Annotated in this window: 104 protein-coding genes and 1 tRNA gene (2 of these 105 running past the window's edge); 54 read left to right on the plus strand and 51 right to left on the minus strand. The window is 70.1% G+C overall.

The window, feature by feature from the left end; genetic code table 11:
- Nucleotides 1-275 carry the 3' portion of a TetR/AcrR family transcriptional regulator gene (locus AC6CCG_RS24045; RefSeq protein WP_496657261.1) on the plus strand. The gene continues 433 nt to the left of window position 1, outside the view, so the window shows 275 of its 708 coding nt (coding positions 434-708); its start codon lies beyond the left edge, outside the window; the stop codon is at nucleotides 273-275.
- Here the strand turns inward: AC6CCG_RS24045 and AC6CCG_RS24050 are convergent.
- Nucleotides 265-1,452 carry a cytochrome P450 gene (locus AC6CCG_RS24050; RefSeq protein WP_496657262.1) on the minus strand — a complete coding sequence of 396 codons (1,188 nt, stop codon included), beginning with the start codon at nucleotides 1,450-1,452 and terminating at the stop codon, nucleotides 265-267. The genes AC6CCG_RS24045 and AC6CCG_RS24050 overlap by 11 nt on opposite strands.
- A gap of 103 nt (nucleotides 1,453-1,555) precedes the next feature.
- Between AC6CCG_RS24050 and AC6CCG_RS24055 the strand changes: the two genes are divergently transcribed.
- Complete coding sequence (locus tag AC6CCG_RS24055; protein ID WP_496657263.1) at nucleotides 1,556-2,185, plus strand: TetR/AcrR family transcriptional regulator; 630 nt, start codon at nucleotides 1,556-1,558, stop codon at nucleotides 2,183-2,185.
- Here the strand turns inward: AC6CCG_RS24055 and AC6CCG_RS24060 are convergent.
- From AC6CCG_RS24060 to AC6CCG_RS24075, 4 genes are read right to left on the minus strand one after another with little or no spacing between them, the layout of a single operon-like run.
- Nucleotides 2,140-4,224 carry a heparinase II/III domain-containing protein gene (locus tag AC6CCG_RS24060; protein WP_496657439.1) on the minus strand — a complete coding sequence of 695 codons (2,085 nt, stop codon included), beginning with the start codon at nucleotides 4,222-4,224 and terminating at the stop codon, nucleotides 2,140-2,142. The two genes, AC6CCG_RS24055 and AC6CCG_RS24060, sit on opposite strands and share 46 nt — an antisense overlap.
- A gap of 31 nt (nucleotides 4,225-4,255) precedes the next feature.
- Nucleotides 4,256-5,923 (minus strand): extracellular solute-binding protein, encoded by a 1,668-nt coding sequence (locus AC6CCG_RS24065; RefSeq protein ID WP_496657264.1) that lies wholly within the window; start codon nucleotides 5,921-5,923, stop codon nucleotides 4,256-4,258.
- Between the two features lie 21 nt (nucleotides 5,924-5,944).
- On the minus strand, nucleotides 5,945-6,847 hold the full coding sequence (locus AC6CCG_RS24070) for a carbohydrate ABC transporter permease (RefSeq protein ID WP_496657265.1): 903 nt from the start codon (nucleotides 6,845-6,847) through the stop codon (nucleotides 5,945-5,947).
- On the minus strand, nucleotides 6,847-7,830 hold the full coding sequence (locus AC6CCG_RS24075) for an ABC transporter permease (protein ID WP_496657266.1): 984 nt from the start codon (nucleotides 7,828-7,830) through the stop codon (nucleotides 6,847-6,849). Before AC6CCG_RS24075 ends, AC6CCG_RS24070 begins: the two co-directional genes overlap by 1 nt.
- A gap of 387 nt (nucleotides 7,831-8,217) precedes the next feature.
- Here AC6CCG_RS24075 and AC6CCG_RS24080 point away from each other — a divergent pair, with 387 nt between their 5' ends.
- Nucleotides 8,218-9,075 (plus strand): helix-turn-helix domain-containing protein, encoded by an 858-nt coding sequence (locus AC6CCG_RS24080; RefSeq protein ID WP_496657267.1) that lies wholly within the window; start codon nucleotides 8,218-8,220, stop codon nucleotides 9,073-9,075.
- 173 nt (nucleotides 9,076-9,248) lie between these two features.
- Here the strand turns inward: AC6CCG_RS24080 and AC6CCG_RS24085 are convergent, their stop codons facing one another.
- The 3 genes from AC6CCG_RS24085 to AC6CCG_RS24095 all read right to left on the minus strand — a co-directional run bounded on the left by AC6CCG_RS24085 (nucleotide 9,249) and on the right by AC6CCG_RS24095 (nucleotide 13,869).
- Complete coding sequence (locus AC6CCG_RS24085; protein ID WP_496657268.1) at nucleotides 9,249-10,001, minus strand: IclR family transcriptional regulator; 753 nt, start codon at nucleotides 9,999-10,001, stop codon at nucleotides 9,249-9,251.
- Nucleotides 10,002-10,089: 88 nt separating this feature from the next.
- Nucleotides 10,090-10,890, minus strand: coding sequence for an SDR family NAD(P)-dependent oxidoreductase (locus AC6CCG_RS24090; protein ID WP_496657269.1), 801 nt, complete (start codon nucleotides 10,888-10,890; stop codon nucleotides 10,090-10,092).
- Nucleotides 10,891-10,935: 45 nt separating this feature from the next.
- Entirely contained in the window at nucleotides 10,936-13,869 is a 2,934-nt protein-coding gene (locus AC6CCG_RS24095) for a glycoside hydrolase family 2 TIM barrel-domain containing protein (protein WP_496657270.1), read from the minus strand.
- A 132-nt stretch (nucleotides 13,870-14,001) separates the two neighbouring features.
- Here AC6CCG_RS24095 and AC6CCG_RS24100 point away from each other — a divergent pair, with 132 nt between their 5' ends.
- From AC6CCG_RS24100 to AC6CCG_RS24110, 3 genes are all read left to right on the plus strand, one after another.
- A complete protein-coding gene (locus tag AC6CCG_RS24100) occupies nucleotides 14,002-15,507 on the plus strand; it encodes an alpha-L-fucosidase (RefSeq protein WP_496657271.1) in 1,506 nt (501 codons plus the stop codon).
- Between the two features lie 26 nt (nucleotides 15,508-15,533).
- Entirely contained in the window at nucleotides 15,534-18,185 is a 2,652-nt protein-coding gene (locus tag AC6CCG_RS24105; protein WP_496657272.1) for a family 78 glycoside hydrolase catalytic domain, read from the plus strand.
- An 80-nt stretch (nucleotides 18,186-18,265) separates the two neighbouring features.
- Nucleotides 18,266-19,039 carry an NAD(P)-binding domain-containing protein gene (locus AC6CCG_RS24110; RefSeq protein WP_496657273.1) on the plus strand — a complete coding sequence of 258 codons (774 nt, stop codon included), beginning with the start codon at nucleotides 18,266-18,268 and terminating at the stop codon, nucleotides 19,037-19,039.
- A gap of 7 nt (nucleotides 19,040-19,046) precedes the next feature.
- On the opposite strand, the gene AC6CCG_RS24115 is transcribed toward AC6CCG_RS24110, so the two are convergent.
- From AC6CCG_RS24115 to AC6CCG_RS24125, 3 genes are all read right to left on the minus strand, one after another.
- Nucleotides 19,047-20,474 carry an esterase/lipase family protein gene (locus AC6CCG_RS24115; protein WP_496657274.1) on the minus strand — a complete coding sequence of 476 codons (1,428 nt, stop codon included), beginning with the start codon at nucleotides 20,472-20,474 and terminating at the stop codon, nucleotides 19,047-19,049.
- An 84-nt stretch (nucleotides 20,475-20,558) separates the two neighbouring features.
- Complete coding sequence (locus AC6CCG_RS24120) at nucleotides 20,559-21,644, minus strand: amidohydrolase family protein (RefSeq protein WP_496657275.1); 1,086 nt, start codon at nucleotides 21,642-21,644, stop codon at nucleotides 20,559-20,561.
- 152 nt (nucleotides 21,645-21,796) lie between these two features.
- On the minus strand, nucleotides 21,797-23,332 hold the full coding sequence (locus AC6CCG_RS24125) for a UxaA family hydrolase (RefSeq protein ID WP_496657276.1): 1,536 nt from the start codon (nucleotides 23,330-23,332) through the stop codon (nucleotides 21,797-21,799).
- Between the two features lie 93 nt (nucleotides 23,333-23,425).
- On the opposite strand from AC6CCG_RS24125, the gene AC6CCG_RS24130 reads away from it, so the two are divergent.
- Nucleotides 23,426-24,202: a glucosamine-6-phosphate deaminase gene (locus tag AC6CCG_RS24130; protein WP_496657277.1), complete on the plus strand. Its 777-nt coding sequence runs from the start codon at nucleotides 23,426-23,428 to the stop codon at nucleotides 24,200-24,202.
- A 110-nt stretch (nucleotides 24,203-24,312) separates the two neighbouring features.
- Here AC6CCG_RS24130 and AC6CCG_RS24135 read toward each other — a convergent pair whose 3' ends face one another.
- Nucleotides 24,313-25,293 (minus strand): LacI family DNA-binding transcriptional regulator, encoded by a 981-nt coding sequence (locus AC6CCG_RS24135; protein ID WP_496657278.1) that lies wholly within the window; start codon nucleotides 25,291-25,293, stop codon nucleotides 24,313-24,315.
- 144 nt (nucleotides 25,294-25,437) lie between these two features.
- Between AC6CCG_RS24135 and AC6CCG_RS24140 the strand changes: the two genes are divergently transcribed.
- From AC6CCG_RS24140 to AC6CCG_RS24170, 7 genes are all read left to right on the plus strand, one after another.
- On the plus strand, nucleotides 25,438-26,712 hold the full coding sequence (locus tag AC6CCG_RS24140; protein ID WP_496657279.1) for a Gfo/Idh/MocA family protein: 1,275 nt from the start codon (nucleotides 25,438-25,440) through the stop codon (nucleotides 26,710-26,712).
- 74 nt (nucleotides 26,713-26,786) lie between these two features.
- Complete coding sequence (locus tag AC6CCG_RS24145; protein WP_496657280.1) at nucleotides 26,787-28,736, plus strand: ABC transporter substrate-binding protein; 1,950 nt, start codon at nucleotides 26,787-26,789, stop codon at nucleotides 28,734-28,736.
- Entirely contained in the window at nucleotides 28,736-29,728 is a 993-nt protein-coding gene (locus tag AC6CCG_RS24150; protein WP_496657281.1) for an ABC transporter permease, read from the plus strand. The genes AC6CCG_RS24145 and AC6CCG_RS24150 overlap by 1 nt, the downstream gene beginning before the upstream one ends.
- Before the next feature lie 2 nt (nucleotides 29,729-29,730).
- Nucleotides 29,731-30,876 (plus strand): ABC transporter permease, encoded by a 1,146-nt coding sequence (locus tag AC6CCG_RS24155; protein WP_496657282.1) that lies wholly within the window; start codon nucleotides 29,731-29,733, stop codon nucleotides 30,874-30,876.
- The gene (locus AC6CCG_RS24160) at nucleotides 30,876-32,633 is read left to right on the plus strand and encodes an ABC transporter ATP-binding protein (protein WP_496657283.1); all 1,758 of its coding nucleotides are present in this window, start codon (nucleotides 30,876-30,878) and stop codon (nucleotides 32,631-32,633) included. The genes AC6CCG_RS24155 and AC6CCG_RS24160 overlap by 1 nt, the downstream gene beginning before the upstream one ends.
- Nucleotides 32,630-34,534 carry an alpha/beta hydrolase family protein gene (locus tag AC6CCG_RS24165; RefSeq protein WP_496657284.1) on the plus strand — a complete coding sequence of 635 codons (1,905 nt, stop codon included), beginning with the start codon at nucleotides 32,630-32,632 and terminating at the stop codon, nucleotides 34,532-34,534. The genes AC6CCG_RS24160 and AC6CCG_RS24165 overlap by 4 nt, the downstream gene beginning before the upstream one ends.
- Nucleotides 34,531-35,859 (plus strand): Gfo/Idh/MocA family protein, encoded by a 1,329-nt coding sequence (locus tag AC6CCG_RS24170; protein ID WP_496657285.1) that lies wholly within the window; start codon nucleotides 34,531-34,533, stop codon nucleotides 35,857-35,859. Before AC6CCG_RS24165 ends, AC6CCG_RS24170 begins: the two co-directional genes overlap by 4 nt.
- Here AC6CCG_RS24170 and mgrA read toward each other — a convergent pair.
- Complete coding sequence (gene mgrA, locus AC6CCG_RS24175) at nucleotides 35,837-36,895, minus strand: L-glyceraldehyde 3-phosphate reductase (RefSeq protein WP_496657286.1); 1,059 nt, start codon at nucleotides 36,893-36,895, stop codon at nucleotides 35,837-35,839. The genes AC6CCG_RS24170 and mgrA overlap by 23 nt on opposite strands.
- A 44-nt stretch (nucleotides 36,896-36,939) precedes the next feature.
- Here mgrA and AC6CCG_RS24180 point away from each other — a divergent pair, with 44 nt between their 5' ends.
- Nucleotides 36,940-37,545 carry a GNAT family N-acetyltransferase gene (locus tag AC6CCG_RS24180; protein ID WP_496657287.1) on the plus strand — a complete coding sequence of 202 codons (606 nt, stop codon included), beginning with the start codon at nucleotides 36,940-36,942 and terminating at the stop codon, nucleotides 37,543-37,545.
- On the opposite strand, the gene AC6CCG_RS24185 is transcribed toward AC6CCG_RS24180, so the two are convergent.
- Together AC6CCG_RS24185 and AC6CCG_RS24190 are read right to left on the minus strand one after the other, a co-directional pair.
- Nucleotides 37,516-37,845 (minus strand): DMT family transporter, encoded by a 330-nt coding sequence (locus AC6CCG_RS24185; protein ID WP_496657288.1) that lies wholly within the window; start codon nucleotides 37,843-37,845, stop codon nucleotides 37,516-37,518. The genes AC6CCG_RS24180 and AC6CCG_RS24185 overlap by 30 nt on opposite strands.
- On the minus strand, nucleotides 37,842-38,693 hold the full coding sequence (locus AC6CCG_RS24190) for an aldo/keto reductase (protein WP_496657289.1): 852 nt from the start codon (nucleotides 38,691-38,693) through the stop codon (nucleotides 37,842-37,844). The genes AC6CCG_RS24185 and AC6CCG_RS24190 overlap by 4 nt, the downstream gene beginning before the upstream one ends.
- An 84-nt stretch (nucleotides 38,694-38,777) precedes the next feature.
- On the opposite strand from AC6CCG_RS24190, the gene AC6CCG_RS24195 reads away from it, so the two are divergent.
- Nucleotides 38,778-39,332, plus strand: a complete 555-nt coding sequence (locus tag AC6CCG_RS24195) for a TetR/AcrR family transcriptional regulator (protein ID WP_496657291.1) — start codon at nucleotides 38,778-38,780, stop codon at nucleotides 39,330-39,332.
- A 3-nt stretch (nucleotides 39,333-39,335) separates the two neighbouring features.
- Here the strand turns inward: AC6CCG_RS24195 and ilvD are convergent, their stop codons facing one another.
- Entirely contained in the window at nucleotides 39,336-41,171 is a 1,836-nt protein-coding gene (gene ilvD / locus AC6CCG_RS24200) for a dihydroxy-acid dehydratase (protein ID WP_496657292.1), read from the minus strand.
- A 94-nt stretch (nucleotides 41,172-41,265) separates the two neighbouring features.
- On the opposite strand from ilvD, the gene AC6CCG_RS24205 reads away from it, so the two are divergent.
- Nucleotides 41,266-42,102, plus strand: a complete 837-nt coding sequence (locus AC6CCG_RS24205) for a helix-turn-helix transcriptional regulator (protein ID WP_496657294.1) — start codon at nucleotides 41,266-41,268, stop codon at nucleotides 42,100-42,102.
- Between the two features lie 4 nt (nucleotides 42,103-42,106).
- Here the strand turns inward: AC6CCG_RS24205 and AC6CCG_RS24210 are convergent, their stop codons facing one another.
- Nucleotides 42,107-42,676, minus strand: a complete 570-nt coding sequence (locus AC6CCG_RS24210; protein ID WP_496657295.1) for a TetR/AcrR family transcriptional regulator — start codon at nucleotides 42,674-42,676, stop codon at nucleotides 42,107-42,109.
- 61 nt (nucleotides 42,677-42,737) lie between these two features.
- Here AC6CCG_RS24210 and AC6CCG_RS24215 point away from each other — a divergent pair, with 61 nt between their 5' ends.
- Nucleotides 42,738-43,694, plus strand: coding sequence for a DMT family transporter (locus AC6CCG_RS24215; protein ID WP_496657296.1), 957 nt, complete (start codon nucleotides 42,738-42,740; stop codon nucleotides 43,692-43,694).
- On the opposite strand, the gene AC6CCG_RS24220 is transcribed toward AC6CCG_RS24215, so the two are convergent.
- Nucleotides 43,664-43,737, minus strand: a tRNA-Leu gene (locus AC6CCG_RS24220). The two genes, AC6CCG_RS24215 and AC6CCG_RS24220, sit on opposite strands and share 31 nt — an antisense overlap.
- Nucleotides 43,738-43,903: 166 nt before the next feature.
- Here AC6CCG_RS24220 and AC6CCG_RS24225 point away from each other — a divergent pair.
- Genes AC6CCG_RS24225 through AC6CCG_RS24235 form a run of 3 tightly spaced genes read left to right on the plus strand, consistent with a single transcriptional unit; the run spans nucleotide 43,904 to nucleotide 47,051 of the window.
- Nucleotides 43,904-45,046 (plus strand): Gfo/Idh/MocA family protein, encoded by a 1,143-nt coding sequence (locus tag AC6CCG_RS24225; protein ID WP_496657297.1) that lies wholly within the window; start codon nucleotides 43,904-43,906, stop codon nucleotides 45,044-45,046.
- Nucleotides 45,043-46,215 carry a dihydrodipicolinate synthase family protein gene (locus AC6CCG_RS24230; RefSeq protein ID WP_496657298.1) on the plus strand — a complete coding sequence of 391 codons (1,173 nt, stop codon included), beginning with the start codon at nucleotides 45,043-45,045 and terminating at the stop codon, nucleotides 46,213-46,215. Before AC6CCG_RS24225 ends, AC6CCG_RS24230 begins: the two co-directional genes overlap by 4 nt.
- Nucleotides 46,212-47,051 carry a sugar phosphate isomerase/epimerase family protein gene (locus tag AC6CCG_RS24235; RefSeq protein WP_496657299.1) on the plus strand — a complete coding sequence of 280 codons (840 nt, stop codon included), beginning with the start codon at nucleotides 46,212-46,214 and terminating at the stop codon, nucleotides 47,049-47,051. The genes AC6CCG_RS24230 and AC6CCG_RS24235 overlap by 4 nt, the downstream gene beginning before the upstream one ends.
- 79 nt (nucleotides 47,052-47,130) lie before the next feature.
- Here the strand turns inward: AC6CCG_RS24235 and AC6CCG_RS24240 are convergent, their stop codons facing one another.
- The gene (locus AC6CCG_RS24240) at nucleotides 47,131-48,141 is read right to left on the minus strand and encodes an endonuclease domain-containing protein (RefSeq protein WP_496657300.1); all 1,011 of its coding nucleotides are present in this window, start codon (nucleotides 48,139-48,141) and stop codon (nucleotides 47,131-47,133) included.
- A 71-nt stretch (nucleotides 48,142-48,212) separates the two neighbouring features.
- Here AC6CCG_RS24240 and AC6CCG_RS24245 point away from each other — a divergent pair, with 71 nt between their 5' ends.
- Entirely contained in the window at nucleotides 48,213-49,037 is an 825-nt protein-coding gene (locus AC6CCG_RS24245; protein ID WP_496657301.1) for a Bax inhibitor-1/YccA family protein, read from the plus strand.
- Nucleotides 49,038-49,127: 90 nt separating this feature from the next.
- Entirely contained in the window at nucleotides 49,128-50,513 is a 1,386-nt protein-coding gene (locus AC6CCG_RS24250) for a cystathionine beta-synthase (RefSeq protein WP_496657302.1), read from the plus strand.
- An 11-nt stretch (nucleotides 50,514-50,524) separates the two neighbouring features.
- On the opposite strand, the gene AC6CCG_RS24255 is transcribed toward AC6CCG_RS24250, so the two are convergent.
- The gene (locus AC6CCG_RS24255) at nucleotides 50,525-51,100 is read right to left on the minus strand and encodes a DinB family protein (RefSeq protein WP_496657303.1); all 576 of its coding nucleotides are present in this window, start codon (nucleotides 51,098-51,100) and stop codon (nucleotides 50,525-50,527) included.
- 69 nt (nucleotides 51,101-51,169) lie between these two features.
- Here AC6CCG_RS24255 and AC6CCG_RS24260 point away from each other — a divergent pair, with 69 nt between their 5' ends.
- A complete protein-coding gene (locus tag AC6CCG_RS24260; protein ID WP_496657304.1) occupies nucleotides 51,170-52,711 on the plus strand; it encodes a glycoside hydrolase family 30 protein in 1,542 nt (513 codons plus the stop codon).
- 22 nt (nucleotides 52,712-52,733) lie between these two features.
- Entirely contained in the window at nucleotides 52,734-53,744 is a 1,011-nt protein-coding gene (locus tag AC6CCG_RS24265; protein ID WP_496657305.1) for a LacI family DNA-binding transcriptional regulator, read from the plus strand.
- A gap of 25 nt (nucleotides 53,745-53,769) precedes the next feature.
- Here AC6CCG_RS24265 and AC6CCG_RS24270 read toward each other — a convergent pair whose 3' ends face one another.
- Nucleotides 53,770-54,468 carry an NUDIX hydrolase gene (locus AC6CCG_RS24270; protein WP_496657306.1) on the minus strand — a complete coding sequence of 233 codons (699 nt, stop codon included), beginning with the start codon at nucleotides 54,466-54,468 and terminating at the stop codon, nucleotides 53,770-53,772.
- A 66-nt stretch (nucleotides 54,469-54,534) separates the two neighbouring features.
- Here AC6CCG_RS24270 and AC6CCG_RS24275 point away from each other — a divergent pair, with 66 nt between their 5' ends.
- A complete protein-coding gene (locus tag AC6CCG_RS24275; protein WP_496657307.1) occupies nucleotides 54,535-54,894 on the plus strand; it encodes a hypothetical protein in 360 nt (119 codons plus the stop codon).
- A complete protein-coding gene (locus tag AC6CCG_RS24280; RefSeq protein ID WP_496657309.1) occupies nucleotides 54,891-55,313 on the plus strand; it encodes a hypothetical protein in 423 nt (140 codons plus the stop codon). The genes AC6CCG_RS24275 and AC6CCG_RS24280 overlap by 4 nt, the downstream gene beginning before the upstream one ends.
- A 12-nt stretch (nucleotides 55,314-55,325) precedes the next feature.
- Here AC6CCG_RS24280 and AC6CCG_RS24285 read toward each other — a convergent pair whose 3' ends face one another.
- The gene (locus tag AC6CCG_RS24285) at nucleotides 55,326-55,961 is read right to left on the minus strand and encodes an FMN reductase (protein ID WP_496657310.1); all 636 of its coding nucleotides are present in this window, start codon (nucleotides 55,959-55,961) and stop codon (nucleotides 55,326-55,328) included.
- Nucleotides 55,958-57,085 (minus strand): LLM class flavin-dependent oxidoreductase, encoded by a 1,128-nt coding sequence (locus AC6CCG_RS24290; protein WP_496657440.1) that lies wholly within the window; start codon nucleotides 57,083-57,085, stop codon nucleotides 55,958-55,960. Before AC6CCG_RS24290 ends, AC6CCG_RS24285 begins: the two co-directional genes overlap by 4 nt.
- Nucleotides 57,086-58,068: 983 nt before the next feature.
- Here AC6CCG_RS24290 and AC6CCG_RS24295 point away from each other — a divergent pair.
- Nucleotides 58,069-58,557, plus strand: coding sequence for an NUDIX domain-containing protein (locus AC6CCG_RS24295; protein ID WP_496657311.1), 489 nt, complete (start codon nucleotides 58,069-58,071; stop codon nucleotides 58,555-58,557).
- A gap of 37 nt (nucleotides 58,558-58,594) precedes the next feature.
- Here the strand turns inward: AC6CCG_RS24295 and AC6CCG_RS24300 are convergent, their stop codons facing one another.
- Complete coding sequence (locus AC6CCG_RS24300) at nucleotides 58,595-59,380, minus strand: DeoR/GlpR family DNA-binding transcription regulator (RefSeq protein ID WP_496657312.1); 786 nt, start codon at nucleotides 59,378-59,380, stop codon at nucleotides 58,595-58,597.
- A 250-nt stretch (nucleotides 59,381-59,630) separates the two neighbouring features.
- Here AC6CCG_RS24300 and AC6CCG_RS24305 point away from each other — a divergent pair, with 250 nt between their 5' ends.
- The 4 genes from AC6CCG_RS24305 (at nucleotide 59,631) to AC6CCG_RS24320 (ending at nucleotide 63,662) form a co-directional block, all read left to right on the plus strand.
- Entirely contained in the window at nucleotides 59,631-60,578 is a 948-nt protein-coding gene (locus tag AC6CCG_RS24305) for a carbohydrate ABC transporter permease (RefSeq protein ID WP_496657313.1), read from the plus strand.
- Nucleotides 60,578-61,486: a carbohydrate ABC transporter permease gene (locus tag AC6CCG_RS24310; RefSeq protein WP_496657314.1), complete on the plus strand. Its 909-nt coding sequence runs from the start codon at nucleotides 60,578-60,580 to the stop codon at nucleotides 61,484-61,486. Before AC6CCG_RS24305 ends, AC6CCG_RS24310 begins: the two co-directional genes overlap by 1 nt.
- Before the next feature lie 98 nt (nucleotides 61,487-61,584).
- Entirely contained in the window at nucleotides 61,585-62,925 is a 1,341-nt protein-coding gene (locus AC6CCG_RS24315; RefSeq protein ID WP_496657315.1) for an ABC transporter substrate-binding protein, read from the plus strand.
- A gap of 23 nt (nucleotides 62,926-62,948) precedes the next feature.
- Entirely contained in the window at nucleotides 62,949-63,662 is a 714-nt protein-coding gene (locus tag AC6CCG_RS24320; RefSeq protein WP_496657316.1) for a glycerophosphodiester phosphodiesterase, read from the plus strand.
- Here AC6CCG_RS24320 and AC6CCG_RS24325 read toward each other — a convergent pair.
- Together AC6CCG_RS24325 and AC6CCG_RS24330 are read right to left on the minus strand one after the other, a co-directional pair.
- Complete coding sequence (locus AC6CCG_RS24325) at nucleotides 63,595-64,113, minus strand: DoxX family protein (protein WP_496657317.1); 519 nt, start codon at nucleotides 64,111-64,113, stop codon at nucleotides 63,595-63,597. The genes AC6CCG_RS24320 and AC6CCG_RS24325 overlap by 68 nt on opposite strands.
- A 9-nt stretch (nucleotides 64,114-64,122) precedes the next feature.
- Nucleotides 64,123-64,635 (minus strand): DUF4188 domain-containing protein, encoded by a 513-nt coding sequence (locus AC6CCG_RS24330; protein WP_496657318.1) that lies wholly within the window; start codon nucleotides 64,633-64,635, stop codon nucleotides 64,123-64,125.
- Nucleotides 64,636-64,715: 80 nt separating this feature from the next.
- Between AC6CCG_RS24330 and AC6CCG_RS24335 the strand changes: the two genes are divergently transcribed.
- Nucleotides 64,716-65,330 carry a MerR family transcriptional regulator gene (locus AC6CCG_RS24335; RefSeq protein WP_496657319.1) on the plus strand — a complete coding sequence of 205 codons (615 nt, stop codon included), beginning with the start codon at nucleotides 64,716-64,718 and terminating at the stop codon, nucleotides 65,328-65,330.
- A gap of 90 nt (nucleotides 65,331-65,420) precedes the next feature.
- Here AC6CCG_RS24335 and AC6CCG_RS24340 read toward each other — a convergent pair whose 3' ends face one another.
- Nucleotides 65,421-66,941, minus strand: coding sequence for a M81 family metallopeptidase (locus AC6CCG_RS24340; RefSeq protein WP_496657320.1), 1,521 nt, complete (start codon nucleotides 66,939-66,941; stop codon nucleotides 65,421-65,423).
- A 100-nt stretch (nucleotides 66,942-67,041) separates the two neighbouring features.
- Here AC6CCG_RS24340 and AC6CCG_RS24345 point away from each other — a divergent pair, with 100 nt between their 5' ends.
- Both AC6CCG_RS24345 and AC6CCG_RS24350 read left to right on the plus strand, forming a co-directional pair.
- Nucleotides 67,042-67,677 (plus strand): DUF2461 domain-containing protein, encoded by a 636-nt coding sequence (locus AC6CCG_RS24345; protein WP_496657321.1) that lies wholly within the window; start codon nucleotides 67,042-67,044, stop codon nucleotides 67,675-67,677.
- Between the two features lie 89 nt (nucleotides 67,678-67,766).
- Nucleotides 67,767-68,348: a DUF6506 family protein gene (locus AC6CCG_RS24350; RefSeq protein WP_496657322.1), complete on the plus strand. Its 582-nt coding sequence runs from the start codon at nucleotides 67,767-67,769 to the stop codon at nucleotides 68,346-68,348.
- 8 nt (nucleotides 68,349-68,356) lie between these two features.
- Here AC6CCG_RS24350 and AC6CCG_RS24355 read toward each other — a convergent pair whose 3' ends face one another.
- Complete coding sequence (locus AC6CCG_RS24355) at nucleotides 68,357-68,851, minus strand: MarR family winged helix-turn-helix transcriptional regulator (RefSeq protein ID WP_496657323.1); 495 nt, start codon at nucleotides 68,849-68,851, stop codon at nucleotides 68,357-68,359.
- A gap of 88 nt (nucleotides 68,852-68,939) precedes the next feature.
- On the opposite strand from AC6CCG_RS24355, the gene AC6CCG_RS24360 reads away from it, so the two are divergent.
- Nucleotides 68,940-70,328, plus strand: coding sequence for an MFS transporter (locus AC6CCG_RS24360; protein WP_496657324.1), 1,389 nt, complete (start codon nucleotides 68,940-68,942; stop codon nucleotides 70,326-70,328).
- 42 nt (nucleotides 70,329-70,370) lie between these two features.
- Nucleotides 70,371-70,808, plus strand: coding sequence for a nitroreductase family deazaflavin-dependent oxidoreductase (locus tag AC6CCG_RS24365; protein ID WP_496657325.1), 438 nt, complete (start codon nucleotides 70,371-70,373; stop codon nucleotides 70,806-70,808).
- Here the strand turns inward: AC6CCG_RS24365 and AC6CCG_RS24370 are convergent, their stop codons facing one another.
- Nucleotides 70,809-71,684 carry an LLM class flavin-dependent oxidoreductase gene (locus tag AC6CCG_RS24370; RefSeq protein ID WP_496657326.1) on the minus strand — a complete coding sequence of 292 codons (876 nt, stop codon included), beginning with the start codon at nucleotides 71,682-71,684 and terminating at the stop codon, nucleotides 70,809-70,811. It lies immediately after the preceding gene.
- Complete coding sequence (locus AC6CCG_RS24375) at nucleotides 71,681-73,075, minus strand: MFS transporter (RefSeq protein ID WP_496657327.1); 1,395 nt, start codon at nucleotides 73,073-73,075, stop codon at nucleotides 71,681-71,683. The genes AC6CCG_RS24370 and AC6CCG_RS24375 overlap by 4 nt, the downstream gene beginning before the upstream one ends.
- Before the next feature lie 54 nt (nucleotides 73,076-73,129).
- On the opposite strand from AC6CCG_RS24375, the gene AC6CCG_RS24380 reads away from it, so the two are divergent.
- From AC6CCG_RS24380 to AC6CCG_RS24410, 7 genes are all read left to right on the plus strand, one after another.
- On the plus strand, nucleotides 73,130-73,576 hold the full coding sequence (locus tag AC6CCG_RS24380; protein WP_496657328.1) for a MarR family winged helix-turn-helix transcriptional regulator: 447 nt from the start codon (nucleotides 73,130-73,132) through the stop codon (nucleotides 73,574-73,576).
- 41 nt (nucleotides 73,577-73,617) lie between these two features.
- Nucleotides 73,618-74,478 carry a TrmB family transcriptional regulator gene (locus AC6CCG_RS24385; RefSeq protein ID WP_496657329.1) on the plus strand — a complete coding sequence of 287 codons (861 nt, stop codon included), beginning with the start codon at nucleotides 73,618-73,620 and terminating at the stop codon, nucleotides 74,476-74,478.
- A complete protein-coding gene (locus tag AC6CCG_RS24390) occupies nucleotides 74,475-75,488 on the plus strand; it encodes an adenylosuccinate synthetase (RefSeq protein WP_496657330.1) in 1,014 nt (337 codons plus the stop codon). Before AC6CCG_RS24385 ends, AC6CCG_RS24390 begins: the two co-directional genes overlap by 4 nt.
- A gap of 73 nt (nucleotides 75,489-75,561) precedes the next feature.
- Complete coding sequence (locus AC6CCG_RS24395) at nucleotides 75,562-76,122, plus strand: GNAT family N-acetyltransferase (RefSeq protein WP_496657331.1); 561 nt, start codon at nucleotides 75,562-75,564, stop codon at nucleotides 76,120-76,122.
- Nucleotides 76,092-76,634: a GNAT family N-acetyltransferase gene (locus AC6CCG_RS24400; protein WP_496657333.1), complete on the plus strand. Its 543-nt coding sequence runs from the start codon at nucleotides 76,092-76,094 to the stop codon at nucleotides 76,632-76,634. The genes AC6CCG_RS24395 and AC6CCG_RS24400 overlap by 31 nt, the downstream gene beginning before the upstream one ends.
- Nucleotides 76,635-76,657: 23 nt before the next feature.
- Nucleotides 76,658-77,425, plus strand: coding sequence for a nucleotidyltransferase domain-containing protein (locus AC6CCG_RS24405; RefSeq protein WP_496657334.1), 768 nt, complete (start codon nucleotides 76,658-76,660; stop codon nucleotides 77,423-77,425).
- Nucleotides 77,422-78,105: a hypothetical protein gene (locus AC6CCG_RS24410; RefSeq protein WP_496657335.1), complete on the plus strand. Its 684-nt coding sequence runs from the start codon at nucleotides 77,422-77,424 to the stop codon at nucleotides 78,103-78,105. Before AC6CCG_RS24405 ends, AC6CCG_RS24410 begins: the two co-directional genes overlap by 4 nt.
- A gap of 17 nt (nucleotides 78,106-78,122) precedes the next feature.
- On the opposite strand, the gene AC6CCG_RS24415 is transcribed toward AC6CCG_RS24410, so the two are convergent.
- The 4 genes from AC6CCG_RS24415 to AC6CCG_RS24430 all read right to left on the minus strand — a co-directional run bounded on the left by AC6CCG_RS24415 (nucleotide 78,123) and on the right by AC6CCG_RS24430 (nucleotide 83,032).
- Nucleotides 78,123-79,424 carry a hypothetical protein gene (locus AC6CCG_RS24415; protein ID WP_496657337.1) on the minus strand — a complete coding sequence of 434 codons (1,302 nt, stop codon included), beginning with the start codon at nucleotides 79,422-79,424 and terminating at the stop codon, nucleotides 78,123-78,125.
- Nucleotides 79,424-80,197 carry an ABC transporter ATP-binding protein gene (locus tag AC6CCG_RS24420; protein ID WP_496657338.1) on the minus strand — a complete coding sequence of 258 codons (774 nt, stop codon included), beginning with the start codon at nucleotides 80,195-80,197 and terminating at the stop codon, nucleotides 79,424-79,426. The genes AC6CCG_RS24415 and AC6CCG_RS24420 overlap by 1 nt, the downstream gene beginning before the upstream one ends.
- A gap of 119 nt (nucleotides 80,198-80,316) precedes the next feature.
- Nucleotides 80,317-81,708 carry a protealysin inhibitor emfourin gene (locus AC6CCG_RS24425; RefSeq protein WP_496657339.1) on the minus strand — a complete coding sequence of 464 codons (1,392 nt, stop codon included), beginning with the start codon at nucleotides 81,706-81,708 and terminating at the stop codon, nucleotides 80,317-80,319.
- A complete protein-coding gene (locus AC6CCG_RS24430) occupies nucleotides 81,698-83,032 on the minus strand; it encodes a glycosyltransferase (RefSeq protein WP_496657341.1) in 1,335 nt (444 codons plus the stop codon). The genes AC6CCG_RS24425 and AC6CCG_RS24430 overlap by 11 nt, the downstream gene beginning before the upstream one ends.
- A 66-nt stretch (nucleotides 83,033-83,098) precedes the next feature.
- Between AC6CCG_RS24430 and AC6CCG_RS24435 the strand changes: the two genes are divergently transcribed.
- Both AC6CCG_RS24435 and AC6CCG_RS24440 read left to right on the plus strand, forming a co-directional pair.
- Nucleotides 83,099-83,740, plus strand: a complete 642-nt coding sequence (locus AC6CCG_RS24435; RefSeq protein ID WP_496657344.1) for a TetR/AcrR family transcriptional regulator — start codon at nucleotides 83,099-83,101, stop codon at nucleotides 83,738-83,740.
- Nucleotides 83,740-84,195 (plus strand): GNAT family N-acetyltransferase, encoded by a 456-nt coding sequence (locus AC6CCG_RS24440; protein WP_496657345.1) that lies wholly within the window; start codon nucleotides 83,740-83,742, stop codon nucleotides 84,193-84,195. The genes AC6CCG_RS24435 and AC6CCG_RS24440 overlap by 1 nt, the downstream gene beginning before the upstream one ends.
- Before the next feature lie 7 nt (nucleotides 84,196-84,202).
- Here AC6CCG_RS24440 and AC6CCG_RS24445 read toward each other — a convergent pair whose 3' ends face one another.
- The 3 genes from AC6CCG_RS24445 to AC6CCG_RS24455 are packed head-to-tail and all read right to left on the minus strand — an operon-like array spanning nucleotide 84,203 to nucleotide 87,470.
- A complete protein-coding gene (locus AC6CCG_RS24445) occupies nucleotides 84,203-85,591 on the minus strand; it encodes a M14 family zinc carboxypeptidase (protein WP_496657346.1) in 1,389 nt (462 codons plus the stop codon).
- Nucleotides 85,588-86,829 carry a CaiB/BaiF CoA transferase family protein gene (locus tag AC6CCG_RS24450; RefSeq protein WP_496657347.1) on the minus strand — a complete coding sequence of 414 codons (1,242 nt, stop codon included), beginning with the start codon at nucleotides 86,827-86,829 and terminating at the stop codon, nucleotides 85,588-85,590. Before AC6CCG_RS24450 ends, AC6CCG_RS24445 begins: the two co-directional genes overlap by 4 nt.
- Complete coding sequence (locus AC6CCG_RS24455; protein ID WP_496657349.1) at nucleotides 86,826-87,470, minus strand: nucleotidyltransferase domain-containing protein; 645 nt, start codon at nucleotides 87,468-87,470, stop codon at nucleotides 86,826-86,828. Before AC6CCG_RS24455 ends, AC6CCG_RS24450 begins: the two co-directional genes overlap by 4 nt.
- A gap of 44 nt (nucleotides 87,471-87,514) precedes the next feature.
- On the opposite strand from AC6CCG_RS24455, the gene AC6CCG_RS24460 reads away from it, so the two are divergent.
- The 3 genes from AC6CCG_RS24460 (at nucleotide 87,515) to AC6CCG_RS24470 (ending at nucleotide 91,398) form a co-directional block, all read left to right on the plus strand.
- A complete protein-coding gene (locus AC6CCG_RS24460; RefSeq protein WP_496657350.1) occupies nucleotides 87,515-88,015 on the plus strand; it encodes a GNAT family N-acetyltransferase in 501 nt (166 codons plus the stop codon).
- 61 nt (nucleotides 88,016-88,076) lie between these two features.
- On the plus strand, nucleotides 88,077-90,197 hold the full coding sequence (locus tag AC6CCG_RS24465) for a right-handed parallel beta-helix repeat-containing protein (RefSeq protein WP_496657352.1): 2,121 nt from the start codon (nucleotides 88,077-88,079) through the stop codon (nucleotides 90,195-90,197).
- Between the two features lie 52 nt (nucleotides 90,198-90,249).
- Entirely contained in the window at nucleotides 90,250-91,398 is a 1,149-nt protein-coding gene (locus AC6CCG_RS24470) for a mandelate racemase/muconate lactonizing enzyme family protein (protein WP_496657353.1), read from the plus strand.
- 567 nt (nucleotides 91,399-91,965) lie between these two features.
- Here AC6CCG_RS24470 and AC6CCG_RS24475 read toward each other — a convergent pair.
- The 10 genes from AC6CCG_RS24475 to AC6CCG_RS24520 all read right to left on the minus strand — a co-directional run bounded on the left by AC6CCG_RS24475 (nucleotide 91,966) and on the right by AC6CCG_RS24520 (nucleotide 102,406).
- Complete coding sequence (locus AC6CCG_RS24475) at nucleotides 91,966-92,928, minus strand: alcohol dehydrogenase catalytic domain-containing protein (protein WP_496657355.1); 963 nt, start codon at nucleotides 92,926-92,928, stop codon at nucleotides 91,966-91,968.
- Nucleotides 92,925-93,938 carry a M14 family metallopeptidase gene (locus AC6CCG_RS24480; protein WP_496657357.1) on the minus strand — a complete coding sequence of 338 codons (1,014 nt, stop codon included), beginning with the start codon at nucleotides 93,936-93,938 and terminating at the stop codon, nucleotides 92,925-92,927. Before AC6CCG_RS24480 ends, AC6CCG_RS24475 begins: the two co-directional genes overlap by 4 nt.
- Nucleotides 93,935-95,536 carry a N,N-dimethylformamidase beta subunit family domain-containing protein gene (locus AC6CCG_RS24485; protein ID WP_496657358.1) on the minus strand — a complete coding sequence of 534 codons (1,602 nt, stop codon included), beginning with the start codon at nucleotides 95,534-95,536 and terminating at the stop codon, nucleotides 93,935-93,937. The genes AC6CCG_RS24480 and AC6CCG_RS24485 overlap by 4 nt, the downstream gene beginning before the upstream one ends.
- Nucleotides 95,537-95,566: 30 nt before the next feature.
- Nucleotides 95,567-96,571, minus strand: a complete 1,005-nt coding sequence (locus AC6CCG_RS24490) for an ABC transporter ATP-binding protein (RefSeq protein WP_496657360.1) — start codon at nucleotides 96,569-96,571, stop codon at nucleotides 95,567-95,569.
- A complete protein-coding gene (locus AC6CCG_RS24495; protein ID WP_496657361.1) occupies nucleotides 96,568-97,569 on the minus strand; it encodes an ABC transporter ATP-binding protein in 1,002 nt (333 codons plus the stop codon). Before AC6CCG_RS24495 ends, AC6CCG_RS24490 begins: the two co-directional genes overlap by 4 nt.
- Nucleotides 97,566-98,045 (minus strand): GNAT family N-acetyltransferase, encoded by a 480-nt coding sequence (locus AC6CCG_RS24500; RefSeq protein ID WP_496657363.1) that lies wholly within the window; start codon nucleotides 98,043-98,045, stop codon nucleotides 97,566-97,568. Before AC6CCG_RS24500 ends, AC6CCG_RS24495 begins: the two co-directional genes overlap by 4 nt.
- Entirely contained in the window at nucleotides 98,035-98,928 is an 894-nt protein-coding gene (locus tag AC6CCG_RS24505; protein ID WP_496657364.1) for an ABC transporter permease, read from the minus strand. Before AC6CCG_RS24505 ends, AC6CCG_RS24500 begins: the two co-directional genes overlap by 11 nt.
- Nucleotides 98,925-99,875, minus strand: a complete 951-nt coding sequence (locus AC6CCG_RS24510; RefSeq protein WP_496657365.1) for an ABC transporter permease — start codon at nucleotides 99,873-99,875, stop codon at nucleotides 98,925-98,927. Before AC6CCG_RS24510 ends, AC6CCG_RS24505 begins: the two co-directional genes overlap by 4 nt.
- A 103-nt stretch (nucleotides 99,876-99,978) precedes the next feature.
- The gene (locus AC6CCG_RS24515) at nucleotides 99,979-101,580 is read right to left on the minus strand and encodes an ABC transporter substrate-binding protein (RefSeq protein ID WP_496657367.1); all 1,602 of its coding nucleotides are present in this window, start codon (nucleotides 101,578-101,580) and stop codon (nucleotides 99,979-99,981) included.
- A 241-nt stretch (nucleotides 101,581-101,821) separates the two neighbouring features.
- The gene (locus AC6CCG_RS24520) at nucleotides 101,822-102,406 is read right to left on the minus strand and encodes a hypothetical protein (protein ID WP_496657368.1); all 585 of its coding nucleotides are present in this window, start codon (nucleotides 102,404-102,406) and stop codon (nucleotides 101,822-101,824) included.
- Between the two features lie 216 nt (nucleotides 102,407-102,622).
- On the opposite strand from AC6CCG_RS24520, the gene AC6CCG_RS24525 reads away from it, so the two are divergent.
- The 3 genes from AC6CCG_RS24525 (at nucleotide 102,623) to AC6CCG_RS24535 (ending at nucleotide 106,342) form a co-directional block, all read left to right on the plus strand.
- Nucleotides 102,623-103,828, plus strand: a complete 1,206-nt coding sequence (locus AC6CCG_RS24525) for an enolase C-terminal domain-like protein (RefSeq protein WP_496657441.1) — start codon at nucleotides 102,623-102,625, stop codon at nucleotides 103,826-103,828.
- 89 nt (nucleotides 103,829-103,917) lie between these two features.
- Nucleotides 103,918-104,577: a PIG-L family deacetylase gene (locus AC6CCG_RS24530; protein ID WP_496657370.1), complete on the plus strand. Its 660-nt coding sequence runs from the start codon at nucleotides 103,918-103,920 to the stop codon at nucleotides 104,575-104,577.
- Between the two features lie 139 nt (nucleotides 104,578-104,716).
- Nucleotides 104,717-106,342: a sensor histidine kinase gene (locus tag AC6CCG_RS24535; RefSeq protein ID WP_496657372.1), complete on the plus strand. Its 1,626-nt coding sequence runs from the start codon at nucleotides 104,717-104,719 to the stop codon at nucleotides 106,340-106,342.
- Nucleotides 106,343-106,348: 6 nt separating this feature from the next.
- Here the strand turns inward: AC6CCG_RS24535 and AC6CCG_RS24540 are convergent, their stop codons facing one another.
- Nucleotides 106,349-107,035, minus strand: coding sequence for a response regulator (locus AC6CCG_RS24540; RefSeq protein ID WP_496657373.1), 687 nt, complete (start codon nucleotides 107,033-107,035; stop codon nucleotides 106,349-106,351).
- Between the two features lie 73 nt (nucleotides 107,036-107,108).
- The gene (locus tag AC6CCG_RS24545; protein WP_496657375.1) at nucleotides 107,109-108,407 is read right to left on the minus strand and encodes a GntR family transcriptional regulator; all 1,299 of its coding nucleotides are present in this window, start codon (nucleotides 108,405-108,407) and stop codon (nucleotides 107,109-107,111) included.
- Between the two features lie 332 nt (nucleotides 108,408-108,739).
- Here AC6CCG_RS24545 and AC6CCG_RS24550 point away from each other — a divergent pair, with 332 nt between their 5' ends.
- The gene (locus tag AC6CCG_RS24550; protein ID WP_496657377.1) at nucleotides 108,740-108,973 is read left to right on the plus strand and encodes a hypothetical protein; all 234 of its coding nucleotides are present in this window, start codon (nucleotides 108,740-108,742) and stop codon (nucleotides 108,971-108,973) included.
- A 39-nt stretch (nucleotides 108,974-109,012) separates the two neighbouring features.
- Here AC6CCG_RS24550 and AC6CCG_RS24555 read toward each other — a convergent pair whose 3' ends face one another.
- Nucleotides 109,013-109,807: a protein kinase family protein gene (locus tag AC6CCG_RS24555; RefSeq protein ID WP_496657379.1), complete on the minus strand. Its 795-nt coding sequence runs from the start codon at nucleotides 109,805-109,807 to the stop codon at nucleotides 109,013-109,015.
- 48 nt (nucleotides 109,808-109,855) lie between these two features.
- Between AC6CCG_RS24555 and AC6CCG_RS24560 the strand changes: the two genes are divergently transcribed.
- Nucleotides 109,856-110,935: a flavin-containing monooxygenase gene (locus AC6CCG_RS24560; RefSeq protein ID WP_496657381.1), complete on the plus strand. Its 1,080-nt coding sequence runs from the start codon at nucleotides 109,856-109,858 to the stop codon at nucleotides 110,933-110,935.
- A gap of 18 nt (nucleotides 110,936-110,953) precedes the next feature.
- Here the strand turns inward: AC6CCG_RS24560 and AC6CCG_RS24565 are convergent, their stop codons facing one another.
- On the minus strand, nucleotides 110,954-111,436 hold the 3' portion of the coding sequence (locus tag AC6CCG_RS24565) for a phosphotransferase enzyme family protein (RefSeq protein WP_496657382.1). Its footprint extends 438 nt past the window's final position; only the last 483 of its 921 coding nucleotides appear in the window; the start codon falls outside the window, past its right edge; its stop codon occupies nucleotides 110,954-110,956.

The raw sequence follows: 111,436 nt of genomic DNA on the forward strand, positions 1-111,436 counted from the left end.
TCGCCGACGTCCGCTCGCTGCTGGCCGGCTGTCTGGCGACGGAGCGGGGCCGTCGGCAGCCCGGGCGGATGGCGGCCTTGGTCAGCGACGCTTTGCGACCTCAAAGCGTAACGAAATCTGGGTTACGTAACGTAACGTGCGAGGTGTGCGGCAAGCCGCTGGAGTCGTCCGGCTCCGGCCGCCCGGCCCGTTACTGCAGCGCCGCCTGCCGCCAGAAGGCCCATCGGCAGCGCCTCCGTCATCAACGCGCCGAGCGGGCCGTGGCTACCAGGTGACCGGCAGTTCGTGGACGCCGTAGATCGCCATGTCCTCGCGGAGTGGGATCTCGGCCGGGTCGGCGGCGAGTCGCAGGTTCGGGAATCGGTCCAGCAGCGCCGGAAAGCCGATCCGAAGCTCGATCCGGGCGAGTTGCTGGCCGAGGCATTGATGGATGCCGTGGCCGAAGGCGAGGTGGCCACCGGCGTTGCGGGTGACCTCGAGCCGGTCCGGATCGGGATAGCGCTCGGGATCGCGGTTGGCCGCGGGCAGCGAGACGGTGACGGTCTGTCCGGCCTTGATCAACTGCCCGTCGACTTCGACATCCTCCAGGGCCGTGCGCAGGGTGCCGAGGTGCAGGATCGTCAAGTAGCGCAGGAGTTCTTCGACCGCACCGTCGATGAGTTCGGGCTCGGCTCGGATCGCCTCCGCCTGCTCGGCGTGGCTCAGCAGGGCGAAGGTGCCGAGGGCGAGCATGTTGGCGGTGGTGTCGTGACCGGCGACCAGGAGCAGCAGTGAGACGCCCACCAGTTCATCGTCGGCGAGCTTCCCCTCGGCCACGAGGCCGCTGAGCAGGTCGTCGGCCGGGTCGCTGCGCTTCGTTCGCACGAGGTCGGCCAGGTAACCGGCGAGGTCCTGCTGGGCCTCGAGCTTCTGCTCGTCGGTCGCACGGAGGTCGAAGAACGTGTGGGCGTTTCGGTGGAAACGCTCCTGCTCGCTGTGCGGCACGCCGAGCAGCTCGCTGATCACCCGTAAGGGGATCGGCAGTGCGAACGAGGCGACCAGGTCCGTCGGCGGGCCGGACGCCTGCATCGCGTCGAGCTGTCGATGGGTGATCTCCGTGATCTTCGGCTTGAGGAGATTCATCCGGCGCGCCGTGAACTGGGCCGTGAGCGAGCGGCGGAGTCGGGTGTGGTCCGGCGGGTCCATCAGGATGAACGAACCGGGCAGCTTTCGGGCGCCCGCTCCGGGCAGCCGCAGTCCGGCCACGGGCAGGTGGTGCAGCTCCGAGCGCGAGCTGAACCGGCGGTCGGACAGCACGGCCCGTCCAGCCTGGTAGCCGGTGACCAGCCAGCCGACATGGCCGTCGGGATAGCGCAGTGGACGGACCGGTTCGGCTCGGAGCGACTTCAGTTCCGCGGGCGGGTCGAAGGGACATTCCCGGCCGACCGGCAGCGAGGTGGGTTCGGATGTCATCGGCAAGCCTTTCTTGAACAAGTGTTGAAGAAAGCGTAGACGCCGAGCCGGTCAAACTTCAACAACCGCTGAGTTTTGCTGCGGTAGGGTGCCTACGATCGCGATGCCGAACACCGAACCGAAGGATCAACCCGCCCGGCGGGCCGGGCGCTGGCGGACCGGGCAGGAGAGCCGGCTCCGCATCCTCGATGCCGCCCGGACCTTGTTCATGACCGGCGGCTACGACGGGACGAGCGTGCGCAGCATCGCCGCGCAGGCGGGCGTCGACGTCGCGATGGTCTACTACTTCTTCGGTAAGAAGGAGAGCCTGTTCGCCCAGGTGCTCGCCGGCGCCGAGCATCCGGTCCGGCTGCTGGTTCCGCTTCTTGATCAAGGCCTACAGGGCATCGGCGCCCGCTTGGTACGGACCTGCCTGGAGCACTGGGACGCCGCCGGCTTCCAGCCCAGCCTGGCCCTGTTGCGCGCGGCCGACCATCTGCCGTCGATCAAGGCAGCGGTACGAGACGAGATCCAGGGTCCGGTGGCCGACCGGCTGGCCCGCGACTTCGGGATCAGCGATGCCGCCATCCGGCTGGAGTTGATCACCGTGCAGTTGCTCGGCCTCGCGACCGCGCGCTACCAGCTCGGGCTGCCCGAGATCTCCGCCGCCGAGCCGGAGTCCCTGGTCGCCTGGATCGGACCCACCCTTCAGGGTTGGCTGACCGACCCCTCGCGGGAACCGGACGCGGGCTGAGGCGAGCCGTCGGCCGGGAGGGTCCAGGTGTCGGTGCGGTCGGGCAGCCGGATCGAGACGACCAGCTCCGGACCCTGCTGCCAGTCGACGGCGTCGATCCGGCCGGGGCCGCGGGAGGTCTCGATCACGGCGGCGAACAGGGCGGACCGGCCGTGGGCTCGGCGCAGGAAGGTGCTCTGCGGTTCGGCCGGCGGGTTGCCGGGCGTGGTCGCGGTGATCACCTCCGTTTCCTCCGGATCGTGCGCCCAGAGGCGGGTCGTGACACCTTCGGCCTCCCACTGTGCCTGCCAGCTGCGGTCCTGGTGGGGCAGCCGGTGCACGTCGCTCAGGATCGCGTACGTCTCGTCCGGCGGCTGCCAGTCGACAGGCTGAAGATCAGCCGGCGCGATCAAGGCGCCGCGGTGGTGCCAGGCCAGGTCGATCGGCACCTCGTACGGCGCCGTCACCCGGACCAGGTCGACGAGGTAGTCGGCGGTCCAGAGCACCGACCGCCGCAACTCGGCCCCGGCGTAGGCGGGCACGTGGGTCCGCCGCGGTTCGCGCAGCCAGGAGCCCTGGCGGCCGACGAGGGCGTCCGGGTCCTCCGGCCAGGCCACCGACGCCTCGGCCAACCCGTACGGATGCTCGGCCGGGTCCCGGAAGTTGATCAAGGTGCCTTCGGCCTCGGGCTGGGAGGTCTGGTCGAGCAGCACTGTGTTGTGCGACAGGGTCTGCCGGATCCACGGCCCCTGCAGCGGCGAGATGTAGGCCGGCGAGCCGGCGTCCGGGGCGAGCCGGACACCGTCGGCCCAGAGATCGAGCTGCAGCTTGTCCGGGTGCCCGTGCCCGCCGCCGTGCGGCCCGTACTTGAGCAGCAGGTAGCGATGATCATCGGCGAGGATGGCGTAGCCGCTGGTCGGATGCACGGTCTTCAGCGGCCATCCCGCGGGTGCGGTCACGTCGGTCAGGTCCGGCCCGAGGGCCAGCGCCGCCTCGCCGGTCCGCGGCGTGCCCTGCCCGTAGCAGGCGGCCAGCACCTCGGCGAACCGCGGGTCCGGCCACAGCCCGTAACCCTGCTCGTAGTGCCCGGCGTACTGCGCGAGCCCGTACGGGTAGGCGATCGAGTTCCAGCCGTCGTTCGTCGCGGGCAGGCTGAAGTCCGACCTGATCATGGTCAGCGGGGTGAGCAGCATGTCCCGCAGCCCGCGGGTCTCGAGAAACGCGGGCCGCCGCTCCCGCAGCGCGGCGGCCGCGGCCAGGGCCCCGGACAGCATGTAGTAGTGGTACGTCGGCGAGCCCTCGGCCCACCAGCCGTCGTCGAGGATGCCTTCGGCGAGCTGGGCGGTCAGCCCGGTCTCGCCGTCCACCGCCAGCGCGACCAGGTCGTCGTCGTCCAAGATCACGCCGAGGTGCGCCAGCGCGGACAGCTGCCAGCACTCGATGTTGTGGATCTTGTGGAACAGCTGATCGGTGACGTGCGCCGCCAGGCCGCGCAGCAGCCCGGTCTCGATCTTGGTTCGGTCCCCCTCGGAGAGTTGATCACGGATCGCGTCGTAGACCTTGGTGGCGCCGATGGCCCAGACGGCTTCCTCGAGGCCCTGCCCGGTGATCTTGCCCTGGCCGGCCCAGCGGCCGGACGGCGGCAGGTCGGGATAGCGCTCCGCGTAGTCGAGCAGGATCTCCCGCGGGTACGCCAGCCAGCGGGCACCGTCCTCCGGTCCGACGGCGGCGACCACCGTCGCGCAGGCCTGGATGCCGCCCATGATCCGGCCGTTCAGCGCGCAGCGCCAGCCGCCGTCGAAATCCTCTCCCTGCCAGAGCTTCCCGTCCACCGGGCAGCGGTGCTGCGGCGGGCCGGACGGGTCGAACTCGAGCGGCACCACATGATCAGGACAGTGGAACGCGTGGCCCCAACCGCCCGCCTCGCCGACCGGGCGCAGGTCGGCCGCGAGCGCCGTCTCGGCCTGCTCCAACAGGGAATCGCGGGCGGCGGCGAAGGCCGGATCGGTCCAGCGCTCGCGGAGTCGTTTCAGTTCGTCGTCGGTACGCAGCCGGGACATCGGCAAGATCACATCCTGGGTATGGGGTCGGTCACTGCTCGGCGAGGGCCTGCTCGTACTCCTGGCGGACATCGTCGCCGCCGTTCTTCTTCCAGCGTTCCCGCAGCTCGGCAAGATCACTGATCGGCTTGCGGCCGGTGACGATCCCGTTGACGAAGTCCTGCACCAGGGCGGACAACGCATCTCCCTTGGAGTACGAGGATTCCGAGTCCAGGCCGGCGGTCGGGTCCGGCACGAAGCACTCGGTCATCTCCTCCGCGTACTTCTGGCAGGTCGCCGATTCCTCGGCCGGCGCACCGGGGAAGAAGAAGCCGTAGTTGAAGGCGCTCAGCTGGTTCAGGAAGCCCTCGGCGACGACCTTCTCGTCCGTCGAGCCGACCGGCAGCCCGTCCTTGACGGTGTAGTTGTGGCCCTCGACGCCGTAGTGCACCAGGTTGTACTCCAGGCTGCCGGCCGGTGCCGCGAGATAGTCGATCACCCGGAGCAGCTCGTCGATCCGCGCCTCGTCGGTGACCGAGGCCGGAATGCTGAGCATGCAGTAGAACCCGAGGTCCGGCGCGATCACGCCGCGGCCGCCGTCGCGGCCCGGCGGCACCAGCACGTCGCACTGCGCGTCCGGCTCCCGCTGCCGCACCTGGGCGAACTGGCCGACGACACCGAAGTAGGCGTCGATGCTGCCGTTGCAGATGCCGACCCGGCCGCTGGTGAAGTAGCCGGTGTACTCGGCGGAGTTCGGCGTCAGCGTCAGCACGTCGGGATGGACCAGTTCCTCCGTCCAGAGCTTGTTGGCGAAGACCAGCGCGGCCTCGTACTCGTCGGTCTCGAGGTCCTTGGTGAGCTTGCCGCCCTCCTCGCGCCAGCCGCTCGGCACGCCCTGCACCTGGCCGCCGCAGAAGTTGAACGTCTGGTCGATCGTGGCGAGCGGGTAGGTGCCCTCACCGCCGCCGGCCTTCATCGCCTTCAGCCACTCGAACAGCTCGTCCGCGTTGGCCGGCTTGCCGTCGAAGCCACCCTTGGCCACCCAGTCCGAGCGGTACGAGATCGTGCCGCCGATGGTCCGGTTCCGATAGCAGGGGACGCCGTAGATCGCGCCGTTGATCCGCGAGTTCTGCCAGGCGTAGGCCGGCACCAGGGCCAGGTTCGGATACTTCTTGACCTTGTCGCCGCCGAGGAACTGCCGAAGATCATGGAAGACCCCCTGCGGCAGGTACTTCCGGGCGGCGCGGCCGCGGTAGCTCGGCTCGTTCGTCGTGATGTCGGGGATGTCGCCGCTGGCGATCGTGGTGACCAGCTTGTCGCCGAACGACTGGGCCGGCGTCACCACCGGCTTCAGCGTCACGCCGAGCGCCTCGTTGAGCTTCTCGTACCAGACGTTGCCGTCCAGCTTGGCCGGCACGCCCCAGGTGATCGTGAACGTGGAGACCTCGCCGCCGCGGCCCGGCTTCTCCTTCACGGACTGGAATCCCGGCATCGGCAGCTTGCTGTACGCGGGCGGGACGTCGGGCACCTTGCTCAGCGTGGTGCCCTCCAACTCCGGCCGCTCCAGGCTGATCGGCAGCTGCAGGTCCTCCCCGCCGGGTGCGTTCTGCACCCCACGGCCCTCGTTGGAACAGCCGACCGCCGCGGCCCCCACCACACCGATACCGAGGCCGAGCGCGGACCGCCGGCTGAACGAGTTGATCATGGCATCGTCGCGCATGATGATCTTCCTTTCTCTCCGCTAGCCCTTGATCGCGCCGGTCAGCACGCCCTTGGTGAAGAACCGCTGCAGGAACGGGTAGACGATCAGGATCGGGACCGTGGCCAGCACCAGCACGGTCATCTGGATGGTCTCCGGGGTGAGCTGCACCTGGGTGTTCTCGATCACCGACCCGGGCAGCGGCTCGGCCTGCAGGACGTACTGCCGCAGGACCAGCTGGACCGGCCACATCGACGGATTGTTGAGGTAGAGCATCGCGCCGAAGAAGGCGTTCCAGTAGCCGACGCCGTAGAACAGCGCGATCACCGCGAGCACGGCCTTGGAGAGCGGGAGCACCACGCTGCCGAGGATCCGCAGTTCGCCCGCGCCGTCGATCCGGGCCGCGTCGAGCAGCTCCTCGGGGATGCTCATGAAGAAGTTCCGGACCACGACGAGATTGAAGGCACTGATCGCACCGGGCAAGATCAACGCCAGGTAGTTGTCCAGCAGCCCGAGGCCGCGGACCACCAGGTAGTTCGGGATGATGCCGGCCGAGAACAGCATGCTGAACAGCACCAGCAGCAGGACGAACCGGGAGCCCGGCACCCGGCGGGTCTGGGTCAGCGCGTACGCCATCGTCACGGTCATCACCATGCTGATCAAGGTGCCGAGCAGCGTGACACCGATGCTGACCAGCAGCGCCCGCGGTACGACCTCGCCGCCGAGCACGAGTTCGTACGCGGCGGTGGTGAAGCCCTTCGGCCAGAGCAGCAGATCACCCGGCGTGTAGACCTCGGGATCGGAGAAGCTGACCGAGATCACGTGCACGAACGGGTAGAGCATGACGATCACGCTGAACGCGAGCACGATCACCTTGAGCGCCTGGGTGATCACGCTCGGCTTCTCCTGCCAGGCCGGCCGGGTGGTCTTGATCCGCGTCGCCATCAGAACACCCCTTCGCCGCCGAACATCTTGGCCAGCTTGTTCGCTCCCAGCACGAGCATGGTGCCGATCAGTCCCTTGACCAGGCCGGCTGCGGTGGCCAGGCCCCAGTCGCCGCCGTTGATGCCGCGGAAGTAGACGAACGTGTCCAGGGTCTGGGCGGCCTCGGCCCCGAAGATCGGCTGCTGCAGCAGGATCTGCTCGAACCCGACCGAGAGCACGCTGCCCAGCCGCAGGATCAGCAGCAGTACGATGATCGACGCCATTCCGGGCAGGGTGATGTGCCAGATCCGGCGCCACGGCCCGGCCCGGTCCAGCGCGGCCGACTCGTACCGCTCCTGGGGGATGTTCAAGATCGCGGCGAGGAAGATGATCGTGCCCCAGCCGACCTCCTTCCAGATCACCTGGAGCGTCACCAACGCCGGGAACCAGTCCGGGTTGCCGATGATGTCGAGCTTGGGCAGGCCGACCGTCGTGATCATGCTGTTCAGGACGCCGAGCGGACCGAGCATCTCGTTCCAGATCGACACCACGATCACCCAGCCGATGAAGTGCGGCAGGTAGACGATCATCTGGATCGACCGCTTCACCCGGTCGGACAGGATGCTGGTCAGCAGCAGGGCGAGCGCGATCGGGGCCGGGAACGCGAACACGATCTGCAGCGCGCTGAGCAGCAGCGTGTTCCACAGGGAGTCGATCAGTTCGGGATCGATGAAGATCCGTTCGAAGTTCTCCCAGCCCACCCAGAGGCTCCGGCTCAGCCCGAGGAACGGCGAATAGTCCTGCCAGGCGGCGACATTCCCGCCCAGTGGCAGGTACTGGAACACGACGAAGAAGACGAAGCCGGGCAGCATCAGCAGATACATCCAGCGTTCCCGCCAGATCCGCTTGATCAACGGGACCCGGCGCACGGTCCGGCCGTCCAGGGCCTCGGTGATCTTGGTCCGGCGGCGCCGGCGCCGGACCGGTGGCGTCGTCGTGGCCATGGCTCCGGGACGAGGATCGGGCGCGGAATCAGCGGCTCCGGATGCAGCTCGCGCGGAGGTCGTGTCGTTGAGCGGCAGCGGCCGGGCGGGATTCGCCATGATCGTTCCGGGTCAGCCGCGAGGGGCACCCGGGTCCTCGGCAACGCGTGCGATGAGTCGGCGGCAGGACACGTGATCACCCCGATCGTCAGTGAGGGAGGCGGTGCCGGAATGCGACACGCTCAGGTGAACATATGCGGGCCAATTCGAGCCTGTCAACGATCTTGATCATCGACCGGCGCGTCGGGTTTTCGGTCCAGAATTCGGCCGTCTGGGGCCATGGCCGACGGTGTCGCCGGCCGACTAAAATGCGTCGCCGACGGTCCTTGATGGCCTACCGTCGAGACCATGGACGAGTCGGTCGACTACCGCGATCCGGACAGCTGGTCGCGCATCGAGGAGCTGCTGGTCCGGACGCCGCCGGTCCCGTCGGGCAGCGCTGACGTACACCATTGTGGGCCGGACTGGTCCTGGCGGCCGCGGATCCCGGATTTCGATCTCTGGCTGGTCTTCGACGGCGTCGGCCGTGGCCGGCTCAACGACGGCATCGACCTGCGGCTGGAGCCGGGCTCGTTGCTGGTGCTGCGGCCCGGTGATCATGGAACGATCGGCCACGATCCGGCCCGTCCGCTGTCCGTCCTCTCCTGCCACTTCTCGTTCCTCGACCCGGCCGACGGCGCCGTCGCGGTGCCCGAGCCGGGCGTGCTGCCGCGCCGGGTCATCCAGGTCGGCGCTCCTGGGCAGCTGACCGGTGCGTTCCGGCACCTGGTCCGCGCCGTGCACGACCCGTCGCCGCTGCGTACCGTCGAGGCCCGGGCCCGGTTGCTCGAGGTGCTCGCCGAGATCTACCGGCAGGACGCGTCCGCGCAAGGCGTCGCCGCGGCGACCCTCAATCCTCAACTGGCCGACGCGATCGACCTGATCCGGGCCTCGCCGGCGAAGCGGCATTCGCTGGCCGGCACCGCGGCCGCGGTCGGGCTCTCGACCCGTCAGCTGAGCACGCTGTTCAGCCGGCAACTGCACACGACGTTCCGCGACTACCTGGTCGAATCCCGGTTGGACCGGGCCCGGATGCTGCTCACCGAGACCACGATGGCCATCCACCAGATCTCCCGCTCCCTCGGCTACGGCGACCCGTTCCTGTTCAGCCGCCAGTTCCGTTCCCGGTACGGGATCCCGCCCTCGCACTACCGCGACCGCGGCTGACACCCGGGGGACAAGCCCGTGGACCGACTCACGGCCGCTGCTTCGGGTAACGGGGGGTGTAGAAGCAGCGGCCGTTCGTCGGTCCGGATTCGGGCGGGCGCTCGCCGGGGGGTGGAGCGCCGTTCCTGGGCTGAGCCTAGGAGTCGTCGGCGGCGTGTGGCAGTGGTCGGATTTCAGATACTGAACTGGCCGAGGCCGAGTTGACGGGAGAGTCCGGCGGCCGAGTCCCGCAAGCAACCGGCCAGTACGTCGTCGGCGGTCGGGCGGTCGGCCGGGAGCGAGATGGCGAGCGAGCCGACCAGAGCCGGAGTCCGTACCGGGACAGCGATGCAGCGCTGGCCGAGGACGTACTCCTGACGGTCGATCACGGCGTCGGCCGGCCGGCTCAGCCGGCGCAGCAGTTCCCGCCGGTCGGTGACCGTGTACGGCGTCAGCTCCGGCAGCGGGTGCCGATGCAGATAGTCGATCCGGTCTTCCGACGGCAGCTCGGCCAGGATCTGCTTGCCGAAGGCGGTCGCGTGCCCGCTGTCCTGGATGCCGACCCAGAGTTCGACCCGGGGCGACTCCGGGGTGTCGACGACGTCGACCAGCCGGATCTCGCCGTCCTGGTACACGGTCAGGTAGGCGGCCACCTTGAGATCGCGGCAGACCTGGTTGAGCACGGCCCGGCCGCGGGCGACCAGCACCCCTTCGGGCCGGTCGGCCATCCCCGGGAACCGGCTGCCGAGCACCAGCCCGTCCCGATCGGCGATCAGATAGTTCTCGTGCACCAGGGTCCGGATCAGGTTGTACGTCGTGCCGAGGCTGAGTCCGGTCTTCCGGCTGATCGCCTTGGCGGTCAGCGGCCGGGACGATGCGGCGACGAGTTCGACCACCGCGAGGGCACGCTGGACCGACGTGATGAGAGTTGGCTGTGTCTCGGTCATCGCATCGCCCCCGCCGCCGCAGTCATGGTGGCCTTTCCGGCAGGTCCGGCCTAGTCAGAAGCCTAACGCCTGGGAAAGCCGGTGCGGCTCAGGCCAGCACCAGACTGAGGCCGGCGTCGACCCAGACCTCGCTGCCGGTGATCAGTCGTGCCTCGTCGGAGAGCAGGAAGGTGATCACCTGGGCCAGCTCGACCGGCTCGGCGCCCCGGCCGGTGAGCACGTTGAGGCCCTTCGGGTACGTCACCGGCCAACGGATCCGGTCCAGGTCCCGCGGGTGGGTCGCCTCGCCGATGTTGGTCCGGACCTCGCCGGGGCAGACGACGTTGATCCGGATGCCCTGCTGGGCCAGCTCGACGGCGACCATCTTGGCGAAGATCGCCTGGCCGCCCTTGCTGGTCGAGTACGCGACCGCTCCCGGGTAGTTGAACACCCGGGTGCCGTTGACCGACGAGATGATCACGATCGAGCCGCCATTGCGGCGCAGCAACGGCAGCGCGGCCCTCGTGGTCAGGAAGGTGCTGGTCAGGTTGGTCGCCAGGGTGTCGTTCCACTCGTCCAGGGTCAGTTCGTCCAGCGGCGCGAACACGCCGTTCTTCCCGGCGCTGATCACCAGATGATCAAGCCGGCCCCAGGTCCGCTCGACCCGGCCGAACGCCTGGCTGATGTCGGCCTCGGAGCGGACGTCGCCGGTGATCACCAGGCACTCGGCGCCGAGCTCGGTGAGCTCCGCGCGGACCTCATCGTTCCGGGTCTGGTCGAAGGACAGGACGGCGACCGCAGCGCCACGCCGGGCCAGTTCGACGGCCGCGCCGCGGCCGATCCCGGAACTGCCGCCGGTGACCAGTGCGACCCGGCCGGTGAAGTCGTCGTTGCGTGACGGGCTGCTCATGATCAGGAGGGTACGGGAGCGCCGCCGGTGCGTAGGAGCGTGGTGTCAGTCGAGCGTGATCATCACCGAGTAGCGGGCCGGGAGCAGCGGCAGCCGGTAGCGGTCCGGCAGCGGGGGACCGCAGGAGGCGCTGCCCAGCCCCTGCTGGCCATGATCGAGATTGAGCCAGACCCGCCCCGAGTCCTCGAGCTGGAAGGGATGATCGGCGTCGGCCAACGCCTCGCTGGTCCAGCGCCGCGCGGTGAAGTCGAGGTACGGCTCGCCGGCGAACCGGAGCGCGGGTACTCCGTCACCGGTCAGCCGGAGCCACCGGGTGTCGACGTGATTCCCGTTCTCCTGCGGTACCGGATAGGGAGTCTGCAGCGCGTCGATCGAGCGGCTGAACCGGCCCACCCGGGCGGCCGCGCGGCTGTCGGCGTACGACTCCTCGGGCCCGTGGCCGAACCAGGTCACCTCCCGGTAGCCGCCGGGCAGGCCGAGCCGGAGCCCGAGCCGCGGCGGTGTCATCGAGTGCCGGCCGTACGGCGTCTCGTGCCAGGGCCCGACCGGCTCGGCGTCGACGGCCAGCCGGAGCCCGTCGCCGTCCCAGCTCCAGGCGTACCGGGTGCGGACGCCGAACGGCTGGGTGGCCGGCGCACTCCGCCCGGTGATCACGAGCGCGCCGTCGAGGATCTGTACGGCGTCGGTCCGGTGCAGGATGCGGTCCAGCCCGACTGCCTGCCAGGTCGCGGCGAGCCGGTTCCGGTCACCCTGCCCGCGGTCGTTCTCGGTCGGCGCCCGCCACAGGTCGAGAGTCGGGCCGGTGACCGAGAGCCCGCCGAGTTCGATCAGGCGGCCGGTGCGGCGGTCGAAGGTCGCGGGGCCGAGGGCGATCGTGGTCTGCCCTTCGACAGGCTCAGGGATCGTTGTGGCGTCCGCCTCCAAGGCCGGCCGACCGCGTCCTGAGCCGGTCGAAGGACCAAGGAGCCGTGCCTGCGACCAGGCCACTTCGTGACCGGCCGCCGCCCAGAGTTGATCATGGGCCAGCTCGGCGGTGACGGTCAGCCAGGTCTCGCCTGCCTCGGCCGGAGTCACTCGGGGCAGGGCCGTCTCGATCCTCCGGCCGGGCGCGCACTCGGGCAGGTCCAGCCACCCGGACTCGGCCGGGACTCCGTCCACCTCGGTGTGCCAGCGGAACCGCAGCTGCTCCAGGCCTGCCGTGTGCTGGCGGTTCCGTACGGTGATCGTTCCGGCCGCCGGATCGATCATGATCGTCACCGGCTCGATCGCCCTCTTCAGCTCGCCGAGCCCGGGCGACGGCGTCCGGTCGGCGAACAGCAGCCCGTCCAGGCAGTAGCTGCCGCCGTTGGGCCGGTAGTCGATGTCGCCGCCGTGCCGGACGTACGGTTCGCCAGCGTCGGTGTAGCCGGTCAGACCATGATCGATCCACTCCCAGACGAAGGCCCCGGCGAACCGGTCCGAGGACTCCAGCACCTCCTGGTAGTCGCTCAGCCCGCCCGGCCCGTTGCCCATCGCGTGGGCGTACTCGCAGAGCAGGAAGGGCAGCCCGCGCCGCCGTTGATCATCCTCGGACCCGGCCTCGACTCCGTCCGGTGCCGCTTCGGCGCGATCGGCGATCAGCCGCAGCTCGTCGAGATCGAGGTACATCTTGCTGAAGAAGTCGGAGTGCCGGTAGCTGGCGTCGCGCTCGTAGTGCAGCGGCCGACTCGGGTCGCGCCGCCGGATCAGGTCCTCGATCGCGGCCAGGTTGCGGCCGGTCCAGCTCTCGTTGCCGAGCGACCAGGTGATCACGCTCGGCCGGTTCTTGTCGCGTTCGATCATCCGGTCGATCCGGTCCAGCAGCGCGTCCCGCCAGGCCGGCTCATCGATCGGGTTGCCCTGCCAGCCGGCGTAGATGAAACCGTGCGTCTCGATGTCGCACTCCTCGACCACCCACAGGCCGTACTCGTCACAGAGCCGGAGGAACTCCGGGTGCGGCGGGTAGTGCGCGGTGCGGACCGCGTTGACGTTGTGCCGCTTCATCAGCACGATGTCGTCGATCATGGTCCGGCGGTCCAGCGACCGGCCGTGTTCCGGATGGTGCTCGTGCCGGTTCACGCCGCGCAGCTTGACCGGGCGCCCGTTGATCAACAAGACGCCGTCGGCGATCTCGACCCGGCGGAAGCCGACCGCGAGCTCGATCCGCTCGCCGCCGGCGGTCAGCGCGCCGCGGTAGAGGCGGGGGCGCTCGGCACTCCATGGCTCCACCCGCTCCAGCCGTACGGTCTCGCCGGTGGCGACCCGGATCCCCAGCTCCGGCAGTTCGACCAGCCCGGCGACGTCGGCATCGATCCGGAGCTCCCCGACACCGGTGCCGGACTCGAAGTCGGCGTGCACGAAGTAGTCGTCGATCGAGCCCTCGGGCCGGGCCAGCAGGTCGACGTCACGGAAGATGCCGGGCAGCCACCACATGTCCTGATCCTCGAGATAGCTGCCGGAGGACCACCGGTGGACCCGGACCGCGAGCAGATTGCCGGTCGGCCGGACGGTCTCGGTGACGTCGAACTCGAACGGCAGCCGGCTGCCCTTCGCATGGCCGAGCAACCGCCCGTTGAGCCAGACGGTGCCGCAGGAGTCGACCCCCTGGAAGCGCAGCACGGTGCGGCCCGCCGGCCAGTCCGTCGGCAGGTCGAAGGTGCGCCGGTAGTCGCCGGTCGGGTTCTGCTCGGGCAGGTGGGGCGGATCGATCGGGAACGGGAACGCCGTGTTCGTGTAGAGCGGGCGGTCGTGGCCCTCGAGCACCCAGTGCGCCGGCACCTTGATCGTGTCCCACCCGGCGCTGTCCGGGTCGAGAAGTTGATCACCGGTCCCGGCGGCGGTCTCGGCGAGCCGGAACTCCCAGCGGCCGTTCAGGGACAGTCGCGGTGCGTCGGAGTCGAAGTCGGCCCGGGGCCGCCGGCGGCCGCTGCCCGGTGCCGGGTCCGCGGCGAACTCGATCATGCTCGGTCCTCGATCATGAGGGGATCGACGATTGACAACGTACGCGCTCCTCGCCTACCGTGGAGTTGAATCGCTTCAATATGCATCCTTGCCTAGATATGCGATCAAGGCAAGTGCAGCGCGGGAGGGCGCGTGACGACGACGCACGGCGGTTACCGGCCGACCTGGGAATCCTTGCGCGGGCACGCGATCCCGGACTGGTTCGGGACGGCGAAGTTCGGCATCTGGTCGCACTGGGGACCGCAGTCGGTCGGCCGCTCGGGCGACTGGTACGCCCGGCACCTGTACGGTCCGCAGGCCGGCTCGGGCCCGTGGGAACGGCGCCGGTCGCTGCGGCAGCATGCCCACCACAAGAGGGAGTTCGGTCCGCCGGCGGAGTTCGGCGCGGCCGACCTGGCCCGGCGTTGGCGGGCGGAGCGGTTCGACCCGGACGAGCTGATCGACCTGTACCGCCGCAGCGGCGCCCGCTACTTCGTCACCCTGGCCGCCCACTGCGACAACGTCGATCTCTGGGACTCGCCGCACCCGTGGAACACCACCCGGGTCGGCCCCGGCCGCGACATCGTGGGGGCCTGGGAGCGGTCCGCCCGCGCGGCCGGGCTGCCGTTCGGGCTGAGCTTCCACAACAACTGGACCTGGCGTTGGCTGGACGTCGCCCATGGCGTCGACCCGGAGACCGGCGAGCCGCACGACGGTGCCCGCCCCAGCCCGGGTACCGATCCCGATCCGGCCGCGCTCTACCCGCCGGCCCACGAGCCCGGCACCGCTCCGCCGCCGGAGCAGGCGGCAGCCTTCTACCGCCGGGTCCGGGCGGCCCTTGATCGTTACCGGCCCGACCTGGTCTATCTCGACGACATGCGGCTGCCCTTCGACGAGGGGAGCGTGGTGCAGTCCGACCCGCCGAGCGTGCTCGGACTGGACCTGCTCGCCGACTACTACGGCAGCTGCCCGAGCGGTGGCATCGTGACGATCAAGGACGTGCCGCCGGCCGACCGGACCGCGGTCCTGCTCGACTGCGAACGCCGCCAGCTGGACGCGATCCAAGATCAACCGTGGCAGTTCGACACCAGCGACGGCGAGTGGTTCCACTGCGAGGGCACCGAGGACTTCTTCCATCCCCGCAAGACGTCCCGGCAGGTGATCCATACGCTGGTCGACGTGGTGAGCAAGAACGGGACGCTGCTGCTCAACATCCCGCAGCGCGCCGACGGCACGCTCGATGATCATGCCCGGACGCTGCTCACCGAGATCGGCGGCTGGCTCGCCGTGTGCGGCGAGGGGATCTACGACACGGTGCCCTGGCGGCGGTTCGGCGAGGGCAGCACCGGCCTCGGCGTGACCCGCGGCTACGAGGGCTACAACGAGGGCGACCGGGCCTACCGGTCCGACGACCTGCGGTTCACCGCCCGCGGTTCGGACCTCTACGTGACGCTGCTCGACTGGCCCACCGACGGCCGCACCATGATCACGAGCCTCGGCACCGACCAGGCCCCGGGAGATCCGGAGCCGGACCGGGTGACGCTGCTCGGCCACGGCCCGGTCGGCTGGCAGCAGACGCCGGCCGGCCTGGTGGTCGACCTGCCCGACCATGCGCCGACGCCGTCCGCTGCCATGATCAGGATCAGCCGACCCGGTTGACCGCCCGCTCTCGTACCGGAGGACCGATGCCCGACCAGCCCACCCAAGATCCGCGCCCTGAGCCTGTCGACGGGCCGCTCGACCTGCGGACCCTGGGGATGACCGACCCGCTCGGCATCGGCGACCCGCGGCCACCGTTCGGTTGGCGGCTGCCCGGGTCCGTACCGGTTCAGTCCGGCTACCAGGTCCAGGTTGCCGGCAGCGCCGAGGCGCTCGCCGCCGGCCGGCCCGAGCTGTGGGACAGCGGCGAGATCGGCGGCGATGATCAACACGCCCGCTACGACGGCGTGGCGCTGGACTCGCGGGCGGCCGCCTGCTGGCGGGTCCGGGTCCGCGGCATCGACGGGACCTGGTCCGCGTGGAGCTCCGTCGCCCGGTTCGAGCTCGGCCTGCTGCGGCCGGCCGACTGGACCGGCAGCTGGATCAGCCATCCCGACTGGTACGCCGACGACGCCGACCCGCGGGTCGGCGAGGGACTCCCACTTCCCTTGTTGGCCGGGGAGATCTCGCTCACCGGGCAGCCGGTCAAGGCCCGGTTGCACGTCGCCGGCGCCGGCGTCTACTACGCGTCGATCAACGGCGCTCCGGTGTCTGACGCGGTACTGGAACCGGCCTACACCGACTTCCCCCGCCGGGTCGCCGCGGCCAGCCACGACGTCACCGGCCTGCTGCAGCCGGGCGCCAACGTGATCGGGATCGAGCTCGGGCCGGGCATCGCCCACGTCTACCCGCACCAGGACCGTTACATGAAGTTCTACGGCTCCAAGCTGTCGCCGCGGGCGATCGCCGAGCTCGAGGTGCACTACGCCGACGGCACCACGGCGCGCTTCGGCACCGACGCGTCCTGGCGTGCCGCGGCGGGCGCGACGCTGCGGTCGCACTGGTTCGGCGGCGAGGACTACGACGCCCGGCGCGAGCTGCCGGGCTGGAACGAGCCCGGCACCGACCGGTCCGGCTGGGTGCCGGCCGTGATCATCTCCGGTGACGGCCCCGCGCCGGTCGCGCGCACCTGCCCGCCATTGCGGGTGGTGGAGCGGCTCCCGGCCCTGACCAAGACGATCGCCGCCGACGGCACGCCCGTGTTCGACGTCGGTGTGGTCCAGGCCGGGCTGGTCGAGCTCTCGGTCGACCTGCCGGGCGGGACCCACCTGCGGCTGGTGCCCGGTGATCAACTGGACGACTTCGGACGGGTGGTGCAGTCCAAGCCGACCACCGGCTCGCCGATCTTCAACACGGTGATCACCGGTGACGGCCCGCTGCGCTGGCATCCGCGGTTCCGCTACGACGGCTTCCGCTACGTCGAGGTGCAGGGCCTGCCGGACCACGTCGGCGCCGAAGCGGTCACCGCCCTGGTGGTGCGCGCCGACAACGAACCGGTCGGCGCCTTCGCGACGTCGGTACCGTTGATCAACAGCATCCACACGATCATCGACCGGGCCGTCCAGGGCAACATGTACAGCGTCCTCACCGACTGCCCGCACCGGGAGAAACTGGGCTGGCTGGAGCAGGTGCACCTGCTCTTCGACGTGGTCGCCTACAACTACGACGTCGCTGCCTACTACCGGGAGCTGCTCGCCACGATCGCCGAGGCGCAGACCGAGGACGGCCTGGTGCCCGACATCGCCCCGGAATACGTGGTGTTCGCCGACGGCTTCCGGGACGACCCGAACTGGGGCGGCGTGATCATCTCGGTGCCGTGGCAGCTCTATCGCTGGTACGGCGACCTGGCGGTGCTGGAAGATCACTACCCGGCGATGGTCCGGTATCTCGACTACCTGACCGGCCGGTCCGAGGACGGCCTGCTCCCGTACGGGCTGGGGGACTGGATCGGCCTGGACAAGACCACTCCGGTGCCGCTGGTCGGCACCTGGGGCTACTGGCGGGCCGCCGACGCCATGATCAACATCGCGACCGCGCTCGGCCGGACCGAGGACGCCGAGCGCTACCGGGAACTGACCGGGAAGATCGTCGCCGCCTTCCGGACCACGTTCCACGACCCCGGCACCGGCCGGTACGGCGGCGGCGGTCAGGCGGCCGAACTGTTCGCGCTCGACGTCGGCGCCGTCCCGGAAGCGGACCGCGAGGTTGTGCTGGACCGGATCAGTGCTTCGGTCGACGAGGCTGGGATCACGGTCGGCGAGATCGCGCTGCCGGTGCTGTTCCGGGTGCTCGGCGAGGCCGGCCGGCACGACGTGCTGTGGCGTTTCGCGAACCGCACCGAGCATCCCGGCTACGGCTATCAGGTCGAGCACGGCGCCACCGCGCTGACCGAGGCCTGGGACGGGCCGACCCGCGGGCTGTCCCAGAACCACTTCATGCTCGGCGCCATCGACAGCTGGTTCTACCGGCACCTGGCCGGCATCGGCCAGGCCGCCGACTCGCTCGGCTGGCGCGAACTCGATCTTGCTCCGGTCGTCGTCGACGGGCTGGACGAGGTGACGGCGCGCACCCGCGGCGCCCGCGGCGACGTCGCGGTCTCCTGGCGCCGCGACGGCGGGACGTTCCGGCTCGCGGCGGCCGTCCCGGCCGGCTCGGTGGCGACCGTCCGGCTGCCGTCCTGGCCGGGCGCGAAGGCTGCCGTACCCGAAGCTGCCGAGGCCGTCCCGCCCGGCGCCGACGGGCGGCCGGCCTGGCGGGTGCCGGCCGGAATCTGGTCGTTCGAGCTGACCGGATCATGATCAGGAACGGGATCATGATCAGGAACGGGTGAGCCCGCCCCCGGTAGCGTGGTCGCCGACGCCAGCGAGCAGGAGGTCGGATGCGGTACGGATTCGTCGGCACCGGGGAGCTCACGGCGGCCGTCGTCACCGGCCTGTGCGACGGCGCCGCCGAGCCGCCGGAGGTGTTCCTGTCGCCGCGCGGACGGGAGGTCGGCGCGGCCCTGGCGGCCCGGTTCCCGCGTGTGGAGGTCTGCGACGACAACACCGCGGTGGTGGCCCGGGCGGACGTGATCATGCTGGCGGTGCGGCCGCCGCTGGCCCGGGAGGTGCTGGCCGAGCTGACGTTCCGGCCGGACCAGGTGGTGATCAGCGCCCTGGCCGGCGTCCCGCTGAGCCGGCTCCGCGAGCTGGTGCCGACGGCCGGTGACCTAGTCCGGGCCGTTCCGCTGCCGCAGGCCGCGCAGCGGCAGAGCCTGACCGCCCTGCACCCGGACCAGCCCGCCGCCCGGGCGCTGTTCGAGCGGGTCGGCGACGTGATCATCGCGGACACCGAGTCGGCACTGGACGCGATGAGCGCGGCCACCGCCACGTTCGCGGCTCACCTCGATCAACTCGCGACGATCGCCGGCTGGCTGACCGAGCACGGCCTCGCCGCCGACCAGTCGGCCGGCTATCTGAAGTACCTCTACGGCGCGGTCGGCCGGACCCTGCAGCAGAGCCCGGACACGTTCGAAACGCTGACCGTACGGCACATGACGCCGGGCGGGATCAACGAGCAGGTGCTGGGCGACCTGCGCCGGGCCGGCCAGCCAGAGGCGATGCGGCAGGCGCTGGACCGGGTCCTGACCCGGCTGCGCGGGCCGGCGGAGTGATCACCGCTCAGTAGCCGCGTTGTTTCAGGTCGGCGACGATCCTGATGTAGGCGTCCAGGACGTTGAAGCCGGCGTAGTCCTCGCGATGCATGTCCACCAGGTCGCCGTGTGAGACGCCTCGCCTCGTCGTGCTGCGCAGGACGCCGCGGAACTCGCCCCATTTCGCCGAGTCGACCGAGACCAGCCCGTCGTTCTCCTCGCCGAGCGCCTTGATCACCTGGAACGGAACGGCGAGCACCCGGTCGCTCGAGGGACGGGTCATGATCGACGTGTAGCTCTGGTAGTGGACCCGCGGGTCGTCGGGAGTCGCCCGATTGAACTCGGCGGACACCTCGGTCCGGAACGCCATCGTCGAGGCCAGGAAGTCCGGCGTCTCGTCGCCGGCCAGGCCGAACACCCAGTTGACCGCCCCGGCGAGCCGCCGGTAGACCGGCTGCCTCAACTTGGTGGCCGTGTCGGCGAACCGGACGCCGTGGTGCGGCGTGTTCATCGTGGTCAGGCTGGCCACCCGGCAGCCCTCGCCGAGCGTGCTGATCGCGTAGCGGGAGTCGATGCCGCCGCGGCTGTGCGCGATGATATTGATCTTGGGGGCGCCGGTCAGTTCAGTCACCTCGCGGATCCGCCGGGCCACCTGTTCGCCGTTCTGGGCGATGGTGCCCCAGGCCTCCTGCTCGCCGTAGAAGAGGTCGGCGCCGTGCCGCTTCAGGTACTGCGGGATCCGGCCCCAGGCGTTGAACCTGACCCGGTCCCGCCAGCCGACTCCGTGCACCAGCAGGATCGGGTACCGGGTCGCGCAACGGTTGTCCTGCGGCACCGCCCGCTCCCACTCCACCCGGTCGACCGCGGCGCGATACTCCCGCCGGACGCCGCGGGCCGCCCCGATCCCGATCAGCCAGCCGATCGCCGGCACCCAGACCGCGGTCGCGATCAGCCACCGGCTCAGCACGCCGAGGCTCTTGGACAGCAGGATCGCCCGCAGGCTGCCGTTCAGGTAGAGCACCAGGCAGCAACCGAGGGCGTACGCCAGGTTGCCGATCAGCAGTTCGGTCGGCACCCGGCCGGCGAGGAGGACGAAGGAGAGCGGCAGCAGCACGGCCTCGACGACGATCGCGTACCCGAGCGAGTAGAGGATCGGAGCGGCACCGCCGAGCGCCTTCAGCCGGAACCCGACCGGCACGCCGTCCATGATCGGGAAGACGTTGAGATGGATCCAGACATAGAGCAGGGCCAGGCCGGTGATGATCATGGCCGGCAACCAGGCCAGGCCCAGCTCGGCGAAGATCAGGTACGCCAGCAGCGGCACGTTCATCGCGACCGGCAGATAGAGCGCCAGCAGGACCGGCTGGATCATGGGCACCTTCCGCACCAGGTCGAGCACACCCAGCACGATGATGATCACCGCGGTGCAGATCAGCCCCACAGCCAGGCCCGGCATCCGCCCTCCGTCGTCTCGTCCCGATTCCGGCGAAACGCTACCGCGGGCCCCGGTCCGTCCCGGCGGACATGGCCGTGGCCCGGGTCAGGAGCGCAGGTCGAACAGCTTCACGGCGTTGCGACCGAGGATCTTGGCCCGATCGGAACGCCGCACGCCGGCCTCCGCGAGGCTGGAAAGAATGACGTCCGGCTGCACCCAGGGGTGATCGCTGGCATAGAGCAGTCGGTCCGGGCCGGAGAATTCGACCGCGAAGCGAATGGCCTCCGGCAGCGGCGAGACGATGTCCATGACGATGCTGCGCAGATAATCGCTCGGTTTCCGTTCGAGATTCTGATTACTGCGTTTGAGGACGAGCACCTGATGGTCGAAACGTCCCGCGATATAGGGCAGGGCGCCGCCGAGATGCGGGCAGACGAATTTCAGGTCCGGATATTCGTCGAAGATGCCGGCGGCGACGATGCGGGCGAGCGAGATCGTGTTCTCGAACATGTTGCCGAGCAGGCCGGTCAGGTCGTGCCCCTTGGTCTGCGCCAGCGTGGTCGGTAGCGCCGGGTGCAGCACGATCGGCAGGCCCAGCTCCTCGGCCCGGGCGAACAGCCAGCGGAACTGCGGTTCGTCGGGCCACCGGCCGGCCAGGTTGCTGTACAGAAGAATTCCTTTGAATTGAAGGGACTTGACGCACCGGTCGAGCTCCCGGTCGGCCGCCGCGGAGTCCTGCAGCGGCAGCAGGCAGAGGCCGGCGAAACGGCCCTTGTGCTTCCGGGTGGCGTTGTGGATGTTGTCGTTCAGCAGCTGCGCCACGGCCGGTCCGTCGGCACCGAACCATTCCGGGCCGGGGTCGTTGCTGGTCAGCAGGGTGGTGTCGATGCCGTTCTCGTCCATGGCGGCGAGCTTGAGTTCGAGATCGAGATATTCCGGCGGAATCTTACGGACCCAGTCGCCCATTTTCAGCAGCGTCACACCGTCCTTGTCGAAGACGCGCGGGTCCTCGGAGCGGCGCCGCATGAGTTCGACATGATCGCGGAAGAAGAGATGACTCTGGACGTCGACGACGACGGAGCGGCCCTTTTCCGGAGGTGTTGCCGCTGCGGCGGGCTGGGCACCGAATGCGGCGGCCGTGGCCACGGGTGCGGTGGCGGCGATGAATTGGCGACGATCGATATTCCTCATGAATCGGCACGCTATGCACGCCGGAAGGCGACGGCAACGATTTGATAACGATGACCGACGTCGGTGCCGGGTTCCTGGCCGGGAGTGCCACCGATCCCGCCCCGGGTTGCGACCGTGGGGCTATTGTCCGGGGTGGGTCGGCGACCTACGGCTCAGGTGACGGCGCCGAGCTGCCAGGGCACGAACTCGTCCTGGCCGATGTCCAGCTCCTCGCTCGCGGTCTTGTGGCCGGAGGCCACCGCGAGCAGCGTGGCGAAGATCGTCCGTCCGACCTCGCCTACCGTCTCGGTGCCGTCCACGATGGTGCCGGCGTTGATGTCGATGTCGTCGGGCATGGAGCGGGCCAGTTCCGAGTTGGTGCCGATCTTGATGCTCGGTACGGGCTTGCAGCCGAAGACCGACCCGCGGCCGGTGGTGAAGCAGACGATGTTCGCTCCGCCGGCGACCAGGCCGGTCACCGAGACCGGGTCGTAGCCGGGGGTGTCCATGAAGCCGAAGCCGGGCCGGTCGATCCGGTCGGCGTACTCGTACACGCCGGTCAGTTCGGCCCGGCCACCCTTGGCGACCGCGCCGAGCGACTTCTCCAGGATCGTGGTGAGGCCGCCGCGCTTGTTGCCGGGGGACGGGTTGTTGTCCAGGGTTCCGCCGACCGCGGCCACGTAGTCACGCCACCAGTCGATCCGGTCCAGCAGTCGCCGGCCGACCTCGGGCGAGGTGGCCCGCCGGGTCAGCAGGTGCTCGGCGCCGAAGATCTCCGGTGTCTCGGCCAGCACCGACCGGCCGCCGAGCCCGACCAGCAGGTCGGAGGCCACGCCGAGGGCCGGATTCGCGGTGATGCCGGAGTAGCCGTCCGATCCGCCGCAGTTCAGGCCGAGGATCAGCTCGCTCGCGTCGATCGGGGTCCGCTGCCAGTGGTCGAGCCGGGGCAGCATCTCCTTGATCCGGCGTACCCCTTCGGTGATCGTGGCCCGGACGCCGCCGGACTCCTGGATCGTCATCCGCTCCACCAGCAGGTCGCTGGAGAGCTCCAGCTCGGCGGTGATCAGGTCGAGTTCCATCATCTCGCAGCCCAACCCGAGGATCAGCAGGCCCGCGAAGTTCGGGTGCGCCGCATAGCCGCGCAGGGTGCGCAGCAGGACGCCGGCACCCTCGGAGCCGTCGACCAGACCGCAACCGCTGTTGTGGGTCAGCGCCATCACGCCGTCGACCGCCGGATGATCATCGAGCACCGGGCCGCGGAACTGGTCGGCGATCAACCGGGCGGCGGTGGCGGAGCAGTTCACCGAGGTGAGCACGCCGATGTAGTTGCGGGTGCCCACCCGGCCGTCGGCCCGACGATAGCCCTGGAACGTCGGCCGGTCGCCCGCCGGTGGTTCCGGGATGACCCGGGCCGTGGCGAACTCGTACTCCCGGTGCAGATCGCCCATGCCGAGGTTGTGCGTGTGGACGTGATCACCGGCGGCGATGTCGGTCAGGGCCACCCCGATGGCCTGGCCGTACTTGATCACCGGCTGTCCGGTGCCGACCGGCCGGACCGCGAGCTTGTGGCCGCGGGGGACCTCGGCGGCGGCCGTGACCGTACCGACCCCGGGCACCGTGACGTCCTGTCCGGCCGCGAGGTCGCCCAGGGAGACGGCGATCGTGTCGCCCGGATCCAGGTGCAGCACGGCTGTCGTCCGTTCGGCCATCGTCGGGTTCCTCTCGACGTCGATGAATGGTGTTTCTGCAAAAAGGTGAATATGCTGAATGCGCTTGCAATGGCTAAGACTAGAGGAGATGCAGTGTCCCTGCCGACCACGACCATCATCGACCGCCTCGCTGTCGAGGTCCATCCCGACGAGGCCGCCATGGGAACCGCGGCCGCGGAACGCGCGGCGGCGGTGATCAACTCCGCCCTCGCCGAACGCGGAGCGGCCCGGGTCGTGATCGCGACCGGCAACTCCCAGTACGCCTTCACCGATGCCCTGGTGGGCCAGGACATCGACTGGTCGCGGGTGACCGTCTTCCACATGGACGAGTACGTCGGGATCGACGCCGACCACCCGGCCAGCTTCCAGCGCTGGATCATGGAACGGATCGAGGACAAGCTGAACCCGGCCCGGGTGGAGTACATCCGCGGCCAGGGCGATGCCGCCGCCGAGGCCGACCGTTACGAGGCGCTGCTCCGGGAGGCGCCGCTCGACCTGGTCTGCATGGGGATCGGGGAGAACGGGCACCTCGCGTTCAACGAGCCGCACCAGGCGGACTTCGACGACGAGCGGTGGGTCCGGATCATCACGCTGACCGACGAATCGCGCCGGCAGCAGGTCGGCGAGGGCCACTTCCCGGACTTCGACAGCGTGCCGGCCACCGCGATCTCGCTGACCATCCCGGCCCTGCTGGCCGCCACCGCGGTGCAGATCTGTGCCCCGGAATCGCGCAAGGCCGACGCCGTCCACGCGACCCTCACGGCGCCGATCTCCAACGCCTGCCCGGCCACCATCCTGCGCCGGACGCCGCAGGCGACGCTCTTCCTCGAGCCCGCCTCAGCGGCCAAGTCCGCCGACCGACTCGGCTGAAGCCGAAGTCACGACGTTCCCTGAGCCTGTCGAAGGGCGAGCCGGGTCGGGCCTTGCCCTTCGACAAGCTCAGGGAACGATGTGGATCGCCCCTTGGTGGGCCGCGCGACTCAGGACGGCGCGGGGCCGGTCGAACTGCGGACGACCAGCCGGGTCTCCAGGTTGATCACCTCACCCGGCTCGGCGCCGTCGATCAGGGCAAGCAAGGCGTCGACGGCCGCGATGCCGGCTTCGGAGCCGGGCACGTGGACGGTCGTCAAGGTCGGGTACGCCATCGCGGACATCGGGCTGTCGTCGACGCCGATCACGCTGACGTCCTCGCCGGTACGGATGCCGCGCTCGGTCAGCCGGGCGATCACCCCGAGCGCGATCAGGTCGTCGTAGGCGATCACCGCGGTCGCCTCACTGGCATGGACCAGGTCGGCGGCGTGCACGCCGGACTGCACCTGCGGCTCGAACGGCCCGAACTCGTGCAGCGTGATCGAACGACGCCGGCACGCGTGCTTGATCGCCTTCTGTCGCTGGGTGTTCGACCATGATCGGCGCGGTCCGTTGAGGTAGGCGATCGACCGGTGCCCGAGGGCGGCGAGATGATCAACGGCCTGGTCCATGCCATCGGCCGAATCGATGATCACGCTGGTGCCGCCGGGCACCTCGCGATTCAGGAAGACCACCGGCTGCAGGGCGACGAGCTCGGCGAGCTGGTCCTGCGGCGTCCGGGGCGAGGCGATCAACAGGCCGTCCGAGCGCTTGCGCATGACCCGGGCCCGCTGCAGTTCGTCACCCGGCCGCTCGTCGATGTCGGCGATCAAGATCGTCTTGCCCTTGTCGTTCGCCCGGGCCTGGACCGACTTGATGATCGGCGGGAAGAACGGGTTGGCGATGTCGGGCACCAGCATGCCGATCAGGTCGGTCCGGCCGGCGGTCAGTGACCGCGCCGACTGATTCGGCACGTAGCCCATCTCCTGGGCGATCTTGAGCACCCGCTCCCGGGTGGCCGGGTTCACCTTGTCCGGGTCCGACAGTGCACGCGACACCGTGGAGCCGGACAGCCCCACTGCCGCGGCGACATCCGCGAGCCTCACTGCCATGGTGTTCCTCCTGCCATCCCGTGCTACCGCGTCCAGTCTGCTGCACGGGCCCGCGTTCTTGTCGTGTTTCGGTCGTGTTGCAAGGCTGGCGGAAATCGTACCTGACATTGCAGCAAGCGCTTGCAGCATCTACGCTGGCCGATCATGGAACGGTCCACCGGAAGCAGCGAACGCGAAGCCGACTGGCTCCGGCTCGGCGTGATCGGGTACGGAAATCGAGGCGTGATCGCCCCGCGGGCGGCCGAGCAGGACGGCCGGGCCGAGGTCACGGTGGTGATCGAACCGCACCCGGCCGGTCAGCAGCGGGCGGCTCGCGACTTCGCTCCGGACCGGACTCGGATGATCGACTCGGTCGACCAGCTCGGCGAGGGCGAGGTCGACGCGGTCTTCGTCACCAGTCCTGATCATCTGCACGCCGAGCAGGCCATCGCGCTGCTGGAGCGCGGCATCGCGGTCTTCGTCGACAAACCGCTGGCGATCACGCTGCCGGACGCGGACCGGATCCTGGCCACCGCGCACCGGACCGGCAGCAGGCTCTATGTCGGTCACAACATGCGGCACATGCCGGTGATCAGATTGCTCAAGTCCCTGATCGAGGACGGGATGATCGGCGAGGTCAAGGCGGTCTGGTGTCGCTACTTCGTCGGCGACGGTGGTGACCGCTTCTTCAAGGACTGGCACGCCGATCGGAGCAAGGTCAACTCTTTGCTGCTGCAGAAGGCTTCTCACGATCTCGACGTGATCAACTGGCTGGCCGGCGGCTATCCGCGGCGGGTGGTCGGAACCGGTGCGCAGACCCTCTATGCCGGCATCGCGGATCGCCAGGACCGGTCCGGGCAGCTGGTCACCGACTGGTTGTCCCGGAAGGACAACTGGCCGCCGTTGGCCCAGCGTGGGCTGAACCCCGTGATCGACGTCGAGGACCTGAGCATGGTGCAGCTGCAGCTCGACAACGGTGTCCTGGCCAGCTATCAGGAGTGCCACTACACGCCCGACTACTGGCGCAACTACACCGTGATCGGCACCGAAGGTCGGCTGGAGAACTTCGGGCTTGATCATTCGGGCGTGGTCCGGCTCTGGAACCGGCGCAGCGAGTACCTGCCGAACGGAGACCGGGAGTTCCCGATCCCGAACGTCGAGGGTGGGCACCACGGTGCCGACCCGGCGCTGTTCCGGGAGTTCCTCGCCTTCGTCCGGACCGGTGCGCCGACCGAGACCTCACCGATCGCCGCCCGGCAGGCGGTCGCCGCGGCGGCCCTGGCGACCGAGTCGATGCGGGACGGGTCGACGCCGCGGGACGTACCGCCGCTGGCGCCGGAGCTGGTGGCCTACTTCGACGGCGGGCAGGTTGCAGATCCCGGTCGTGTTGCAAAGAATGGGCTGCACTTGCAACAATCGTTTGCAGAGACCGACCATTGATCGCCGACGACGCCGTCCGCGCCGGTGATCTCGCATCCCGCCCCGGCAGCGCCGGGCCGGGTTCAGGAGGAGCCATGATCACTGGAAAACCCCGTTCTCCGTTCGCCGGGCAGTCCCGCCGCGGATTCCTCGGCACGGCGGGGATCGCGCTGGGGGCGCTGGCGGCGGGCTGCACCCAGCGGGAGCCGCTGCCGCCGACCGAGGGTGGTGGCACGGCGGCGCTGGAGTCGCCGGTGCTGGCCGAGCAGGTGCAGGCCGGGAAGCTGCCGGCGCTCGCCGAGCGGCTGCCGAAGGTGCCGCAGATCGTCCCGCCGGTCGCCGGCGAGGGTACGTTCGGCGGCACCCTGCACCGGGCCCAGACCGAGCCGACCGACACCGCGTCGATCACCGCGTTCGCCGCGGCGGGGTTGATCGAATGGAACTTCGAGGCGACGGCACCGCAGCCCTCGATCGCCGAGCAGTACACCAAGAGCGAGGACAACAAGGTCTTCACGTTCGTCCTGCGGGAGGGCCTCAAGTGGTCCGACGGCGAGCCCTTCGGCATCGACGACCTGCTCTTCGCCTTCGAGGACTGGCTCGGCAACCCCACCCTGATCCCGGCCGTTCCGGTCTGGTTCGCCGATGCCGACCTGAAGCTGCCGAAGTTCACGAAGCAGGACGAGCGGACACTGGTGGTGACGTTCACCCAGTCGTTCGCGCTGTTCGAGAAGTACCTCTGCCACCCCGGCGTCAGCATCCAGCTGTTGAAGCCGAAGCACTACCTGCAACAGTTCCACGCGAAGTACGCCAAGCAGAGCGAGCTCCAGGCGGCGACGAAGAAGGCCGGCTTCGACTCCTGGGACCAGTACTTCGCCGACCGGGCCGACCTGTGGTCCAACCCCGACCTGCCGGTGATGGGGGCCTACCGGCTCACCTCGGCGGCCGGATCGGGCGGCACCGCGTCGCTGGAGCGGAACCCGTACTACTTCAAGACCGATCCGTCCGGGCGGCAGCTGCCCTACATCGACAAGCTGCAGGTGCAGGTGCTCGACCAGGCGGCGCTCGACCTGCGCGCCTCCAACGGTGATCTTGACTTCCAGGGACACTTCCTCGGCTACAACACAACCCAGGTCTACCTGCAGAACGCCGAGAGCAAGGGCTTCCAGGTGCTGCGCTGGAAGCCGACCGCGAGCCTGTTGGCGTTGGCGCCGAACCTGTCCCACGCCGACCCGGTCTGGCGGGAACTGTTCGCCAGCAAGGATTTCCGGTTCGCGCTGTCGCACGCCATCGACCGGGACGAGATCAACCAGACCCTGCTCGGCGGCCTCGGGATCATCCGGCAGCCGGTGTCCACCGACGGCAGCCCGTACGGCATCGAGGGCGGCGGCACCACGGCGCTCGAGCACGACCCGGAGAAGGCCAACCAGCTGCTCGACGGCCTCGGCCTGGAGCGCAAGGGCGAGCTGCGCCGGTTCCAGGGCAAGCCGCTGGAGTTCACGCTCACCTACCTGGACAGCAACTTCGAGATTCCGCGGGCCGACGCGTTCAACCTGGTCCGCAAGCACTGGGCGGCGATCGGGGTCAAGATCAACCTGCGCCCGGTCGACGACACGCTCTACGCGCAGCTGCGGATGTCGAACGACTTCGACATCGACGGGACCACGACTCCGGAGGACGACTGGGACCTGGAGCCGGTCTGGTTCATCCCGATCTCACCGAACAGTCACACCGCTCCCGGCTACGGCGTCTGGTACAGCACCGGCGGCAAGGACGGCATCGAGCCGACCCAGGAGTTCAAGCAGCTGTTCACGAACTGGGAGCGACTGCGCACGGCCGCCTCGGACGAGGACCGGATCGCCGCCGGCAAGGCGATCACGCAGCAACACCACGACAACCTCTACGTGATCGGCCTGATGAACCTGCCGTTCAAGCCGGTGATCGTGAACCGTTCGCTCAAGGGCGTTCGGGACGACGAGCCGAAGCTCTCCTTCTACTACGGCCGGGAGGGCATCACCAAGCCCGAGCAGATCTACTACGCCGACTGATGCTCCGCTTCATCGCCTTTCGCGTCCTGCACGCGATCCCGACCTTGATCGCGATCTCGATCGTCGCGTTCTTCATCATCCAGTTGCCGCCCGGTGACTTCCTGACCACCCAGATCCAGGCGCTCGAGGCGCAGGGTGAGAGTCTCGACCCCGCGTTCGTCGACGCACTCCGAGCCCGCTACGGGATCGGTGACCCGTTCTGGGTGCAGTACTGGAAGTGGATCAGCGGTGCCGTGTTCTACGGTGACTTCGGCCTGTCCTTCCAGTTCCAGCGGCCGGTCGCGGACCTGATCATGGAACGGCTGCCGCTGACGTTGATCCTGGGCGTGGCGACGCTGCTGATGACCTGGCTGATCGCGTTGCCGGCCGGCATCTTCTCGGCGATCAAGCAGCGCAGGACGCCGGACTACGTGATCTCCGGGATCGGGTTCGTCGCACTGGCGACACCCAACTTCCTGGCCGCGCTGCTGCTGGCGTTCATCGGTTTCCACTTCTTCGGCCAGAGTGTCGGCGGCCTGTTCTCGCCGGAGTACGTGGACGCGCCGTGGTCCCTGGCCAAGGTCGGAGACCTGCTGGTGCACCTGTGGATCCCGGTCGTCGTGCTCGCCCTGGCCGGCACCGCCGGGATCATCCGGACCATGCGGGCCAACCTGCTCGACGAGCTGCACAAGCCGTACGTGACGACGGCTCGGGCGAAAGGGCTGCCGGAGGCGACCGTGATCGGCCGCTACCCGGTCCGGATCTCGCTCAACCCGTTCGTCTCCACGGCCGGCTGGCATCTGCCGCAGCTGTTCGACGGCGAGGTGATCGTCGCGGTGGTGTTGTCCCTCGGCACGGTCGGGCCACTGCTGCTCGGCGCTCTCAAGTCGCAGGACATGTACCTGGCCGGCGGCATCATCCTCATCGTGGCGGTGCTGACCGTGATCGGCACCCTGCTGTCCGACATCCTGCTCGCCGTGGTCGATCCGCGGGTCCGGTTCGGGAAGGCGTGATCATGAGCAGCACCGAACCCTTGATCGAAGATCCGGCGACCGTGCTCGCGGACGAGACCGGCCGGAGCGCCGGCCAGGTGGAGACCGCGTCGCAGTGGCGGTTGATCTGGTGGCGGTTCCGCAAGCACAAGCTGGCGATGACCGGGGCAGTGGTCCTGATCATCCTGTACGTGGTCGCGATCCTCGCCGGCTTCTTCGCTCCATACGCGAGCGGCACGACCACCGCGACCAGCGCCTACCAGCCGCCGCAGCTGCCCAGCTTCTCGCCGGCGGACGGCTTCTACGTCCACCCCAGCGTCGGCCGGACCGACCTGCAGACGCTGCAGCGGGTGTTCGACGTGGACACCAGCCGCAAGATCAGACTCGGCTTCTTCGTGCAGGGCGACGAGTACCGGATCCTGGGTGTGATCCCGGGCGACCGGCACCTGTTCGGCCCGGTCGACGGCAGCCAGGGCTGGTACCCGCTCGGCGCCGACCGGACCGGGGCGGATCTGCTCTCCAAGATCATCTACGGATCGCAGGTGTCGCTGTCGATCGGCCTGATCGGCGTGGCCGTCTCGCTGCTGCTGGGGCTGTTGCTGGGCGGGGTGTCCGGCTACTTCGGGGGCTGGGTGGACACGATCATCCAGCGGGTGATCGAGTTCCTGATGTCGGTGCCGACGCTGCCGCTCTGGCTGGGACTGGCGGCGGCCATCCCGCCAGGCATGGGGCCGGTGCAGACGTACCTGTTGATCACCGTGATCCTGTCCCTGTTCGGCTGGACCAGCCTGGCCCGGGTGATCCGCGGCCGGTTCCTGCAGACCCGCGACGAGGACTACGTGCTGGCCGCGAAGCTGGACGGGGTGAGGACCCACCGGATCATCGCCCGGCACATGCTGCCGTCGTTCACCTCGCACGTGATCGCGACGGTCAGCCTGGCCATCCCGGCGATGATCCTGGCCGAGACCTCGCTGTCGTTCCTCGGCCTGGGGCTGCGCGCGCCGGCGGTTTCCTGGGGCGTGCTGCTGCAGGACGCACAGAGTGTCCAGGCCGTGGCGACCACGCCGTGGCTGATGTTTCCGGGCCTGGCGGTGATCCTGGCCGTGGTCGCGTTCAACTTCGTCGGCGACGGGCTCCGGGACAGCGCCGATCCGTACGGGGAGAGTTGATGAAGGAACTGATGCTCCGGGTCCGTGATCTTCGGACGTCCTTCTTCACCGACCGCGGCGAGGTGCGCGCGGTCGACGGGGTGAGCTTCGACGTCCCGCGCGGCAGCACGGTCTGCGTGGTCGGCGAGTCAGGCTCGGGCAAGACGGCGATGGCGCGGTCGGTGCTACAGGTGGTGGACCGGCCGGGCCGGGTGGTGTCCGGCTCGATCGAGTACCGCGCCGAGCCGGAGGCGGCGCCGGTCGAACTGGCCGGGCTGGACCCGCGGGGCAAGGCGATCCGCCGGGTCCGCGGGCGGGAGATCTCGATGATCTTCCAGGAGCCGATGTCGTCGCTCAGCCCGGTGCACACGGTCGGCCGGCAGATCATCGAACTGCTGACCGAGCACGAGGGCCTGAAGCGGCGGGACCCGGCGGCCCGGGATCGGGTGATCGACGCGTTGCGCCGGGTCGGCATCCCACGCGCCGAGGAACGGATCGACGCCTACACGTTCCAGCTGTCCGGCGGCATGCGGCAGCGGGCCATGATCGCGATGGCGTTGATCACCAACCCTCGGCTGGTGATCGCCGACGAGCCGACCACGGCGCTCGACGTGACTACGCAGGCGCAGATCCTCGACCTGCTGGCCGAGCTCAAGGAATCCGCCGGCCTGTCCCTGATGTTCATCACGCACGACCTCGGCGTGGTCGCGGAGATCGCCGACCGGGTGGTCGTGATGCGACACGGCAAGGTCGTCGAGTCCGGACCGGTCGAAGCGATCTTCCACGATCCGCAGCACGACTACACGAAGGAGCTGCTGTCCTCGCTGCCGCAGCGGGGCCGGGGCGCCGGGCGCGCGGTGATCACGCCGCGCACCGCCTCGCGATCCCTGAGCCTGTCGACGGGCCAAGATCAACTCCCACTCCTCGAGGTCGATCAACTCTCGATGGAGTTCACCACCTCGTCCGGCCGCCGCCTCGGCCCGCGCCGGAAGACCGTGGTGAAAGCGGTCGACGGGGTGTCGTTCCAGGTCCGGCCGGGCCGGACGCTCGGCATCGTGGGCGAATCGGGCTGTGGCAAGACCACCCTGGGCCGGACCCTGCTGCGCGCCTACCGGCCGAGTTCGGGCGCGATCCGCTACCGGGCCGAGCCGGACGCCGCGGCCGTTGATCTTGCCGGGCTGCGCGAGCGGGAGCTGCTGCCGTACCGCCGGCAGCTGCGGATGATCTTCCAGGATCCGTACTCGTCGCTGAATCCGCGGATGACCGTCCAGCAGGTCGTGGCGGAGCCGTTGCATGCGGCGGGGGAGACCCGGCGCGACGTGCTGCGGGACCGGGCGGCCGAGGCGTTGCGCCGGGTCGGGCTGCGGCCGGACATGCTGAACCGCTACCCGCACGCCTTCTCCGGCGGGGAACGGCAGCGGATCGGGATCGCCCGCGCGCTGATCACCGGGCCCAAGCTGGTGGTCGCCGACGAGGCGGTGTCCGCGCTCGACGTGTCGGTCCGGACCCAGGTGCTGGAACTGCTGGCCGAACTGCAGCGCGATCTTGGGCTGACCTACGTCTTCGTCTCGCACGACCTGTCCGTGGTGGAGCGGGTCTGCGACGAGGTGGCGGTGATGTACTTCGGCAAGATCGTCGAGCACGGCCCGGCGTCGGCGATCTTCGACGACCCGCAGCACGACTACACCAAGGCGCTGCTGTCGGCGGTGCCGATCGCCGACCCGGACGAGCGCGGCACCCGGCAGCGGATCGAGTACCGGCCGGAGTCGGTCGGATGATCACCGATCCGCTCGCGGCGAGCCTGCGCGGGCTCGGCGGCTACCTGGACGCCGGCTCCCAGTGGCGTGATCACGTCTTCCGGCGTACGGAGAGCGAGTTGCGCCGCTGGCACGCCGTGAACGACCGGCTCGCCAGCCGGGCCGACGTGGCGTCGCGGCAGCAGGCGATCCGGGCCGCGGCGGCGGATCTGCTCGGTGCCCGGGTGCCGGCCGGCCCGCCGCCGGCCCGCACGCTGGGCGTGGTCCGGACGCCCGCGTACCGGATCGAGAAGTTGATCATCGAGGCCGGCCCGGGCCACGCGATCGCCGCGAACCTCTACCGGCCGGACGAGCTGAACGGCCCGGCCGGCGCGGTGTTGATCCTGTGCGGGCATGCCGCGGAGAGCAAGGCGTATCCGCAGTATCAGGCGGTGGCCGCCCGGCTGGCCCGGAACGGCCTGGTGGCGTTGGTGATCGACCCGTTCGGGCAGGGCGAGCGGCGGCAGTTCCCGGACCGTCCGGAGCTGGCCCAGCCGACCGCTGATCATCTGCGGTCCGGCGTCGGCTGCTGGTGGTCCGGCCGGTCCAGCGGCCGGTTCTTCGTCCGCGACGCGGTGCGCGCGGTCGACTATCTGGCCGCCCGCCCCGAGGTCGACCCGGACCGGATCGGCGCTACCGGCAACTCCGGCGGCGGCACCCAGACGGCACTGCTGATGATGATCGACGACCGGATCGCGGCCGCCGCCCCGGCGACGTTCCTGACCAGCCGCGGCCACTACCTGCGGACCGGGCAGGCCCAGGACCCCGAGCAGGTGATCATCGGCGGCACCGCGGCCGGTCTCGATCACGAGGACGCGTTGATCGCGATGGCACCGCGGCCGGTGCTGGTGCTCGCGGCCGACTACGACTTCTTCCCGATCGAGGGGACCGTCGCGACCGTGCGGCGAGCCGGCCGGGCCTACCGGATCCTGGGCGCCGAGGACCGGCTGCGGCTGCACCGGACCCGCGGTGGTCACGCCTATCACCCGGAACTGGCCCGCGCCGCCTGTGCCTTCTTCGTCGAGCACCTCGACGGGGAACGGGACCGGCCGCTCGACGAGACCGAGCCGAAGCCGCTCGATCCGGCCGACCTGGCCTGCACCCGGACCGGTCAGTTGATCACCGACGGCGAGCACACCGCAACGATCGCGGAGCTGAACCGGGCCGAGATCACCGAGCGGGTCCCGGACCGGCAGGCCTGGCTGCTCGAGCAGGTCGAGAACGGCCGCGATCCGGCCGCGGATCCTTACCCACGGTGGTTTCCGGCGGCCGACCACGACCTGGGCGGTACGAAGGCACGGGTCCGTCCGGTCTACTGGTGGTCGGAGCGCGACCTGGTCAACGCCGCGCTGTTGATCACCCCGGCCGACCGGCCGTACCGCTCGCTGACGCTGGCGCTGCTGCCGGACGGCACCGCTGAGGCGGACCGGCACCGGGACCGGTTCGAGACCATGATCGACGAGGACCGGGCGATCCTGGTGCTGGACGTCCGCGGCGTCGGCGCCCTGGCGCCGCACCCGATCGGAGCCCGGTTCCCGGACCCGGAGTCGGGCACCCGCTACCGGTTGACCTGCGATCTGCTCTGGCTCGGTGACAGTCCGGTCGCCGGCCAGGTGTACGACGTCCGGCGCTGCCTGGAGTGGATCGCCGGCGATCCGGAACTCGATCATGGTGACCGGCCGATCGACCTGTGGGGCACCGGTGCGGGCGCGCTGATCGGTGAACTCGCCGCGCGGCTCGAGCCGTCGCGATTCCGCACGGTGGCGGGCAGCGGCCTGATCGCGGCGACGGACCCGGCCGAGTGGCGGACCGTGCTGCCCGGACTCACCGCGGCCTTCGCCCTGCCCTGGGTGAGCGCTTCGTCGAACAAGGAGAAACTGTGACCGACCATCCCCGCTACGCTCTCTGCGGTCTGTCCAACCGGGCCATCGGCACGTTCGTCGGCGCCCTGGTCGACTCCGGCATCCCGGGCCGGCCGGACCTGGAGCGCGCGCCGGGCGAACTGGTCGCGATCCTGGACGCCGACCGGGAGCGGGTCGGCCAGTTCCTCGCGCAGCTGGGGAATCCGGGCGTCCTGGCCTATGGTGCGGACGAGTTCGACCGGATGATCACCGAGGCCCGGCCGGACCGGGTGATCATCGCGACGCCCGACCACAGCCACGCCGACTACGCGGTCGCCGCACTCGGCCGCGGCCTCGACGTGATCACCGAGAAGCCGCTGACCGCGACCGCCGCCGACGCCGCCCGGGTGCTCGCCGCCGAGCGGGACAGCGCCGGCTCGGTGACGGTCACCCACAACGTCCGCTACACGCCACGGCTGCAGCAGGTGAAGCGGCTGATCATGGACGGCGCGATCGGCCGGGTGCTCGGCGCGACCCTGGACTACCACGTGGACACCCGGCACGGGGCCAGCTACTTCCTGCGCTGGAACCGGACCCGGGCCGCCTCCGGCGGGCTGTCGGTGCACAAGAGCTGCCACCACCTGGACCTGATCGACTGGCTGGTCGACGACCTGCCGGCCACCGTGTACGCCCGCGGCGGCCGCGCCTTCTACGGGCCGGACAGCCCGCACCGGCCACGGGACGAGCACGGCCGACCGCTCACCGGCGACGCGTTGCGCGCCGCGGATCCGTACCAGCGGGCGCAGCAGGGCAGCGGGACCTTCCCCGACGATGATCACGGTCGGACCGGCCTGGCCGGCTTGAGCTACCCGGTGCAGTACCCGGACGGGCAGCCGTTCACCCTGTACGACGACGAGATCGACATCGAAGATCACTACACGGCCGTGATCGGCTACCGGGCCGGGGCGACGCTGGCGTACACGATCGACTTCTCGTCGCCGTGGGAGGGCTACCGACTCGGCATCTCCGGCACCCACGGCCGGATCGAACTGGACTACGGCCATGATCGCGACGGCAGCCCGCGGCCCGGCACCGACCACGTGATCCTGGACCCGTTGTTCGGCGAACGGCAGCGGATCGAGGCCGCCGCGACCCAGGGCGGTCACGACGGCGCCGACGCGATCATGCGGCGGGACCTGTTCGTCGGCCCGACCGAGGAGTCCCGCCGGCTCGGCCTGGCCGCCACCACCGAGCAGGCCGCCTACGCGGTCGCCGCCGGTGAGGCGATCTGGCGCTCCGCCGAGAGCGGTTCGGTGATCAGCACCACCGAACTGCTCAGCGAGATCAGTCCCGCGGCCCGGCGTTGACCTCGCCGGCCCGGGCGGACTTCCACAGGTCGATCCCGCCGTCGGCCGCGTACTCGTCGATCGCCTCGAGTTCCTCCGCGGACAGCTCCAGGTTCTCCAGGACGGCGACGTTCTCGTCCAGCTGCTCGACCGACGACGCGCCGATCACCAGCGAGGTGACCCGCGGGTCGCGCAGGGCCCAGGCGAGGGCGAGCTGGGCGAGCGTCTGACCACGCCGGCCGGCAAGATCATTCAGCCCGTTCAGGCGCCGCAGCATCTCGTCCGACAGCCAGTCCGGATTGAACGACTTCCCTTGCTTGGCGCGGGAATCGGCCGGGATCCCGTTCAGGTAGCGGCTGGTCAGCAGGCCCTGCGCCAGGGCGGTGAAGCCGATCACGCCGAAGCCGAGTTCGCCGGCGGCGTCCAGCAGCCCCTCGTTCTCGATCCAGCGGTTCAGCATCGAGTAGGACGGCTGGTGGATCAGCAGCGGGGTGCCCAGCTCGTTCAAGATCGCCACCGCCTCCCGCGACCGTTCCGCGTCGTAGGACGAGATGCCGACATAGAGCGCCTTGCCCTGCCGGACCGCGGTGTCCAGCGCCGTCATCGTCTCCTCGAGCGGCGTCGTCGAGTCCAGCCGGTGCGAGTAGAAGATGTCGACGTAGTCCAGCCCCATCCGGCGCAGCGACTGGTCCAGCGAGGCGAGGACGTACTTCCGGGAACCGCCGCCCTGCCCGTACGGCCCCGGCCACATGTCCCAGCCGGCCTTGGTGGAGATGATCAACTCGTCCCGGTACGGGGCGAAGTCCTCTCGCATCAGCCGCCCGAAGTTGATCTCCGCACTGCCGAAGGGAGGCCCGTAGTTGTTCGCCAGATCATGGTGGGTGATGCCGAGGTCGAAGGCCCGCCGGGCGATCGCCCGCTGCACCTCGAACGGCCGGTCGTCGCCGAAGTTGTGCCAGTAGCCGAGCGACAGCAGCGGCAGGTCGAGCCCGGACCGCCCGGTGCGCCGGTACTTCATCGTTCCGTCGTAGCGTTCCGGCGCGGCGACGTAGTTCATGGCGGCATGCCCTTTCCGTGGGAGACGCGCCCTAAGCTACTCCGGTGACTGATCCGGCTCCGCACCTGACCGGCGCCGAGGTCGCCGACCTCGCCACCGAGCGGCTCCGGCTGCGGCCGGTGACCGCCGATGATCTTGATCCGATCCACGCCTACCTGTCCCGGCCGGACGTCTGCCGCTATCTGCTGCACGCGCCGCGGAGCCGGGACCAGGTCGCCAAGGGACTCACCCTGGCGGAAGGCCGGACCGGACTCCGCGGCGACGGGGACGGGGTCCGGCTCGCGGTGATCCGGACCGAGGACGACCGGCTGCTCGGCGAGCTCGTACTCGGTGTCGAATCGGCCGGGATGGCCTGCGTCGAGATCGGCTGGGTGTTCCATCCCGATCACGGCGGCCGCGGCTACGCCACCGAGGCCGCCCGGGCCGGGCTGCGGTTCGCCTTCGAGACCCTCACCGCGCACCGGGTGATCGCGCAGTTGCATCCCGCCAACGAGGCCTCGGTCCGGCTCTGCCGGCGGCTCGGGATGCGCCAGGAGGCGCACCACGTGGACAACTGGTGGGTGCCGGACCGGGCCCAGTGGGAGGACACCGGCGTCTACGCGATCCTTCGCCGCGAATGGTCAGGCGCCGGCCTCGGTCAAGCGGAGTAGCGCCACGCCGCCGATGATCAGGGCGAGCGCCAGGCCGCGGACCGCGGTGATCGGCTCGTGCAGGGCGATCATGCCGACCAGCACCGTACCCACGGCGCCGATGCCGACGAAGATCGCGTACGCCGTGCCGACCGGCAGCGACCGCATGGCGAAGCTCAGTGTCAGCAGCACAGCGACGGTGAGCACGGCGCAGACGATGATCGGAATCGGCCGGGTGAAGCCCTCGGTCAGCCGGATGCTGTGCGCCCAGGCGATCTCCAGCACGCCCGCGATCAACAACGCGGTCCAGGCGACGGTCATGATCGATTCCCTTCGGTGAGTGCGTTCCGCAGCCGGTCGTCCAGGACGAGGTCGGCAGCGGCGAGGTTCTCGGCCAGGTGGTGGACCGAGGTGGTGCCCGGAATGACGACGAGGTTCGGGCTTTGGTCGAGCAGCCAGGCCAGGGCGAGGGTCGCCGGAGCCAGCCCCTCGGCCTCGGCCAGCCGCTGTAGCGGCCCGCCGGTACGGAGCAGCGCGCCGTTCTCCAGTGGCCGGTACGCCAGGTAGGGGACTGCCGCCTCCGCCGTCCTGGCCAGCACCGGATCCGGCTCCGCGGCACTGAACCGCGCCTGGTTCTCGACCGAGGCGACCGGGGTCAGAGTGGTGGCCTGATCGAACTGCTCGACCGTGACGTGGGAGAGCCCGATCGCGCCGATCAAGCCCTCGCGGCGGAAGTCGATCATGGTGCCCAGCGCGTCCGGGAACGGCGTCGGCCCGCCGGGCAGGTAGCGGAAGTGCACCAGCGGCAGGCAGTCCAGCCGCAGGTCGCGGAGGTTCTGTTCCACCTGCTGGCGCAGGGAATCCGGCGCGGTGTCCGGCCGGAAGCCGCCGTCGGGAGTCCGGGCCGCGCCGATCTTGGTCGCGATCACCAGCTCCTCCGGGTACGGGTGCAGGGCCCGGGCGACCAGCCGGTTGGCGACCGACGGGCCGTAGTACCCGGCGGTGTCGATCAGCCGGACTCCGGAGTCGACGGCCGTGCGCAGCAGCGCCACCAGCTCCTCCGGGCGCTCGGGTTCGCCGAGCGCGTTCGGGCCGGTCAGCCGCATCGTGCCGTAGCCGACCCGGCCGACCGGCCGGCCGGCGAAAGGGACCGTCGTGGGTTGGGTCATCGTGCGCTCCTCAGGATTAACTGGACACTGTGTCCAGTTAGCACGATAGCGCATCCGGACAACGTGTCCGGATAGGGTGGTGGCGTGACCAGACCCGAGCGGGCCGACGCCGCCGCCAACCGGCAGCGGATCCTGCGCGCGGCCGAGCGGTTGTTCGCCGAGCGCGGGCCGGACCTCACCATGGGCGAGCTGGCCGCCGAGGCGGGCGTCGGCCGTGGCACGCTGTACCGGCGCTATCCCGACATCGGTTCGGTGGCCACCGCGCTGCTCGATGATCATGAACGCGAACTCCAGCAGGCGTTGCTGTCGGGGGCGCCGCCGCTGGGTCCGGGCGGCGCCCCGCGGCAGCGGCTGGCCGCGTTCTACGACGCGATGGTGGACCTGCTGGAGCGGCATCTGCCGCTGGTGCTCGGAGCCGAGGTCGGGGCGGCGCGCTTCCGTACCGGGGCCTACGGGTTCTGGCGCACCTTCGTCGCCACCCTGCTCCGTGAGGCCGGGATCCGCGACGACGCCCTGATCGATGCGCTGCTGGCGCCGCTGGCGCCCGAGGTGTACCGATTCCAACGGGAGGAGCGTGGCCGCAGCCCGGCCCAGATCAAGCGGGCGCTGCGCAGCCTCGCCGGCGTGCTCCCGGAATGATCATCAGACGTCGCGGACCGCACCACGATCGGCCGAGGTGACCGTCGCCGCGTAGGCACGAAGGGCCGCGGAGACCGGTCGATCCCGGCCCACCGGGCGGTAGCCGCTGCTGGCCTCCAGCTCGGCCCTCCGCTCGGCCAGAACCTCGTCCGGTACGTCGACCATGATCGTTCGGGCCGCGAGTTCGATCATGATCACGTCGCCGTCGCGGACCAGCGCGATCGGCCCGCCCGCCGCCGCCTCGGGGGACAGGTGCCCGATCGACAGACCTGAGCTGCCGCCGGAGAACCGGCCGTCCGTGACCAGTGCGCACGACTCGGCCAGCCCGCGGCCCTTCAGATACGCGGTCGGGAACAGCATCTCCTGCATGCCGGGTCCGCCGCGTGGCCCCTCGTACCGGACGATGATCACGTCGCCGGCCTTGATCCGGCCGGACAGGATCGCCTCGACCGCGTCCTCCTGCGACTCCACGACGACGGCCGGCCCGCTGAAGCTCGCCATGGTGTCGGGGACGCCGGCGGTCTTGACGACGCAGCCGTCCGGCGCCAGGTTGCCGGTCAGCACAGCCAGCCCGCCGTCCTGTGTGTACGCATGCGCGCGGTCCCTGATACAGCCCGTCGTGGGGTTCAGGTCCAGTTCGGCCCACCGCGCCGACTGCGATCCCGCCGTCGCCGAACGCCTCCGGCCCGGCGCCGCCCGGAACAGCTCGACCGCCTCCGGCGTCGGATCGGGCCCGCGCACATCCCAGTCCGCCAGCCAGGCATCAAGATCATCGGAGTGGACGCTGCGCACGTCACGCCGGAGCAGACCGCTCCGGTCCAGCTCGCCGAGCAGGGCCGGCACGCCGCCGGCCCGGTGCACGTCCTCGATCAGGTACGGCCCGTTCGGCGCGACCTTGCACAGGCAGGGCACCCGGCGGGACAGCGCGTCGATCTCGGCCTGGTCGAAGGCCAGCCCGGCCTCGTGGGCCGCGGCGAGCAGGTGCAGCACGGTGTTGGTGGAGCCGCCCATCGCAAGATCAAGACTCATCGCGTTCTGGAACGCCGCCGCCGACGCGATCCGGCGCGGCAGCACGGAGTCGTCGTCCTTGTCGTAGTAGTGCCGGGCCAGCTCGACGACGGTGGCGCCGGCGCGCTCGTACAGCGTGCGGCGGTCGGTGTGGGTGGCCAGCGTCGTCCCATTGCCGGGCAGGGCCAGGCCGAGCGCCTCGGTCAGGCAGTTCATCGAGTTCGCCGTGAACATGCCGGAACAGGAGCCGCAGGTGGGGCAGGCCTGCTCCTCCAGCCGGGCAAGATCATCGTCGGAGACGGCGTCGGCGGCCGAGTCGGCGATCACGGTGATCAGGTTCAGGCCGTCCCGCTCGGTGCCGTCGGCCAGGGTCGCCGAGCCGCCCTCCATCGGGCCGCCGGAGACGAACACCGTCGGGATGTTCAGCCGCAGTGCGGCCATCAGCATGCCGGGCGTGATCTTGTCGCAGTTGGAAATGCAGACCAGGGCGTCGGCGCGGTGTGCCTCGACCACGTACTCGATCGAATCGGCGATCAGGTCCCGCGACGGCAGCGAGTAGAGCATCCCGGCATGGCCCATGGCGATCCCGTCGTCGACGGCGATCGTGTTGAACTCGCGTGGGATCCCACCCGCCGCGGCGATCGCGTCGCTGACGATCCGGCCGACCGGCTGCAGGTGGGTGTGGCCGGGCACGAACTCGACGAAGCTGTTGGCCACCGCGACGATCGGCTTGCCGAAGTCGGCGGCGGCCACCCCGGCGGCGCGGAGCAGGGCCCGGGCGCCGGCCATCGAGCGGCCACGGGTCACGGTGTCGGAACGAAGGGCTGGCATGCTCCCATTGCCCCACGCCGCGGCCCGGACCGGAAGGCGGCGCCGCTGCTAGCAGTCCCACTGCTACCCAACGCGTGGGTGATACCTTCCGCGCATGGACAGGGCCGGTGATCGACGGCAGGAGTTGGCCGCCCTGCTCCGGCATCGACGGGCCCAGGTGGTGCGAGCCGATCATGGTCTGCCGGACGCCGGCCGCGGCGGCGCGGTCGGGCTGCGTCGGGAGGAGGTCGCGTTCCTCGCCGGGGTCAGCATCACCTGGTACACCTGGCTGGAGCAGGGCCGGGAGATCAATCCGTCCCGGCAGGTGATCGACGCGATCGCGGCGACGTTGCGGTTGTCCGCGGTCGAGCACGCGTACGTGCTGTCACTGGCCGGCCTCACGCCCGACCCGCCGGATCTCGAGACGGTCCCGGCCGAACTGCCGAGCCACTTGCAACGGCTGCTGGACGCGCAGCTGCCGGCGCCCGCGTTCGCCCTGGCGCCGGACTGGACGATCGTCGGCTGGAACCGGGCCTACCTGGTCCTCTATCCGGACGTGGACCGGCTGCCGCCCGATGATCGCAATCTGCTGGTGTTGATCTTCACCGACGACCGGGTCCGGCAGATGCTGCCGGACTGGGCGACGACCAGTCGGCAGTTCCTGGCCGAGTACCGGGCCGAGCACGGAGCCCGGTTCGGGCAGCCGGCCCAGGCCGCGCTGATCGCCCGCCTGCGTCAGGAGAGCCCGGAGTTCGCGGCCGCCTGGGAGCAGCACGAGATCGGCCGGTTCGAGACGCGGGAACGCCGGTTCCGGCCGCCGGGCCTGGGGGAGTTGATCTTCGAACAGCACCGGCTGGTGCCCGCGGACGCGCCCGGTCTGCAGCTGGTGATCTACCTGCCGAGTCCCGGCAGTGACACCGCGGACCGCCTCGCGCGATCCCTGCGGGACTGAAGGACTAGCCGGCCAGCCTCGCCACGGCCGCATCCCGGGCCGTCGCGAAGGCGTCCTTGATCACGCCGATCCCGGACGTCACCAGGGCGCCCTCGTGCAGCACCATCAGCTCCTCACCGATCCGCTCGGGAGCAGCCACGCCGGCGTCCGTCGCGAGATCGGTGAGGAAGCCGAGCATCCAGCGCTTCTGCTCGGTGATCACCGAGTAGGCCGGGTGCTGAGGGTCGCTGATCTCCGCGTGTGCGTTGATCATGCTGCAGCCCTTACCGCCCCGTTCGTCGTGCCAGTCCGAGGAGGCGTCGAACAGTGCGGCCAGCCGAGCCGCTGGGTCGGAGCCGGCCTTCTCGAGCCTTGCGTCGAGGAAGATCCGCCACTCGCGGTCGCGCTCGGTCAGGTAGCTGACCACCAGCCGGTCCTTGGACCCGAAGCGGTCGTACAGCGTCTTCTTGGTCACGCCCGCCCGCTCCGCGATCGCCTCGACGCCGACCGCATGGATGCCCTCGGCATAGAAGAGATCTGAGGCCGCGCGCAGGATCGCCCGTGCCTTGGGGGTCCAGTCGATCACCTCGGTCATGTTGCCCATATTACACCGATCGGTATAGCCAGAGTAAACCGATCGGTATAGCGTGGGCGAGATGACTATACCGATCGGTTTACCCAAGCGGGGTGCCTTGCTGACGGCGGGCCTGAGCCTGACCTTCGTGCTGTGCTGGTCGTCCGGCTTCATCGGCGCCAAGTTCGGCGGCGTGGATGTCTCGCTGTTCACGCTCCTGCTGTGGCGCTTCCTGCCGCTCGGGCTGGTCGCGGCGCCACTGCTGCTGGCGGCGGCCCGGTCGGCTGCCGCCTCCGGCCCGGGCGAGCTGGCTCGGCAGGTGCTGGTCGGTCTGCTGTCCCAGTCCGGCTACGTGCTCACCGTCTATGCCGCCATCGCCCTCGGGGTCAGTACCGGCACGACGGCGCTGGTGGACGGACTGCAGCCGCTGGTGGTGGCGGCGCTGGCGGGGCCGGTGCTGGGGGTCGCTGTCGGTCGGCGGCAGTGGCTCGGGCTGCTGATCGGGCTGGCCGGCGTCGCCGTCGTCACGGTCGCGGATGCCTCCGATCCGAGCACGGCGGCGCCGGCGTGGGCGTACCTGGTGCCGTTCGTGGGCATGCTCTGCCTGGTCGCCGCGACCTTCGTCGACCGCCGGGCCCGGACGTCGATGCCGCCGCTGCGCGCCCTGGCGATCCACCTGATCACCTCGGCGACCGTGTTCACCGTGCTGGCGATCGCGACCGGCAGCGTGGTGCCGCCGGCCACGACGGGCTTCTGGTTCGCGGTCGGCTGGCTGATCCTGCTGCCGACGTTCGGTGGCTATGCCTTGTACTGGGTGCTGCTGCGGCGGCTCGGGGTGACCCGGGTGAACGCGCTGATGTTCCTGGTGCCGCCGGTGACCACCGGGTGGGGCGTCGCGCTGTACGGCGAGCCGTTCACGCTCTTCACCGGGGTGGGGCTGCTGCTCACCGTGGTGGCGACCGCGCTGGTGAACTGGCGCCCGCGGGTGGCGGCGGAGAGTGCCCTGGGTGCCCCCGATGGGATTCGAACCCATACTTGAGCGGGTTTAAGCCGCGTGCCTCTGCCGATTGGGCTACGGGGGCCTTCGCACGACCCACGCTGGCGTGCCGGACCATTCTGCCTGACCTTCCGGCAGTTCCGGTCCTGGCCGGACCGCGATTGTGCTTCGACTGCGGGAATCGGACTTGCGTGAGGCGATTTTGCGCCACTAGGATGGTAAGCGTTTTCCACTCGAACGATGAGGATGCCATGCCGACGCGCAGCTACACAGTGATCATGAACGGGGTGACCGGCCGGATGGGCTACCGGCAGCACCTGCTCCGCTCCATCCTCGCCCTCCGCGACGAGGGCGGCGTGGCGCTGCCGAACGGCGACCGGATCACCGTCGAGCCCGTACTGGTCGGCCGGAACAGCGAGAAGCTCGCCCGGATGGCTCAAGATCACGGCATCGAGCGCTACACCACCGATCTCGACGCCGCGCTGGCCGACCAGGAGGCGACGATCTACTTCGACGCCCAGGTGACCAGCGAGCGGGTGAAGTCGATCTTGAAGGCGATCGAGGCCGGCAAGCACGTCTACACCGAGAAGCCGATCGCCGAGACCGTCGCCGAGGGCGAGGAACTGGCCCGGGCCGCAGCGTCGGCCGGAGTGATCAACGGGGTGGTGCACGACAAGCTCTACCTGCCCGGCCTGCTCAAGCTGAAGCGCTTGATCGACTCCGGCTTCTTCGGCCGGATCCTTTCGGTACGAGGAGAGTTCGGCTACTGGGTCTTCGAGGGAGACCTGATCCCGGCCCAGCGGCCCAGCTGGAACTACCGTGCCGAGGACGGCGGCGGCATGGTGCTGGACATGTTCTGCCACTGGAACTACGTGCTGGAGAACCTCTTCGGCAGCGTGCAGTCGGTGCTGGCCAAGGCCGTCACGCACATCGACCAGCGCTGGGACGAGCAGGGCAAGCCCTATCAGGCCACCGCCGACGACGCCGCGTACGCGATCTTCGAACTGGACGGCGGCATCATCGCGCAGATCAACTCCTCCTGGGCGGTCCGGGTCGACCGCAAGGAACTGGTCGAGTTCCAGGTCGACGGCACCGAGGGCTCGGCCGTCGCCGGTCTGTTCGGCTGCCGGATCCAGCACCGCACCCAGACGCCCAAGCCGGTCTGGAACCCTGACGAGCCGACCGACCAGGACTTCCGCTCCCAGTGGCAGCAGATTCCGGACAACGCCGAGTTCGGCAACGGGTTCCGGGCCCAGTGGGAGGAGTTCTTGATCAACGTCGACGCCCGCCAGCCGCACCGGTACGACTTCGCCGCCGGGGTGCGCGGGCTGCGGCTCGCCGATGCCGGCTACGCCTCCTCCCGTGAGGGTCGTCGGATCGAGCTCGGGTCATGACCCTGCTGAAGGGATCCGCGGTCGCGGTGCCGCTGGCCGACGGGAGTTGGCGAGAGCTGACGCTGCGGACGCCGGGGGAGTGGGTTGATCATCCGGAGCCGTACCGGAGCCGGGTCGCGTTCGCCGCGGCGCACGTGGTCGCGGATCCGCGTGGCGAGAACGTACCGGGGGCGCCGGCGGTGGTCGACTGGGACGCGACGCTGGCGTTCCGCCGGCATCTCTTCCGGTACGGGCTCGGCGTCGCTGAGGCCATGGACACCGCGCAGCGCAACATGGGCATCGACTGGCCGGCCGTCCAGGAGTTGATCACGCGCAGCGCGGCCCAGGCCCGCGAGGTGGGGGCCCGGATCGCCTCCGGTGCCGGCACCGACCACCGGGCCGAGCTGACCACGCTGGACCAGGTGACCGACGCCTACGCGGAGCAGATCGCCTTCGTCGAGGCCGCCGGCTCGCAGGTGATCATCATGGCCTCGCGGCACCTGGCCCGGATCGCGGCCTCGGCCGACGACTACCGGCAGGTGTACGACCGGCTGCTCGGCCAGGTCACCGAACCGGTGATCCTGCACTGGCTGGGGGAGGCCTTCGATCCGAACCTGCGCGGCTACTGGGGATCGACCGACATCCCGACCGCCACCGCCACCTTCCTGGAGTTGATCAAGGACCACGCCGCCAGGATCGACGGCGTGAAGGTGTCGCTGCTGTCCGCCGACCACGAGAAGGGCCTGCGCGCCGCGCTGCCGGAAGGGGTCCGGCTCTATACCGGCGACGACTTCAACTACCCGGAGTTGATCAAGGGCGACGGTGATCATCACTCGGACGCCCTGCTCGGCGCCTTCGCGGCGATCGCCCCGGCCGCCTCGGCCGCGCTGGCAGCGCTCGACAGTGATGATCGTGCCGGCTACGACGCGGCGATGGCCCCGACCCTGGAGCTGAGCCGGCACATCTTCGCGGCGCCCACCTTCTACTACAAGACCGGGATCGCGTTCACGGCGTGGCTGTCCGGGCTGCAGGAGGGCTTCACCATGATCGGCGGGCTGCAGGCCGCCCGGTCGCCGATCCACCTGGGCCGGATCTTCGAGCTGGCCAACGAGGCGGGCCTGCTGCCCGATCCCGAGCTCGCCGCCCACCGGCTGGCCCTGGTGCTCGAGGCCGCCGGAGTCCGCCGATGACGGGCGCGGAACTGGCGCGGCTCTCGCTGAACCAGCGCACCATCGCCAACGCCTCGCTGGCCGAGGCGATCCAGGCCTGCCTGTCCGCCGGCCTGCCGTCGATCGGCGTCTGGCGCGAGCCGGTCGCCGAGGTCGGGCTGGACCGGGCCGTGGAGTTGATCAAGGAATCCGGCCTCCGGGTCTCCTCGCTGTGCCGGGGTGGCTTCTTCACCGCCGCCGCGCCGGCCGAGGTCGAGCAGGCCCACCTGGACAACCGGGCCGCCATCGACGAGACCGCGCGACTGGGTGCGGCAACGCTCTGCCTGGTGCCCGGCGGCCTGCCGGCCGGCGACCGTGATCTGGCCGGCGCCCGGTCCCGGGTGATCAAGGCGATCGAGCGCCTGGTCCCGTACGCGAGCGAACGGGGCGTCAAGCTCGGCATCGAGCCGATGAACCCGATCTACGCGGCGGACCGCGGCGTGATCTCCACCCTCGGCCAGGCTCTCGACATCGCCGAGCGCTTCGACCCGGCCGTGGTCGGCGTCATCGTCGACACCTTCCACCTCTGGTGGGAGCCCGGCGTCGAGGAGCAGATCGCCCGCGCCGCCGACCGGATCGTCAGCTACCAGATCTCGGACTGGATCACCCCGCTGCCGCCGGACACCCTGCTCGCCCGCGGCATGATGGGCGACGGCCACGTCGACTTCGCCTCGTTCACCCGCGCCGTCGCGGCGGCCGGCTACCAGGGCGACGTCGAGGTGGAGATCTTCAACGCCGACCTCTGGGCGCAGCCGTACCAGCAGGTCGTCGACCTCCTCGCCGAGCGTTACCGAGACCTGGTGCAGCCCCACCTCTGAATCGACATGGTGATCTTGTCGCAGATTTGACAATAGCTTCCCGAACAGGCCCCCGGCGGGCCTGTTTTCGAAGCTATCGTCAAATCTGCGACATCGCGCGCCGGACCGTGGCCAGGACCCACCTCGGATCATCGTTCAGTTGGTTCCAGGTCAGGTGGATGATTCGCCAACCATGGGCCGTGAGGTCGCTCCATTTGCGCCGGTCCCGTTCGAACTGCTCGCGGTCGGAGTGGTAGGCGTAGCCATCGATCTCGACCGCCAGTTTCAGACGTCGCCAGCCGATGTCGACGTAGTAGAGGGTCGGACCGCAATGGACCGGAAGGTTGGACCGCCAACCTGAGATCCCGCCGGACCGGAACACCGCGTGACCGAGTCGCTCGGCGGCCGACCACGGCTCGTCCCGTGAATCGTGCAGGAGTCGCCGGCGTGCGACATTGCCCGCGCGGTTCGGGGTGAGACCGAGGGCTCGATGGAGATCCTCGAGGGTCGCCGCTCGCGTCAGCAGGACCCGGTCGATCCCGTCGGCGCCGAGGTCGAGGGCCGTGAGCGCAGGCACGGTGATGGTCAGATCCTGGAACGGGACCGGCGCGGCTCGTCGCAGATCGGACGGGATGTGCTCCCGATGCAGGACCATGCCGCGGATCGCGCGACGCCGGAGCGGTCCGGACAGGGTGATCGTTCCGACCGCGACGTCAGGCCAGAAACTCAGCCGCGCCGCCCCAGCCCCGGTGATCACACCGCCCGGTGCCCACCGTGCGGCGGCGGCGAGCCGGAGGTCGAGGTCGTCCCGTCTGGCGGCGGGCAGGAAGATTCCCGGCGCGACCGAGTGCAGTACTCCCTGCGCCGCCAAGCGCTGCAGCCGCCGAGCCAGCGCCCGGTCGCCATCCGCCGTCAACACACCGCCGCGATCGCGGATCATCGTCTCCAAGGTCTCCACGGCCGGGACTCTGGGCCGCCTCCAGACCCTTCGTTCAGCCGTGCGAAAATCTGTGGACGACACACGCTTGTAACCCGCGGCTGTGGACAACGTGCCGGGCTTGGGCCAAGGATGGTTCTTAGCCGATTCCCAGGGCGGAACAATCGGGCCCACAGGCGGTGTTGCATAGACTGAGGACTCGTTCAGACCGGCACAGTCGGTGCCGGATACAGGAGGAACCCAGGATGTTGCGTAGTTCGAACCCGATCCTGTCTCGGCAGGACGCGTTCACCCCGGGGAGTCAACAGGGCTACGGACAACCGGGCTACGGCTCGGAACCGCAGGGATACTTCGGCGGCGCGCAGCCGCCCACCACCACCGAAGGGCGGATGACGTTCGACGACGTCATCACCAAGTCCGTCATCACCATCGGCCTGGTCATCGCCTCGGCCGCGGTCATGATGTACGGCCTGTTCTCCGGTGTCATCCCGGAGACCATGCTGTTCCCGGCCATGATCGTTTCCGGCCTGGTCGGCTTCGTCACCGTGCTGCTGGTCTCGTTCCGCCGCAAGGTCTCGCCCCCGCTGGTGCTCGCGTACTCCGTGATCGAAGGTGTCTTCGTCGGTGCCCTGAGCTACTGGTTCGAGTGGCTCTACCCCGGCATCGTCGTTCAGGCGGTGCTCGGCACGTTCGCTGCCGCGGGCGTCACCCTGGCGGCGTACAAGATCTTCAACATCCGGGTCACCCCGAAGTTCCAGAAGATCGTCGTCCTGGCCACGATCGGCTTCGCCGTGGCGCTGGGCCTGAACTTCGTGCTCTCCCTGTTCGGCATCAACCTCGGTCTCCGTGACGGCGGCACCGGCCCGGTCAGCCTGCTGGCCGTCGGCGTTTCGCTGCTCGGCGCGGTGCTCGCGGTGCTGAACCTGGTGCTCGATTTCGATCACATCGAACGCGGTGTGGCGATGGGCGCGCCGGCCAGCGAGTCGTGGCGTGGTGCGTTCGGCCTGACCGTTACCATGGTCTGGCTCTACATCGAGATCCTGCGCCTGCTGTCCTATCTGCGACGGTAGTCTCCGCGCAGCGCTCGACCCCCCTACTTGAGGGCCGTTACTCCGACGGGAGTGGCGGCCCTCGCCAACTTTCCGGATAGATTGCGCTCCGTGGAGTACGTGAGCTCGCTGATCGACCTGGTCGGCAACACCCCGCTGCTGAAGCTGTCCACGGTGACCGAGGGGCTGCGGCCGCTGGTTCTGGCCAAGGTGGAATACCTCAATCCGGGCGGCTCGGTGAAGGACCGGATCGCCGTGAAGATGATCGAGGCGGCCGAGCGTGAGGGCAAGCTGAAGCCGGGCGGCACGATCGTCGAGCCGACCAGCGGCAACACCGGCGTCGGCCTGGCCATCGTCGCCCAGTCGAAGGGCTACCGCTGTGTCTTCGTCTGCCCGGACAAGGTGAGCGAGGACAAGCGGAACGTGCTCGCCGCGTACGGGGCGGAGGTCGTCGTCTGCCCGACCGCGGTCGAGCCGGACCACCCCGACTCGTACTACTCGGTGTCGGACCGGCTGGTGCGCGAGATCCCGGGCGCCTGGAAGCCGGACCAGTACAGCAATCCCAACAACCCGGCCAGCCACTACGAGAGCACCGGCCCGGAGCTGTGGCGGCAGACCGAGGGCAGGATCACCCACTTCGTCGCGGGCATCGGCACCGGCGGGACGATCAGCGGCACCGGCCGCTACCTCAAGGAGGTCTCCGGCGGCCGGGTCCAGGTGATCGGCGCCGACCCGGCCGGTTCGGTCTACTCCGGCGGCAGCGGCCGGCCGTACCTGGTCGAGGGCGTGGGCGAGGACTTCTGGCCGGCCAACTACGACCGCGAGATCTGCGACCGGGTGATCGAGGTCTCGGACGGCGACTCGTTCCAGCTGACCCGGCGGCTGGCCCGCGAGGAGGCGCTGCTGGTCGGCGGTTCCTCCGGCATGGCGGCGGCCGCCGCGCTGCGACTGGCCGCCGATCTGGACGACCCGGACGCGGTGATCGTCGTGCTGCTGCCGGACTCGGGCCGCGGCTACCTCACCAAGGTGTTCAGCGACGAATGGCTGACCAGGTACGGGTTCGCGCCGCGGCCCGAGACCGGCCGGGTGGTCGGCGACGTCCTGCGGGAGAAGACCGGCGCGCTGCCGTCGCTGGTGCACACGCACCCGGGCGAGACGATCGCCGAGGCCGTGGCCATCCTGCGGGAGTACAGCGTGTCGCAGATGCCGGTGGTCCGGGCCGAGCCGCCGGTGATGGCGGCCGAGGTGGTCGGCTCGGTGAGCGAGCGTGGCCTGCTGGAGCAGCTGTTCACCCACAAGGCCGGGCCGGCCGACTCCGTCGAGTCCGTCCTGGAGCCGGCGCTGCCGGCGCTCGGTGCCTCCGAGCCGGTCGCCGCGGCGGTCGAGCTGCTGGTCGACCACGACGCACTGCTGGTGCTGGACGACGGCAAGCCCGTCGGCGTGCTGACCCGGCAGGACCTGCTCGGCGACGTCGGCCCGGTGTCGCTGCAGCACTAGGAGGGTCGGGACTACTGGCCGACGCGCCCGTCGATCCGTTCCCGGATCAGGTCGGCGTGGCCCATGTGGCGGCAGTACTCCTCGATCAGGTGGACCAGCACGTCCCGCAGGTTGTTCTCGCCGTCCGGGCCGTTCATGCCCAGATCAGTCGCGGCGGCCACGAACTCCTCGCCGTACGTCACCTCTGCGCGCCAGTTCTGCCAGGCCTCCTCGACCACGGCCGGGTCGGCCACGGCGCCGTCGATGTCCCAGTCGCTCTCGCCCTCCCGCTGATAGAGCTTCGGTACGTCCTCGCCGGCCATCGCCTTCCGGAACCAGTAGCGCTCGACCTCGGTGAGGTGACGGACCAGGCCGAGCAGTGAGAGGTTGGACGGCGGCACCGACCGGCGGGCCAGCTGCTCGGCGTCCAGGCCGGAGCACTTCATCTCGAGCGTGAGCCGGTAGTTGCGCAGGTAGCCGGTCAGGACCGCCCGCTCGCCGACCAACGTGCTGTCGTCCCGGGGGTCCTCCTCCGGACTGACCCACATGTCCCACCAGCCGAAGGATCGTTCGGGCAACTCCTGCGCTTCCTGCGTCGACTCCGTCATGGCCAAAGTCTTCGGTGTGACCGGGGCGGCCGCAACCTGGTTTCGGCTGCGCTTTGCTTTAATCACCCAATGGCGACGGTGTGGTTGGACCCCTCGGAGCCGAGTGAGCCGTTCCAGGGCTGGGGTACGGCGCTGGCCTGGTTCGGGCATGCCACCGGCGGCTGGCCCGAGCCGATCCGCGGCGAACTCGCGGACGCGGTGTTCGGCCGGGACGGGCTCGGCTTCACGATCGCGCGGTACAACATCGGGGGCGGCGACAGCCCCGAGACCGAACCGTACCTGCGCGCCGGCGCGGATGTTCCCGGCTGGTGGCGCCGCCCGGCCGAGATCGGCCCGGTCCCGGAGGCGCCCTGGCCGCGGACCCACGCGCCGCACCAAGGCCTGGCGGCCCCCGCGGCGGACGGTCGGCCGGGACCCGACCAGCGCGACTGGTGGGATCCGGATGATCATGATCACTGGGCCGCGGACCCGGATCCGAACCAGCGCTGGTGGCTCCGCGCGGCCCGTGATCGCGGCGCCGACGTCTTCGAGGCGTTCTCCAACTCGCCGCCGTACTTCATGACGGCCAGCGGGTACGTCTCCGGGCACCAGGACGCCGGCCACGACAACCTGCGACCGGACCAGTACCGCGCCTTCGCCCGCTACCTGGTCGGGGTGACCCGGCGGCTGATCGAGACCGACGGCATCCCGATCCGGACGCTGTCGCCGGTGAACGAGCCGAACACGCCGTACTGGCACGCGTTCAACCGCCAGGAGGGCTGTCACTGGAACGTCCGGGCCCAGTCCAAGATCATCACCGTACTGGCCGAGGAACTGCGCGCAGCCGGGCTGGACCAGGTGATCATCGCCGGTCCGGACGACACCGACCCGGCTCATGTCGTCGAGGACTGGGAGGGCTGGACGGAGGAGGCGAGGGCCGCGGTCGGCCAGCTCAATGTGCACAGTTATGCGGTCGCGCGGAGGCCCGAGGTGCGCCGGATCGCCGTACAGGCAGGAAAACCGCTCTGGATGTCCGAAGTCGATCTTGGTCCCGGCGGGCTGCCGCTGGACTTCGACGACATCCGTCCCGGACTGGCGCTGGCCCGGCAGATCATCGGCGACCTGACCGAGTTGCGGCCGCGCGCCTGGGTGTTCTGGCAGGCGATCGAAGATCACCGGAACATGATCATCGAAGATCAGAACTGGGGCCTGATCCAGGTCGACTTCGCGAGCACCGACCCGGCGCGGGAACCGATCCGACGCAACCTGAAGTACTGGGTGATGGCGCAGTTCTCCCGGTTCATCCGGCCGGGCGCCCAGTTGATCACGACCCGGACCGAGACCGGCGGGATGGACACGGTGGCTGCGCTCGGGCCGGAGCCGGACCGGCTGGTCGTCGTCCACGTCAACGGGCACGCCGATCCGGCGCTGCTCCGGCTCGATCTGTCCGGCTTCCCGCGGCCGGCGTCCGGCGCCGCGATCCGCTGCTGGAGTACGGCGCCCGGCCGGCACCTGGTCGAGCACGCCCCACTGCCGGTCACCGGAGCGGTCGCCGAACTACCGGTCGACGGCTGGTCGGTGACCACGCTCCAACTCGACGGCCTCAGCGACTATCCGCTGAATCGCCGATGAGCCACGGTGCGGAGCGGTGCCGATGAGCTCACGGCGGCCGTCGCTGGCCGATGTGGCGCGGCGGGCCGCGGTGTCCACCCAGACCGTCTCCCGGGTGGCCAACGGCCGGACCAACGTCGACGCCACCACCCGGGAGCGCGTCCAGCAAGCCATGGCCGAGCTGGGCTACCGGCCGAACCGGGCCGCCCGGGCGCTCAAGGCGGGCCGGTTCCACGCGATCGGTGTGATCACGTCGTACCTGACCAGCTTCGGGATGATGCGCACCCTGGACGAGATCGTCCTGGCCGCCTCGGCAGCCCGGTACTCGGTCACCCTGCTCCCGATCACGGCCACCCGCGGCGGTGTGTCGGGCGCCATCGACCGGCTCAGCGAGCAGGCGGTCGACGGCATCGTCGTCACCGTCGAGCCGCACCTGCTGGAGGGTGCCGAGGTGACGCTGCCGGCTGACGTACCGATCGTCGTCGTCAACACCGGCGCCGGCATCGACCTCGACGTGGTCGACTCCGATCAGGAGGGCGGGGCCCGGCTCGCGACCCGGCATCTGCTCGAACTCGGCCACCCCACGGTCTGGCACCTGGGCGGCCCCGAGGAGTCGGCACCAGCCGCGGCCCGGGCGCGCGGCTGGGCGGCAACGCTGCGCGAGGCAGGACTGGAACCGCCGCCGGTGCTGGTCGGCGACTGGACGGCCCGGTCCGGCCACCGGCACGGGCTCGCCCTCGCCGGGCGGGACGACGTGACGGCGGTGTTCGCCGCCAACGACCAGTTGGCGCTCGGGCTGATCCAGGCCCTGCACGAGGCCGGCCGCACCGTGCCGGACGAGGTCAGCGTCGTCGGCTTCGACGACATGCCGGAGTCGGCCTACTTCTGGCCGCCGCTGACCACCGTGCGCCAGGACTTCACCGAGATCGGCCGCAACGCCATCGCCCTGCTGTTGCAGCAGTTGGAGGATCCGGGCCGGCCCGGGCGTGTCGATCAGGTCATCCCGACGCGGCTGATCGAGCGGCAGAGCACGGCCCCGCCGCCGCGTCCCTGATCGGACGTGGGTGCGTCGACACGACTCAGGTGGTGGTGACGCCGAGGATCGCCGGGATCAGCTTGTCCCAGCCGCGCCGCCAGGGCAGTTTCGCGCAGTCGTCGAGCGGGATCCAGCGTGCGTCGGAGGTGGTGCCGTCGACGTCGTGGACGACCGGCTCGCCCGGATCGAGACAGCGCGCCCGGAACACCAGCCGGATCGCATGGAAGTCCTCCAGCCGGCCGTGCGGCGACCGGCCGATCCACTGGGAGCTGTGCACGATGATCATCTCGTCCACCTCGACCCGCTGGCCGGTCTCCTCGAACGCCTCCCGGACCACGGCCTCGGCCGGCTGCTCGTCGTCCTTGATGCCGCCGCCGGGCAGGCCCCAGTCGCCGGCGGAGTTGGTGCGGTGCGAGTACTCGGTCACCAGCAGGCCCCGGTCGGAGGTGATCAGGCCGTAGCCGGCGACGCGCTGCCGGGCCACCGGGTGTTCGCCGTTGCGGGCCAGCTCCGCGAGATCGAGTTCGGGGTCGATCGGCGGCGGGCCGTTCGGCGCGGGTTCGGCCACGGGGGAGCGGGTGACACTGAGGTCGAGTTCGAGCTGTCCGTCGCCGGCCCGCCGGGCGTCCAGCGGTCCGACGGTCGTGTAGCCGTGGGTCAGCCCTGCGGTGAGCGGATCGGCGCCGTGGCCGAGAAGGGTACGGAAGGCGAGCGCGCCGCCGTCGTACCCGAGGATCCGCATGGACCATGAGCCTACCTGGGAAAGCCGGCGGGGTAGCCTGCTGCCGCGAGAGAGGAGACGCCGCGCATGATCCCCGTGCTGGTCGGCATCGTGATCGGACTGGGCCTGCTGTGCACGGTCTGGGGCGTCACGACGCTGGCGCTGAACAAGCCGGTCGGCCGCGCCCAGCTGATTGCCGGCGCCGTGCTCGAGGTCGCCGCGCTGACCCAGACCGTGATCGCGATCGTGCTGCTCGCGCAGGGTCACCAGCCGGTCGAGTTCGGCACCACGGTCGGCTATCTGATCGTCATCGCCCTGATCGTCCCGATCGCCGCCGTCTGGGCCCTGAACGACCGCAGCCGCTATGCGGGCGGGGTGCTGGCGGTCGCCGCGTTCGCCGTCCTGGCCATGACCCTGCGGTTGCTCGACCTGTGGGGTCCCGCTTGACCGAGCCGCAGTCGGGCAGCACCCGGAAGGGCCCGGGCCTGATCCTGGTCGCCGTGTACGGCCTGTTCGCCCTGTCGGCGGGCGCCCGGGCCGGGCTGCAGTTGGCCACCCGGTTCTCGGAGGCGCCGGTGGCGTACCTGCTGTCGGCCCTGGCGGCGCTCATCTACCTGGTCGCGACGATCACCCTCGGGCTGGGGACGCGCGGGTCGCGCCGGATCGCCTGGGTCGCGGTCGGCATCGAACTGGCCGGCGTGCTCACCGTCGGCACCCTGAGCCTGCTCGACCCGGCCGCGTTCCCGCACGCCACGGTCTGGTCCGGCTACGGGATCGGGTACGGCTTCGTACCGCTGATCCTGCCGGTGATCGGCCTGATCTGGCTGTGGCGCACCCGCCCGCGCCACAGCCCGCCCGAGTCCTGAACTCGCCGAGGATCAGCCGGCGTCGCCGCGGCCGAGCAGTTGCTCGAACGGCACCGGATCCTGGAACGGATCGTCGGCCGCCGGCAACCGGGTCCCGGTGATCAACGCGGCGAACTCGTCCGCCGCCCGGTCGATCCGCTGGGTCAGGTGCCGGTCCGAACCGGTGCCGCCGCCGCGGACCTGCCCCCAGTCGTCGGTGGCCGCGAAGACGGCGGTCGGCGCCGTCCGGGCCCGCAGATAGCTGAACAGCGGCCGGACCGCGAACTCCAGGGCGAGCGAGTGCCGGGCGGTGCCGCCGGTCGCGCCGAGCAGCACCGGCTTGCCGGTCAGCAGGTCCGGATCGACGACGTCGAAGAACGACTTGAACAGGCCCGAGTACGAGGCGCTGAAGATCGGCGTGACCGCGATCAGCGCGCTCGCCTCGGCCAGCTCGTCGAGCACCGCCTTGAGATTGGGTCCGGCGAACCCGGTCAGCAGATGATCAGTGATCTCGTGGGCGTACTCGCGCAGGTCGACCGACTCGATCCGTACGTTCCGGTCGGGCAGGGCACGCTTCGTCGCCGCACCGAGCCGGTCGGCCAGCAGCCGCGTGGACGACGGCTGGCTCAGCCCGGCCGAGATGGCCATGATCGTTTCGGTGGAGTTCATGCTCGGCTGGTCTCCGTCTCCGGGGTCGGCTCGGCTTCGGTGTTGGCCTGTTGATCATGCTCGGCCACCAGCGCGGCGTGCGTCGGGCCGTCCGGTACGTGGGACGGACGGAGCGCCGCGAACTCCTTGCGCAGCACCGGAACCACCTGCTCGCCCAGGATGTCCAGCTGCTCCAGGACGGTCTTCAGGGGGAGTCCGGCATGATCGGCGAGGAACAGCTGGCGCTGGTAGTCGCCGAAGTGCTCCCGGAACGTCAGGGTCCGCTCGATCACCTGCTGCGGGCTGCCGACGGTGAGCGGCGTCTGCGCCATGAAGTCCTCCAACGACGGGCCGTGCCCGTACACCGGGGCGTTGTCGAAGTACGGACGGAACTCGCGGACCGCGTCCTGGGAGTTCGGCCGGATGAACACCTGCCCGCCGAGCCCGACGATCGCCTGGTCCGCGGAGCCGTGGCCGTAGTGCTCGTACCGGCGGCGGTAGAGGTTGATCAACCGCTGGAAATGATCAGTCGGCCAGAAGATGTGGTTGGCGAAGAACCCGTCGCCGTAGTAGGCGGCCTGCTCCGCGATCTCCGGGCTGCGGATCGAACCGTGCCAGACGAACGGCGGCACGCCGTCGAGCGGCCGCGGGGTTGCCGTGAAGCTCTGCAGCGGGGTCCGGAACTTGCCCTCCCAGTCGACCACGTCCTCCCGCCACAGCCGGTGCAGCAGGTGGTAGTTCTCGATCGCCAGCTCGATCCCGTTGCGGATGTCCTGGCCGAACCAGGGGTAGACCGGACCGGTGTTGCCGCGACCCATCATCAGGTCGACCCGGCCGTCGGCCAGGTGCTGCAGCATCGCGTAGTCCTCGGCGATCTTGACCGGATCGTTGGTCGTGATCAAGGTCGTCGCGGTGGACAGGATGATCTTGGACGTCCTGGCCGCGATGTAGCCGAGCATCGTGGTCGGCGACGACGGGACGAACGGGGGATTGTGGTGCTCACCGGTCGCGTAGACGTCGAGCCCGACCTCCTCGGCCTTGAGCGCGACCTGCACCATCGCCTTGATCCGTTCCGCCTCCGACGGGGTGCGGCCGTTCGTCGGATCCGTGGTGACGTCCCCGACGCTGAAGATTCCGAACTGCATCATCGTCTCCTCACGACCTTTAGTTTACCATTCAACTACCTACGTGTGGCCCAACGCCCCCAACCGTCGACCTATTCCCGGCCCGCAGCCTGTCCCCGGGTGCCTCGCATCAAGCCCGCATCCGCGACCGTTGCCGCAATCGCGACCGTTGCCTGCATCCGCGACCGTTGCAATGGTCGCGTTTGAGCCGAGCGGTCGCGGTTGCGCGGGTGGGCCGAGTTGTGGTGATCACGCCCGCCGGGTGTCGCGCGAGCCGCCCTCGGCGCGCTCGCGTGCGCGGGCCCGTGTCGTCGGTGGTGCCGGTGTGCGTGGGTCTGTGTCGGTCGGCGCGCTCGCGTGCGCGGGCCCGTGTCGTCGGTGGTGCCGGTGTGCGTGGGTCCGTGTCGTCGGTGGTGCCGGTGTGCGTGGGCCGTGTCGTCGGTGGTGCCGGTGTGCCTGGGTCCGTATCGTCGGTGTGTGCCGGTGTGTGCCGGTGTGTGCCGGTGTGCGTGGGTCGGTGTCGTCAGTGGTGCGTGGGCCCGTGTCCTGGTTGCGCCGGTGTGCGTAGGCCCGTGTCCTCGTTCCGCCTGCGTGCGCCGGCCCGCCTTCTCATGTCGCGCGGCCCTCTTCCCATGGGCCGCCCGGTTCCCGGCCGCCGTCGACGCAGCCGCGACCGTTCCCTTCGAGCGCGACTGTTGCAACGGTCGCGGTGGCGCCGTGAACAGGGATCGCTCGGGTCCGGTGATCCCTGCATCTGCGTCGGGTCGGTCCTCCTGGTAGGGCGGCCGGACTTTGTGATCTTCCTGGTGCGATCCGGTGGCGGCGGTGAGCGGTTCTCGCTCGGTGTGGCGGATGCTGTCTGACCGGAATCGAGCGCACTTCACCGAGATCGGCGTCGGCGAGCGCGGATCGGTGAAAGTGCGCTGGGTTTCGGTCACTGCGGCCGCGCCAGGCTCGAAGCTGCCAGCTCTACCGGCCGTGCCGGCGCACTAGGCTGCCCCTTCATGGCCCTGCGCACCGCCCGGCTCATGACGTCGGTCTTCCTCGTCCGCGGTGATCAGGTGCTCCTGCTCTACCGCCGGAACTCCCGCGCCATCGCGGATTCCTGGGTCGGGATCGGTGGCCATGTCGAGCCGGCCGAACTCGGCGACCCGACTACAGCCGTGCTCCGGGAGTTGCGCGAAGAGGCCGGGCTCGCCGACGCGGATGTCGTGGGTCTCGCGCTGCGGTACGTGGCCCTTCGCGACAACGGAGGTGAACTGCGCATCACCTACTACTTCGAGGCTGCACTCCGGGTCGGTGTGCCGGCGCCGATCGCATGCCCGGAGGGAGAGCTGCGCTGGTTCGACCTCGCCGGCGACCCCGGTCTCGAGATGCCTCCCACCGCGCGCGTTGCGTTCGACCACTGGCGGTCGGTGGGGCGGTTCGATGACGTGATCCGATCCGTGGTGATGACGTCGGCCGGGCCGGTCGTAGCGCCGTTGGCGCACTGAATCGTCGCGGTGTCGGGCCATCGCTCGATTCGCTACGTCACTTGTCGGGAAGGGGGACGGTGGTGATCTTGACGCCGTGGCCGGCGATCCTGGCGAGCGTGTCGGCGGGGGCTCGATCGGTGACGACGAGCTCGTCGATCATGTCCCAGCCGCAGACGCGGTGCAGGGAGGCCTCGGTGAACTTCGTGCTGTCGACGAGCAGCGCTCGGTGCCGGGCCGATCTGAGCATCTCCAGCTTGAGCGCGACGACGGACTCCTCCTGGTGGTAGAGGCCGTCGGCGTCGACGCTGGTGGTGGAGACGAAGAGCGACTCACACCGCAGCGCCCGTACGGCCTCGACGGCGCCGACGCCGAGGAAGGACTCGTGGCTCGGGTCGTACTGGCCGCCGAGGGCGGTGATGATCACGCCCGGCTCGTTGGCCAACTGGTTGATCACGGTCAGGGAGTTGGTGATCACGCGCAACTCCTCGTTCCCGGCGCCGGCCAGCATCTCGGCGATCGGCTCGACGGTCGTGGAGTCGTCCATCATGATCGTCTGGTTGGGCTGGATCCGCTCGACGACGAATCGGCTCAGGGCGAGCTTCTCCTCGACGGCGAGCCGGCGCCGGATCGCGGCGGAGATCTCGTGGCTCCTGGTCCTGGCCACGGTGACGCCGCCGTGGAACTTCCGTACCGCGCCGCGCCGCTCCAACTCGTCAAGATCACGATGGATGGTCATCACCGAGACCTCGAACTCGTCGGCCAGCTCCTTGGCCTGGGCGGTGCCGCGTACGGCGAGGCGGTCGAGGATCTCCTCGAGGCGTCGCTGCCGGTGGTTGGACATGGTGCTCCTTCGCTCGGCAACCATGATCGCGCAGATCGCAGATTCACATAACGAGCTGTGAAGAATAACAGTTTTCGAACAAGTGAACTCTAGGAGACACGGCTCGTCGGGATACCGGGTCAAGCGGGCTCGGGCGGCCCAGATCTCCCGAATTCAAGGATTCTGAGTGCTCGTTGGCCCCGACTAGTGCTGGGGGCCGGGCGCCGGAAGCCGGTTGACCATCTTCACAACCTGATGTGAAGATAGCGCCGTGACAGCCACAGCGCCGCCGCTCGGCCGGAGTCAGGGCTCGCCCGCCGAGCCGTCCCGCATCGCCTCTCGACGGCGGAGCCGGTGGCGGGGATACGGACTGTTCGCCCTGTTCGCGTTCCCGAATCTGATCTTGATCGCCGTGTTCGCGTACGTTCCCGTGCTGGGCAATGTGTATCTCAGCCTGACCAGGTGGGACATGATCTCGCCGGAGCCGACGTTCGTCTGGCTGGAGAACTACACGGACCTGTTCACCGACCCGAACTTCGGCCGGGTGATCACGATCACCGTCATCTGGGTGCTCACGATGGTGCTCGGCTGCGGCGCGATCGGGCTGGCCTTCGCGGTCCTGTTCTCGACGCGCCTGCGCGGCAGCGGAGTCGTGACCACGGTCGCGTTCGCGCCGCACGTGCTCTCCGGCGCCGCCATCGCCGCCGTCTGGCTGTTCATCTTCGACCCGAACTACGGCCTGTCCCGAGCGGCGTTCGAGCTGGTCGGCGCCACCTCGCCGGCCTGGACGACGTCGACCACCTGGGCCTTGCCGGCGCTGCTGATCGTGTCGGTCTGGAAGAGCGTCGGGTTCGTCGCGTTGATCTATCTCGCGGCGCTGCAGGGCATTCCGCACGAGGTGCGGGAGGCGGCGCTGCTGGACGGCGCCGGTCCGTGGCGCGGGTTCTGGCACGTGATCTTCCCGCTGCTGTCGCCGACCACGTTCTTCGTCACGGTGACCACGATCATCAGCGCGTTCCAGTCGTTCGACGTGATCGCGATGATGACCGGCGGCGGCCCCGGCGGTGCCACGACGACGCTGAGCTGGTTCATCTACGACCAGGGCTTTCGCAACTTCGACGCCGGCTACGCGGCCGCCGGAGGCATGGTGATGTTCCTCATCCTGCTGGTCGTCACTGCTGTCCAACTGCGGTTCGTGGAGCGAAGGGTGCACTACTGATGGCCACGGAACTGCAGACCCCGGGTCTCGCCGACCCGACCGCGCCCGCCCCCGACACCGGCGGCGCTCCCGCCGGCCGGCGTCGCCGGGTCACGCCGGGCCAAGTGATCAACTACGTGCTGCTGGTGATCGTCGGGCTGATCTTCCTGATCCCGCTCTACTGGCTGCTGACCGCCGCGCTCAAGCCGAGTGCCGAGATCTACAGCTGGCCGCTGTCGTTCTTCCCGCGCTCCCTGGAGCTGGGCAACTTCGTCCAGGCCTGGGCCTCGGCGCCCTTCGGCCGTTACCTGGTGAACTCCGCGATCATCACGCTCGGCGGCGCGGCCCTCAAGCTGGTGCTGGCCGTGCTCACCGCGTACGCCTTCGCCTACCTCCCGTTCCCCGGCAAGAAGGTGCTCTTCCTGCTGATGCTCGGCGCGCTGATGGTGCCCGGTCACGTCACCTTGTTGATCAACTTCATCACGGTCGGCCGGCTCGGTCTGGTCAACTCCTATCTCGGCATCATCCTGCCCGGCGTCGCCTCCGCGTTCGGCACGTTCCTGCTCCGCCAGCACTTCCTCTCGCTGCCCAGGGAGGTCCTCGAGGCAGCCGACCTGGACGGCGCCGGCCATCTCCGCCGCTTGATCAGCTTCGTGGTGCCGATGGCACGGCCCGCGGTGATCACGGTTGCGCTGCTGGCCCTGATCGACGAGTGGAACGGCTTCATCTGGCCGTTGATCGCCACGAATTCCGACGAGATGCGCACCCTGACGATCGGGCTGCTGTTCCTCAAGGCCAACGAGGGCGTCGACAACTGGGGCGCGATCATGGCGGGCACGATCTTCGTGGTGACGCCGATGCTGGTCCTGTTCCTGATCGCCCGGCGCTACATCGTGTCGGGCCTCGCCGGAGCGTCGATCTCCCGATGAGACTCAGTCGATCGAAGCCTCAAGAAGGCCGCATGTCCTTGCGCGGAGCGAGGCGGGGGTCCAAGGGGGTCGTCCCCCTTGCTTCAAGAAGGAGCGCCATGATCAGTCAACCGTCGTCGGTCAGCCGCCGTGGCTTCCTGGCCGGGGCCGGCGCCCTCGCCGCCGTGCCGCTGGTCGGGTGCACCCAGTTCGGCGTCGGCTACTCCCAACCCAGCGGCAGCATCCCGGGCGAGTTCGCCAACCGGCTCCGGATCGTCTTCTGGAGCGCGTTCACCGGCGACAACCTGCCGATCCTGACCGGCCTGGTCGACCGGTTCAACCGGAGCCAGACCGACATCTACGCCGAGGTGCAGACGTTCGACAGCTACGACGGGGTCGACCAGAAGCTGGCCGCCGGCCTGCAGGCCCGGCAGATCCCGGACCTGGTGGTGCTGTCCGACATCTCCTGGAACCGCTACTTCCTCAACGACACGCTGGAACCGCTGAACGACTACTTCGACGACGCCTTCGGACCGACGGCGTTCCATGATCGACTGCTGGCCGAGGGCATCGTCGACGACCAGATCTACTGGACGCCGTTCGCCCGGTCCACCCCGCTGCTGTACGTCAACCCGGAGATCCTGGCCGCCGCCGGGCTGCCGGAGCGGGCGCCGAAGACCTGGGACGAGTTCCGGGACTGGGGCAAGCAGCTGGCCGGCGTGACCTATCGCGGCGGCACGCCGCGGATGCGGGCCTTCACCGGCGGTGACGACTGGTATTTCCAGGGCCAGGTGTGGAGCTTCGGCGGCGGGATCTCGGACGGCTTCGAGATCATCCTGGACTCGCCGGAGTCGCTGGCGGCGGCCCGGTTCGACCACGACCTGATCCATGTCGACAAGTCCGGCTATCTGGCGCAGAGCCACGTGAACGACTTCACCAGCGGGATGGTGGCCTGCGTCGAGGGCTCGACCGGAACCCTGGCCAAGATCACCAAGGCGTCGCAGTTCCCGGTGCTCGCCGGGTTCCTGCCACAGCAGAAGCAGATCGGCGTGCCCTCCGGCGGCTCCGGCCTGGCGATCATGAAGTACGCCGAGCCGGAGCGGAAGCAGGCTGCCTTCGAGTTGATCAAGTTCATGGCGGCCGAGGAACAGTCCTCGGAGTGGTCGATCGGCACCGGCTACATGCCGGTGACCAAGGCCGCGATGCAGTCGGCGGCGATCTCCAAGATCGTCGCCGAGAACCCGAACTACGCCGTCGCGGTGAAGCAACTGGAGATCGCGACCGGTCCGGACATGGTCCGCAAGTACGTGCAGACGGCGATCCAGAAGATGAAGACGGCGATCCAGCGGATCTACGGCAGCCCCGAGGATCCGGACGCGATCATGAAGGGCACCGCGAACGACCTGCGACGAAGCACCGAGCGTATTCTGAAGCAGTACCCGAACAAGATCTCCCGCTGATCACGAAAGCGAGTACTTCAAGCGTGACTTCGATCATGGTGACCGGCCATCGCGGCGCGATGGCCCACGCCCCCGAGAACACCGCCCCGAGCCTGGCCCTGGCGCACGAGCACGGAGCGGACGAGATCGAGTTGGACATCAGGCTCAGTTCCGACGGCGTTCCGGTGGTGATCCACGACCGGACCGTGAAGCGGGTGACCGGCGGGCGCCGGGAGGACGAGGTGCTGGACCTCAGCTGGGCCGAGCTGAGCGACATCGAGCTGGACGGCGGTGAACGGCTGCTGCGGTTCGAGCAGGTGCTGGAGCAGACCACGCTGCCGCTGCAGGTCGAGCTCAAGGCCGACGGCGCGGCCGAGGCGGTGGCCGAGGTGCTGAACGCCCGTACGGATGATCAGGACCGGTGCACGGTGACCAGCTTCCAGCGGGACTATCTGATCAAGGTCGCCGAGGTGATGCCCTGGGCACGCCGCGGCTTCATCGTCTTCGGGTACGAGGACGACGCGCTGGCCCAGGCGGTCGAGCTCGGCGTGCAGACCCTCTACACGGGGTGGGAAGGGCTGACCGTGGAGACGGTCGCCCGGATCCACGATCGCGGTCTGCGCGCCGCGGGCTGGCTGCTGGACGAGCCGGCCCGGGCGCGCGTGGCGGTGGAGCTCGGCGTCGACGGTGTCACCGCCGACGACCCGCAAGCTGCCCGGCGCTGGCTGGAGCAGGCGGCGGAGGAGTCGGCCGCGTAGCCCGGGTCGCCCTGTGCTCGGCGATCACGACGGCGACGGCCGCGGCGACGAAGACGAGCTGGAACAGGGTCCGCGGCACGGGCTGGCTCAGCGGGTCGGTGGCGATGCCGGCGAACGCTGCGTACAGATTGGCCGGGAACATCACGACCAGCAGGACAGCCAGGCCACCGGCGGCCAGCGGAGCGGTGCGCCGGACCAGCAGCCCGGCCGCTCCTGCCAGTTCGAGCACCCCGGTGATCGTGATCAAGAGCGCCGGTTCGGGCAGTCCCGGCGGCACGTAGCTGATCAACTCCTCGCGCATCCCGACGAAGTGGGAGACGCCGGTCAGGACGAACATCGCGGCGAGGCCGCCGCGCAGCGGGACCGGCCAGCGGCGGAGGGGCCGGACGCCGGCCCGGCCGAGGAGGAGCAGGATCGCCGTGACGGCGACGAGGGCGATGAACGGTTCCATGTCAGGCTCCTAGGTCCGGGGGTTGATCTTGGTGGCGCCGACGGAGAGGCGTTGCCGGGCGACGTCGCCGCGGCGCTCGACCGGCACCAGGCTGGTGGCCCGGGCCAGGCCGAGTTCCGGCGTGTGGCTGTAGACCGACTCGGCCCGCTCGACCAGGTACGTCTCGTGCCAGACCCCGACGGCCCCGGGCGCCTTGCGGGCCAAGCGATTGAACGCGGTCCAGGCCGGCCGGTGCCGCGCATCGGCCGCCGTCGCGTAGGCGTACAGCTTCTCCACCGAATCCCAGTACTGGATCAGGGTCGGGTGGATGCCTTCCAGGGTCAGCCGGTAGCCGAGCAGCCCTGAGTCCGGATCACTGGACAGTTCGCGCAGCATGCCCGGCATCGCCCGGAACACCGGCAGCCAGAGGTCGGGCCGCCACGGCTTGTTGATCGTCATGCCGATCAGGAACACCACCAGTTCGCCGTCGTACGCGTGCGTCGCCCGACCGAGGACGGCCTGCTCCCTTCTGAACCGTGCCATGGCCGGCTCCTTTCGCTAGTATTGGATACTGATGCTCTCCAATATTAGAGAGTGTGACTATCCAATGCAAGAGGTCTGCCATGAAGATGTCCGAGCTGAGCCGGTCCAGCGGGATCCCGGTCGCGACGATCAAGTACTACCTGCGGGAGGGCCTGCTGCACGAGGGCGAGCGAACGTCGGCGACGCAGGCTCAGTACGACGCGTCGCATCTGGCCCGGCTCGGGCTGGTCCGGGCGCTGCTCGGCGCCGGCGGGCTGAGCATCGCGGCCGCGAAGAACGTCCTGGCCGAGATCGATCATCCTCCGGATTCGCTGCACCGGCTGCTCGGCACGCTGTGTGAGCAGTTGGCCCCGGACGCCGAGGAGGACCTCGACCTGACCGAGGCGCGCGAGTTGATCACCCGGCTCGGTTGGTGGCACGAGCCGGAGGAGGATGATCAACTACGACCGTTGGCCGCCGCGCTCGCGGCGATCCGCTCGGCCGGCTTCGAGCTGTCCGACCGTGAGGTGATCAACTACGCGCGGACGATGCGCAGGACGGCCGAGGGCGAGGTGGCGCGGGTGCCCACCGAATCGCGCGAGGCGGCCGTCCGCTACGTGACGCTCGGGGTGGTCCTGGTCGAGCCGCTGCTGCTGGCCCTGCGCCGGCTCGCCCACATCGATGCGTCGGCGAGCCGGTTCGGCGACAAGGCCTAGGCCGCGCCCCGAACAGCACGCGCCCTGAGCCTGTCGAAGGGCAGGGTCCGATCCGGCCGGCACCGCGACAGGCGCAGGGTGCGTCGGGCGTCAGCCCTGGAGGCCGGGGTCGGGCTGGTTGCTCGCCGGGATGATCCGGGCGGACAGGTCGGGCTGGAACGGCTCGGCGTCGAACGGGTACATCGGCCGGGTGATCCGCCGGTGCCCGAGCCGGATCAGATCCTGGTCGACCCCGCCCGGGGTCAGTGCGAGCATCCAGTCCTCGGCCATCGCGAACAGCTCCGGTTCCAGGTAGCCGATCTTGACGATGATCAGATCAGTGGCCCGGGGGTCGATCCCGTTCCGGGTGAAGTCGGCCTCGCGGTGGTACGGCTTGCGGCGCTCCGTGATGATCACGTCCAGCCCGCCGGCGCGGACCACCACCTCGGTGATCGCGTCCGGATCGCCCTCGGCGATGTGGCGCACCACGCCGGTCAGTTCGGCCGGTCCGGCCGGACCGGCGTCCACCCTCGCGCCGACCTGGACGGTCACCGTGGCGCCGACACCGGCCTCGACGCACTGCTGGACGGCCTCGGCGTCCGGGATCGAGGCGTACGCGGCGGTCAGCCGGCCGTCCGCGAGCTCCGGCCGCCGCAGTAGTTGATCAAGGGTCCAGCTGACGTCGCCGGCACCGCCGGCAGTCGGGTTGTCGCCCGAGTCGGAGATGAAGTACGGCCGCCGATCGCTCGCCACCGCCGCGTCGAGACACGTCTCCAGGTCGGCCGCCGGGGCGACGAACGCGAACTCCTCGTGCCGGGCCCAGATCTCGGCGGCCAGGCGTTCCGCCTCGGACGTGATCACGGCCTCGTCGTCGCCGGTGACCATGACGACGCAGCAGTTGCGCGGCTCGTCGGCCCAGGCGTAGCCGATCCAGATCGCGGCGTCCAGCACACCGGCCAGCGCCTCGATCTCCGGGACGCGGGCGTACAGACCCTTGGCCGGCTCGATCCGGGTGCTGGTCTTCTCGCCCGGCAGCAGGATCGGTACCGGGATCCAGGCCTTCAGTGGCCGCCGCTGTTCGGGCGGCAGGGCGAGCCGCGCGAGCAGGTTGCGCACGGCGCGTTCCTTGGTGTCCAGCGCGTCCTCGTGCGGCGCCATCCGGTAGCAGGTGAGCAGATCCAACGTGTGCGCCAGTCGACGGGACACGTTGCCGTGCAGGTCCATCCCGGTACTGATCACGACGTCCGGCCCGACCACCTCGCGGACCGCGACCGCAAGATCGCCTTCGGCATCGTCCATCCCGACCACGCTCATCGCGCCGTGGATGTCGAACACCATGCCGTCCAGCGGACCCGCGGCCCGCAGTCCGGCGAGGATCTCCTCCTTGAGCTGCTGGTAGTCCTGGGCCGGCACCGGCCCGCCCGGGATCGACCGCCCCTGCAGGATCGGCACCCACTCGGCTGCCTCGGCGAGGCTGCCGCCGGGTGACCAGAACGGCCGGGTCGCCAGGATCTCCGCGCCGCGCTTCGGCCGGAAGCTCGCGACCGTCGTCCGGGCCGGCGAGAACGTCGACGACTCCACGGACAGTCCGGCGATGGCGATGCGGGGCAGGCGGCGGGGTGAATCGGTCATCTGGCACTCCTGACGGCTCGACGGCGGGGTGGTCTCATGATTTCATCAGACCTTTCACCGCCCCTCGGCCGGTCGGCGAGGCCCGCGTAGGATCGCGTCGGTGGCGGACTTCACCGGGTTCACGACCGAGGCGCTCGACTTCTACGACGACCTCGAACTGGACAACACCAAGGCGTACTGGACGCGGCACAAGGCGGTCTACGACGACCACGTGCGCGCGCCCATGGTGGCGCTGATGGCCCTGCTGGAGCAGGAGTTCGGGCCCGCGAAGATCTTCCGCCCCTACCGTGATGTACGGTTCGCGGCGGACAAGACGCCGTACAAGACCCATCAGGGTGCCTTCGTTGCGGTCGGCGAGGCCACTGGCTGGTACGCCGACCTGAGCGCCGCCGGGGTCCGGGTCGGTGCCGGGTTCTACCACGCCGATGCCGAGCGGCTGGCCCGCTATCGCCGGGCGGTCGCCGAGGAGGTGCACGGCGTGCCGCTGGAACGCCTGCTGGCGAAGCTGCGCAGGGCTCAGTGGGAGATCGGCGGCGACCGGTTGAAGACCTCGCCGCGCGGCTTCACCGGTGATCATCCTCGGATCGACCTGCTCCGGCACCGTTCGCTGGTGATCAGCAAGCAGTACGGGTTCGAGCCGGTCATCCACACTCCCGAGCTGGCGGACCGGATCCGCAAGGACTGGCAGCAGGCCCGCCCGCTGGTCGACTGGGTCCTGGCCAACGCGACCGGCTGATCATGGCGGAACGGGAATACCGGCATGATCGTGAGCATTTAGCTTGGCATTGAATTACTTCACACCAAGCAGATAGAGGTGAGTGGGAAATGTCCGACTACGACGAGGCCTTTCTCTTCCTGGCGCCGGAGGCGACCGAGGTGCAGTGCAAGGTCCTGCGCCACAGCGGCGGAGTGACGGCGCTGGTCTGGGTCCCCGACGCTGCGGCTGCCGCCCGAGTGGCCGCCGAACTGGCCGAGGCCGGCACCCGGCTGTTCGAGCTCTATCGGGGCTTCGACCTCGCGGCGGCGGCGGGCGTGATCGAAGCGGTCGACGGCCGGGCACCGGTCGGCGTGCCGCTCGGGGCACCGCAGGTCAGGCACTCGGTGACGATCTTCGGCGACGAGGGAGCCGACCCGGCCAAGGATCGCCTGGTCCATCACCATGCGGACGGCGGCACCACGACCGTGGTCGGCGCCCCGAACGACGAGGTGGTGGCGGTGGCCCGGCAGGCGGTGGAGGCCGGCGCCGAGTTGATCCAGGTCTGCGGCGGTGAGCCGTTGACCACGGCGGCCGAGGTTGCGGCTGCGGTCGGCGACCGGGTCCCGGTGACCCTGACCAGCTGGCCCTTCGAGTCGATCACCGGTGCGGCGGCGTACAAGGCGGCCTACGACGAGGCGCATCCGGCCTGACCGTGCGGTCAGTCGGCTTCGAGCGGCAGCAGGATCCGTTTCAGGGCTGCGGCCAGGGCGGTCCGCTGTCGCTCGGAGAGCGGTGCCAGCACCTCGGCGTCGACGGCGAGCACGGCGTCCAGGGCGCGGGTGGCCAGCCGCTCACCCTTCCTGGTCAGCCGGACCCGGATCGCCCGCCGGTCGTCCGGGTCGGCGTCGCGCTGGACCAGTCCGGCAGTGACCAGGCGGTCCAGCCGGGCCGTCATCGCGCCCGAGGTGATCAGGGCGGACCGGGCCAGGTCGCGCGGCTGCGTACCGTCGGGGTCGTTCCGTCGGCGTAGCGTGTTGATCACGTCGAAGTCGGGGTACGAGAGCCCGAGGGGCTCCAGTGCGGCGGCCAGGCGTTGCTCGGTCCGCTCGGCCGTACGCAACAGGCGGCCGATCACCTGCAACACCGACACGTCGAGGCCCGGCGCCGCGGACGCCCACTCGGAGACCATGCGGTCGACCTGATCCTCGGCCATCCTTCGAGGGTAGCGGCTGTGCGTACTCTGGAAACTTCAGGGCTCCTGGTCTGGACTTCAAGCGAGCTTGAAGTTCTACTCTCGACCCATGTCGAACCCGACCATGATCAAGAACCAGGGCAGCTGGCGCGAACTGCTCAGCGGCGCGACCGCTCCGGTGGTCGCCGTCCTGGCCGGCGGCGTGCTGATCGAAGCCGCGAACGTGTATCTCACCACGAGCCTGCTGCCGACCATCGTCGACCAGATCGGCGGCATGGAGTTCTACGCGTGGACCATGACCTCCTTCCTGGTCGCCTCGGTGATCATGGCGATGCTGGTCGGCCGGCTGCTCACCACACAGGGTGCGGTGCGGTCCTACCTGCTCGCACTCGGTCTGTTCGCCGCCGGCTCGCTGATCGGTGCGGCCAGCGTCGCGATGCCGATGCTGCTGGTCGGCCGCGCCGTTCAGGGCCTCGGCGGCGGCCTGCTCGCCGGCCTCGGCTACGCACTGATCCAGCGCACGCTCCCGGACCGGCTGTGGAGCCGGGCGGCCGCGCTGGTGTCGGCGATGTGGGGCGTCGGCAACATCGTCGGGCCGGTGGTGGGTGGGCTGTTCGCACAGTTCGGCGCCTGGCGTGCGGCGTTCATCGCCCTGGCGGTGATCTCGCTGGCACTGGCCGGGCTGGTCGTCCGGTCGATGCCGCGGACGGAGCGGTCGCCGGCGGGGGAGCGGGTGCCGGTCGGATCTCTGGTGCTGCTGACCTCCGCGGTCGCCGCGGTGAGCATCGCCAGCATCCTGCCCAGTCTCGCCGGGACGGTGATCGTCGTCCTGATCGCCGCCGGACTCACCGTCTCCTTCCTGATCTGGGACCGCCGTTCGTCGTCCGGCGTGCTGCCCAAGCTGGCCTTCGCCCCGGGCTCGCCGCTGAAGTGGGTCTACCTTGCGGTCGCCGTACTGGCCTTCGGGATCGGCACCGAGGCGTTCCTGCCGCTGTTCGGCCAGGACATCGGCGGGCTCGATCCGCTGGCGGCTGGTCTGCTCGGTGCGGCCCTGTCCTTCGGCTGGTCGCTGACCCAGATGATCAGTGCCGGGGCCCGCGGCCATCGGGTGCGGCTCCTGATCACCGCCGGGCCGCTGCTGCTGGCCGCCGGCCTGCTGGCGTACGGGATGCTGCAGCAGGAACACCCCGGCCTGTCGGTGATCGCGGCCTGGTTCGTCGCGCTGTTCGCAGCCGGCGCCGGCATCGGCCTGGCCTTCCCGCACCTGACGGTCGCCGCGTTGGGCAGCACCACCGAGGAAGTGCAGGGCGCCAAGGCGGCCGCGGCGATCAACACCGTCTTGATCATCGCCAACGCGTTCAGCGCCGCCCTCGCCGGCGTCCTGGTCAATCTCGGCGCCCCCTCCGTGATCAGGTCGGCCCAGTTGCTGATGATCGTCTTCGCGGTGGTCATCGCGCTCGGTGCCCTCCCGGCCCGGCGGGCCGCCGGTCGCGGCTAGCCTTGGGGTGACAGGGGCGGGTCGATCATGGAGGCGGGCCGGATGACCAGGACGTACCGGACGAACGGCATGCAGCGCGTGATCAACGCGGTCTACCGCTGGCTGACCGAACGGGGACTCGGCGCGGACTTCCGGCAGATCCTGACGGTCCGCGGCCGTCGCTCGGGCGAGCTCCGCTCGGTGCCGGTCGATGTGCTCGAGGTCGACGGATCGCGCTGGCTGGTGGCGCCGTACGGGACGGTGAACTGGGTGCACAACGTCCGCGCGGCCGGCGAGGTCACGCTGAGCCGGGCCGGCACGGAAGCCGCTTGGTTTGCTGAGGAGGTCACCGGGCCGGCCACCGTCGCCGTCCTCCGGGCCTACCTGGCGGCGGTACCGGTGACCCGGCCGTACTTCGACGTCACGGCGGAGTCCAGCGATGCCGAGTTCGCCGCGCAGGCGGCCCGCCATCCGGTGTTCCGGCTGCGCCCGGCCTCCTGATCACCGGGCCGCGGCGCGGTGCCGATCCACCTCGTCCCGGACCGCCGGAGCGATCTCGGCGCCGAAGTACGTGATCAACGGGGCCGAGGTGGCCGGCAGCAGGAAGGTGCTGATGCCCTCGGTGACCGCCAGCCGGACCAGTTGGCCGGCCCAGCCGGCGGGCGGACCGACCGGGAACACACCAGGCTGAAGGTTGTACAGCCGGCGGATCGCGGCCGGGTCCCGGCCGTGCTCGACCGCCGCGGCGTCGATGATCCGCCGGCGACCGGCCAGTTCGGGCGGCGGGACTCGGGTGGCACTGGGCAGCCAGCCGTCGCCGTACCGACCGATCAGGCGCAGCATCCGGGGCCCGAGGGCACCGACCCAGAGCTCGATCGGATGACTGGGCCGCGGGCCCGGCTCGGCGGCCGGAAGCCGGTAGTGCTCGCCCTCCAGCCGGACCACGACCCGGCCGTCGAGCAGGGCCCGAATCATGATCATCGCCTCGGTCAGTGCCGCGACCGCCTGCGCCGGAGTCCGGTCCGGTCCGCCCTCGGCCACCACCGCCGACCGGTAGCCGCCGGTGCCGAGGGCCAGCGCGGCCCGGCCGCCGCTGACCCGGTCCAGGCTGCCGATCGTCCGGGCCAGCAGGGCCGGCGGGCGGAGCGCGAGATTGGCCACGTTGGGGAACACCTGGATGCGTTCGGTCCGGGCCGCGATCGCGGTCAGCACCGTCATCGCCTCCAGGGCCGCCGGGCGGTACGGATGGTCGGGAACACTGACCAGGTCGAGACCGCTGCGCTCGGCCAGGTCGGCCTGGGTGAGCGCCCGGCCCGGCTGGTCGGCGGCCGCGTCGAGGATCAGGCCGAACCGCAGCTCCTGGCCGTAGTCGGTCATCGCGGCTCCCGCTCGACGGTCAGCGCGGTGATCAGGGCCAGGCCCAGCGCCGCCGCGGAGACAACGAAGGCGACCGAGTAGCCGGCTGCGGTCGGACCGTCATCGTCGCCGAGCGAGGCCATGATCAGCCCGGCCGTCTGCGCGCCGATCGCGCCGCCGATGGTGCGCATGATCGCGTTGATCCCGGTCGACTCGCCGACCCGGTCGCGGCCGACCGCCGAGATCACCAGGTTGGCCATCGCCGAGAAGGCGAACCCGATGCCGACGCCCACCACGCCGGAACCGATCAGCACCGCCGGTGCCCAGGGATGGGCCGCCGCGAGCACGACGAAGCCCGCGCCGGCGACGGCACAGGCGGTGATCAGAATCGCCCGGAAGCCCACCCTGGCGCCGAGCCGGCCGGCCAGCGGTCCCGCGATCACCATGGTGATCGCCATCGGGAGCACGAACAGCCCGGCGCCGGTCGCCGAGGCACCGAAGCCGAAGCCGTGCCCGGAGGGGGTCTGCACCAGTTGCGGGACCAACGTGAACGCTCCGTACATCGAGAAGCCGAAGATCAACGCGCTCAGATCGGCTCCGGCCACCGTACGGCTGCGGAGCAGGGACAGGTCGATCATGGGCTGGCTGACCCGGCGCTGAACGGCCCAGAATGCCACCAGGACAGCGATCGCGACGATCAGCAGGACGAGCGCCGGCACCGGGCCCCAGGTCCGGACCTGGCCGATCCCGAGCAGGAGAGCGACCAGCCCCACGGTCAGCAGCGCGCCGCCGAACAGATCGATCCGGCCCGCTGACCGGCCCGCCGACTCGGGCACCAGCAGGGCGACCGCGATCAGGGCGATGATCACCAGCGCCAGGCACAGCCAGAACACCCAGGGCCAGCCGGCCCGGGCCAGGATCGGACCGGGAACGATCAGTCCGATCCCGAACCCGATCCCGAACACCGCGCTGATGCTGCCGACGGTGACCGGCACCCGCTCCGGCGGTAGTTGATCACGGACGATCCCGAACGCCAGCGGAAAGGTCGCGGCGCCGAGCCCCTGGACGGCCCGGCCGGCGATCGCCGTACCGAAGTTCGGTGCCAGCGCCACCAGCAACGTCCCGACGGCCAGAACGGCGAGGCTGATCATGATCAGCCGTCGCTTGCCGAACTGATCGCCGAGGCGGCCGATCAGGACGGTGCCGACCGACGAGGTGAGCAGGAACGCGCTGAGCACCCAGGCGATCTCGGCCGGACCGACACCGAACGCGCGCCGGAGATCCGGGAGTACGGGCACGACGACGGTCTGCAGCACCGAGAACGCGAAGACCGCGATCAGCAGGGCCGCGACCACCCCGGCACCGGATCGCCGAGGCCCGGCGATCAGCTGTGCAGCGGTAGATGATGTCATGATGTAACTATTACATGGCGATGCAACTCCGAGGAATCGGGCTAGGATCGTGCGGTGCCCGAGATCTCGCAGCGGCCGCCGAGCCTGCTCGCACTGCCGTCCTACCTGGCCGGCCATGTGGCGAGGATCGGGCGTCGCGGGCTGGAGGAGGCGTTGCGGCAGCACGGCCTGCGGCCGCCGCATTTCGCGGTGCTGACCGCCCTGGTCGACCTGGGCCCCCTCGCGCAGTACGAACTGGCCGATCGGCTCGGCTTCAATCGCAGTCATCTGGTCGGCTACCTCGATGTCCTGGAGCAGCAGGCCCTGGTGCAGCGGGAGCGTGATGCCGAGGACCGGCGCCGGCACCGGGTGGCGCCGACGCGGGCCGGGCGGGCGCTCCAGGCGCGCCTCTATCGGGTGGCGGAGGAGGCGCAGGAGGACGCTCTCGGTGTCCTGTCGCCGTCCGAACGGCGCCAGCTCACGACACTCCTGCGTCGAGTGGTGGACGCCCGCGACGATTAGTAGTTGCGGAGACTACTACCCATCGTCTAGGCTCGGCGTACGTGATCGAACGTCTCGCCGAGCTCGGCTTCTCCAGCCAGGAGGCTCGGGTCTATCTCGCGCTGCTGCAACATCCGTCGGCCACCGGCTACGAGGTGGCCAAGATCGCCGGCCTGCAGCGGGCCAACGTCTACCAGGTGCTCTCCGGGCTGACCGACCGCGGCGTCGTCGACCGGGTCAGCGACGGCACCCCGGCGCGCTTCGTCGCCCATCCGCCGGCGGCCGTCCTCGGCCGGATCAAGCGGCAGACCGCGGAACGTGCGGACAGCCTGATCGCCGATCTCGCCACGCTCGCCGCGCCGCGCGACCAGGCCGGGTTCTTCAGCCTGCGTGATCGCGAGTCGGTGATCGACCGGGCGGCGTCGCTGGTCGCCGAGGCCCGGACCCGGGTCGCGGTCTGCGCCTGGGCGGATGATCTTGAATGGCTGGCCCCGGGCCTGCGGGCGGCCGCGCAGTCGGGTCGCCAGGTGGTGATCAACGTCTTCGGCGAGACCGAGATCGACGGGGCCGACGTCTACCGGCACGAGGCGCCGTCCCGGACGGTCGGCGGCCAGTTGCTGATGATGGCCGTCGACTTCGGTACGGCCCTCGTCGCCTCACTCGACGAACCGGTCGGCGCCGTCGTCACCGAGCATCCGGCCCTGGTCGGCCTGGTCGAGAAGGTGATCCGGGACGAGGCCTATCTGGCCGCGATCTATCAGCGGTTCGGTGATCAACTCGAGGCCGAGTTCGGCACCCATCTGTTCCGGCTGCGGACCCGGCTGTTGCCGCCGGACCGGGCCGAGGAACTGTTCTCGATCGTCGGGTTCGGTGCGGACGACACCGTCTCGGAAATCCTTTCGGCTGAGGAGGAACAAGGATGAGCGCAACCATCATCGTGGACGCCCTGTGGGGCGACTCGGGCAAGGGCAAGCTGTGTGCGCAACTGGCGATCAAGCACGACGCCGAGCTCGCGGTCCGGGCCGGGGTCGGCACCAACGCCGGCGCCAGCGTCACCACCGACGACGGCCGGTTGATCAAGGCCCGGCAGCTGCCCACCGGCTGGTTGAACCCGCGGACCAGGGTCGCGGTCGGTTCCGGGGTGCTCGTCGATCCCCAGGTCTTCGCCGACGAGCTCGGCCGGTTCGGGCTGTCCGACCGGGCGATGGTCGACCGCCGCTGCGCGGTGATCACGCCGGAACACATCGCCGCCGAGCGGGCTGATGCCCACCTGGCCGACACGGTCGGGTCCACCTGCACCGGCAACGGAGCGGCCCGCGCCGACTTCGTGCTGCGCCGGGCCCGGCAGGCCGGTGATCATCCGGAGTTGCGGTCCTACTCGGGCGATGTCGCGGTCGAGGTCAACCGGGTCGCCGCGAGCGACGGCTTGGTGATCATCGAAGGCTCGCAGGGCACGCTGCTCTCGCTGGCGCTGACCGACGACTACCCGTGCGCCACGTCCGACAACTGCACGGCCGTGGCCGCGATGGACGACGTCGGCCTGAACTGGCGCCTGGTCACCGACGTGATCATGGTGGTCAAGGCCCTCCCGTCGCGGGTCGGCTCCGGCCCGCTGCCGTACGAGATCAGTGCGGCGGAGGCCGACCGGCGGGGGATCGCCGAGCACGGCGTCGTCACCGGCCGGCCGCGGCGCAAGGCCGACCGGCTGGATCCCGACCTGCTCGCGTACGCGGCGATGCTGAACGGTCCGACCGCGATCGCGCTCACGTTCGTCGACCATGTCGACCCGGAGATGCGCGGCGTTCGCGACCGGGACCGGATCACGGCGCCGGTCCGCGAGCTGATCCAGCAGGTGGAGCAGGCCACCGGCGCGCCGGTCACGTCCCTGGACACCGGGCCCCGGCTCGGCGACCTGATCGAACTCGCCGCCTGAGTCCGCTGCCGGGTCCGGGTCCGAGTTCTGAGGTTTGTCGACCGGACCGGCCCGGACCTGGCAGGATCGCAGGGTGCAAGCGATTTTGGTCACCGAGCGGCTGGCCTTGACGCCGATCACGAGAGGTGACATCGACCGTCTGACCGAGTTGGACTCGGATCCGGAAGTGATGCGGTTCATCGACCGGCATCCCACGCCCCGCAAGGCGATGGCGGCCCAGGTCGAGGCGATCATCGCCGAATACGCGCGAACCCCGGGTTTCGGCCAGTGGATCGCGCTCAGCCGTGAGGCGGAGGAGTTCCTCGGCTGGTTCGCGCTGCGGCGCACCGCCGAGCCCGGCCATGCGACGCTCGGCTACCGGCTGCGCCGGGTGGCCTGGGGCCTCGGGCTGGCCTCGGAGGGCGGCCGGGCCCTGGTCGACTACGGCTTCCGGGAGCACGACCTGGACCGGATCACGGCCGACACGATGGCGGTCAACGAACGGTCCCGCCGGGTGATGACCGCGGTCGGGATGAGCTACCTGCGCACGTACCACGAGGAGTTCGTGGACCCCCTGCCCGGCACCGACCAGGGTGAGGTCGAGTACGAGATCACCCGCACCGCGTGGCTGCTCCGCCGGACCCCGAGCCGGTGACCGGAGCCGCGCCGCAGCTCCGCCTTGTTGATCTTGGTACGGGCTCGCCCGCTGCCGTGGCCGTGGACGCGCTGATCGACGAACTCGAGCAACGCCGCTGGGTCGAGCTGACGACCGAGTGGCAGCTGGAGTCCCGGGTGCTCGGCGCGTTCGACGAGGACGGTACGGCGGTCGGCCTGCTCCGGTACGTGATCCAGCCGATCGGTCCGGACCAGGGCTGCCAGCAGTCGATCATCGACGGAGAGGCCCTGACCGAGGCCAAGATCCTGGCGTTCGGCACCCGGCCGGACCGGCGCCGGCAGGGGATCGGGTCCGCCCTGCAGCGGCGTGCGATCGCCGACGCCGCGGCGGCCGGCTGTTGGCAGGTCCGGTCGCACAGCGCCGGCGGGTACCGGGCCAATCACCGGCTCAAGTTCCGGCTCGGCTTCGCCTTCCACCCCGAGGTCCGTGGCGGCGACGACCGCGGCGGCTACTTCATCCTGCCGCTGCGGGCCCGGCCGGCCGGAGCATGATCACGACTTCGTAGGCTGTCCGGATGACCGAGGACTTCCTGGACGAACTGGCCCGGCGGCTCGCGGAGCTGCCCGGGGTGACCGCGGTGGCCCTCGGCGGCTCCCGGGCTCAAGATCAACATCAGCCGGACGCCGACTACGATCTCGGGCTCTACTACCGAGGGGGTTTCGACCCGCAGGACCTGCGCGACTGCGGCTGGCCCGGTGAGGTGTCGGAACTGGGCGGCTGGGGCGGCGGCGTCTTCAACGGCGGCGGCTGGCTCACCGTGGCCGGGCGCCGGGTCGATGTGCACTACCGTGATCTCGACCGGATCGACACGATCATGGCCGAGGCGGAGCAGGGCCGGTTCGTCATCGAGCCGCTGATGTTCCACCTGGCCGGCATCCCGGACTACCTGCTGCTGGCCGAGCTGGCGATCAACCGCACCCTGGTCGGCGAACTGCCGCGGCCCGGCTATCCCGCGGAACTGCGCCGGTCGGCACCGGCGGTCTGGTGGGGCCGGGCCGAGGCGATCTTCGGCTATGCCCTCGACGGCGCCGCCCGCCGGGGCAGAGCCCTGCTGGCCGTCGGGCTGGCAGCGCAGGCGGTCACCAACGCCGCCCATGCGGTCGCCGCCGCGCACGGGCGCTGGGTGACCAACGAGAAGCGGCTGCTGACGATCGCCGGGCTGACCGACTGCGACCGCCTGATCACCGAGGCCGCAGCCGATCCGGACTCGTTGGCCGACCTGGTCGTCCGGCTCCGGGACCGGTGCGCCGCCGAGCTTCCGGACGGCCTCGCGAACCGGTGAGGTTCGAGGAGCTGTTCGACCGGAACGCGCCGCTGATCATGGAGCAGCGGCATCAGCGCGAGACGGCGCCGGTCGAGGGCGGACGCTGGCCGGTGAGCGCCGTGATCATGATCGACGGCGAGCTGGGCGGCCGGCTGGCCGCGCTCACGGCGGAACTGGCCGAGCTGGCCGGGCCCGGGCACTTCCACACCGGGTCGGCCGGGTCGGCGCACCTGACCGTGCGGGCCCTGGAGCGCTACCGGGCGGTCATCCCCGACGACGATCCCGCGGTCGCCCGCTACCGCCGGGCGCTGCGCCGGGCTGCCGTCCGTTCAGAGTCCTTCGCGGTGTCGCTGGTCGGCTTGTCGGTCACGCCACTGGCCGTGGTGGCCCGGGTCGAGGCCGGTGCCGCTGAGGTCACCGAGCTGTCCGCCCGGTACGCCGACGAGCTCGGTCCCGACGCGTGGCTGGAGCGTGACCACGTCGCCCGTACGTTCCGGCACGTGACGCTGCTGCACTTCGGCGCCGACCTGGCCCGGCCGCGGGCGCTGCTGGACTGGGTCGCCGACCGGCGGTCGCTCCGCCTCGGCTCGGCGACGGTCACGGAGATCGAGCTGATCCGCGCGCGGCACCGGCTGCTGCCGTACGGGCAGCTGATGGAGCTGTCGCCGGTGACCCCGCCGGTCCCGCTGGGTCCTTGACCTTCCCGGTTCCGCAATCAGATCGCGGCGGCCTTGCGGAGCAGCGGCTGGGAGGCCAGGACGGCCACCATGACCAGCGTCACCGAGAGGACCAGGCCGCCACCGAACAGCAGTGGGCCGGCCAGGCTGGCGCCGATCAACATGATCCCGAACGGCGCGACGATCACCAGCGAGCAGCAGACCGCGATGGCCAGCGAGGCAGCCAGCGGCAGCCAGGTCTCGCGCAGCCGTGCCGAGGACAGCACCTCAATCGGGGTGCCGGCGAGCCGCAGCATCCGGTATTGATCACGATGGTCGAGCACCTTGGCGGCCTGGTTGACGCCGCTGGAGACCGCCGCCAGCAGGGCGGCGATGATCACCGTGACCAGCGCTCCGGTCAGCAGGTCCTGCGGCAGGTACGCCAGCGACGGCTCCTCGGACGCGTCGACGCCGGCCGCCATCCCCGGCGCGATGCTCAGCAGTCCCGCGACGAACGTCGCCAGCGTCACCCCGGCCACCGAGCGCCAGGCGCTCTTCGGGTCGTCCACCAGTCGGCGCGCCGCCAGCAGGGCCGGCACGTTCTTGGCCCCGTTGGCCGCGATCCGGCCGATCAGGCCGAGCACGAACGGACCGACCAGGTTGACCACGGCGAAACAGATGATCAGGAACGTGATCATCACCGGGATCGCCAGGTCGCCGCCGACGACCCGGGTGATCACCAGCCAGCCGATGAAGGCCAGCACGAAGAACACGGCTCGGATCAGCGAGAGCTTCTTCGGGCTGACCCGGCGGGCGACGCCCAGCGGGCTGATCACGACCGCGGCCAGGCTGAAGGTTGCCGAGGCGATCGCCAGGATGATGATCGCGAGCAGGGTCAGACCCAGCACGGCCGGGCCGACCCACAACTCGGCCAGCCGGAACGGCCGGCCCTGGAAGTGCAGCAGGGCGACCCCTGGCATCGCGATCAGGTAGAGCACCGCACCCGCGAGAGCGCCGACCGCGGCCTGCACGGTGGCGTCGATCACCGCGATCGCGCCGACCTGACCGCTGGTCGCACCGGCCAGCCGAAGCGCGGCGAACCTCTCGTTGCGGCGGGAGATCGACAGCCGGGCCGCCGCTCCGCCGAGCGTGATCACCGGGATGATCAGAATGGCGGTCGCGACCTGGGCGCAGGTCACGTAGATCGCGCTGTCCGGCCGGTTCATGAACGCGCCCAGGCCGCCGAGCACGGTGAGGACGGCGGCGGTCGTCGCGGCGAAGGCGATCACCGCGAGCGCGGTGATCAGGCGTTGGGACTCCTGGCGGCGGGCCAGCCGCCACCAGAGCTTGGCGGCGATCATCAGTGGGCCCCTCCGTAGTTCGCGGCCGGTGCGGGCGGCAGCTGCTGCGGCATCGGCGGCATTGGCTGCGGTGGCACCTGCTGCTGCGCCGCTGGCGGCGCGACCTCCGCCGTGACGTCCCGGCCGTCGCGCATGATCACCGTACGCTGGCAGGACTGGGCCACGAACTGATCATGAGTGACGACGACCAGGGCGGCACCGGCGTGGGCGCTGGCCTCGACGAGGATCTGCATCACCTGCTGGCCGGTCGCCTGATCCAAGGCGCCGGTCGGCTCGTCGGCGAACACCACGCTCGGCTTCGTGATCAGGGCGCGGGCGATGGCGACCCGCTGCGCCTGGCCACCGGACAGCTCACCCGGACGCCGGTTCTCCATCCCGGCCAGCCCGAGCCGGGCCAGCCACTCCCGGGCCGCGCCGATCGCCGTCCTGGCCGGCTGACCGTCGAGCATCAGCGGGAGGGCCACGTTCTCGCTGGCCGGCAGCTCGGCCAGCAGTTGGCCGGACTGGAACAGGAACCCGAAGTCGCTCCGGCGCAGCGCGGTCCGCTGCCGGTCCGACATCGCGGACAGCGCCTGATCGCGGAAGGTCACGGTGCCGCTGGTCGGCCGGACGATCCCGGCCAGGCAGTGCAGCAGGGTCGTCTTGCCGGATCCGGACGGTCCCATGATCGCCAGCGATCCGGGCCAGATGTCAAGATCGACTCCGGCCAGCGCGTGGGTGGCCGAACCGCCACTGCCGTACGTCATGACGAGGTTGCGCGCAGAAATGAGCATGCCGCCGAGTGTTCCGTCGGCCGGCCTGGCCGGCCATCGGGCTCCGGTCGCCGAAACCTCTCGCGACGCTCCGACTCAGGTCCGGCCCGGGCCGGGTCGCGGGTGGCCCGGCGGTTCGATCATGATCGGCGGAGGAAACGGTTCAGCAGCCCGCGCAGCCGCGGTGGCAGGTCCCGTTCGCCGGCCCGGATGTCGATCCCGGCGCCGGGAGCCTGAACGGTGAAGGTGAAACCGTCCGGCACCGGCGGTCCGGGCGTCGCCGGCCGGAATCCCTGCCACACCGTGGGATCCGCCAGCATCTCGCGCCACTCGGCGGCGTCGCCGGCGCTCAGGTCGTCCGGGTCGCCGGTCCGTTCCAGCCGCATCCCGGCGAAGCCGCCGGACCTGGTCACCGTGACCGGACCAGGGCCCGACCCGGGTGCCGCCCCGGTCGTCATCACCCCGACCTGCTGCCAGGCCTCGGCGACGGCCCGGTGCTGCTCCGATCCGTCTCCGTACCGTTGTGCGGCGGCCGCGACGGTCAGTCGGGCGAAGCCGGCGAAGTCGATGCCGGGGGTGATCTCGGGTCCGGTGAGCACGTCGTACCAGACCGGGCCGGCGCCCTCCCAGCTGTGCCCGCCGATCTTGGTCGCGGCGAGTGCGAAGACGCGATTGGGGATGCCCGAGTTCAGATGGACGCCACCGTTGTCCTCGTCGGTGCTGATGTAGTCGTCCAGGTGGGCCGGCTGCGGATCCTTGCCGAGCAGGTCGTCGTCGTACGCCGTGCCCGGCGCGATCATCGACCGCAGGGCCGATCCCTGCACCTGGTCGGTGAACAGCCCGGCGCCGATCAGCCAGTCGGCCTGGTCGGCCGTCTGCCCGGCGGCGTACTGCTTGGCCAGCGCGCCGAAGACGTCCGAGACGCTCTCGTTCAGCGCACCCGACTGTCCGCGGTAGACGAGGTTCGCCGTGTACTGGGTGACGCCGTGGGTCAGTTCGTGCGCGATCACGTCGAGCGCCAACGTGAACCGGTTGAACACCGTGCCGTCACCGTCGCCGAACAGCATCCGCTGCCCGTCCCATTGTGCGTTGTCCCAGTCCTGCAGGTAGTGCACGCTCGCCCGCAGCGGCAGCCCGGCGTCGTCCAGGCTGTCCCGGCCGAAGGCCTCCTGGAAGAGGAGCCAGGTGGTGCCGAGCCCCTCGTACGCCTCGTTGACCGCGGGGTCGTCGACGGCCGGATCCCCTTCGGAACGGACGGTCCGGCCGGGCACGACGTCGCCGCGCTCGGCGTCGCTGATCACCCGGTGCGGGCGCGGTGCGGCGGGCGCAGCCGCTTCGGCCTCCCGCTCGGCCGCCTCGGCCGGCCGGCGGTCGGGAGCCGGCGTGGCCGTCGGGCGGACCCGCCGGACCCCGGTGTCGAGATCGAGCGTCCGGCGGGCCGACTCGGCGACATGCGCGTCGGGATGGTCCCGCAGCCGTGCGATCAGGTACGGCGGGACGATCGAGGGGTACGGTCCCGGTTCACACCTCATTCTTCGACGATAGCCCGCCCGAACCGGTCCGACGCCCCTGTTCGATCAACGATCTGATCGCGGCGACGCCGGGAGCGCGGGCGATCTCGGCGCCCAGCCGGGCCGACGCGGTGGCGTAGCGGCGGTCGGCCAGGACGCGGCGGACGGCCTCGGCGAGCTGCGGCGGGGTCGGCCGGTTGGTGGCCAGGTTGATCCCGACGCCGGTGTAGGCGATCCGGGCGCCGACCTCGACCTTGTCCTCCGTCGTGCCCGCCACGATCAGCGGAACGCCGTGCCGCAGCGCCGCGTGGACGCCGCCGTACCCGCCGTTGGTGATCATGAGATCCGCCTTCGGCAGCAACTGCCCGAACGGCAGGTAGGTCGCCGCGCGGACGTTGTCCGGCAGGGGCTGCGGCAGGGTGTCCAGCGGGCGTCCGCCGGTGGTCACGACGACCAGCGGATCGGTGGCGGCGGCGCCGGGCCGGCCGAGGGCGGTCAGCGCCGGAGCGATCAGCTGGTCGTAGTCCTGGTTGGCCACGGTGCCCTGGTTGACGATGATCACCGGCCGGTCCTGATCAAGGTCGGCCCACCAGTCGGGCAGCACGGTCGGCTCGGTGGTGGGCAGACTGAGCGGGCCGACGAAGTGAACCCGGTCCGGCAGGTCCGAGCGCGGATACTCGAAGCCCGGCACGCTGAACTGGACGATCGCGTCAGCCAGGGCCGGCCAGTCCATGACGAAGCAGGGCAGCGATCGGCCCGTGGTCTCCCGGACGACCCGCTCGGCCGTCCGCTGCACCGAACCGAAGATCATCTTCTCCGCGACGAACTGCAAGGCTGCGTTGCGGAGCCGGCCGACCGGGCCCCTGAGCGGCTGCAACCCGAGTCCGAACGGTGCGGTGTCCCGGCTGGAGATGCTGAGCGGCAGGGTGCCGGCGATGATCACCATCGGATCCGAGGGGTGCGACCGCTGCAGCAGGTAGGCGCCCCCGCCGACGAACAACGGCTCGGCCAGCACGGCGTCGGTCGGTTCGGCGGCGACCGCTTCACGGACGGCACGGAGTTGGGCCGGCACCGGCTTCAGGAACAGCTCGACGAGGTCGAACTTCATCCGCGCGGCGCCGGTCAACCGGGCCCGCTGGGGGAACTGCTCGTCCAGATCATGATCGAGATCGGCCACGTCCGGCAGCGGAAGATGCTCGGCGCCGGTCCGTTCGACGGCGGACCGGAACGCCGTCCCGGTGAGGAAGCGGACCCGGAAGCCGGCGGCGACGAGTTCGGCCGCGATCGGGAGCAGGGGCGCCACATGTCCGTGGGCCGAGGTGCTGCAGATCAACAGGGAGGGCATGGATGTGCCTCGTTTCAAGAATCAGTAGCTTCTTGGAGTATTCATCACCCTGATAGGGTAGTCAATGTGACGAAGCGTACCTATCGATCGGACCTGCGGTCGGCCCAGGCCGCGACCACCCGCCGCCGGATCCTGGCCGCGGCCGGTGCCTGCTTCGCCGGTGAGGGGTACGGGCGGACGACGTTGGGCGCGATCGCCGAACGAGCCGGGGTGTCCGTCGAGTCGGTCAAGGCCCAGGGCGCCAAGCGGGACCTGCTGCTGGCCGCGTTCGAGCAGACGTTCGCCGGCCAGGAGGGGAGTCGGCCGCTGGTGGAGCAGGAGCCGCTGTCGGCGGTGCGAGGGATCGAGGACAACGGCGCCTTTCTCGACGCCGGGCTGGAGTTCCTGGCCACAGCCAACCGGCGTTCGTACGCACTCTGGCGGGCGCTGACCAGCGCGGCCGACGCGGACGCCGAGATCGCTGAGGTCCTGCGGGGGATCATGGAGCGGCGGCTGGCCGACATCGGGCAGGCGATGGGCCTGTTGCAGCAGCGCGGGATGTTGATCAAGGGCCTCCGCGTCCGCCGGCGGGCCGCGGCTCAGGTGTCCTTCCTGCTGTCGCCCGAGGGTTATCAGCAGCTGGTCGCCGAGTCGGGGTGGTCGCATCGGGAGTATCTGGACTGGCTTCGTACCATGGTCCGGGCGACCCTCGAACGGACGGAGTACTGATGAAGATCATCGTCGACGACCTCTCCGGACCTGAGGTCGCCGCACTGCTGGCCGAGCACTTGGACGACATGCGCGCGACCTCGCCGCCCGAGAGCAAGCACGCGCTCGACCTCGATGATCTTCGCCGGCCCGAAGTGACGTTCTGGACCGTGCACGACGACGGCCAGCTGGTCGGCTGTGGCGCGTTGAAGCGGCTGGACGCGACGCACGCCGAGGTGAAGTCGATGCGCACCGCCAGTGCTCGGCGCGGCGGCGGGGTCGCCTCGACGCTGCTGGCGCACATCATCGACGAGGCGCGCCGGCTGGGCTACGCCCGGCTCAGCCTCGAGACCGGATCGGCCGAGTTCTTCGCGCCGGCCCACCGGCTCTACCGCCGGTTCGGCTTCGTGGACTGCGAACCGTTCGGCGACTACCGGACCGACCCGCACAGCATCTTCCTGACTCTCAGGCTCTGACGCCCGCTCAGCGCAGTCGACCGGACAGCTGGGCGGCGGTCGCCAGGGTCGCCGCGTACTGGGTCGCGACCAGCTTGCGGATCTCGATCACCTGGTACGGCAGTGCACCCGCATCCTCGGCCAGCCACTTCTCGTAACGCTCCGCGAGTTGATCATGAGCGGTACGGATCGGCTCCCGGACGTTGCCGACCGCGAGCTCGCCGGCCAGCGCCCGGAGCAGGATCCCGGCGAACCGGAGCCGGAACTGGTGCACCCCGGCGGTCAGCGAGGACACCTCGGCCACCGTCGCCGGCCGGTCCGCCTCGGGATCGCCGGCCCGTCGCGCAGTGGACTCGGCCGCGTGCCCCATCGAGGTCGTGAAGTAGCGGGCGGCTCGCCACAGGGGAGCGTCGGGAGCCAGCAGATTTCCTTCCGTGGCGGCGATCCCGGCCTGCAGCAGCTCGGCCAGCTCGGCCAGTCCCTCGGCCCGGGCGGCGACCGCCTCGCCGTAGCCGATGGCGGCCGGGCTCGCGTCCGCGATGCTCGGATCGACCCAGTACGGCAGCTCGCTGATCAAGGTCTGGGCGCCGTACCGCCCGGCGTAGGAGGCCGTACTGTCGCCGGCGGTGTTGTGCCACGGCTCGCCGCGCGCGACGGTCCGGTCGTAGGCGTCCTTGATCGAGCCGGCCCGGTAGATCCCGTCGGCCAGCCGGACGATCTCGGGCGACTCCGGTTCGCCGCGGTCCAACATCAGCCCGAGTCGCTCCGGCACGTCCTGCAGGATCGGATAGAGCTCCGGTTCGGGCCGGCTCAGGTAGTAGTAGACGCCGCCGATCTCGCTGTTGTGCAAGGAGCAGACGAGGTCCGGCCGGTGCTGGTCGATCAGCCGCATCAGCGTCTGGGTCTCCGGGATCGCGGCGTCGAAGTAGGCATCCTTGTAGTTCAAGGGATACGTCCACTCCACCTGATCATGGCCGGCCGGGCGGTAGAAGTGCCGCGCGTAGTGCTCCCGGGAGAACGGGCCCTTGAGCCAGCCGTGGTTGAGTCGCAGGCCGTCCGGGTCGATGCAGGCCACGATCCGCCAACGGTGGTTCAGCCGGTCCCGCAACTCGGCGTCCTCGGTCAGCCGCCGGGCCAGGTGCAGCGCGGTCAGCCCGCCGATCGGCTCGTTCGGGTGGGGCAGTCCGAAGACCAGGGCCTCGGCCGCGCCCGGCCGGTCCTCGTCGATGATCAAGCAGAGCAATGGCTCGCCCTGCCGCGAGGTGCCGACCCGTTCCACCCGGGCCAGGTCCGGATGATCATCGGCGATCGCCCGCAACCCCGCCGCGAGCTCGTCGACCCCGGCGAACGCCTCGTACGAAGGGACGGTGGTCAGTTCGTCGGCCAGCCAGCCGGGGACGGCGTCGCTCGTGGTCATGGGTCGAGTCTTCCGGGTGCCGGGCTCGGTGGAGGAGGCGGGGCGGCGTCCCGCCGTACCGCGGCGATCTCCTCGTCGGTCAGTCCGGCCTCGCGCAGGACGGTCTCGGTGTCGGCGCCCAGCCGCGGCGGCAGGGCGGGCTCGACCGAGGAATCGGCCAGCCGGACCGGGCTGCGTGGGAACCGGTAGCGGCCGCTGGCGTCGGTCAGTTCGACGAAGAAGCCGACGTCGGTCAGGTGCGGGTCCTGCTCCAGGTCCTCCAGCCGATTGACCGGCGCCGCCGGGATGTCCAGCCGGCGGCAGAGCTCCAGCCAGTGCTCGGTCGGCTCGGTGGCGATGATCTCGGCGAGCAGGCGGTACAGCTCGTCGATGTGCCGGGTCCTGGCGCCAAGATCGACCAGCCGTGGGTCGTCGACGAGCTCCGGGCGGCCGACCTCGGTCAGGAACGCGTGCCAGTGCCGATCCCCGTACGGCATCACACAGACGTGGCCGTCCAGCGTCGGATAGGGCCGCCGCCAGGGTGACAGGATCCGGGTGTAGCCGGCCGCCGCCTGCTCGCCCGGCGGGTCGACCCGATGCCGCGCGTGCAGGTGCTCGGTGAGCAGGAAGGACGCCATCGACTCGAGCATCGGCACCTCGACCAGTTGGCCGCGGCCGGTCCGCTCGCGCTGGAACAGAGCGGCCAGGATCGCGTGCGCCGCGGTCAGGCCGCCGATCTTGTCGGCGATGATCGTCGGCAGGTAGCGGGCCTCACCGGTCTGCCGGCGGAGCAGGTCGGCCGCGCCGGAGAGCCCCTGCACGATGTCGTCGTAGGCGGGCTGCTCGCGGTAGCGACCGCCCGCTCCGAAGCCGGCCAGCTCGGCGAAGATCAACCGCGGGTTCGTGGCGAGCACCGTCTCCGGATCCAGGCCGAGAGCGGCCATCTTGTGCGGCCGCATGCTGTGCATGATCACGTCCGCCCGTTCGGCCAGCCGGAGCAGTGCGGCCCGCCCGGCCGGCCGCTTCAGATCGAGTGCGACGCTGCGCTTGTTCCGGTTGCTGCCCAGGAAGAGTGCGGCATAGCGTTCCTCGGCGCCGGGTCCGGCCGAGCGCACCGGATCCCCGGCCGGCGACTCGACCTTGATCACGTCCGCGCCGTAGTCGGCCAAGATCAACGAGGCATAGGGCCCGAACACGACCGTGGTCAGGTCGAGCACGCGGATGCCGTCGAGTGCCGGGCGCAAGGCGTTCCCCCTCACGATCGCAGCGGACCGTGTTCGTCGTACTCGGCGATCGCCTTCGCCCCCGCCGCTGTGCAGATCGGCCCGAGCAATCCCTGCTCGACATGGACCCGGAGGACGGCGGCCACCGCATCGGCGGCAGCGTGCACCCGGCGGCGAAGGTCGTCGGGTAGCGGCGAGTTCTTCGGGGCTGCCAGCACGCTGCACAGGCGTCCGACCGGCTTCGCCAGCTCGTGCGGATCATCCAGGAGAGTGAAGTCCCGGTAGCCGAAAAGGCTGCCGAGGACGGCGATCGATTCCCGTGCGGCCTGGTCGCGCGTGCGCGGCGGCAGGATCTGGTGCCAGGGCTCGCCGACCAGCCAGCGGGCTGTTCGAAGATCGACCCAGGGATCCGCCGCGAACCGCTCGGCCGGGATGATCTTGAGGTCCAGCGGACCGGGCCAGGGTCTTGCCGCGAGCGCGTCGAAGCATGCCTGCTCGGCGCTGATGCGGTCGTCGTCGTGTTCCGTTGCGGACAGCCCGAGCACATCGACGTCGCTGCGCGGCCCGGCCTCGCCACGGGAATGGCTGCCGTGCAGGAACACACCCAGCCGGATCGACGCGTACCGCTCGGCGACCGGCTGCAGGAGGTCGCGGAGGTCTTCGCTGATGGCGGGCATGGTCCTTGATCGTAGGCCAGTGGCGATCTGATGGACTGTCTCCCATGACGGAGGTGACGCCCGTGCGGGTGCGGCCGGCCGGGCCCGAGGACCGCGAGGCGATCTTCGACCTGCTGACGGGTTCCTGGGGCGGCACCCGTGTGGTCGCGCACGGTGTCGTGTACGACGTCGCGACGTTGCCCGCGTTGATCGCGGAGCGGGGCGGTGGGATCTGCGGACTGCTCACGTACGACGAATCCGAGCAGGGGTTCGAAGTGGTCACGCTCGACGCGGTCGAGCGGCGGTCCGGGGCCGGGACCGCGCTGATCGAGGCGGCCGCCGCGCTGGCTCGGCGCACCGGTTGGTCCCGGCTCTGGCTGGTCACGACCAACGACAACCTTGATGCGCTGCGGTTCTACCAACGGCGCGGGCTGCGGATCGTCGAGGTCAGGCCGGGAGCGGTGGATGCGGCACGGCGGCTCAAGCCGTCGATCCCGGAGACCGGGGATCACGGGATTCCGCTGCACGACGAGCTGGTCCTCGAACTCGTCCTGGACCCCGCGTAGGAGAATTCATCAGACGTAGTACGGTTTCGCGGCTCCGGGCGATGCGACGAGAGGGTTGACGATGAGCACCGATCGGATCGAGGTTCATGCCAGCCCGATCGGCTCGCCGTACGGCGACGGCTCGCGGGGCTATCCGGTCCGTGACCTGCACGCCGCGATCCGGCTGGTCCGGCTCCGTCGAGAGCCCGGCCAGCGCGCCGTGATCTGGCTGGCCGGTGGCGAGTACCGGCAGCGGACCCGGCTCGACCTGACCGGCGCCGATTCCTTCACGTCGTTCGTCGCGGCCGATTCCGAGACAACGCCGGTGATCACCGGAGCGGAGCCGATCATGGGTTGGCGCACCGTGGAGGTCGCCGGTCGTGAGCTGTTCGCGGCGGCCGCGCCGAGTTCGTCCGGCCGTTGTCTGTACGTGAACGGGCAGCGGGCCGACCGGCCGCGGCACCCGCGCGACGGCTACCGCTGGATCGAGGAGGTCGCCGGGCTCGATCCGGCCGGCGACTTCGTCGGGACCCTGTTCGACGGCTCGGACCGGTTCCGGTTCGCCGCCGGGGACGTACCACCGTTGGCGGATCCGAGCCGGGTCGAGGTCGTCGTTCCGCACTACTGGGTCCAGGAACGGATGCCGATCACCGAACTCGATCATGAACGCCGGATGATCATCAGCAACCTGCGCAGCATCTTCGCCCTGCGCGACGACGCGGCGGCGCGGTTCGCCCGCTACTACCTGGACAACGTCGCCGAGGCGCTGGGCGAGGTGCCGGGCGAGTGGTATCTCGATCATGACGGCCGGCTGACCGGCGCGGACGGCCCACAGGTGCTCTACTGTCCGCGTCCGGGTGAGACGGCGGACGGGATCGAGGCCCGGATGCCGATCCTCGACGCCTTCGTCCGGCTCGCCGGCACGGCCGAGGCCCCGGTGCGGGAGGTGCGGTTCGAGGGCATCGCCTTCGAGGAGGCCGACTTCGCGGAGGTGCCGCCGGCCACGCCGCCGTTCGGGGTCCGCGAGGACCCGGTGCTGCCGCCGGACGGCCGATTCGCCGCCGACGTTCAGGCCGCCAGCACGGTTCCGGCCGCGCTGCAGTTCGACCATGCCCGCTCCTGTGCCGTCCTGGACGGCCGGATCGAACGGGTCGGTGGCTACGCGATCAGCCTCGGACCGGGCAGCCGCGGCAACCTGATCAGCGGGACGACTTTTCGTGATCTTGGGGCCGGCGCGGTGCGCAGTGGCGGCGCTCTCGACTCGGGCAGTCCGGAATTCAACGAGGACAACGAGATCAGCGACAACGTGATCGAGCGCGGCGGTCGCAGCTATCCGAGCTGTGTCGCCGTCCTGGTCCAGCACGGGGCGCACCACGTCATCGCGCACAACACGATCAGCGACTTCCGCTACACCGGGATCTCGGTGGGCTGGGTCTGGGACTACGGCCCGAGCCCGTCGGTCGGCAACGTGATCGAGGGCAACCACATCCATGATCTCGGCCAGGGACTGCTGAACGACATGGGCGGGGTCTATCTGCTCGGCATCGCGCCCGGCACGGTCGTCCGCGGCAACCACATCCACGACGTGCGGTGCGCCAACTACGGCGGCTGGGGCATCTATCTCGATGAGGGGTCGTCGCACGTCGTGGTCGAGGGCAATGTCGTGCACGACGTGTCGAGTCAGGCCTATCACCACCATTACGGCCGGGAGTCGATCATCCGCGGCAACGTGTTCGCGTTCGGCGGCCAGGGGCAGGTGTCGATCACCCGGCCGGAGCCGCACGTGTCGTTCACCTTCGAGCGCAACATCGTCGTCGGGCAGGGGTCGCCGGCGTTCGTCGGGTCCGCTGGTGACAAGTCGGTGCAGCGGTACCGGATCGTCAGCGATCTCAACCTGTACTGGGATTTCGACCCGATCGACGGTGCGGTACGGGCAGCGGACGGCGCCCGCCGGCTGGACGAGTCGGGCGTGATGGGGTTCGCCGTCACGGAGCCGCTGGACCGGGCCTGGCGGCAAGCCGGTCATGATCGTCATTCGGTGGACGCGGATCCCGGCTTCCTCGATCCGGCCGGTCGTGATCTTCGGGTCCGGCCCGGGTCGCCGGCGGAGGAGTTGGGGATCACGGTGCCCGATCCGAGCCGGGTCGGGCCACGTCCGGTCGAGCAACGGCTGCACCCGTTGGCGGTAAGGACGCGACCGTAGCGTCGCTGCCCGTACCGTAGGAACCGACAAGGCCGGAGCAGACGAGGACGCCATGAAGATCATCGGATATCGGACCCTGACCACGGTGCACCCCTGGCGCCGGGCGATCGGCGACGCCAACGGGAACCTGCCGGACGCGGTGACCGAGGTGCCGATCGTGATCATCGAGACCGACGAGGGGATCGACGGGATCGGCATCGGCTCGCACACGGACCTGGACCGGTTGTTCCCGGCGATCGAGGGCGAGGACCCGCGGTCGGTCGCGGCGCTGTTCGACCGGATGATCGCGCGCGTCTTCAAGTCGGGGCACGCCGGCGCGACGTACGGCGGGATCGCCACGCTCGACGCCGCACTCTGGGACATCAAGGCCAAGGCGGCCGGCGAACCGCTGTGGCGCCTGCTCGGCGGCCGGGACCGGTTCCTGCCCGGGTACGCGTCCGGCCTCGACATCGCCCTGACCGACGACGAACTGCACGCGTTCTACGCGGAGTTCGCGGAGCGCGGTTTCGTCGCCGGCAAGCTCAAGGGCGGTCTTGATCTTGATGCCGACCTGCGCCGGCTCGGCGTGGTCACCGACGCGCTCGCCACCCACACGGCGCGACCCGGCCTGATGTTCGACGCGAACGAGTCCTGGCAGCTCAAGCAGGCGGTCCGCTACGTGGCGGCGCTGGAGGAGCGGTACGACCTGACCTGGGTCGAGGAACCCTTGCGTCGTTGGGATGCGGCCGGGCACGCGCGGCTGTCGAACGCGATCCGCGCGGCCGTGGCGACCGGCGAGAACCTGACCGGCCTGGACCAGTTCCGGCCGCTGTTCGACGCCGGCACCCCGGACATCGTCCAGGCCGGAGCGGGCTGGGGGATCAGCCACTTCCTCCGCCTCGGGCACGCCGCGGCCTCGCGCGACCTTCCGGTCAGCATCGTCGGCCACGACGCGAACCCCGCCACGGCCGCGGCTGCCGCAGCCTTGCCGAACCATCTGACCACCGAGGTGCAGGACCTCCGCCCGCCCGTCGGCCTGGCGGTCGATCAGGTGATCACCGACGGCGGCATCGTGCTCGGCGACCAACCCGGCGCCGGGATCACCGTCGACGAGGGCGCGATCGCCGCGGCCGCCGACGCCGGCTGGTCCACCCCGACCGGCCCCCACACCCGCCCGCCCCGAGCCGGCCTCCGCCTCATCCTCGACGGCACCGAACGCTGATTCTCCCTCCCTCCCAAATCCGCCGACCGGTCACAAAAGCAGGCGTTTGGGCGGCGTGTCGCCGCTTTGTTGACCTGTCGCTGGGCCTGGGGGGAGGGGCGCGCCGGTGGTCGCGACCGCAGGCCGGTGAGGTAGGTCCAGCCAATGTGGGCGTCGGCATGCGGTGCTGGCACCTGCGTGAGCGTCCCCGGCGCGCCGAACTCGTCATGTGGCTGACCGCGGTCGCTGGGCGCCGCTGCGTTCGGGGTGCCATCCGGGGCCTGTCGTGCGGCACGATCTCCGGAAGCCGCGCGAAGGGCAGACTCCTGGCCGGGCCTCGACGAGCGTTGCGCCGTGTTGAGACAGCCGTGGCTTGGAAGATGCGAAGCCGGCCTCGAGTTGCGACGCGTGCCGGCCAAGGAGGCCCGCGAGCGGACGGCAGATTCGCCCCCAACCCGGACGATGTCGCGCCCGCGCCGTACTCGTCCTGAGCACCCGCCCCACCCCCTGCCGCCCACCAGTCACTTCCGCAGCGACACGCCGCCCAAACGCCTGCTTTTGTGACCGGTCGGCGGGTTTTGAGGGGGGTCAGGTGAGGTTGAGGATGACCTTGAGGCGGGTGGGGGTGGCGCCGGCGCAGAGGGTGTAGGCGTCGTTGACGGCGTCCGGGCCGAGGACGTGGGTGATCATGGTCAACAGTTCGCGGTGCTCGGACAGGTAGGCCGCGGACTGCAGCAGGGCGGCGTTCCATTCCTGGGTGACGCCGAGGTGGAGGGTGATCGCGCGGTCGAAGGCTTCCCGGAACGGCAGCGTGTACTCGAGGTCGTCGGGCACGCCGAACGCGTACAGGTGGCCGAGCTGGGCGGTGCCGCGGATCGCGTGCGGCAGGGTGTCGGTCTGGTGCCCGACGGCCTCGATGCAGATCTCGGCCGGTTCGGCGGCGCTCGTCACCCAGTCCGCGATGCCGCCGACGAACAGGTCGTCCACGCCGAAGGTCTCCGCCACCGACGAGCGGTCGACCGGGTCGATGCCGGTGACCCGCGCGCCGCGCTCGTGCAGGACGTGGCTGAACAGCAGCCCGATCGGGCCGAGTCCGATCACCGCGGCGGTACGGCCTCGCACGTCCGGCAGTCGGTCCAGGGCGTACATGATCGTCGCCAGCGGCTGGACCACGACGGACTCGACCAGGGTGAGCCCGTCGGGGACGGGCACCACGGTGTCGGCGGACACCCGGACCAGTTCGGCGAGGCCGCGCTGACCGGTCATGCAGCCGCAGACGGCGTCCCCGGGCGCGAACCGGGGATCCCGGCTCGCCACGACGGTCCCGGCGATCTCGTGCATCGGGTAGCCGGGCCCGGCCTGGTCGTGCGGCGAGAACCGTTTCCCGGTGAGGAACTTCGGCAGGTCGCTGCCGCAGATCCCGCCCGCCTCGACCCGGACCAGCACCTCACCGGGCTCCGGGTCGGCCTCGACCGGCACCTCCCGGCGAACCAGGTGACCCGGACGGTCCAGTTGGTAGGCCCACATCTGACGCTGCTCGGTGACCGTCATCGAGGAAGTTCGTCTCCTATCACCACGATGGTCCGACCGGTCTCGCAGACCGCGCGCTGGTAGCAGGCGATCATGATGCCGTCGCGGTGCGCGACGATCGGCTCGAACCGGGCCGGATGATGATCGACATCGTACAGACGGCCCAGCAGCTGCCCGGCCCGGACGTCGGCGCCGGGTGTCAGCACCGGTTCCCAGATCCCGCCGCGCGGCGCCGGCACGTAGTCGGCCAGGTCGTCGGCGCGGACGATCCGGGCCGAGCCGGGTTCCCGGCCGAGGATCGGTTCCGGTTCGCCCGGCAGCAGTCCGGTCCGGCGGAGCACGTTGATCACGCCCTGGTGGACGTGGGCGACGCCGGTCGGGCTGACGGTCTCGCCGCCGCCGAACTCGCCGCCGATCGCGATCTTGCCGCGGTCCTCGGCGTGGTCGGTGAGCAGCCCGCTGGCCAGCTGCCGCGAATAGACGAAGACGTACGGAGTCGCGAACACGGACGCCAGGTCCAGCGACTCGGCGAACCGCCGCTCGTCCGGCACCGGATGCAGCGACGTGCACAGGGCGTAGGCCGCCTCGCGACCGCCCGCGTGCAGGTCGAGCACCACGTCGGCCTGCTCGATGATCCTGGTCGAGACGAAGTGCGCGATCCGGTACGAGAGCGAGCCGCCCGGGTCGCCGGGAAAGGCCCGGTTCATGTTGACCCCGTCCTCGACGGCAGCCCGGGTGCCGTGCCGGCAGGCGTCCTCGCTCAGCCGCGGCATGATGATCACCCGGCCGGTCAGCTGGGCGGGATCCAGCTCGGCGCACAGCCTGGTCAGCGCCACCTGGCTCTCGTACTCGTTGCCGTGGGTGCCGCCGAAGACCGCCACCGTCCGCCCGTCGGCGCCCGAGCCGTGGGTCGGGTTGAGCACGGTCAGCGGCACCAGCGACGAGCCCCAGCTGCCGTCCAGGCCGAAGTTGACCCGGTGATGGGTGGCCCCGGGCCGGTCCCACGGCACCTGGTCCGGCTGGATGATCATGACTCCTCCTCGAGGAACCTGGAGAGCACGGTGTTGGTCAGCCGGGTCAGTTGATCATCGAGCAGCAGGCTCGGGATGTAGGTCATCGAACCGGCCGAGAAGACCCGGCCGCCACCCGGCAATCGGCGCAGGATCAACTCGGCGCCGCCGTCGTCGGGGTTGGTCCCCTTGGCGATCAGCTCGACGTCGCCCGGCGCGCTCGGCGTGATCTTGTCGGTCTCGTGCCCGGAGGCGCCGCCGGGGACCCGTTCGCTCAGGCTGGCCAGCCCGATCAGGTCGCCGCGCCGCAGGCCGGAGCCGGCGAACGCCCAATGGTCGGCGTCGAGCACCCGGTACGGCGCTCCGGTGCCCTCACCGGCGTGGGTGAAAGTGCTGCCGAGCAGCTCGGCCTGCGGTCGGTAGGACTTGTGGAACCGGCTCTCCAAGGACGCCTGCGCGGGATCGGACCGATCCGGCTGCTGGGTCAGGTAGGTGGCGGCGCTGCCGGTCTCGTCGTAGACGATCTCGCAGTCGATCCCGTTGCCGCCGAGGTACGCCAGCCGGCCGCCCCGCTCCACCCAGGCCCGCACCCGTTCGTACATCTCCCGGGACCAGTACTCGGGGTGGCATTCCAAGATCAACACCCGGTACTGATCAAGGTCGAGCACGCCCGTGTGCAGCTGGTGATCGGCGTAGACGTCGTGCGACCAGCCCTCCCGTTCCAGCCAGCCGACCAATCGCCAGAATCCCGGCGCCAAGGTGCCGGAGATCCTTCCCGCCAAGGGATCCGTGACCTCCTCGTCCGGACCGACCGCGCATTCCAGGTCGGGCCGGTCGAACGACAGCGGCGGGTACGTGCCGTTCGGCGCGGTCTGGCTGACCGAGTTGCCGATCACGTACCTGGGCAGGTCCTGTCGGGCACTGACCACCGGGGTGGCCGGCAGCCCGGCCTCGTTGATGTAGTTGCTTCGACCGCCGAACCGGTTGTACGCGTTCCAGTTGTTGGTGCCGGCGAGCACCGCGACCTGCGTCGTGGGCGCGGCGGGCGCGACGACCCACGGGAACGAGGTCTGCCGGCCGGACGGGGTCTCGATCCGGACGTAGTAGAGGCCGCTGCGGTCCGGGGCGACCAGCCGGCGGACATGGCCGGGGCTGGTGAAGCCGGTCTGGTTGAAGCCGGCGCCGTCCCGGGCCAGGTCATGATCGGGCAGCACCTGCCGCATGGCCTGCGGGCCGTGCTCGTCGAACCAGCCGAGCAGCTCCACCGGCTCGCGGCGCAGGCCGTACCGCCACAGCGTCGCCCGGTACGGCTCGGGCGAGTGCACCCGCAGCTCGGCGGTGTCGCCGGCCGCCGACCACTTGGGCCAGACGTAGCCGTACAGGGAATCCGAGAGCATTCTGATCATGGCCGGCCGGCCGGTGCTCACCCGGCACCGCTTCGGCCCGTACCCGTCCCGGGCCAGCACCAGCCGGTAGCTGCCCGGGCCGAGGTCGGCGTGCACGGCGCCCGACGCGGTCGACCGGGTGACGGCGAGGAACGTCCCGTCGGCGTCGGTGATCTCCACCGCGACGTCGGCCAGGGCCTGGTAGAGCTCGTTGCTGACATGACCGAGCAGCACTGTTGATCTTCCTTCTCGGGCAGGCGTTGATCACGCCAGGGCGGCCGGCGGCTGCAGCGCGCCGGGGAAATGGCAGGCGACCAGGTGGCCGTCCGGACCGCCGGCCAGCGGCGGATCCTCCACGGCACAGATGTCCTGGACGGCGGGGCAGCGGGTCCGGAACCGGCAACCGGACGGTGGATCGATCGGGCTCGGCACATCTCCGGTGAGAATGATCCGCTCCCGTCGCGGCCCGGTCTTCGGCGTCGGGATGGCCGACATGAGGGCCACCGTGTACGGATGCAGGGCGCCGGCGAACAACTGCTCGGAGGTGGCCAGTTCGACCACCCGGCCGAGATACATGACCGCGATCCGGTCGCTGATGTAGCCGACCACGGCCAGGTTGTGCGCCACGAACACATAGGTCAGCCCGAACTCGGAGCGCAGATCGACCAGCAGGTTGAGCACCTGGGACTGGATCGACACGTCCAGCGCGGAGACCGGCTCGTCCGCGATCACCAGCCGCGGCTTGAGCACCAGTGCACGGGCGATCCCGATCCGCTGCCGCTGGCCGCCGGAGAACTCGTGCGGATAGCGGTTGATCGCATCGGCGCTGAGCCCGACCCGGTCCAGCACGTCCAGGATCGCCTGCCGACGGCCCGCCCGCGGAACGATCCTGTGCACTGCGAGGCCCTCGGCGATGATCTCGCCGACCTTGAGCCGCGGGTTCAGCGACCCGACCGGGTCCTGGAAGATCATCTGCAGGTCGCGCCGGAGCCGTTTCAGCGGCCCGGCGCCGAGCCCGGTCAGGTCGGTCCCGTCGAACGTCACCCTGCCGTCGGTCGGTTCGACCAGCCGGAGCAGGGTCCGGGCCAGTGTCGACTTGCCGCAGCCCGACTCGCCGACCAGCCCGAGCGTCTCACCGGGCCGGATCGCCAGGTCGACACCGTCCACGGCGCGGACGACGGGGCCGCCGCGGGAGCCGAGCCGGCCGCCGACCGGGAAGTGCGTCTTCAGCCCGGTCGCGGTGAGGATCGGCTGCTGGGTCTCGGTCATCGCGCTGCCGCCTTCCGCTCCGCGTACCGGGGATCGTGCAGCCAGCAGGCGACCTGCTGATCACCGGCGAGCCGGAGCCCGGGATACTCCGTGCGGCACGGCTCGAAGACGGCGTCGCAGCGGTCGGCGAAGCGGCAGCCGACCGGCCACTGGCGCGGGTTCGGCACGGTGCCGCGGATCACTGTGAGCCGCTGGTCCGACCGCATTCCGATCACCGGGATGGATTCCAGCAAGGCCTTCGTGTACGGGTGTTTCGGCCGCTCGAACGTGTCGGCGACGCTGCCGTACTCGACGATCCGGCCGGCATACATGACCGCCACGTCGTCGGCCAGTTCGGCCACCACTCCGAGGTCGTGGGTGATCATCAGGATGGCCATCCCGAGCCGCTCCTTGAGCTCGCGCATCAGGTCCAGGATCTGCGCCTGGATCGTCACGTCGAGCGCCGTGGTCGGCTCGTCGGCGATCAGCAGCCTCGGGTCGCAGCTGAGCGCCATCGCGATCATGACCCGCTGTCGTAGTCCGCCGGAGAGCTGGTGCGGGAAGCTCTGCGCGCGCCGGGCCGGATCCGGCACGCCGACCAGGGCCAGCATCTCGATCGCCCGCTCCAGGGCCGCGGCCTTGGATCCCTTGCGGTGCAGCAGGACGGCCTCGGCGATCTGGGCACCGACCCGGTGCGACGGGTTCAGCGACGACATCGGCTCCTGGAAGATCATCGAGATCTCGTTGCCGCGGACCTGCTGCAGCTGATGCTCGGACAGCCCGGTCAGCTCGCGGCCGCCGTAGCGCACCGAGCTGCCTTCGGCGATGTAACCGGGCCGGTCGACCAGTCCCATGATCGACAACGCGGTCTGGCTCTTGCCGGAGCCCGATTCGCCCACCAGGCACAGGGTTCGGCCCGGCTGGATGGTGAGGTCGATGCCGTCGACCACCCGCCGGGTCCCGCTGCGCAACCGGAACTCGGTGGTCAGTCCGCGCACCTCGAGCAGCGGTTCGGTCACGGTGCCGCCACCTCCTCGGTCGGTTCGTCGTCATCGCTGGCCCACCAGTAGCGGTGCGAGGTGATCACGAAGCCCTGCTCCGGATAGAACCGGTGCGCCGCCGCCCGCTCCGGCGTCAGGCCGCAGGTGAGCTCGATGCCGGTGCAGCCGAGCCGGCGGGCCAGATGCTTGGCGGAGTTGATCAAGGCCCGGGCCGCGCCGCGCCGGCGCCGGTCGGAGTCGCTGACCAGGGCGGTGATCCGGAGCAGCGGCTCGGCGTGGCCGAACGGCAGCTCGGACTTGATCGCGACCAGTCCGGTCACCACGCCCTCCTCGTCGACGGCGACCAGCACCCGCTCGTCGCCCCGGGCCAGTCGGCGGCCGGCCTCGGCCTCGTCGACACCGGGTGCGCCGAGTTGGGTGAGCAGTACGGCCACCCGGGCCGCGTCGTCCGACACCGCGTCCCGGACCATGATCGACAGGGCCTCAGTTGGCATCGCGCATCCTCGGGTCGAGTACGTCACGGAGGCCGTCGCCGAGGAAGTTCAGCCCGAGCACGACGAGCATGATCGCCGCGCCGGGGAAGACGGCCAGCCACGGCGCGATCTGCATGTAGGTCATCGAGTCCTTGAGCATGCTGCCCCAGGACGGTTCCGGCGGCTGGGTGCCGAGGCCGAGGAAGCTCAACGCCGCTTCGGTCAGGATCGCCGACGACAGATAGATCGTGCAGAGGACGATCACCGGGCCCAGCACGTTGCGCAGCACATGCCGGGTCATGATGCCGAGGTGGGAGACCCCGAGCGCCCGGGCGGCCTCGACGAACGGCAGTGCCATCACCGACAGGGCCGAGCCCCGGATCACCCGCGCGAACGCCGGGATGTAGACGATCCCGATCGCGATCATGGCGTTGGTCCGGCTCGGCCCCAGCAGGCCGGCGATCAAGATCGCCAGGACCAGGCCGGGGACGGCGAACATGATGTCCGTGATCCGCATCAGGATCAGGTCCAGCGCTCCTGAGAAGTACGCCGAGCTGATCCCGATGACCAAGCCGCCGACCAGGGCGATCGCGACCGAGACCGCGCCGACCTGGAGGGAGACCTGGGCTCCGTGGATCACCCGGGACAGCACGTCGCGGCCGAGCTGGTCGGTGCCCATCGGGGTGGCGCCGCCGGGCGGCAGCAGCCGGCCGGCGTCCTGCGCCGAGTACTCGATCGGCCAGAGCAGCGGACCGGCTACCGCACACAGCACGGTGATCACCAGGATCACGGCCCCGACCATGCCGAGCGGGTTCCGGCTCAGCTCGTCCAGCCGGGCGATCCACTGCGGTGCGGTGATCGTCGCCGGGGCGGGCACGGTGGCCGGTTGATCGGTCGTCGTCATCGTCGCTCGATTCGTGGGTCGAGGATTCCGTACACCAGGTCGACCACCAGGTTCAGCACGACGAACACGGTGGCCAGGAACACGGCGGTCACCTGGACCACCGGGTAGTCGCGGTTGTAGGTGGCCTGGACCAGCGTGTTGCCGACGCCGGGCAGTCCGAAGATCACCTCGATCACCGTCGCGCCGCCCATCAGGTTGCCGACCTGGGCGCCGACCAGCGTGATCACCGGGATCAGGGCGTTCCGGACGGCGTGCCGGGTGATCACCTGCAGCAGCGGCGCGCCCTTGGCCCGGGCGGTCCGGACGTAGTCCTCCCGGAGCACGTCCAGCACGCTGGTCCGGGTCATCCGCATCACCGCGGCGAGCAGGTAGAGCGACACCGCGAACGACGGGATCGCCATCTGTGCAAGGTTTCCGAGCGGATCCTGCCAGATCGGGATCCAGGTCACGGACGGCACCCAGAAGAAGAACGTCGAGGTGATCAACAGCGCGATCAGGGCGATCCAGAAGTTCGGCATGGACAGGCCGATCAGGCCGCCGAGCCGGGTGATCAGGTCCAGCACGCTGTTCCGCCGGACGGCCGAGATCACGCCGAGCGGCACGCCGACGACGACCGCGAAGACCGTCGCGAGCAGGGTGATCTCGAGCGTGATCGGCAGGGCGCGGAGCAGGGTGTCGCTGACCGGCTGGCCGCTCAGGAAGGACTTCCCGAGGTCGCCGGTGAAGAAGCCGGTGAGGAAGTTCCAGTACTGCACCGGGAGTGGGTCGGCGAGCCCGAGCTCGTTCAGCATCGCCTGCTGGCGTTCCGCGCTGGCGCCCGCGTCACCTCCGGTGAGCGTGTTGGACACGTCGCCCGGCAGCAGCCGGACCAGAGCGAAGATCAACACCGACATGCCGAGCAGGGTCGGGATCACCTGCAGCAGCCGGCGAGCCAGGTAGCGGCTCATGAGCCACGCGCCCTGAGCCTGTCGGAGCGTCGTCCTGAGCCTGTCGAAGGGGGGCCAAGGCGATCGGGCCTGCCCTTCGACAGGCTCAGGGGACGTTCGTGACTCATTCGCTGACCCAGGCCTCGGGAAGCCCGCGGAACGAGTCCTCGACGGCCACGTACATCCCCTGGACCCGGGACCGCTGGGCCTGGAACCGCTGGATCGCGACGATCGGCAGGGTCGGCCACTCGGTCAGCACGATCTCCTGCATCCGGGTGTAGATCTCCTTCCGCTTCGCCTCGTCGGTCTCGCCGATGCCCTTGTTGATCAAGTCGGTCAGCTCGTCGTTCTTGTAGCCGCCGGCGAACCAGGCCTTGTAGTTGGAGCCGGCCGGATCGAAGTCACTGAAGTAGCCGCTCGGGTCGCCGCGCATGCCGCGTCCGGTGGACTGCCACTGGAAGTTGCCCTCGGCGTTGTTCTTGGCGAAGGTGCCGATCTCCAGCGGCTGGACGGTGACCTCGATGTTGATCTCGGCCAGCTGCTCCTTCATCATCTGGGCGATCTGGACGTAGTCGTCCGGGGTCGACAAGGCTTCCAGGGTGACCTTGAAGCCGCCCTCGAGGCCGGCCTCGCGCATCAGCGCCTTGGCCTTCTCCAGGTCGTGCTTCTCGTACGTGCTGGCCAGGTCCTCCTGCGGGATCGGCCAGTCGCCGTAGCTCGGCGGGATCTTGGAGGTCAGCTGGGCCTCGCCGGCGTAGATGTTGTTGATCATCTTCTGCCGGTCGATGGCCAGGTTGATCGCCTGCCGGACCCGGACGTCGCCCCACGGCTCGCCCTTGCCCTTGTTGGTGAACTGAACCTCGCGGAACGCCGCGTTGAGGCGCTTCTGCACCACGACGTTCGGGTTGTTGGCCAACGTCCGGGCGATGTCGGCGTTGAGGTTGCAGCCGTCGATCTGGCCGGAGACCAGGTTGGCCAGCCGGGCCTGGATGTCCGGCAGGATCTTCAGCGTGATCCCGTCCAGGTAGGGCCGGCCCTCCTGCCAGTACTGATCGTGCCGGGTCAGCGCGACGTGATCGTTGGGCACGTAGGCGTCGAGCTTGAACGGTCCGGTGCCGTTCGCGGAGTTGCGCGGGTCGAGGTCGTCGTACAGACCCTTCCGCGCGATGAAGGAGTACGTGAGCCAGGCGCAGTAGCCGAGCACGGTGCCGTCGGGCTGGCTCATGTTGAGCTTGATCGTGTGGTCGTCGACGATCTCGACCTCGGCGACCTTGGGATAGAACGACGTGACCGTGCCGGGCGGCGGCGGCGACTTCTGCAGGTCGAACGAGTACTTGACGTCCGCGGCCGTGAAGTCGTCACCGTTGTGGAACTTGACGCCCTTGCGCAGCTTGAAGATGTACGTCCTGTCGTCCGGCACCTCCCAGTCCTCGGCGAGGGCCGGCTGCACCTTCAGGTCCTTGTCCCAGGTGACCAGGGACTCGTAGATGAGGTCCTTGACCTGGACACCGGACTGGTTGGGCGTGCCGAACGGTGCGAGCGAGGCGGGGTCCGCCTCGAGGGCCCAGGTCAGCGACCCGCCGCGGCGCGGCGGGCCGGTGACGGGGGCTTTCGGGGCGGGCTGCTGGCCCGGAGCGCAGCCGGACATGAAGAGCGCGAACGCGGACAGTCCGGCACCGCCGAGCAGCGCCCGGCGGGTGAGGTCGCTGGAAACGAAAGGGTCCATGATCAATTCCTGAGGGCGAGAGGTCCGGCGGGACGGTCTTTCACTGACCGGAGTGGATATTCTCGTATTTTGAATATATCTTCAGCACTCTGAGTGATGAAGATGCTAATCGCGCGCCGACGGGCTGCGCAAGAGATCGCCGAACGATGTCTCAGGTCCGTTACCGGGCGGAAACGACAGCGCGTGCCCGGCCTTCAGGCCGGGCACGCGCTTTGTTGATCTTGTGATTCAGACCGGAAGGTCAGTTTCCGAAGCCGCCGGACTCTCCGTCGCCGCCCTCGGAGTCTCCGCCGCCGTAGCCGCCGCCCGATTCGCCGCCGGAGTCTCCGCCGCCGTAGCCGCCGCCGGAGTCTCCGCCGCCGTAGCCGCCGCCGGACTCGCCGCCGGAGTCTCCGCCGCCGTAGCCGCCGCCGGAGTCTCCGCCGCCGTAGCCGCCGCCGGACTCGCCGCCGGAGTCACCGCCGCCGTAGCCGCCGCCCGATTCGCCGCCGGAGTCTCCGCCGCCGTAGCCGCCGCCCGATTCGCCGCCGGAGTCTCCGCCGCCGTAGCCGCCGCCGGACTCGCCGCCGGAATCTCCGCCGCCGTAGCCGCCGCCCGATTCGCCGCCGGAATCTCCGCCGCCGTAGCCGCCGCCCGATTCGCCGCCGGAGTCACCGCCGCCGTAGCCGCCGCCCGATTCGCCGCCGGAGTCACCACCGCCGTAGCCGCCGGACTCGCCGCCACCCGAATCGCCACCGTAGCTCTCGGATGAACCTCCGGATTGGTTGTCACTCGAGCCGTACTGGTTCTCGTTCTCGTCGCCCGAGCCGAATGTCTCTTCGCTCATGTTTCCTCCGTTGGTCCTGTACCTACGTGGCTGGTCGTATCACGAGCGCCTGGTGGCGTCGTGTTATTACAGTTATCGTGATTTGGAATCCCTGGCTAGGGGGTTCAGCTGATTTTGTGAGAATTTCGCCGAGATGTCGTCCGGTCACACAGGATTCCATGATCATCTTCGTAGATGATCTTGAGTGATGGCTGAGACAATCGTCCGGTGACGACGGTGACGCGAGTCCGCTGCCTGCGGACCAGACACGACGGAAGCTGGACCATTCTCAAGATCGAAACCGACCAGCCGGGTTTGTACGGCCTCGGATCGGCGAGTGATCGCTACAATCCCGCCGCTGTGGTCGCGGTGATCGACCAACTGTACGGACCGATGCTGATCGGCCGGGAGGTCGCCGACATCGCCGACATCTGGCAGACTCTCTATCCGGCCGGCTACTGGCGCAACGGGTCCGTCAGTAACACCGCGCTGGCTGCGATCGACGTTGCGCTGTGGGACATCAAGGGCAAGGAGGCGGGACTCCCGATCCATCAACTGTTGGGCGGGAAGGCACGGTCGGCCGTGCCCTGTTACGCCCACGCGGCCGGCGCGACGTTGCCGGAGTTGATCGAGGACGTCCAGCGCTACGTGGATTCCGGCTGGCCGGTGATCCGTTGCCAGCTCGGGAACTACGGCGGTGGCGGGTTCGTCAGCGGGCCGGCGGCGCGGCTGCCGCGCGACCCGTGGCAGAGCCGCCCGTTCGACGAGGAGGCCTATCTCACGGCGACGCCGGCGATGTTCGCGACGCTCCGGGAGAGATTCGGGCCGGAGATCAAGTTCACCCACGACGTGCATTCACATCTGTCCCCGCAGAACGCGGTGCTGCTGGCCCGTTCCCTGGAACCGTACGGATTGTTCTTCGTCGAGGACATCCTGCCGCCGGAGCACGTCGACTGGTATCGCCAGCTGCGTCAGTCGTCGACGACGCCACAGGCTGTGGGGGAGTTGTTCACGCATCCGCTGGAGTGGCGGCCGTTGATCACCGAACGCTTGATCGACTTCATCCGGACCCGGATCTCGAAGGTCGGTGGGATCACGGCTGCGATCAAGATTGCCCACCTGGCCGAGGCGTTCGGGGTCCGTACCGCCTGGCAGGAGGGCGGGGACAACGACCCGCTGAATTTCGCCGCGGCCGCACAGGTGGATCTGGCCTGTTGGAATTTCGGGATCCAGGAGGAGAACCATTTCCGGCCCGAGGAACTGGAGGTGTTCCCGGGCGCGCCCGTGGTCGAGAACGGCTATCTCTATCCGTCCACCGCTCCCGGCCTCGGCGTCGACCTGGACGAGGCGAAGGCGGCGGCGTTGCTGAGGACCGATCCGGCCGGCTACCACCAGCCGTACGGCACCGACCGGAAGGCCGACGGCACCGCGGTGCGGCCCTGACCCCGGCCTCGGCAGCAGGGCCGAAGGTCCCTCCGTCCGCCGACCTTCGCTCCTGACGGCGGACCGGCTCGGCGGGTGATCGTGTGGACATGATCGAGACCGCCGTCCCGCCGACCATCCCGCACCTGTTGACCGTCGCCGCCGGACCGGAGGATCTCTTCGACGCGCTGGGCGCGATGGTGGGCTCCTTCGTGGAGCACGAGTCGACCGTTCGCACCGTCCTGCTGTCGGACGGGCGCACCGTCGACGGCGTCGTGGAGTCGCAACTCGACCGGAGCCATCGGATCGCGGCCTCCGCGGAGCGCCTCGGCGTGGACGAGGTGGTGCTGCTGGAGCACCGGATCACCGACGTACCGCGGCTCGACGTCCCGGCCCTGGTCCGGGAGTTGTTGATCAATCTGGTCCGGCCCGACGCGATCCTGGTCGCCGATCCGAGCGACCGCCGGGCCCGTACCGCACGGGGTCGGCTCACCACCTACCGGGCGAGCGCCCGGCTGGCCCGGCTGATCGGCGTCCCGCTCTACTGCTGGGCGGCTACGGCACCGGACCGGGTGCGGATCGGTGCGCCCACGTTGGAGGTGCTGGTCTCGCGTTCCCGGCAGCGGTCCGCGATGCTCCGATTCCAAGGGATCCCGGAGGTTCTCGGGCGTGTGGCGCGGCCCTGGCCGGAGCGGGAGTTCCTGACCAGGGAGGGTGCGGCCCCCGCCGTCGCTCGCCGTACGGCGGAACAACTGGGCTCGCCCACCTGAACAGCGGGCCGCACTTTGTGAAGTCCCTTGCAGAACTGATTTCCCTGACTCATGATGGCGTTACCCACTGGGTGAATACGGCATGGGAGGGATCGGGGTGGACCGCCGGCATGTTCTCCCGACCCTTCCGCTGGATCAGTTGCTCAGCGAGTTGCAGAGTCGGCTGACTGCGGTGCTGGCCGCCCGCGACGGCGTGCATGCCCTGCTCGATGCGGTCGTGACGATCGGAGCCGAGCTCGATCTGGAGACGGTCCTGCAGCGGATCGTGGAGGCCGCCCGGACGCTCGCCGACTGCCGGTACGCCGCGCTGGGAGTGATCGGGGAGCAGGGTGAACTCGCCGAGTTCCTGCCGGCCGGGATGACCGACGAGGAGGTCGCGGGCATTCCGGAACTGCCGCACGGGCGTGGCCTGCTCGGGTTGTTGATCAAGAACCCGCAGGTGGTGCGGCTGCCTGATCTGTCGGCTCATCCGGAGTCGTACGGCTTCCCACCAGGCCATCCGCCGATGCGCCGGTTCCTCGGTGTGCCGATCTTGATCCGCGACGAATGCTTCGGAAACCTTTACCTGACAGAGAAATCGGGCGGTCTCGAGTTCGACGAGCAGGACGAGACGATCGTCCAGGCGCTCGCGTCGGTGGCCGGCATCGCGATCAAGAACGCCCGGCTCTACCAGGAGACGAAGGCCCGCGAGGTCTGGCTCGACGCGATCGCGGAGGTGACCCGGATCCTGCTCTCGGGTGCCGATCGGCGGGAGGCGTTCGGCACCGTCGTCGCCCGGGCCCGGGAGATGACGGGCGCCGCTGCGGCCTGGATCATCCAGGCCGAGGACGACCGGCTGCGGGTCGACGTGACGGACGGGATGCCGGAGCTGGCCGGCCGGGAGTTCTCCGCCGAGGGCTCGGTGTCCAGCCAGGTGCTGCGGACCCAGGAGCCGGTCCTGTTGACCGATCTGGAGCAGGTGGCGGCGACGTTCGACCTCGACCTGCCCGGCCCGACGCTGCTGTTGCCGCTCGGGCCGACCTCGCAGGGCATCCTCGCCGTCGCTCGCCGTACCGGGGGGGTGCCGTTCTCGGCCGACTCGATGCGGATGCTGGGATCGTTCGGCCAGCAGGTCGGCGTCGTCATGGAGCTCGCGGACGCCCGCCGGGAGGCGGAGCGGTACGGCCTCATCGACGACCGGGAACGGATCGGCCGGGACCTGCACGATGTGGTGATCCAGCGGCTGTACGGCGTCGCGATCCAATTGGTCGGGGCGGGCCGGATCACCTCGAAGCCCCAGGTCGCGGAGCGGATCCAGTCCGCCGTGGACAACCTCGACGACACCATCCGGCAGATCCGTTCGACCATCTTCGCGCTGCAGGCGAGCGACGGCGTGGTCGCCACCCGGCCGCGGGTACGGATCACCAGGATCGTCGACCAGGCCGCCGAACAGCTCGGCTTCCTGCCGGCGGTCCGGACGTCCGGGCTGCTCGACACGAACCTGCCCGATCCGGTCGCCGACGATCTCTGCGCGGTGCTCAGTGAGGCGCTCTCCAACGTCAGCCGGCACGCGAACGCGACCCAGGTCGACGTCGCGATCGATCTGTCCGACGACGGCCTGCTCGACGTCCGCGTCGTCGACAACGGAGTCGGTCTGGGCGAGGCGGAGCGGCGCAGCGGGCTGGCGAACCTGGAGCGGCGCGCGTCCCGCCGGGGCGGGTTCTTCGAGGCGGGGCCGGGCGACGACGCCGGGACCGTCGTGGTGTGGCGGGTTCCGGTGCGGTGAGCCGGGTCAGTCGCCGCCGCGGTCGCGGTACGCCGCGCGCCGCTGGCCGGCCTTCAGTGTGGCGGCGAGTGCCGCGGCCTGGGTGCGGCGGCGCAGGTCGAGCTTGGCCAACAGGTTCGACACGTAGTTCTTGACCGTCTTCTCGGCCAGGTAGAGGCGTTCGCCGATCTGGCGGTTGGTCAACCCTTCGCCGATCAGCTCGAGGATCTTGCGTTCCTGCGGTGTCAGCACCCGGGTCGGGTCCTCGTCCTCGTCGGTCCGCCGGCGCAACTGTTCCAGCATCCGCGCCGTACTCTCCGGATCCAGCAGCGACTGGCCGGCGGCGAGCGCCTTGACCGCCCCGACCAGATCGGTGCCGCGGACCTGCTTCAGCACGTAGCCGGCGGCACCGGCCATCACAGCGTCGAACAGGGCGTCGTCGTCGGCGAACGAGGTGAGCATCAGGCAGGCCGTCTCGGGGTTGCGGGACCGGACCTCGCGGCACACCGAGACGCCGTCCCCGTCCGGCAGTCGTACGTCCAACACGGCGACCCGCGGGCGCAGGGCCAGGATCCGGGCCACGGCCTGTTCGGCGGACTCGGCCTCGCCGATGATCCGGATCTGCGGGTCTTCGGTGAGCAGGGCACGAACGCCGCGCCGGACCACTTCGTGGTCGTCCACCAGCACGACGGTGATCTCGTCGGACCCTTCCATCAGCCCAGCTAAGCACAGCCGCCGCGACAGGTGGTGCGGTCGAAAGACCCTTGCCCGCTTCGAGCGCCCGATGCTAAGGGTGTTGCGTGCTCAGGGCGCCCGCGATGGTGTTGTCGATGATCGCCTCGAACGTCTGCGGCACCAGCAGCAGCCGGTCGGTGTAGCTGATCTCGCCGAGGCTGCGATAGCCGTCGATGACCGTACGGGCCTCGGCGGGCGGCAGGTGCCAGCGGACCATCGACCGTTGCAGGGTGAGATCCAGCAGCCGCCAGATCTCGGAGTTGTGGCCGGCCCGGCCGAGCAGTTCGTAGACGGTGTGGACGGCGTGACAGAGACCCTCCGGATCACCGTCGTCGTAGACGCTGCCGACCCGGCGAGCGGCCTCGGTGATGGCCGCGAACTCGGCCCGGGACAGGTCCGGCAGGGCATGCTCGCAGAGCCAGCCGAGAAGCAGGCGTCCGACGTCGAGCAGGTCGATCAGGGCCTCGTCGGTGAGGGCGGCGACGCGGCGGACCCGGTGCGGCTGTCCGTCGATCAGCCCGGCCACCATGAGGATCCGGATCGCCTCGCGGACCGGGGTGGAGCTGACCTGGTAGCGGCGGGCGAGTTCGACCTCGCGGACCGGTTCGCCGGTGCGCAGCACACCACTCACGATGTCGGTCCGCAGCCGACGCAGGACGACGTCATGCCGGTTGTCGCTCTCCGGCCGTGCGGGCGGGGCGTCCTCGACGGCGGCGCGACCGTTGCGCAGGGCCCGATCCAGCTTGATCGTGAACTCCTCGAGCGCCTCGGTGGTCTCCCGTTCGGCGCGCTTGAGCTGGCGATCCCGGAACAACTCGGCGATCCAGCGGATCCGCGCCGCCCAAGCCGGCCAGGGCAGCCAGATCTCTTCCGGGAACCTGATCAGGGAACCGGCTCGGGTCAGTGTCCGGTCCAGCGCTCGGGCGAGTTGGGGCTGGCGACAGGCGCGGCCGAGTTCGGTGCCGAAGGTGTGTGCTGCCCGTACGATCTCGGAGCCGTCCTGCCGGTCGAAGCGCCCGGCGATGTCGTCGATCCGCCCGGCGAGCCGCTCGATCTCGGGACCGGGCGCGCGGGCGTCGGCGCGCTCGATCGCGGCGGGGACGAGCAGGCTGAGCAGCTCCATCAGTTCGACCGCGCGGCGCGGGGTGGGCCGGACGATCCGGCGCCTCCGGTTCGCGCCGCCCTCGACGAAGCCCTCGGCGATCAGATGCCAGACGGCTTCCCGTACCGGGGTGGGGCTGACGCCCAGCCGCGCCGCGAGCTGCAGCTCGGTGATCGGCTCGCCTGGCCCCAAGGCGCCGGTGAGGATCTCCCGCCGCAGCCGCCGCAGGACCTCCGGATCGTCCGTCACGCCATTCACCCCCGCATGAAATCTACAGATGATCATCGTAGTCGGATCAGATTCTGTCCGCGTCGATCAGCCAAGGCTGGCCGCTTTGTCGGCCATGCGCCGGTGCATAGGCAAGCGAGACGAGCATTGCCCGGAGTTAAACGTCTCACACTTCTGCACAGAATCTTGCCTTGGATTGTGCAGATTCTATAGATTGACTCCGGTTTTGCGATGGGCTCAGCTGATCGGGGCGTGGGCCCGCCGCAAGCCGTGACGCCCGGGTCCCGACCACATTCGGGGGATCGGTCGAGGCCCGGGCGTTCTTCCCTTCCGGACGGTGCCGGCTCACTCAGGTGGGTCGGCACCGTCGCGTTCCCGGTGTCGGCGTCCTGCTCGGCTTCGTCGGCGGCATCTTCCTGTTCGACGCGATCGACCTGCCGGAGTCGTGGCCGGTCGACGAGCCGGTGCTCGGCTGGATCTTCCTGATCGGCGGCTTGGTCGTGCTGGTGCTGAGCATCGTCCAGCAGGCGCTGCGGACCAGGATCAAGCTGACCGTCGAGCGCCGGACCGACGTTCCGGACGCCTGACCGAACCGGCCACCCCGGCAACCCGCCGGGCCGGCGGTGTCAGGCCGTGGCGGTGAGCCAGGCTCTGTGGAAGGTGGCGTAGTCGGGGAAGCGCGTGGTCGTGGCTTCCTGGAGGACGGCGTAGTGGCGATCGGAGCCGCGGAAGGCCGAGCGGTCCAGCGTGGTGTCGGCGAGCAGGACCAGGGCGGTGCGGGCCATCACGTACGCGGTCGTCCGGGAATCGATCGGGGCACCGAGCGAGAACTGTTCCGGCGCCATGAACCGCGACGAACCGAACATCCGGCCCATGTCGTTGCGGTGCGGCCCGCGACGGTACGTGTCGAGGTCCATCACGGTGAGCCGCCGCCGTGCGAAGTCGTACAGCATCGCCCCGTCGTAGAAGTCACCCTCCACCCACCCCGCGGCATCCAGCTCGGCATGCAGGTCGTACAAGGCGTCGAGCGCGGCCAGAATGTCCGCCACCGGCAGCGCCCGGAACCGTGCCTGAGGACTGTCCGGCCCGCCGCGATTCCCCAGCAGCTCACCCTCCCGCCAGTCGTAGACCAGCAGTGGCCCGCCCGGCGATTCGATCACCGTGTGCAAGGTCGGCAGTGCCGGATGATCAACGGAACGTGCAAGATCAACAGCGTTGCGCAGCAGTGCGACCCGGCCGTCGAAATCCAGATAGGGTTCCGGATTCGCCGGATCACCGGCGGTCTTGACGAAGTAGCGGCCGTCGCCGTTCCGCACTCCGTACGAGACGTTGCCGGAGTCCTGCGCGTCGAAGCGGGCGAAGATCAAACCGAGCTGCTCGAGGTAGCCGACCGGCTGGACCTCGATCTCACGGGGGAACACCCGGCGACGCTACCCGGTCCAGCGCCGGATCGTGCAAGAGTTCGGGCCATGGGCGAGGAATTCGATCATGAGGTCCTGGTTGTCGGTGGCGGCCAGGCCGGCCTTGCGGCCGGGTACTTCCTCGCTCGCGACGGCCTCGACTTCACGATCCTCGATGCTGGTCCAGCGATCGGGCACGTGTGGCGGTCACGGTGGGATTCGTTGCGGCTGTTCACCCCTGCGCAGTATGCGAGTCTGCCGGGCTGGCCGTTTCCGGCGGCGCCGGACACCTATCCGGGGCGCGATCAGGTGGCGGACTATCTGGCCCGGTACGCGGAGCGGTTCGAGCTGCCGGTCCGGTCGAACACGACTGTGACCCGGCTGGGTTCGACCGGTGACGGATACCGGGCGACGACAGCCGACGGTGCGGTGGTGCGGGCCCGGCAGGTGATCGTGGCCACCGGGCCCTTCTCCCGTCCGTTCACGCCGGCGACGGCCGCGGGGCTGGAGCCTGATCTGGTGCAGCTCCACACGGCCGCGTACCGGAACCCCGGCCAGATCCCGGACGGCTCGGTGCTGGTCGTCGGCGGCGGCAACTCGGGGTTCCAGATCGCGGCCGAGCTGGCCGCAGCCGGCCGGCGGGTGATCCTCTCCGAGGGCCGCCGCAACGCCTGCGTGCCGCAGCGGCCGCTGGGGCGGGACATCTTCTGGTGGCAGGACCGGCTCGGTCTCTTGCGCCGGACCGCGGACACCCCGTTCGGCCGGCGGATGAAGGACAACGACGGCACGGTGATCGGTTCCTCGCGCCGCGGACTGGTCCGGCTCGGGGTTCGGCTGCGGCCGCGGTTGGCGCGCGCGGAACGGCGACGGGTCGGTTTCGTGGACGGTACGTCCGCGGAGGTCGACGCGGTGGTCTGGGCGACGGGGTTCGAGACCGACGACTCCTGGATCGATCTGCCGGGAGTCCTGGACGAGCGTGCCCGGCTCGTCCAGCAGCGCGGGGTCGTGACCGGCGCCTCCGGCCTCTACACGCTGGGGCGAGCCTGGCAGCACACCACCGGCTCGGCGCTGCTGGGCTTCGTGCAGCACGATGCCCGATGGCTCAGCGAGCGCATCCGGACCGGCCCTCGCCCGGGGGCGCGGAGTTGATCAAGGATTGCAGGCGACTCAGCTCAGCTGCGCGTCCCGGTCGGCCAGCCAGTGACAGGTGCGGATCAGCCCGGTCACGTACGAGCTGGAGTCGTCACCCTGGCCCAGGCACCACTCGGCGGCACCGAGTTCGTTGATCAACAGGGCCGGCCCCAGCGCGTCCCGTTCCTGCCTGGACAGCCGGCTCACGGCATCGAAGCCGGAGAGCAGAGCGTCGACCAGGTCCACGAAGGCGGGCCAGCGTTCGCGAGGAGCGTCCATTGCGCCGAGCACTCGGTTCCCGAGCCACCGAGTGACGTCGCAGATCCGCGGGGCGGTGGACAGATGATCGAGATCGATGAATCCGACGACGTGGCCCTCACGGATGAGGATGTTGCCGTCGTGGCAGTCACCGTGGGTCAGCTGCCGGGGCAATCCGGCGGTCGCGGCGGCGAGCCGGGGAGACAGGCGGTCGAGTTGGCGGGCGAGGCCCGGGTCGGCTGCGCGTACCAGGGGAAACGC

It is taken from the genome of Microlunatus sp. YIM B11417 (assembly GCF_059617205.1).

Coding starts and splice junctions, on each gene's coding strand:
- AC6CCG_RS24050 (WP_496657262.1), bottom strand. CDS start 1,452: ATGACATCCGAACCCACCTCGCTGCCGGTCGGCCGGGAATGTCCCTTC.
- AC6CCG_RS24055 (WP_496657263.1), top strand. CDS start 1,556: ATGCCGAACACCGAACCGAAGGATCAACCCGCCCGGCGGGCCGGGCGC.
- AC6CCG_RS24060 (WP_496657439.1), bottom strand. CDS start 4,224: ATGTCCCGGCTGCGTACCGACGACGAACTGAAACGACTCCGCGAGCGC.
- AC6CCG_RS24065 (WP_496657264.1), bottom strand. CDS start 5,923: ATGCGCGACGATGCCATGATCAACTCGTTCAGCCGGCGGTCCGCGCTC.
- AC6CCG_RS24070 (WP_496657265.1), bottom strand. CDS start 6,847: ATGGCGACGCGGATCAAGACCACCCGGCCGGCCTGGCAGGAGAAGCCG.
- AC6CCG_RS24075 (WP_496657266.1), bottom strand. CDS start 7,830: ATGGCCACGACGACGCCACCGGTCCGGCGCCGGCGCCGCCGGACCAAG.
- AC6CCG_RS24080 (WP_496657267.1), top strand. CDS start 8,218: ATGGACGAGTCGGTCGACTACCGCGATCCGGACAGCTGGTCGCGCATC.
- AC6CCG_RS24085 (WP_496657268.1), bottom strand. CDS start 10,001: ATGACCGAGACACAGCCAACTCTCATCACGTCGGTCCAGCGTGCCCTC.
- AC6CCG_RS24090 (WP_496657269.1), bottom strand. CDS start 10,890: ATGAGCAGCCCGTCACGCAACGACGACTTCACCGGCCGGGTCGCACTG.
- AC6CCG_RS24095 (WP_496657270.1), bottom strand. CDS start 13,869: ATGATCGAGTTCGCCGCGGACCCGGCACCGGGCAGCGGCCGCCGGCGG.
- AC6CCG_RS24105 (WP_496657272.1), top strand. CDS start 15,534: ATGCCCGACCAGCCCACCCAAGATCCGCGCCCTGAGCCTGTCGACGGG.
- AC6CCG_RS24110 (WP_496657273.1), top strand. CDS start 18,266: ATGCGGTACGGATTCGTCGGCACCGGGGAGCTCACGGCGGCCGTCGTC.
- AC6CCG_RS24115 (WP_496657274.1), bottom strand. CDS start 20,474: ATGCCGGGCCTGGCTGTGGGGCTGATCTGCACCGCGGTGATCATCATC.
- AC6CCG_RS24120 (WP_496657275.1), bottom strand. CDS start 21,644: ATGAGGAATATCGATCGTCGCCAATTCATCGCCGCCACCGCACCCGTG.
- AC6CCG_RS24125 (WP_496657276.1), bottom strand. CDS start 23,332: ATGGCCGAACGGACGACAGCCGTGCTGCACCTGGATCCGGGCGACACG.
- AC6CCG_RS24135 (WP_496657278.1), bottom strand. CDS start 25,293: ATGGCAGTGAGGCTCGCGGATGTCGCCGCGGCAGTGGGGCTGTCCGGC.
- AC6CCG_RS24140 (WP_496657279.1), top strand. CDS start 25,438: ATGGAACGGTCCACCGGAAGCAGCGAACGCGAAGCCGACTGGCTCCGG.
- AC6CCG_RS24145 (WP_496657280.1), top strand. CDS start 26,787: ATGATCACTGGAAAACCCCGTTCTCCGTTCGCCGGGCAGTCCCGCCGC.
- AC6CCG_RS24150 (WP_496657281.1), top strand. CDS start 28,736: ATGCTCCGCTTCATCGCCTTTCGCGTCCTGCACGCGATCCCGACCTTG.
- AC6CCG_RS24155 (WP_496657282.1), top strand. CDS start 29,731: ATGAGCAGCACCGAACCCTTGATCGAAGATCCGGCGACCGTGCTCGCG.
- AC6CCG_RS24160 (WP_496657283.1), top strand. CDS start 30,876: ATGAAGGAACTGATGCTCCGGGTCCGTGATCTTCGGACGTCCTTCTTC.
- AC6CCG_RS24165 (WP_496657284.1), top strand. CDS start 32,630: ATGATCACCGATCCGCTCGCGGCGAGCCTGCGCGGGCTCGGCGGCTAC.
- mgrA (WP_496657286.1), bottom strand. CDS start 36,895: ATGAACTACGTCGCCGCGCCGGAACGCTACGACGGAACGATGAAGTAC.
- AC6CCG_RS24185 (WP_496657288.1), bottom strand. CDS start 37,845: ATGACCGTCGCCTGGACCGCGTTGTTGATCGCGGGCGTGCTGGAGATC.
- AC6CCG_RS24190 (WP_496657289.1), bottom strand. CDS start 38,693: ATGACCCAACCCACGACGGTCCCTTTCGCCGGCCGGCCGGTCGGCCGG.
- ilvD (WP_496657292.1), bottom strand. CDS start 41,171: ATGCCAGCCCTTCGTTCCGACACCGTGACCCGTGGCCGCTCGATGGCC.
- AC6CCG_RS24205 (WP_496657294.1), top strand. CDS start 41,266: ATGGACAGGGCCGGTGATCGACGGCAGGAGTTGGCCGCCCTGCTCCGG.
- AC6CCG_RS24210 (WP_496657295.1), bottom strand. CDS start 42,676: ATGACCGAGGTGATCGACTGGACCCCCAAGGCACGGGCGATCCTGCGC.
- AC6CCG_RS24215 (WP_496657296.1), top strand. CDS start 42,738: ATGACTATACCGATCGGTTTACCCAAGCGGGGTGCCTTGCTGACGGCG.
- AC6CCG_RS24225 (WP_496657297.1), top strand. CDS start 43,904: ATGCCGACGCGCAGCTACACAGTGATCATGAACGGGGTGACCGGCCGG.
- AC6CCG_RS24230 (WP_496657298.1), top strand. CDS start 45,043: ATGACCCTGCTGAAGGGATCCGCGGTCGCGGTGCCGCTGGCCGACGGG.
- AC6CCG_RS24235 (WP_496657299.1), top strand. CDS start 46,212: ATGACGGGCGCGGAACTGGCGCGGCTCTCGCTGAACCAGCGCACCATC.
- AC6CCG_RS24245 (WP_496657301.1), top strand. CDS start 48,213: ATGTTGCGTAGTTCGAACCCGATCCTGTCTCGGCAGGACGCGTTCACC.
- AC6CCG_RS24255 (WP_496657303.1), bottom strand. CDS start 51,100: ATGACGGAGTCGACGCAGGAAGCGCAGGAGTTGCCCGAACGATCCTTC.
- AC6CCG_RS24260 (WP_496657304.1), top strand. CDS start 51,170: ATGGCGACGGTGTGGTTGGACCCCTCGGAGCCGAGTGAGCCGTTCCAG.
- AC6CCG_RS24265 (WP_496657305.1), top strand. CDS start 52,734: ATGAGCTCACGGCGGCCGTCGCTGGCCGATGTGGCGCGGCGGGCCGCG.
- AC6CCG_RS24270 (WP_496657306.1), bottom strand. CDS start 54,468: ATGCGGATCCTCGGGTACGACGGCGGCGCGCTCGCCTTCCGTACCCTT.
- AC6CCG_RS24275 (WP_496657307.1), top strand. CDS start 54,535: ATGATCCCCGTGCTGGTCGGCATCGTGATCGGACTGGGCCTGCTGTGC.
- AC6CCG_RS24285 (WP_496657310.1), bottom strand. CDS start 55,961: ATGAACTCCACCGAAACGATCATGGCCATCTCGGCCGGGCTGAGCCAG.
- AC6CCG_RS24290 (WP_496657440.1), bottom strand. CDS start 57,085: ATGCAGTTCGGAATCTTCAGCGTCGGGGACGTCACCACGGATCCGACG.
- AC6CCG_RS24295 (WP_496657311.1), top strand. CDS start 58,069: ATGGCCCTGCGCACCGCCCGGCTCATGACGTCGGTCTTCCTCGTCCGC.
- AC6CCG_RS24300 (WP_496657312.1), bottom strand. CDS start 59,380: ATGTCCAACCACCGGCAGCGACGCCTCGAGGAGATCCTCGACCGCCTC.
- AC6CCG_RS24310 (WP_496657314.1), top strand. CDS start 60,578: ATGGCCACGGAACTGCAGACCCCGGGTCTCGCCGACCCGACCGCGCCC.
- AC6CCG_RS24315 (WP_496657315.1), top strand. CDS start 61,585: ATGATCAGTCAACCGTCGTCGGTCAGCCGCCGTGGCTTCCTGGCCGGG.
- AC6CCG_RS24325 (WP_496657317.1), bottom strand. CDS start 64,113: ATGGAACCGTTCATCGCCCTCGTCGCCGTCACGGCGATCCTGCTCCTC.
- AC6CCG_RS24330 (WP_496657318.1), bottom strand. CDS start 64,635: ATGGCACGGTTCAGAAGGGAGCAGGCCGTCCTCGGTCGGGCGACGCAC.
- AC6CCG_RS24335 (WP_496657319.1), top strand. CDS start 64,716: ATGAAGATGTCCGAGCTGAGCCGGTCCAGCGGGATCCCGGTCGCGACG.
- AC6CCG_RS24340 (WP_496657320.1), bottom strand. CDS start 66,941: ATGACCGATTCACCCCGCCGCCTGCCCCGCATCGCCATCGCCGGACTG.
- AC6CCG_RS24350 (WP_496657322.1), top strand. CDS start 67,767: ATGTCCGACTACGACGAGGCCTTTCTCTTCCTGGCGCCGGAGGCGACC.
- AC6CCG_RS24355 (WP_496657323.1), bottom strand. CDS start 68,851: ATGGCCGAGGATCAGGTCGACCGCATGGTCTCCGAGTGGGCGTCCGCG.
- AC6CCG_RS24360 (WP_496657324.1), top strand. CDS start 68,940: ATGTCGAACCCGACCATGATCAAGAACCAGGGCAGCTGGCGCGAACTG.
- AC6CCG_RS24365 (WP_496657325.1), top strand. CDS start 70,371: ATGACCAGGACGTACCGGACGAACGGCATGCAGCGCGTGATCAACGCG.
- AC6CCG_RS24370 (WP_496657326.1), bottom strand. CDS start 71,684: ATGACCGACTACGGCCAGGAGCTGCGGTTCGGCCTGATCCTCGACGCG.
- AC6CCG_RS24375 (WP_496657327.1), bottom strand. CDS start 73,075: ATGACATCATCTACCGCTGCACAGCTGATCGCCGGGCCTCGGCGATCC.
- AC6CCG_RS24390 (WP_496657330.1), top strand. CDS start 74,475: ATGAGCGCAACCATCATCGTGGACGCCCTGTGGGGCGACTCGGGCAAG.
- AC6CCG_RS24405 (WP_496657334.1), top strand. CDS start 76,658: ATGACCGAGGACTTCCTGGACGAACTGGCCCGGCGGCTCGCGGAGCTG.
- AC6CCG_RS24415 (WP_496657337.1), bottom strand. CDS start 79,424: ATGATCGCCGCCAAGCTCTGGTGGCGGCTGGCCCGCCGCCAGGAGTCC.
- AC6CCG_RS24420 (WP_496657338.1), bottom strand. CDS start 80,197: ATGCTCATTTCTGCGCGCAACCTCGTCATGACGTACGGCAGTGGCGGT.
- AC6CCG_RS24425 (WP_496657339.1), bottom strand. CDS start 81,708: ATGAGGTGTGAACCGGGACCGTACCCCTCGATCGTCCCGCCGTACCTG.
- AC6CCG_RS24430 (WP_496657341.1), bottom strand. CDS start 83,032: ATGCCCTCCCTGTTGATCTGCAGCACCTCGGCCCACGGACATGTGGCG.
- AC6CCG_RS24440 (WP_496657345.1), top strand. CDS start 83,740: ATGAAGATCATCGTCGACGACCTCTCCGGACCTGAGGTCGCCGCACTG.
- AC6CCG_RS24445 (WP_496657346.1), bottom strand. CDS start 85,591: ATGACCACGAGCGACGCCGTCCCCGGCTGGCTGGCCGACGAACTGACC.
- AC6CCG_RS24455 (WP_496657349.1), bottom strand. CDS start 87,470: ATGCCCGCCATCAGCGAAGACCTCCGCGACCTCCTGCAGCCGGTCGCC.
- AC6CCG_RS24460 (WP_496657350.1), top strand. CDS start 87,515: ATGACGGAGGTGACGCCCGTGCGGGTGCGGCCGGCCGGGCCCGAGGAC.
- AC6CCG_RS24465 (WP_496657352.1), top strand. CDS start 88,077: ATGAGCACCGATCGGATCGAGGTTCATGCCAGCCCGATCGGCTCGCCG.
- AC6CCG_RS24470 (WP_496657353.1), top strand. CDS start 90,250: ATGAAGATCATCGGATATCGGACCCTGACCACGGTGCACCCCTGGCGC.
- AC6CCG_RS24475 (WP_496657355.1), bottom strand. CDS start 92,928: ATGACGGTCACCGAGCAGCGTCAGATGTGGGCCTACCAACTGGACCGT.
- AC6CCG_RS24480 (WP_496657357.1), bottom strand. CDS start 93,938: ATGATCATCCAGCCGGACCAGGTGCCGTGGGACCGGCCCGGGGCCACC.
- AC6CCG_RS24490 (WP_496657360.1), bottom strand. CDS start 96,571: ATGACCGAGACCCAGCAGCCGATCCTCACCGCGACCGGGCTGAAGACG.
- AC6CCG_RS24500 (WP_496657363.1), bottom strand. CDS start 98,045: ATGCCAACTGAGGCCCTGTCGATCATGGTCCGGGACGCGGTGTCGGAC.
- AC6CCG_RS24505 (WP_496657364.1), bottom strand. CDS start 98,928: ATGACGACGACCGATCAACCGGCCACCGTGCCCGCCCCGGCGACGATC.
- AC6CCG_RS24510 (WP_496657365.1), bottom strand. CDS start 99,875: ATGAGCCGCTACCTGGCTCGCCGGCTGCTGCAGGTGATCCCGACCCTG.
- AC6CCG_RS24515 (WP_496657367.1), bottom strand. CDS start 101,580: ATGGACCCTTTCGTTTCCAGCGACCTCACCCGCCGGGCGCTGCTCGGC.
- AC6CCG_RS24520 (WP_496657368.1), bottom strand. CDS start 102,406: ATGAGCGAAGAGACATTCGGCTCGGGCGACGAGAACGAGAACCAGTAC.
- AC6CCG_RS24530 (WP_496657370.1), top strand. CDS start 103,918: ATGATCGAGACCGCCGTCCCGCCGACCATCCCGCACCTGTTGACCGTC.
- AC6CCG_RS24540 (WP_496657373.1), bottom strand. CDS start 107,035: ATGGAAGGGTCCGACGAGATCACCGTCGTGCTGGTGGACGACCACGAA.
- AC6CCG_RS24560 (WP_496657381.1), top strand. CDS start 109,856: ATGGGCGAGGAATTCGATCATGAGGTCCTGGTTGTCGGTGGCGGCCAG.